Genomic DNA, 115343 nt, shown 5'->3' on the forward strand with positions numbered 1-115343 from the left:
CCGCGCCCAATCGCGGCAACTGCATACACCGGGTCTGCATCAATGATGCTCACGCACACATTCCCCAGAACGCCCCATGATCCAAAACATCACAAAAACTGCCTTGTTTCTCATGTTGCTTGGACTTCATGGCGGACGTGCTCAGGCATCCATGCCAGGAGAACCGCAAGGAACACGCTCGCCTGAGACCAATCCAGAGCTTATTATCGAATTCAACACTGCACACCTTCGAAAGGGATGGCCGCTCGTCTTGTCGATCGGCTTGTTTCAGCCGCGAGCAGTCACGACAGAAGAACAAGTGCGTTCCGCAGGAGCTTTCGTCATTAATCCCCCTCGCGAGGGATGGGAAGAGCACCTGTCCATTGAAATTCTCTTTCGACAGAACCGGAAAAACGAACAGACGCACCTCCCACTTCAGAAAATAAGTATCCGCCCGCGCCAATTGACTTTGTCTTCCGATAAATCCAGCTTGCTCTTGCGCTACGTCTTGCCGCCAGAGGAAACGGCAAAACTGGCCACCGGCAAGTACTTTGTCAATGCCAAGCTGGACACAACGCGCGTCGCGACTGGTGGATGGACAGGGACTCTTAACACATCCCAGGTGCTTTCCGTGGAAGAGCCGTCTTTAGACCAACCTGCAAACGAAGGCTGTCCTCGTGCACTGGCGAACTCCGACTACTTCGACGCGATAGGGAATCCTGAAAAGGCCCTCACGGTCCTGAATGAGTATTTACCAGCGGCTCAACCAGGAACGGCAGCAACGTGCTTGAATCGGCGGGCCATGCTTGCCGAAGCGTCAGGGGATCTGAAGTTGGCACGGGAGTACTATTGCAAGGCTTCTGCAGATTCTTGGGTGAACCTTCTCGCGATGGAGAAGTCGAGAAAGAAGGGGGAGCAGGCGCCGTTCTATGCTCGTTCCATTTTCAGTACAAATTGTGAGCGTCTGACCGATGTGACTGGCAAGACGCAGTAGACTTCAGTCGATGTAGAGAAGCGCGAAGTGACGTGCCCGCGCCCTGCGCGGGCACGTCGTGCGCAGATTTGGTGGGATCGAGCAGTTGCTGACGCGGAGCCGGTGCGACTTCGTGCGGTTGTATACAAGGATGGAGACTGGCCGCTTCCGGTGGATGACGGCGCTCAAAAGATACCCCGGATGCCACGCAGTTGGCGATGCCGCTGGACGGTATTGCTGGAGCCCAGGAGAGGGGCTAGGAGCGTGTCGGGGTAACGGGCAAGGAGCCGGATAATGGGCTCCTTGCAGCAGAGGTGGCGCTCCGCCCGTTTGGAACTGGCGGCGCCGCCACTACGCGGCGAGCTGCGCCCGATGGAGTTTCAGCTCAACAGGCAAGATGTGATGGGCCTCGACCCGATAGGGATGGGTCTCCGCCTTGAGCGTGATGGTGCCATCCTTGCGCTGGTCCAGGTACATCTTGCGAACGTTGGTCTCGCCATGACCTCCCTTGGCCCATGGCTCCAGGTTCTTCCCGTGCAGGGTATCCCGTAGCTTTTGGCCCTGGCGCGACACGTTCCCCGTTCCCTTTGGGTTGTACTCCGAGTCGAGGTCCTTCTCGTGTCCCTCGCAGTTGGACCACTTGCACTTCTTCTTGTCCGGGGCCTTTTCCTCGTCGGCCTGCTTCGCGGCAATCCCGGTGGCACCATCGAACTGATTGGGCATGGTGAGCCTCAACCCATGATGTTCTTCTTGTTGTGGAAGAGGGGGTCACCCATGCGACACACGTTCTTGCCTTCGAACTTCACGTCGAAGGAATAGAGCATGAATTCCGCCTCGCCCTTGGTCGAGCCACTCACGACGCCCCCTGCGGAACCGGCTTCGTCGCCCGCGGTGAGGCTGTACTTCGCGCCCTTGACCATTGGCATTTTTCCCTCGACCACGACGGATTTGGGGCCCTTCGCCGTATCGCTGGACTTGCCAATGTTCGGGTAGGGAATGGGGACGGGCCCGGAGGGCGTTGGCGTCTTGCATACGTCGGGGAAGACCGTGTTCATGCCTCCGCTTCCCTGATGCACCACGCCTCGGAAATTGACGAAGACCGAACTTGCCATTGGCGCTGCCCCTATGACGGCATGGGTTCACTGCTCACGAGGGTGGCGGCGCGCGGAGCAGTTTCTGAAGAACACCAAGCAAGGCATGGTCCGGGCAAGTGGCCTCTCTTCAGTCCGAGCGCCGCGAGTCCAACGAGGACCGGGCCAGTCGCCGCCCCGAGGTCTCCGAAGCAATCCGCGGGGTGCTCCATGCGCAGTTCCGGGTGCAGGACCTCTCGGTTGCGGATGAAGGCCACGCCCCATTCTTTTGCCCCGAAGCTCTCGCCGTTCAGGCTCGCGAACACGGTTCGAACCGGAAGGCCAGAGGCCCCCTCGACCGCGGCGCGGACTGCATCTGCCAGTCCATCGCCCAGGTATGGCTTTTCGCTATACCGATGTCCCTGTTCCTCTCCCAGGCCCGGAGATGACACATAGGCAATGGCCGTGGAGTTCGGGAGGGTTCTCTGCGAGGACAGCAAGAGAAACCCAGCGCCTTCGCCTGGCACGAAGCCATCCAAAACCTCCTCCGCATGAACCCGTCCCTCCTGGTCCAGCATACCGAGCACTCCGGCGTCCACATGGCTGTCGATGCCTCCAACCAGGACCGCGCGCGCCGTACGGGTCTGCAGCAAGGTGAGGGCGGGTGTCTGTGTGTGCAGGGTGTATGTTTTGTATTGGATGCTAATGTTTTGCTCTGCGGGACGGCGCCATCGGGCGCATGATGGTCATTCCTCCTGCGAGTCGGCAGAAAAGGTGAGCGTCTCGTGGACGGCCCGTGGTCTTACGGTGCCACGGGCCCCCGTCGTGCGTGGCACGACACGAGGCCTCATGAGGATGTTCGCACGGAGGTGCCGGATGGTGCCGAGCGAGCTGCACGGCACCATCGGCCGAAGTGTCTTCCGTCTGCTTAGAGCGACCGGCTGGCGATTTCCGCCAGCTCCGCGTCGGTCAGCACCAGGGGGTTGGCCTTCATGCTGCTGGCCCCCTTGGCCTTCGTCACCAGCGCGGGCACCTGGGCCTCCGTCAGCCCGTAGCGGCCCAGTCCCGGCACGCCCAGCGCCGCGCGCAGTTCGTCTACCCACGCGACGGCGTCCTCGGCCCGGGCATCGGCCCTTCCCGTCAGCAGCACCGCCAGCTCCTGCACCCGGGGCAGTGACGGATGCGTTGGCGCACGGGCCCGCAGCGCGCGCAGGTTGACGTCCAGCACCGCGGGCAGCAGTGCCGCGCACACCGCGCCGTGGGGCGCGTCGAACATGCCACCCACGGGCGCGGCGAAGCCGTGCACCGCGCCCAGGCCGGCATTGGCCAGACACAGGCCGCCGAAGAGACTGGCCAGGGCCAGGTCCTCGCGCGCGGGCGCATCCGCGCCGTCCAGCACCGCGCGCCGCAGCGAGCGGGCCGACCTTCGCAGTCCCTCGCGCGCCAGCGCGTCCGTCAGTGGGTTGGCGCGCGCGGAGAGGAAGGGCTCGATGAGCTGCGACAGCGCATCCATGCCACTGGACGCCAGCACCGCGGCGGGAGCCCCAGAGAGCAGGTCCGGGTCCACCAGCGCCACGCGCGGCAACATGTGCGGACTGCGCAGGCTGGCCTTCACCTTCGCGTCCTTCGAGCCAAGCACCGCGTTGCGCGTCACCTCGGAGCCGGTGCCGGCCGTGGTGGGGATGGCCATGAAGGGCAGGGACGGGCGGGTGAGCGGCTGGCCCCGGCCAATGACTTCCAGGTAGTCCAGCGGGTCGCCCCCATTGGCGGCGAGCGCGGCAATGGCCTTGCCCGCGTCCAGCGCGCTGCCTCCGCCCAGGGCCACCACCGCGTCACAGCCCGCTTCCGCGATGCGCGCGGTGCCTTCGCGGGCTCGCTCCACCGTGGGCTCGCCGTCCACGGAAAAGACAGTCACCCCCAGTCCCAGACGCTCCAACGCGTCCTGGAGGGGCCGTGCGCGTGTGGGATTGGCGCCGGTGACGAGCAGCACCCGGGAGCCCCCGAGGCCGCGAATGGCCTCTGGCGCTTCGGCCAGGCGGCCCGGGCCGAAGAGGACGCGGGTGGCGGTGGCGAACTCGAACGAGGAAGAGGCGCTCACGTCCGTCACCACCCGGCGTCGTCGGGGAAGCGGTTGGCGAACTTCCGACTGGTGCGGGGCTCCGCCATCATCGGCGCCACGGTGTCGCGCCAGGTGAGGTAGTGCGCCGTCTCCTTGTGCGCGGCGGGGGCCTGGGGCGTCCGGTACGCCTCTACCAGCACGAAGCGCGTGGGGTCCTCGGCGTCCTGCATGACGTCGAAGCGGGCAATGCCAGGCTCCTTCACGCTTTCGCGCGCATTGGCGAGCGTGGCCTGGTGGAAGGCGTCCACGTGCTCCGGCTTGACGTGGACCTGGACGTGAACGACGAGGAGGCTGTGGGACATGCCCCGGAAACTACTCCGGGCCGGGGCCGCGTGGGGATGCGGCCTCCGGCCCGGGAGGGGGCAGGGGTGTTGGCTGCCCGTCAGTGGCTACGGGGCCTTGAGGACCGTCGTCGGGCTGATGACGTCTTCCAGCTTGCGGGCCATGGTCCACCCGTCGTGGTAGACGATGCCCACGGGGCTGACGGTGTCATTCCGGTACAGGCCGACCTTCAGGTAGTTGAGCTGGCCCTTGTACTGGGTGGCGATGAAGCGCTTGGGCATCACGACCTTGCCGTTGAGGTACAGCTCCACGAAGCCCACCTTCGAGTCCGGCGACCACTTCACGTGGAAGATGAAGTCCAGCCAACGGCCGCGAACCAGCGGCGTGCGCCAGACGATGGTGCCCGGGTTGCCGCCGATGTTGAGGCGAATCTCCTCGCCGTAGACGTAGAACTCCACCGGCGGCGAACCCGAGTTGCCCTCGTGGTGCCACTGGGTGAAGAGCTGCCACGTCTTCGCGCTGGGAAAGCTCGAGTCGAACATGGTGCTGAAGCGGTAGTAGTACTCGGAGCCCGTGGCCTCGCGCGTCATGCGCACCAGCTCGTTGCGGTTGCCGCTCGCGTTGATGGGGTCGTCGCCCTTGCGAACGGTGGCCTTGAGGGCGTAGCGGCCCTGCCGCGCGGGCGAGCTCACCAGCGCCAACCGGTCCGCGCTCACCATCTGCGTGCTGCTCCACTGCGAGCGGCTGTTGGTCTCGAAGTCACCGACCCACACCACGCTGGCGCCGTTGCCCGGCTGGGGCTGCTCCGGGTCGGGGTTCGGCTCCGGGGTGGGGTCGGTGGGCGGCACCGTCGACGACGTGGACGAGCAGGCACGCGCCTCGGCGATGCTGGCCCACTCATTCAGGTTGTTGCCCTGGAACGTGACGCGGACGCGCCGCGTATTGATGGTGGAGAAGCTGTACGTCTCCGCGGCGGTCGTCTTGCCGCTGCTCTTGCCCGAATAGACCTGTGTATAGGTATATCCATCCGGTGAGACTGAGACGGAGAAATCATTCGCGCGGGTGTTGCCCTCATGCCACGCGACGGAGACGCCGGAAACCTTTTGGATGGAGCCCAAATCGTAGTCAATCCAGGAGCCCTTGCCGAGGCGGCTCCACCGGGTGCCCAGATTGGAATCCATGGTATTGGCCGGAACGTTTCCGTCATGGCCGTTGGAAATCACTGACCGGGCCGTCAGCTGGGTGCAGCCCGTCGTGGTCAGCGCCGCGGCACTGACCGCCTGGCTGTCGAGGGCATCGAATTCAATGGGGGACGCGTCGGATTCAGGGGAGACATCTTCCGGGGCGCCACAGCCCGTGCCGCTCATACCGAGCAGCGTTCCAACCAGCAGGAGGGTCTTCTTCATGGGGGCTCTCTGGGAACTAAAGACAGACGAAGGGTGAGTCCGCGCCGTGGGGGACGGGCGGGGTGCTTGGCTTTGCTAGGTGGGCTTCTCCAAGGTCACGGCGAGTGATTGCCGTGTCGAACGCTCAACGAGCATCCGCCAAAAGTATTTCGTATTCAACACGCGATTTCGCGCCTGCTTGCTCTCCAGGCGCCGGCCGGGGCGTACCTTGTTGCTGTTTCATCTGGCGTGATTGGAATTGTTTGTCATTGCGCGATGCGGGCAGTGGAAACGCGCTGGGCGTGAGGCTTTCGATGCACTGCGGGCCTGGGTGGGCGCCGGAGTGCACTGCGACGCGAGTCGGGGGTGTGCGGTGGGGAGCGAACAGTCCCACACCCCTGGCGGCCGGAGGCGCGAGGTGCGTGCCGGCGCTACAACACCCCGGGTCGTACTGGCGACGCGAAGGACCGGCGCTCGACTCACACAGCGTCATCCTTCAGGGAGGTGGCCATGAACCCGGCTTCGGGCTCGTGCGTTGCGTGTGGGGCGCGTTTCCTGGGAGGCGTACTGGCGTGTCCGCGGAGCGCGGCGGGGGTGCCCCGGGACGCGCCGGTCCGCCGATGGGCGCCAGGGTTGTGCCACCCGCCGCTGGTGGGCCGCGTCGCCGTGCTGAAGCGGCTGATGGGGCTGGCGGAGGACGTGCGGCGCGGGTTGGGACGGGCGGTGTGGTTGATGGGTGAAGCGGGGATGGGCAAGACGCGCGTCAAGGACGCCTTCGTGGAGCGCCTGGCCTCGGATGGCTTCGAAATCTGGGAAGGCAGTGGCCTGGCGTTGCCGGGCGCACCCGCGGGCATCTTCCGGGAGCTGCTGGACGCCACGCGGGCGCTCAGCCCTCCCGCCGGGACGGGCCGCGTGTCCAGCGCGGACGCGGAGCGAATCCAGCGCTTCCTGGAAGGCCGCGAGCGCCAGGGCATTCCGGCGAGCCTCGCCTCCGAGCGCACCGCCCTCTTCGACTCCCTGTGCCACGCGCTGATGCCCCACCGCCGTCCGCGCCTGCTGGTGCTGGAGGACTGGCAGCATGGGGACGCGCTCAGCCATGCGCTGGTGGAGGAGCTGGTGTCGCGGCTGTCGCACACGCCGTTGCTGTTGCTGGCGCTCCAACGCCCCAGCGGCACGGCGCCAGCGCCTCTCTCGGCGGAAGTCCTGACGGTGGGGCGGCTGGGGCCCGCCGAGTCCGCGGCGCTGCTGGAGGGCCGGTTGCGGAACCGGGGGACACTGACGCCCGCGGCCCGGGAGGCGCTGCTGCGCGGCAGTGCCGGACACCCGCTGCACCTGCTGCACGCGGTGACCCTGCACGAGGAGCAGCCGGAGCGGGAGGTGCCACTCACGGGCGAGGCGGCACATGCGGCGCGGCAGGCCTTGCTGCCCCCGGCACAGCGGGACGTGCTGCGGGCGGCGTCGGTGCTGGGCCCGTCGTTTCCCCGGGCGGTGCTGGTGGCGTTGGCGGGTGGGGTGGGGCCGCTGGCGCTGCTGGAGACGGGGGGCTGGCTGTGCTCCGTCGCGGGAGGCCGGTACACGTGGGCGGTGGAGCCCGCCCCGGGCGTAGATGAGCTGCCGGAGGCGGAGTTGCCCGCGGCACACCGGCGGGCCGCGGAAGCCTATGAGGCCCTTCCGGAGCCGCTGCGTCAACGCGCCAGTATGGAGTTGACGCGGCAATGGCTGTCAGCGGAGGAGTCCTCCCGGGCACTGCCTTGTCTGGTATCACTGGCGGGCTGGAACCTGGCGGCATTGGAGCCGGGGCCCGCCATGGCTGTGTATCGCTTCGCGTTGGGACTGGCGAACGCGCTCAAACCAGACGCAGCGCTGGAGTGGCGGCGGAGGCTCTGGGAATACATGGGCGACGCGCACCGGCTGGCGGGCGAGCCCGCGGAAGCGGACGCCGCGTGGCACACTGCGCGGACGCTGGATGATGAGGGATTGGCATCTCCCTCGGGGGACCGGGCCCGGCGTCTGTTCAAGCGGGCGTCGGTGGTGCTCGCGCTCGGCAGGTACGAGGAGGTGCTGGGGCTCGACAGGGAGGGGCGCCGGGACTGTCTGTCCGCGGCGCCGCTGATGTCCGTGTCGCTGGATGCGCTGTCCGCGCTGGCGCTGTCCGCGCTGGGCCGGTTCGAGGAGGCGCGCGCGAGGATTGTCCTGGCCCGTGAGCAGTTACAGGAGGCAGCCCAGGAAGACGGCCCCGCGCGGGCGGGTGTGGAGGCGCTGCTCCACCGGGCCCTGGGCGGCGTGCAGCTCGGGCTGGGATTCCCGGAGGCCGCGGCGTCCGAGTACGCCCAGGTCCTGCGCTGGAGCGAGCGCGCGGGGGACACGTGGGAACACTCCACCGCGTTGCTGAACCTGGGCGACGCGTATTCGCGGGCGGGAGACAGGGAGCGCGCGGCGCACTTCTTCCAGCTCGCGCTGGAGCTGGATTCACGCACGGGAGACCGCCGGGGCATGGCCTACACGCACCATGGACTGGCACTGCTGCACACGCGCGCGGGCGCACCTGAGCTGGCGAAGGAAGACGCGCTGAGAGGGCTTCAGCTGGCGTCCATGCTGGAGGACCGGCGCCTCCAGTCGTTGCTCCGGTGCGTGCTGGGGCGGGCCCAGTTGCAACTGGGCGAGCTGGAGGAGGCTGGACGTCAGCTCCAGCTCGCGGCGAGAGATGCCTCCGCCGCGGGAGCCCGCTTGGAGCTGCTTCAGGCGGAGGCGTGCCTGCGGGTGTTGGAGGCGCGGCGCTGAGTGTCCGGGGCCGGTGGGCCCGCGTGGAAGCGCTTGGGGCACGAGATGCACTCCTCGCTACCCACAGGGCCGCGAGGCATGAAATTGTTCATGCGTGATTGAAATCGAGACCATCGAGGCATTCGAGCGGCACCTCGCGGCGGGCGTCGGGTTCGCCAACGTCATCATCCAAGGGCTGGACCTGCGGCGGTACACCCAGGAGCTGGCCTCCGCCGAGCTCGTGGGCGCCGTCTTCCTGGGCTGTGAGCTGGAGAAGGATGCGCTGAAGGCCACCGTGGAGCACGGGGCCATGGTGTTCCCGCCCATCTCCGGCGTGCCCTATCAGCCCTACCGTGGCGCGCTGTATACGCCGGAGGAGCTGTACGCGGGCTTCGACCCGGCTCAGCCGGAGTCCTACGCGGACACACCGGATGCGCGCATCTATGCGCACTGGGCGGCGAACGGGCGCGGCAGTCCTCCCACGCTGCTGGAGACGCTGGCGCAGCGGCTCCACGACCACTCGGTCACGGAGGCCATGCAAGGATTGCTGTACCGGTCCGGGAGCGTGCGCAAGGTGGTGGCCATCATGGGCGGCCACTCCATGAAGCGCGGCCAGCCGGACTATCGCGCGGTGGCTTCCCTGGCGCGCGAGCTGGCGCGCCGTGGCTTCTTCATGGTCAGCGGCGGTGGTCCAGGCGCCATGGAGGCCACGCACGTGGGCGCGTGGTTCGCGCGGCGTACGGAGGCGGAGCTGGACGCGGGACTGGCCATGCTCGCGCAGGCGCCCAGCTACACCGACCGCGAGTGGCTCTCGCGCGCCTTCGACGTGCGCCGGGCCTTTCCCCTGGGCGAGGACGACCAGCCGTACTGCGCCAGCCTGGGCATCCCCACGTGGCACTACGGGCACGAACCGCCCAACCCCTTCGCCACGCACATCGCGAAGTACTTCGCCAACAGCGTGCGGGAAGACGGTCTGCTGACCATCGCCAAGGGCGGCATCGTCTACTCACCCGGCAGCGCGGGCACCATCCAGGAGGTGTTCCAGGACGCGTGCCAGAACCACTACAACTCGCTGGGCGTCATCAGCCCCATGATCTTCCTGGGCACCGAGTTCTGGACGCGCACCCGGCCCGTGTACCCGCTGCTGCACCAACTGGCGCAGGGCTACGACTATGCGCGCTACCTCATGCTCACGGATTCGCAGGAGGAGGTCGTCCGGGCGCTGGAGGCGTATGACCGCGAGGCGCACCCGTCTCCCTGAACGCCCGCTGTTTCGCCGGGAATCTCCGAGTCTCCCGCCTTCCAACGGGCAGGCATGAGGGCAGGGGCCCGGCGAATCCGACAGGATGCGCTCGCCCCACTGCGTTGTCGCTGTTCGACGCAGCCGGGGCGGCGTATCCTCGTAGCCTCGGGAAGGAGTGCTCGGATGCGGCCCCGGGCCGTCTTCTTCGACTTGGATGACACGCTGATTGACCGCGCGGGCGCCTTCACGCGCTACGTGGACACGCTCGTCTCCCGTTACTTGTCGTTGCTCCCCGAGGCTCGGCGTGCCGAAGCCGTGGTCTGGATGCACGAGGTGGATGGGCGTGGCGGCGCGTCCCGGAGCGCGTTCTGTCAGCAGGTGACGAAGGCGTACCCATGCCTGGGCCTCACGCCAGACGCGCTCTGGGAGGACATGGCGTCGCGCCTGCCTCTGCTCGTCCAGGAGGACGCGGGCGTCTGTGATTGGGTGGCCTCCGTGGCCCGTTGCCGGCCGGTGGCGGTGGTGTCCAATGGCTCGGCGCGGGTGCAGCGCACGAAGCTGGCCCGCGCGGGGCTCGCGGAGGTGCTGCCGGATGTCTTCCTCTCCGGCGAGGTAGGCGCTTCGAAGCCGGATGCCCGCATCTTCGAGGCCGCGCTGGCCCACGTCGGACGTTCGCCGGAAGAGGTGCTGCACGTGGGAGACGACCCGGAGCGGGACGTCGTGGGCGCCGCGCGGCTGGGAATGGCCACTTGCTGGGTGTCTCACGGCCGGCCGTGGCCCTCCGCGCTGCCGCCGCCCATGTTCACGGTGGAGTGCATCCCTTCGCGCCTCGACGACATCGCCGGAGTGCTCAAGCGATGGACATGAACGCGGTGGTCGGCACGCACGACCTGCTCTTCATCACCCTGGACACCCTGCGCTTCGACGTCGCCGAGGCGCTCGCGGCCCAGGGGCGCACGCCGAACCTCTCCGCGCTGCTGCCTGGAGGCCAGTGGGAGCAGCGGCACTCTCCCGCGAGCTTCACGTACGCTGCGCACCACGCCTTCTTCGCGGGCTTCCTGCCCACGCCCGCGACGCCGGGTCTACATCCCCGGTTGTTCTCGATGCGCTTCGAGGGCAGCGAGACGACGGCCTCGGACACCTGCGTGCTGGACGCGCCGGACCTCGTCACGGGGCTGGCGGGCCGCGGGTACCACACCGTCTGCATTGGCGGCGTGGGCTTCTTCAACAAGCGCAATCCGCTGGGCAACGTGCTCCCCGGGCTCTTCGCGGAGAGCCACTGGAGCTCCGAGTTGGGCGTGACGGACGCTCGGTCCACCGAGCACCAGGTGGCGCTGGCCGTCCAGCGGCTGGAGGCGCTGCCGCGTGAGCAGCGCGTCTTCCTCTTCATCAACGTGTCGGCGCTGCATCAGCCGAACCGGCATTATGTGCCCGGCGCCACCCAGGACTCGCGCGAGTCGCACGCCGCGGCATTGGCGTACGTGGACTCGCAGCTCCCGCCGTTGTTCGCCGCCCTGCGGCGCCGGGGGCCCGCCTTCTGCATCGTCTGCTCGGACCATGGCACCACCTACGGCGAGGACGGCTTCACCGGCCATCGCCTGGCCCACCCCGTGGTGTGGACGGTGCCCTACGCTGAATTCCTGCTACCTTGAGAAACCGCACCATGACGCGTCTGGAGCAGATGCTCGAAGGGTCGCCCTACGTGGCGTACCTCTACGGCTACCCGCACAAGACGGCCTACCGGCCCTTCACGCCCGCGCTCCCGCTGGAGTCCGTCTGGGCGGAGGAGCGGCGGGACGCGCTGTTCCTCTACATCCACGTGCCCTTCTGCGAGATGCGCTGCGGCTTCTGCAACCTCTTCACCGCCGCCGGGCCGAAGCAGGACGTGGTGGACGGGTACCTGGGCGCGCTGGTGCGCGAGACGAAGCGGGTGAAGGAAGCGCTTGGGACGGCGAGCTTCGCCCGGGCCGCCATTGGCGGCGGCACGCCGACGCTGCTGGACGTGGCGGGGTTGAACACCGTGTTCGACATGGCCGAAGGCGTCATGGGCGCGGACATGAAGAGCATCCCCGTGTCCGTGGAGGTGTCGCCGGAGACGGTGGACGCGCAGAAGCTCCAGGTGTTGCGCTCGCGCGGCACGGACCGGGTGAGCATGGGCATCCAGAGCTTCATCGAGGCGGAAGTGGCCGCGGTGAAGCGGCCCCAGAAGACGGCGCAGGTGGAGGCCGCGCTGGACCTCATCCGCTCCACGGGCTTCCCCACGCTGAACCTGGACCTCATCTACGGCATGGAGGGGCAGACGGCGGAGAGCTTCCTCTACTCGCTGCGCACGGCGCTCCGTTACTCGCCGGAGGAGATCTATCTCTACCCGCTCTACGTCCGGCCGCTGACCTTCCTGGGCAAGAAGGCGCGGGCCTGGGACGATCTGCGCCTTTCGCTCTATCGCGTGGGCCGCGACTTCCTCCTGTCGGAGGGCTACACGCAGGTCTCCATGCGGATGTTCCGCGCGAGCCATGCGCCGGACGCGGGCGGCCCGGTGTATCGCTGCCAGGAGGACGGCATGGTGGGGCTGGGCTGCGGGGCGCGCTCGTACACGGGCCGGGTGCATTACTCTTCCGAGTACGCGGTGGGCTCTCGCGAGGTGCGCTCCATCATCTCGTCGTACAGCGAGCGGACCGAGGCGTCGTTCGGTGAGGTGGGCTACGGCTTCCGTCTGGACTCCGAGGAGCGGCGCCGCCGTTACATGCTGTTGTCCCTGCTGGCGGACGGCGTGGACCTCGCCGTGTACCGGCAGCGCTTCTGCACCGATGCGCTGGAGGACTTCCCGGAGCTGGAGGAGTTGGAGGCGCACGGACTGGCTCGGAAGAACAGTGGGGTGGTGCAGCTCACCGCGGCGGGCGTGGAGCGCTCCGACCTGATTGGCCCCTGGCTGCACTCCGACCAGGTGCAGGCGATGATGAAGGAGTACGCTTGGCGATGAAGCTCACCGTGCTCTATCGGGGCCCGCTGTCCAGCTGCAACTACGGTTGCGAGTACTGCCCCTTCGGCAAGTGGAAGCACACCGACGAGGAGCTGGCCAAGGACCGCGCGGACCTGGAGCGATTCGTCGCGTGGGTGGAGGCGCGTACGCAGGACACGGTGTCGGTGTTCTTCACGCCGTGGGGCGAGGCGCTCATCTGGCCCTGGTACCAGGAGGCGCTGGCGCGCCTGTCCCACCTGCCGCACGTGGAGCGGTTGGCCATCCAGACGAACCTGTCCTGCAAGCTGGACTGGGTGGCCCAGGCGCGCGCGGACAAGCTGGGCATCTGGGCCACGTACCATCCGGAGTGGACCAAGCGGCACCGCTTCGTGGCCCAGTGCGCGAAGCTGACCGAGCTGGGCGTGCGGCACAGCGTGGGCGTCGTGGGCTTCCTGCGCTTCACGGAGGAGGCCGAGACGCTCCGTGCCGAGCTGCCTGCGGACACCTACCTGTGGATCAACGCGGTGAAGGACGGGCAGGAGGAGCCGTACATGGCGGAAGACGTGGCGCGCTTCACGCGCTTGGACCCGCTCTTCCCGGTGAACAACACGCGCCACCCGAGCCTGGGCCGCGCATGCCGGGGCGGGGAGTCCGTCATCTCCGTGGACGGCGAGGGCACGGCGCGGCGGTGTCACTTCATCGAGGAGGCCATTGGCAACATCTACGCGCCGGACTTTGACGCCGCGCTGAAGCCCCGGCCCTGTGCGAAGCAGACCTGTGGTTGTCATATCGGGTACGTGCACCTGGAGTACCTGGAGCTGGACCGGGTCTTCGGCTCCGGCATCCTGGAGCGCGTCCCGGCCACGCCCCTGTGGAAGTAGCTGGAGCGATTCCCGGCAGCGTGAGGTGCGAACGTCACGGAAGCTGACGCAAGGCTTCTTGAATCTCCCACTCGTAGACGGTGAGCCCGTCGCGGCGGAGGTTGGGGAGCAGGTCCCCGAAGGCATTGGCTTCCAGCACGCGGTGCCCGGTGAAGTGCTCCTCGTACATGAGGTCGATGCCCACGTGCAGGCAGTCATGGGCCCGCGCCACTGTGCGGCAGCTCACCATGGCATCCGCGAGCTCGTTCCGTGGCACCGCCGCGTGGAAGTCGTCCAAGTCGCCCCGCCATCCGCCCAGGTGCAGGTTGGTGATGGGCCGCATGCTCTGCCGCACCACCGTGAAGGCCGGTTCGCCTCGGACCATCAGCACCCGGCAGTCGAAGTAATCGCCGCCCAGCCGCGCCTTGGGAATCGAGCGCTCCACCTGTGAGCCTTCGCCCAGCAGATACGTGAGGATTTCATCCACCTGCTCGGGCTCATCGACGCGGCGAACCTTCAGCGAGTTGTACCAACCCGTCTTCGCCACCTCGATGGTGGTGGTCAGCGTGTCCACCGAGCGCCCCCGCCGGTAGATGGCGAGACACGATGCGGAGGAGCCACACGACACCTTCACGAACACCTCGCGGCAGTCCTCCGCCTTCATCCGTTCGCGGAGCGATTCCACGTCCGTGACGCCATCCATCGGCTCGGGAACCGGCACTCCCAGGGCGGCGTAGCGGCGAGAGGTGATGCGCTTGTCGAAGAGGTCCGCGATGGCGGTGGGCTTCTGGAGGACGCGCCAGCGCGGATGCGCCGTGAAGATGGCCCCCAGCTCCGTCAGGGCGCGCAGAAAGCCCAGGTGGTGCTGCCGGGGGCTGAGAATCCGGCCGTGGTCCTCGGGAAGTCGGTCCACCTGCTCCGGCGTCAGGACGGAACAGCCGTGGTCCACTGCGTCCGCGTAGCCCCGCTGGAGCAGGGCCTTCTCCACGTCCCAGTTTTCGCCCGTGGAATCGATGCGGACGAGCGCCTCCGAGTCCGGCAGGTCCGCCAGGAGGTCCGGTGTTGCCAGTAGCTCACGCCATGGCACGACGTGCGCGGGCGGCAGCCCCTGTCTGGCGAGGGCCTCCTGGAACAGCGTGACGCGCCGGTTCTCCGGGTTGCCGATGAGGATGAACGGAGGCGCGCCCATGATGCCGGACTACTCGCTTACCGCGACGTAGCGGCCGCCTTCGTCATCGTCGTAGATGTCGCGTTGGTTCCCTGCCGCCACGTCCGGGCACAACGAGGCCAACAGCTTCACGCCTTTGCGCGTGAGCTGGTTCTGCGACACGTCCAGCTTCTTGAGGTGCTTGAACGCCGCCGCGTTCGCCACTAGGACCGCCGCGTCGGAGTCCATCAGCGTGCCCTTCGACAAGTCCAGTGACTCCAGCTGCTTCAGCACCTTGGCCTTCGGCAGCACGGTCGCGAGCTCGTCGGAGAAGGCAGCGTTGCACAGTCCCAGGTGCTTCAGGTTCGGCAGCTCCGTGGCGTCGAGGATGGGCTGGATGTCGCTCGGGCGGTACCGTCCGCCGTACTCCTCGCTGCCGAACCAGACTTCCAACTGCTCCAGCTTCGGCCACTTCGCACTGGCGATGGACTGCACCGCGGGCCGAGGAAGGCCGCCCGACTCCATCGTGAAGCGACGCAGCTCCGGCAGCTCCACCGGCCCCAGACGCACGTCTCCGCCACGCAGCCTCAAGGTGGTGAGGTGGGGCAGGGCCTTGAGCAGGGGCGCGAGGTTCCCCAGCTTGACCCAGGAGATCTCCGACTCGTCCGGGAAGACGAAGTCACCGATGAACAGCCGCTGAAGCGTCTTTGGCGCCAGCTTGGTGATGACCTTGATGAGGTCGCCGTACTCGTTGTCACCGTCGTTGTCCGGCAGGCCGAGCGTCAGCTCCTGGAGGAACCGCGCGGAGGGGCTGCGCAGCAGCATCGTCAGTGTCTCGACGACGTCGAAGTCGGCGTCCGAATCGTACCCCGGCGCCGCGACGCGCGCGCCACGGATGAAGCCCAGGTGCCACTCCAGTGTCAGGGCCTTCTCGCCGAGCATCGACGTGAGGCCCACGCCCAGCAGTGCTCCCTGGTGCTTCTTGTACAGGGCCGCGACCTTCCGCTTGAGGCTGGTGGCCTCCGCGCCCTGGGCCTGTCGCTGCGCGTGCTGGAGGGCAATCAGCTCGCCGCGCGGGTCGCCCTGGCCCTGGAGCCAGTCGGCGTAGACGAGGTAGCCGTCGTCGGAATCCGGAGCCTGGAGGATGGCGGCCTCCAGCTCCGGGTTCGACTTGGCCGCGGGCGCCGTGTCCTTCGGCTTGATGCGCGTGTACCCCTTCTTCGTCTTCTCCAGGACCTGCTTCTGGTACGCCTGCAGCGCTTCATACGCCTGCTTGAACTTCTGGGTCTTCTCCTGGCCCTCCGTGCCGATGCGGCCCCAGCGGGTGGTGACGACGGTGTCCTTCCGTTCGATTTCCCAGAACTTGCTCGAAGTGCCTTCCGTGTACTCGAAGCGCGGCATGGTTTGACCCCCTGGAGTGCGCTGCGACGCTACTCGCCCACCGCGGAGTAGCGGTACTCCTCTTCGTAGTCGCGCTGGTTGCCCACGTTGGCGTGGGGAATCGCCTTGGGCAGCAGCGACTGGCCTTCGTCCGTCAGCGTGTTCTCCGTGACGTCGAGCTGCTTGAGGTGGGCGAAGGCCGCCGCCTTGTCCGCCAAGGCGCGCGCGCCCTCGTCGGACAGGGTGCCCATGGAGATGTCCAGCGTCTCCAACTGCGGGAGCACCTTCGCGGTGGGCAGCGCCTGGGCGAGCGCGTCCGTGAACTCGGAGTTGCGCAGGCCCAACTGCTTGAGGTTCGGCAGGCCCTTGCCGTCGAGGATGGGCTGGATGTCCTCCACGCCGCCCTCCGCGCCGTAGTTGTCGCTGCCGAACCACACCTCCAGGCGCTCCAGCTTCGGCCACTTCGCGTTGGCGATGGACTTGACGGCCGCCAGCGGCAGGCCGCCCGTCTCCACCGTGAACTCGCGCAGCTCGGGCAGGTCGATGGCGCCCAGCTCCAACTCACCGCCGCGCAGCCGCAGCTTGCGCAGGTCGGGCAGCACCTTGAGCAGGCCGGAGATGTCGGTCAGGTGCGTCCAGGAAATCTCGGTGTCGTCCGGGTACTCGAAGTCACCGATGAAGAGCTCCTGAATCGTCTTCGAGCCCCCGGCCTCGACGAGCGCCTGGACGGTCTCACCGTATTCGTTCTCACCGTCGAAGCTCGCCATGCCGATGGTGAGGCCGCGGATGAAGCGCGCCGAGGGGTGCTTGAGCAGCGTCCCGGCCGTCTCCGGGACGTTGAAGTCAGAGTCGTATTCCTTCTGGCCCACGCGCGCGGAGCGGATGAATCCCAGGTGCCACTCCAGGGACAGCTCCTCCGACTTCACCCCTGCGGCCAGTTCGCCGAGCAGCAGCGTCTGGTACTTCTTGATGTGCGCGGTGGCCTTGCGCTTCAGGTCGCTGGCCTCCGTGCCGCTGGCCTGGGAGGCCGCGTGCTGGATGGCGATGAGCTCGCCGCGCGGGTCGCCTTGGCCCTGGAGCCAGTCGCTGTAGACGAGGTACGCGTCCACGTTGTCCGGGTCCTTGAGGATGGCGGCCTCCAGCTCCGGGTTGGAGGCGGGCTCTTCACCGCCACCGCCTTCGGAGTCGTCGTCATCTCCCTTGCCGGCCAGGACGTAGCCCTTCTTCTCCTTCTCGCGGACGAGCTTGTCGTGCTCCTTCTGGGCCTCGTCGGGAGAGCCGAAGGTCTGGGTCTTCTCCTGGCCGTCAGTGCCGATGCGGCCCCATCGCGCGGTGAAGCTGTTGCCGGAGAGGTTGATTTCCCAGAACTTGCTGGAGCTGCCTTCCTTGAACTCGTACCGCGGCATGGCCCGTCCTTCGTCCGTTGCGCCGGGTGGGGCGCGTTGTGAGCCGGACGCTAGAGAAGCCCTTGCGCAAGCTCAAGCGTTACGCCCACCCACGCCTCCCAATGCGCGCTGGTGAGGGCGGCGCTCATCGGTGACTCCGGATTTCGAGAATCCAGGTCTTCTCGCTTGTCACGGATGGTTCGCACGCGAGGGGAGGGGCCGCTGAGGTCGAGCACGTGCCGTTCGACGCGGGAGGCGCCGGGATGGAACATCCTCTCGACTTGACTGCTTGTGTCGAGGAGCACCAGGTCCACCCGCGCGCGCTTCGCACGCTCTTCCGCATCCGTCTGGACCTCGTCGAGCGTGGCGGCGGTGAGGACCTCCGCCGTGCCACGGGCGCGCCACTCGCGCAGCAGCAGCTCGCAGAGGCCACGTTCAGCCTCCAGGGGCGCCGAGCCGTCATGGGCGTGCAGGAAGACGGCGCGGAAGGTGAGTTCCTCGCTGCCCAGCCAGAGGGAAAGCCGCCGCACGAGGCAGAGCAGCAGTCCCATCGAGACCACGACACGCTGCCAGCGGACCCCCGCGTCCTTCACGCGCGCATCCACGAGGTCCGGCGGCAGGACGAAGGTGATGTCGCGCCGGCGGCGGACGGAGATGCTCTCGTCGCGCGTGTAGTAGAGGAGTTCGCCCTCCACATAGCGCACGTCGAAGAGGTCGAGGTTGGGCTCGTCCTCCATGTAGACCAGCTCGGAGGTGACGAGGTTCTCCAGGCTGCCCACGTTGGACACGGAGGAGAATCCACCTTGTGGGAAGGCGGCTTCGTCCTCCAACACCATGGGGAGCGGCGCGGTGCTCACCGGGCGGGCGCGGAGCTTGGGCGGCAGGGTTCGCGACAGGGCCTCCGCCGCCTCCACGGCCTGCTCCAGTGCCATCCGCTGGGCCTTGCCCTGGAGGTGTTCCAGGTTCTCCAGGGTGAAGGACTCCGCGTCGCCGAGCAGGGCATGGGCGCGCCGGGCCGCGCTCGCCAGGGCTTCGTAGCCTTCCGTGAGCCGGTCCAGCGCGGTGCTGGTTCCTGACTCGCGCAGGGCCGTGTAGCCCGCCTGGAGCAACTCCGTGGGCGGACGCTCCAGGACGCGCCGGGCCAGGGCGGGGCTCACCGGGCTCCCCGCGGTGAAGCCCATGCGCGTCAGGATGCGCGCGACGAGGAAGGCGACACCTCGCGGCCGGAGCGTCTCGGGCAACCGTGCGAGGGCGGCGGAGACCGCCTCGAGGTGGGGCTCCGCGGCCAGGCGCGCCAGCACGTGGTCGTCATACGCGCGCACCGCCGCGCGCAGCCGAGGCTGTGTGTCGGGAACGGGCGCGGAGGGCGCGAGTGGAACTCCCGCGACGAGCCGGCCGAGGTCCGCGATCAGGGCAGGTGGGGGCAGGGCGGGTGACTCCGCGAGCGTGGCGAGGAGCCACGGCACGGCCGAGGTCAACGCGTCGGCCGTGAGGTCCTCGTGCCGTATCAGGCACAGCCCCGCGCACAGCCAGCGCTCCGTATCCTGGGGGCTTCTCAGCTCCGTGCTCATCCGCGACTCACGAGAGGCCCAGCAGCCGGGGCACCTTCTCCTCCAGCAGGTCGATTTCTTCCCGCGTCTCGCCCAGGTACGAGAGGAGCTGGAGGTCCTGCCGCTCCACCGCGCCGCCGTGGAAGATCCACGCCCGCGTCCGCAGCAAGCGGTAGAGCTTCACCAGCTTGCGGTCGCTGATGAACACGCCGTCCTCTCGCGTCAGCGTCTGCACCACGCGGCGGAACTCGCGCAGCAAGTCATCGCGGAAGAACAGGTCGCGGTCGCGCAGCTCTCGGCCGTCCGGGCCGGTCTCGCGCTTTCCCATCATCAGCGTCAGGTAGCGGTGGGCCTTGAGCACGTCGTCCAGCGTGGCGTGTCCTTCCGCCCAGGGCTTCTGGTTCATCTCCCGGTGCGTCTGCGAATCCAGGCCGGAGTCCAGCAGCTCCAGGAAGTAGCGGTCCTGCACCGGACGGCACGCGGCCTTGAGGCAGAAGCGGTCCTTCAGCGCGCCCAACTCGGCGTGCTCGGGCAGCTCGTTGGTGGCGGCGAAGAGCACCTTCAGCTTCACCGGTTGCGGCGCGCCGTCCTGGTAGAACTTACGCTCGTTGATGACGGTGAGCAGCGCGTTGAGGATGGCGGAGCTGGCCTTGAAGACCTCGTCGAGGAACACCAGCCGCGCCGTGGGCAGCTTGCCGCCCTCTCGCCGGATGTAGCGACCCTGGCGCAGCAGGTTGATGTCGATGGGGCCCAGCACCTCCGACGGCTCGGTGAAGCGCGTCAGGAGGTACTCGAAGTAATCCTCGTTGGGGATGCGCAGCGCGTCCCGGAACTTGAGGACGAGGTCCGACTTGGCCGTGCCCGGTGGGCCCACCAGCAGCAGCGGCTCCTGTGCTACCGCCGCCACTGTCATCAGGTCCACCAGCGTCTGCTTGCCCACGAAGTGACGGCCCAGCGCCAGGCGGAAACGGTTGAGGCGCTCACGCAGGCCGTGGGCTTCCTGGGAGAGCGTGTCGAACGTCAGCTCGGAGATGGCGGGAAGACTGCTCATGTGCGCTCCTCCAGCTCCCGATGGATGCGCCGTCGCACCAGGAATTCGTCTTCATCCAGCCAGCTTCGCGCGCGTTCTCCGGTGCCTTGCGCCACCTCCACGTGGCCCTGCACCAGCGCGTCCGCCAGCTCCACCACGGAGAGGCAGAAGTGGCTGTTGGTGTTGTAGCTGTCCGTGATGATCGGCAGCCCTTCCGAGATGCGCGCCAGACCTGGAAGCGCCAACTCCACGGGGGCATGCGCCAGCGCGCTCGCGAGGCTGCGCATCAGCGCCAGTCGCTCCGGGAGTCCGCCCTTCGCCGCCCCCAGTGACTCGAAGGCGGCGTCGAACACGTCGACGGCCTCGGCCGTGCGCCCCTGCATGGACAGGCCCGCCGCCACGCCGAGTCGCGCCGTCAGCGGTGTCTTGGGTCCCGTCAGGCGTTCTTGCGCCGCGTCCACCAACTCGGCGGCTTCGCGAGACAGTCCCACCCGGCGCAGGCCACGCAGGCTCACACCCAGGATGCCCTGACCCCAGGCGGGCGACGTGGGAGCCAGCGCCGTGAGCACCTTGCGCAGCCGTGCCGCCAGCGTCATCGCGTGGTCCGCGCGGCCGAAGAGGGCCGCCAGCGTCAGGGCATCCCCCATCATCACGGCCTGGGCTTCACCGGGAAGCGCCTCCATCGATGAGACGAGCCGGTTCAGGAGTGGAAGCGCACGCGCCGGAGCGACGCGGGGAAGCGTATCCAGCAGTCCTCCGATGAGCCGCCGCCGTTCCTCGGCGGGCAGCGTCGCATCGGAGGCCCGGCCCGTCAGGGCCTCCACCTGCGCGGCCACTTGCGCCGGGTCCTTCAAGTCGCGGAGGGCGGCGAACTCCTCTCCGCGCAAGTCCCTCGCGCCGCGCCCGAAGGCCCTCGCGGGGTCGAGCCGCTCGCTGGGCTCCAACAGCGCAGAGGCCTGCCTCAGCCGGTCCACCTTGTACCGCTGGAAGGTACCCAGGGCATTCAGTTCGGCGGCGATGTCGGAGGGCAGCGGTGTCTCGGGTGGCTGGCCTTCCAGGGCCTGTGCCACGCGCGCGCCGTACGCTCGGGAGAGGAAGCCGTGGATGGCTTCCTTCGCATCGACCGCCTCCGCCGCCGCGGACGCCAACGTGCGGGCACGGTCCGCCTGCCCGAGTCGTGCGAGTCCCACGGCGAAGACGTAGCGGACATAGGCCAGCGTGAGAGCGGGCGCCGCTTCGATGGACGAGCGGCGGCGGGGCGTGTTCTCGAAACGCTCCAGCATCGCTTCAAGCTGCGCCACCACCCGAGGCACATGCGCCGAATCGGTGCCACCTCGCAGGAAGCGCGGCACGTCTCTCGCGAGGGACAGGCCCCGCTGGAGCATCTCCAGCACCCGGTCACCCGCGCGTGCCAGTCCGAGCGCATCTCCGCCTGCCAGTGTGTCGAGCGCCGTCCGGGCGAGCCAGAGCGCTCGGACGTCGAGCTCCGCGTCATGCCGGTCCAGCCACCGCTGAAGTGCCGCCACGTCGACAGGCACGGGCGCCTCCTGGACCCGCACCGCGCGTACCAGGCTGCTGGCGATGCCGCGCACATCATCGCCCGTGGGCGCGGGTGCCGCCATCCGTTCGGCGGGGGAGGCGCCTCCGTCGTTCTCTGAGTCGGACCAGCGCCGTGCAAGCTCGGTGGCCTCGGTGTCGGACGCGGACCACAGCGCGCGCGTCCAGCACAGGCTCGCGTCGCGCTTGCGGCCCAGCCGTCCGTTCAGCTCCGCCATGCGAGTCCAGAGCTCCTGCCGCTGGGGCGAATCGGCGGGCACCTCCAGGGCCAGGAACGACTTCTCCAGCGAACTCAGCTCCTCTTCCACCGCGCTGGATTGCGCGGGCGTGAGCGGCGCCAGGCGGACTCCGGTGGGCACGGGTTGGGCGACGCGGACCGCGACAATGGGGGGCGGGCTCGCGGGCGTCACGGGTGGCGCCGGCACTTCACGGCGGCTACGGCGCGTGCCTCGCGGGCTCCGGTCCTCCTCTTCGTCCGATTGCATCGCGCGGGCTGCGCTCTGCCACTCACCCTCCGCGGCCTCGAAGGCGGCGAAGTCGAAGCTGGCGCTCCGGACCCACGGCATGAGTGCGTCGGCGTTGGTATCCACGACGTAGTCCACCCACGTGTCGAGCGGCTGGAACGCGGACTCCGGCAGCCGCTCCGCGCGGAAGCCTCCGCCCCCGGTAGGGTGGAGCCACGTCACGGTATCGGCCTGGGGCACGAGCAGCGCGCGCAGGCGGTCCCTTCTCACGGGGGGCTCGAGCAGCCCGTCACACGGGAGGAAGAGGTCCGCGAGCTGAGGCAGCGGCGCGTACGCCATTCCCGACAGGCCCAGCTCCGGGGGCCGTTCCCGGCCCGCTCGGGCACGGAGCACGATGCACGGCGCCTCCGGTGGTCCGGTGACGGCGAAGCGAAGCTGCGCGAGCAGCGGCTCCGGCACGGTGTGGACCAGGGACTCCACTTGGGCGAGCGCATTCTCGCGCAGCACCCAGAGGCTCGCGGGTTCCGTACGTGCGGCTCGCGTGAGGCGCAGCGGCACCGTCAGCCGGCCCGGGGTGGGCGCAGGCGTCCAGTCCTCGCCCGGGGCTGGGAGCCGCAGGTCGGTGTGTTGGTACAGGTCCGTCCACGGGCCGTCCGGCGCGGTCAGCCAGTGGCCTTCGCCGCGGACGAGCAGCAACGTCCCCGCGGGCGCTTGCAGCGTGCGCGCGACTGGATGCGTGTAGCCCACCTCGACCCAGACGGAGTGTTGCCCTGGGACAGCGGGGACGAAGGCACGCAGCGGGCCCGCGGCGTCCAGCGCGCTGGTGAGGGTGAAGTAGGGCGGTGCCATCGCGCGCAGCAAGGCGCGCTGTCCGCTTTCCCCCGAGGATTGGGCGAAGCACACCTCCTGCCGGTCGCACCCCAGGCGCAGCATCTCGCCCGCCAAGGGGAGGAGTGCATCGGCGCTCGGGGGCAGGAACAGCACCGGGCCGGTCGGTGCGCTCTCCAGCGGCACGCGCCGCGCCGTCACCAGCTCCGCCCAGCAGAGGACCGGCGTGGCCTCCTTCGCGCGGCTCCGCGTCACCTGCACGCCCAGGGACGCGAGGTGCGCGAGCACCTCCTTCGCGGGCATCACCTCCGGCAGGACGTGAAGCGTGCCGTCGGGCGTCCGGTGGTAGCGGGCGGGAGCGGCCTGGACTTCGGCGGGGATGAGTCCGGAGGTCAGCGCCAGATGGAGCGCTTCCTCACTGGTGAAGACGAGCATGGACATCAAGCCTTCTGGCTGGCCTTTTCGGATGTTTCCTCGGCGGTGGAGGTGGGCTCGGCCGCCTTGCCCGACGGCGTGTCGCGCTGGACGATGACGCGGCCCAGTTCGGAGGCTTTCAGCGTGCCGCCCTGGATGAGCGAGTCCACGAGCCGCCGGTGCTCGTCCTCGTGCTCCATGGGCAGGGCGTCCGCGTCGCTCTCGTACTGGATGATGACGTCCTTGCGGCCCGTCGCCGGGTCCACCTGGAGGCGGAGGATGAGGCTAGCCAAGCGCGGGCTCCTTCTTCGGCGCCACGGGCGCGGGCACCAGATGGGTGAAGGCCTCGCGGTCCAACACCTTGCGTTCGATGAGCAAATCTCTCAGGGCTACGACCCGCTCCTTCTCGCGCTGGAGGATATCGCGGGCCCGGGCCCGTTGGACGGCCAGGACTTCCTGTATCGCGGCCTCCAGCGTGCTTCGCGTCGCGTCGGACAGGGCATGCCGGTCCGCCTGCCGTCCCGGGGCATCGAAGCGCCGCACGGGCACTCCGTCTCCACCCATGCCCAGGTCCTCCACCAGCTCGCGCGCAATCTCCGTGGCGCGCTCCAGGTCGTGTGCGCTGCCCAGGGAGAGGTCATCCAGGAGCAGCGCCTCCGCCTCCCTGCCGCCGAAGAGCATGCAGATGCTGTCCAGCAGCTGGCCTCGCGTGACGACGTACCGGTGCGCCGGGTCCGCGTACTGCACGTGCCCCAGCGAGCCCGCCAGGTCACCCCGGATGCTGATGCGGTCGATGGCCGGCGCGTGCTCACAGAAGAGCGCGCACACCGCGTGCCCCGCCTCGTGTGTGGCCACCACGCGCTCCTCCGTGGGCGTGAGCTCCGGCCGGTCCAGGAACTCCGTGAGGGCGCGTTCCACGTCCACCGCCTCGGTGGGGCCCTGGGCACCCTCACGCAGTCGCCGCCGCGCGAGTGCCCGGCACAGCGCCTGGATGTGGTCGCCGGAAAAGCGTGTCCCGGTGCCTTCCACCCGGTCTCCCGTGCGCTTCACCGCGTAGTCCAGCGCGCGCTCCGTCATCTCCAGGCCCAGCTTCTGGTTGTAGATGGACAGGATGGCGCGCCGGTCCGCGCTGTTGGGGTAGGGGATGCAGAGCTGAAATTCGAAGCGGCCGGGGCGCAGCAGCGCGGGGTCCAGGGACTCCACGAAGTTGGTGGTGCCCACCACGAACACCAGCTCCTCCTTGCGGAAACCGTCCATCTCCGTGAGGAGCTGGTTCACCATGGAGTGCTCCACGCCCGAGCCCGTGTACGTGCCACGCGCCGACGCGAAGGAGTCCAATTCGTCGAAGACGATGATGCTAGGCGCCGCCTGCCGGGCGCGGACGAAGATCTGCCGGAGGTTCTCCTCGCTCTCGCCCACCCAGCGGCTCTTGAGTTCGGGGCCGCTCACCACCTGGACGGCCGCGCCCAGCGACGAGGCCATGGCCTTGGCGAAGAGCGTCTTGCCGGTGCCGGGAGGGCCCCAGAAAATCATTCCGCGCGGCAGCAGCGCCTCCACGCGCTTCACCGCCTCCGGGTCGCTCAACGTGTCCTTGTGCGCCAGGACGTCCAGAATCTCCTGTTGGAGCCGCTGCTTCACCTTGGCGTAGCCGCCGATGTCCGCGTGCAGCTCCAGCTCCGGCACGCTGAGAGAACCGGTGAGCGTGGCCGAGCGCAGCTGCGCATATGCGGGCTTCGGGTTGGCGGGGTAGTCCTCGCCGGTGATGGCGCCCAGCAGGCGACGTAGCCGCACGGCGTTGACGCCGGAGACGTGCTTGTAGAGCGCGTAGGGCTGCAGGCCCCTTCCGAACTTGCGGCACTCGCGCTGGGTGATGAGGTAGCGCAGCCGGTCGCGCCCCACGCCGAGGATGCTCTCCTTGTGGGGGAAGAGGTTCTCGATGACGCGCGGCACGGCGAAGGACGGGTCCTTGAAGCCGACCCAGACCATCTCCGGGTTTTCGTACAGCAGGGGGATGACCTCGCGTGCCTCGCTGGTGAGCCCGCCGCTGCTGGTGGTGAGCAGGTCCAGGTGGGGCAGCACGACGATGCGCTCGCGCACCGCGCCACGCACCGCGTCCCGGAGCTGCGCGATGAGCGTGGCCATCATGCTGGGCGCGGGCATGCCCGGTGGAGGCTCCTGCGCGGTGCGGCCGTCCAGGTAGAGGAACTGCTTGCCGTCCTTCTTCAGCCTGTCTCGCAGGCACTTGTAGAAGTAGGGCGTCAGCTCCTTGTCCGCCTCCACCATGACGGGCAGCCCGCGCAGCAGCGCCTCACAGACACGGTTCAGCTCGGCGGGGTAGGCGGCCTCGACGGCGGCGAAGGGCGACAGCTCCGTGGGCAGTGACTCCTCGGGGATGCGCTGACTCATACTCGCACCTTGATGGTGAGCGACCCCGTCGCAGCGTCCTCGTGGACCTCCTCGATGGTGCCGAGCTGCCCGGCGCGCACCTTGAGCGCCTCCGCCGTCACCTTGTTGGAGATGGAATCCAGCTCCGACTTGAGGTCTTTCAGCCGGCCTTCGAGCTTCTGGGTGACCTGCTGTCGCAGCTTGTCCGTGGCGACGTCCGCCGCGTCCTCCAGCCGCGCGCGCGCCAGGTCCTGGGCCCGCAGCTTCGCCTGCTCCACCTCGTGAGGACTCTCCACGGCCAGCTCGCCGCGCGCTTTCAGCTCCACCTCCTGCTCGCCGCTGAGGGTGACGCTGACGTCACCGGTGGTGACGTCGATGGCGATGCGGACGCCATCCGCCTCGGTGCGCAGGGCCACGTCGCCCTCTTGCGTGAAGCCCCGGTTCGCCAGCTCGGCCGCGAGCAACCCGGCCAGCTCCTCACGCGACAGGAGCGGGAGCAGCTCCAGCTTGGAGCAGAGGCCGTCCTCGGCCTGGACCACGCGGTTGAGGGATTCGGAGACAGAGACTCGGTAGGCGCGGCTCATGAAGCGCTCCCATCGGAGGAAGGTGGAGGTGGGGCGGAGGCGCCGCTGGCGCTGGTGAGGGCGGTGGTCAGCTGCCGGGCGTGGTCCTCGGCGCGGCGGAAGCCTGCTTCACCGAAGGCGTTCCATTCGGACAGCAGGTGCTGGGCGGCGTCGTAGTCATCGTCGAAGAAGCGCACTGCGCGGTGCTCCGCGTCCCAGCGCGACAGCCGCCCCAGCGCGCGCAGGAAGGCGGCGGCGGCACGCGCCGCCTCGGCCCGCGAGGACAACGTCGCCGAGGAAGACAGCCCCTCCACCCAGCGCGTGGCGGGCTGCTCCAGCAACGGGCGCGCCGCTTCGAGGAGGAAGCCCGCGAGGTCCCTTCGGCCCGCGCCATCCACCGCGTCGAGGAACGCGGCCAGCACGGCCTCCTGCGCGGTGCCCAGGGCCAGGGCCTCCTCGGGAGACGCGATGTGACGCTTGGACTCCTCCAACCCACGCCAACGCTGCACGAGCTCCAGCCGCAGCGCCTCCAGCAGCCACGCGCCGTCCGCCAGCAGTGGCGCGAAGGCGGCGGCATCGAACTCCGGACGCTGCGTCCCGAACTGCTCCGGGAAGCCCATCCAGCAGAGGGCGGAGCGGCGGAAGAGGTGCTGTGCACCCAGGGCCGGCGCACAGGGGGTGCCCGCCACCAGACGGCAGCAGAGATAGAGGAAGAGTTCGTCGGCGAGCGTGGGTGTTCCGTCCACCTCCAGCGGCATGGCCCCGTGTTTCGTCAGGGGCTGTTCCAGCAGCCACTTCAGGACGTGGAAGGTGAGGGGGGAGAAGCGCAGGGGGGGCGGAGCATGCCGCTCCCAGAGCCGGCCGGCGCGTGCCTGCCCGTCGCGCACCGTGAGCTGCTGGCGCCAGCCGCCGCATCGGGCGAGCGCCATCACACTGCCCTTGGCGAGCGTGTCCCGCAGGACGTGCATCGCGCCGGGACTGAACTTCGCTGGGACGGCGTGCCGGTTGCGGAGCAAGTCCTCCACGGGCGCGTACTGCCCCAGGCCGATGATGGCGCGGGCGAGCGTGAGCAGCTCGAGCTCGGACGGAGCGACGCGAATCATGGACGGAGCCGGTCGGCGAGCGCGGGCCAGCCGTTGATGACGAGCTTGCCGCCGACGAAGTGCACCTCCGCCGTGTTCGGGGCGGTGAAGCACGCGTCGTACTGAGAGTAGCGGCCGGTGAGGAAGTGCATCACCTGGTTGCGCGAGCCAATCCACCGCCGCGCCGTCTCCGGCTGGTCCTTCTCGAAGCGGCCGTCCACCAGCAGGTCCGCCGTCGCGAGGAGCCGGTCCACGTCGTCCCGCGCCTGGGCCCGCAGCTCCGCGAGCGTGTGGCCGGTGAAGACCATGATGCTCAGCCCGGCGGCGCGGACGCGCTCGCACAGCGCCGCGGCGGGACCGGGCTGGGAGAAGGGCTCGCCGCCCAGCAGGGTGAGTCCCTCGATACCGGGCGTGGCCAGGATGTCCTGGGCCAGTGCCTCCACCGTCTCCACGGTGCCGCGCTCGGTCGCGAACATCTCCGGGTTGCAGCACCCCGGGCAGCGCAGGGGGCAGCCCTGGACCCAGAGGGCGTAGCGCACACCAGGGCCCTCCGCTTCCGTGCGGGGGACTCGCTGGGCAATCCGGAGCGTCGGGCCGGAGCTGGATGTGCCTGCTGCGATGGCCATGAAGACGGCTCCAGCATGCCAGCAGCGGCGGGGCATGGGGAGCGCGAGGACGTGTCTCATGCCGCGAGACGGGCTTGTTTGCTTGTTGATACCTTCCGCCGCCCGGCCGTTCATGACCTGTACCTACATCCAGGTCGAGTGATGGCTGGCGAATCTTCTCGCGTCGCAAATTGTCAACGTCGCTTCATCCCTCAAGTAGACTGTGGTGGTCATGACGCGGCCTGTGTCCGCCTACGCCCCTCGAAGCGAACGCAAGCCGTTGTACGTGAAGGTGGTGACGCAGCCCGCGCTCCATGGGTGCTGGGCCGTCAACATCAGTGAGACGGGCATCGGGCTCATCGCCACGCCGCACACGCCGTCCGAAGGGCCGCGTGAGGGCGAGGACGTGGAGCTGTCGTTCTCCCTTCCGGACTCCGGTGAGCACATCCGCGTGCGCGGCGTGGTGCGCTGGCGTCACGACGCGTCCGGCGCGGTGGCGGCCATGGGCGTGAGCTTCCGCGCCTTCGAGGAAGCGGACGGCGTGAAGCTGGCGCGCTACCTCGCCTCGTCGCACCTCCAGGTGGTGGTGGCCTTCGCCACCGAGCAGGAGGCGCGCGCGGTGACGACCGCGCTGGAAGGGGTGGCCAAGCTCCACTTCGCCTCCAGCCCGTCGGACGCCCACGCGCTGGTGACGCGCGGGGACGCGGCGTGCCTGGTGGTGTGCGGTCAGGACGAAGAGCAGGCCCTGGCCCTGGTGGAGTCCCTGGCCGCCCGCCGCGCGGACGCGGACCCTTCCGGCGCGGGACCGCCCAGTGACCTGGCGTCGCGAATCGTCTACTGCGCGCCGGCAGCGCCGGAGCGGCTGGTGGCCCTCTTCAACGCCGGGCGCATCTTCCGCGCGCTCGGGCCGTCACCCACGCGGGAGGCCCTGCACCATGCGGTGCTTCAAGCGGGGCGCGAGCACGGCGTGCGCACCGAGCAGTGGCGCATGGCGCTGGAGCTGGAGCGCAGCCTGCTCCGGGAGCGCGCGTTGTCGCAGGATCTGCCGCCCGCCCCCGGTGGACGCGGCGGGGACGAGGTGGGCTTCCGCAGCGCCGCCATGCAGCGGGTGATGGAGCTGGTGCGGCTGGTGGCGCCCCACCGCGTGGCCGTGCTGCTCCAGGGCGAGACGGGCACGGGCAAGGAGGTGCTGGCGCGCATCCTCCACCGGCTCAGTGGCCGGGGGGACGTGCCGCTCGTGGTGCAGGACTGCGGCGCGCTGTCGGAGACGCTGCTGGAGAGCGAGCTCTTCGGCCACGTGAAGGGCTCCTTCACGGGCGCGGTGGCGGACCACCCCGGGCTCTTCGTGCTCGCCAACGGCGGCACCATCTTCCTGGACGAAATCGAGAACACCACCGCCAACCTCCAGGCCAAGCTCCTCCGCGTGCTGGAGACGGGGGACGTGCGTCCGGTGGGCGGCACCCAGGTGCGCCACGTGGACGTGCGCGTGGTGGCCGCCAGCAACAAGGACCTGGGCGAGGAAGTGCGCGCCGGCCGCTTCCGCGCGGACCTCTTCTACCGGCTCAACAGCTTCACCGTGGACATCCCCCCGCTGCGGGACAGGCCGGAGGACGTTCCGGAGCTGGCGCTCTACTTCCTGGAGCTGTTCAACCGCACCTTGCGCCGCTCGGCCAGTGGCATCGCGCCGGACGCGGTGGACGCGTTGCGGGCCTACGCCTGGCCGGGCAACGTGCGCGAGCTGCGCAACGTCATGGAGCGCTCGGTGCTGCTCTCCCGCCCGGGTGAGGTGGTGTCGCGGCGGCTGCTGCCGCCGGTGCTGGGCTCCACCCTGGCCCTGCGCAACGAGCCGGGTGGGGATGGCTCGCTGCGCGCGCGGCTGGAGCGGGTGGAGCGGGAGTTCATCCGCGAGGCCCTGGAGCGCCACGGCGGGGTGCTGCGGCGCGCGGCCGTGGCGCTGGGGATGGACCCGGTGACGCTGGGCCGGCGGGTCCGGCGCCACGGCTTGTGGAAGGAAGACAGCTAGGCCTTGCGCCTCAGTGGGTGCGAATCCACTGGAGCATGGGCTTCCAGACGCGCACGCGCGCGTCGTCCGCCAGGAACAGGTCCGCGTGCCCGTAGTCCAGGGCGCGCGCGGTCTCCGGCAGCGTGCTGATGTTGAGCAAGGTGACGTCCCGGCTGCCCAGCAGCGTGACGCTGTGCTCGCCGTAGCGGCCCACACCGCCCGCGGCGCCCACGTACAGAACCGGCACCTTCACGTCACGCAGGCGGTCGTCGTAGGGCACGTTCTTCCCGCAGGCCCACGCCTCCGTCTCCACCACCTCGTTGATGCTCTGGTACGGGGCGGCGCGCTGGCCGAACTCGAAGAGGTAGCCCTCGCGGGTGAAGGACAGCTGCCCCGGCAGGCCCATGGTGTCCGGCGTGCTGCCCATCAGGTGGTAGGCCGGGACAATCGGCTGCAGCGGCGCGAAGAGCACGCTCGTCGCGCCCGCCGCGACCAGGGCCAGCTTGCGGTTCGAGGGCCGGCCCGTGCCCGGCCCGAAGATGTCGTCCTGCACCAGCGGCGACGGCGCGGCCGGCTGCACCGCGGCGAGCTGGCCAATGGCCTGCAGCATGATGCCCGGCGCCGGCCCGAGCAGGCCACCCTCCAGCTGGCCCTCCTGGCGGGCATTGCTCAGCGCCTCATGGCGCTCACACGCCCACGCCTGCTGCTGCGCGTCCCGCGGAGAAAAGCGCACGGCCATGTCCATGGGGATGAAGCCGTCCACCTGGCGCAGCGCGCGCGGTCGCTGGGCCTCGCGGTTGAGGTACGCGTAGCCCACCACCGCGCCCCGGCTCCAGCCCAGCAGGTGCATGGTGCCCAGGAAGTTGCCGCCCGCCAGCCGCAGCAGTTTCGCCACGCCCAGCGCCACGCCCACGTCGGCCGCGTGCGTTTCCAGCGTCCAGTTCTTCATGAAGCGAAAATCCTGCGTGTTCTGCGGCACGCCCGCCCACCGCAGGTCGATGCCCCACACGTCCACGCCCTCCTTCGCCAGGTACGCGGCGATGGACTGCTCCGGCGGCACGAACGCGGAGCCGACGCTGGAGAGGAACGCGGCCTCGAAACCCCACCCGTCGCCGTGCACCATGAACACCGCGCGCGTCGCACGCGCCGGCCGCCACGCCCAGTCCTCCCGCACCACCCGGTGCAGGGTGACGACGTCCTGCTGCGACGGCCCCACTTGCAGGCGGTAGCGGTAGTGGGCCACGTCGCCGAACAGCGCCACCCGCTCACTGCCTCCCAGGTTGCTGGAACCCAGGAGCGCGGCGCTGAGCGGCGCGCCACCCGCCAGCGCCACGCCCTGGAGCGCCGCGGCCTGTGAGACAGCGTGTCGCATGTCATCAGAAGGGGCCGCTTCGGCGGTTCGAGCCAACGACAGACATGCCAACGAGACGCAGAGGAAGAACACGGAACGCATACAGACCTCGGATCGGCTGAAGAGGTTCGGGGGAGTCGAGTCACCGCCGGCCCATGACGCCCCTGACGTGTCGCCCCCCGAGCAGAATTCACGCCAATCATTAAACCCCTGTAACTCCTGGAGTGTTCTCCAGGCAGGGGCTTCATGGGTGAATGCCACTGTGGATCGAACCTCTGACATCCCCTGCTAGGTGGGGTACTTCGGCGCGTGCTTCACCGCTGAAGCCCGCGCATCACCGGTGCGGCTTCCCGGGCGTCACGAGGAACCCGGCAGGGATTGAGAGGCGTGGGTGACGAGCGCGCGCAAATGACCACAGGCGACCAGAACGGGCAAGAGCCGATTAGCTCTCCAGTACGGGCGGACTGACGGGGTCCGAACGGCACCAGGTGACGTGGGAGGGGTGCTGAACACACGCGCCCGTGGGGCTCTCGCCACCCTCCTGGGTGGGGGGCACATGAAAGCCAGACTTCAACGTGAGGCGGCCCATGTTCGAGCAGCGGTTCCAGCGCAATCTGGGCGTGGTGGATGCGGAGACGCTGTACAAACTGTCACGCACGCATGTGTTGGTGGCGGGCGTGGGCGGCGCGGGAGGCCAGTGCGCGGTGGACCTGGCGCGGCTGGGGTTCGGCGGCGTGACGCTGGCGGACTTCGACGTCTACGAGCGCCACAACATGAACCGGCAGGTGGGCTGCTTCGAAAGCACGTTGGGCCGCTCCAAGGTGGAGGTGGTGGGGCGGATGTGCCGGGACATCCACCCGGCCTTGCGGCTGCGGGAAGTGCCGGAGGGCATCACCGCGGCCAACGTGGAGGACGTGCTTGGCGGGGGCGGTGTGCTGGGCCCGGTGGATTACGTGGTGGAGGTCATCGACATCGCGGGGGCGCATGAGAAGCAGGTGCTCCACCGCGCCTGCCGCCAGCGTGGCGTGCCGGTGATGACGGGGCTGATGTTGGGCTTCGGCGCGGCGCTGCACGTCTTCCAGCCGGACGCGCCGCTGTACGAAACGCTCTACATCCTGCCGGATGGGCGCATCGACCTGCCGGCCATCATCCCCCACCTGGGAAGCTACATGCTCCGCGAGTACATGGACGCGTGCTACCAGGGCCGGGGCCACGCACCCACCTGCGTGGTGGGCGCGACGAGCGCGGCGGGGATGATGGTGACGGAGTTGACGCGCGCGGTGATGCGGGGCCCCCGGTCCATGGTGTCGTGGCCGGAGTACCTCTATGTGGACTTCTTCGACCACAGCTTCGTCCGGGGGACCGCCGCGCCGGCCCTGTCGCGGCGGGTGGACCCGGCGTCGCGGGCCGAAGGTGCCCCGGCCGCGAGCTGACGTCGCTGTACGGAAGGACGGGCCGCGCTCACACCACGCCGCGCGCCCGGGCCTCCTCGATGACCTTCACGCCGTCCACGCCCAGGCTCTTGCCCAGGTAGGGGGCGACGAGGTCGGCGTGCTTGTGCACGCGGTGGAAGGCCTCGTCGAAGGTGCGCGTCACCAGGTTGATGCCGGAGATGATGACCCGCTGCAGGTTGTATTGCAGGTCATTGCCTTCGACGATGGCGTGAATCTCCGTGAAGAGCGGGCGCGCGTCCGAATGGAAGGTGGACAGGTTGCGCCGCTGCTCCGAATTGGGCACGGAGGACTTCGGTGAAAGGCTGGCGACGAGGACGAGCGGGTGTTGAAGTTGCTCGTGCGCGCCCTTCATCTGCTGGAAGACGGTGTGGATTTCTTCCTGACTGGGTGGTGCCTCCCAGCGGAGGAAGAACACTCTGCCGATGATGGCGGTCTTGTAGACGGATGTGGCCATGATGTCCCCCTGCTGCTGCCGCGGTGATTCCACCGGGAAATCCCGGTGCCCCTTCGCCAGGAACGAACGGCGGCGCCTGGCGGTCTGCGCACCCATTGGCGCGCGTCCCTGGAGCAGACGGAATCAGACTGGAGGGCGGACATCCGCGGCCCGACGTTGCCCCGCCGGGCCGCGAGGTGTCCGGCCCCCGACGAATCGGGGGCCGGCGGGGACGTCAGTTGCCGGTGAGGGTGATCTGCTCGGCCGGCGCGGCGGCGATTTCCTCGGCGGTGAAGAGGATGGGCCGCCACTGCTTCTGGGAGAACAGCCGCGTCTGGTCCGCGTAGTACGGCGAGGCCGGGTTGCTGGACTCGCTGTAGGTCAGCAGGGCGCTGGCCTGCACGCCGGTGGGCGTGAACTCCATGGCCATGATGAAGCTGCTGCCGTTGTTGATGACGTAACCGCCGTTGGCCAGGGCCGTGCGTCCGTTGACCACGGTCCGCGTGGCGGTGCCCACCTCGGCGTTGGGCGTGGTGGACTTCAGCGTTCCGAAGCTGACGATGTTCGCCGCGCCGTCGTAGTTGCCGCCGCCGTGGATGGGGATGCGCTCGCCGCTCACGCGGGGGGTGAACTGCGCCTCGCCCAGCGGGAGGTCCAGCGCCAGGCCCGCGCGCGTCAGCGTGGTCACGGCCTGGGCCAGCTTCGTCAGGACGGGGTCGGTGCCCTGGGCGGGCGCGGGCGCCAGCGTGTGGGGCGTGGCGATGGGGTTGGCCGGGTCGAAGGGCGTGGCGTACAGCGCCGGGCTCGCCTGCAGCTCGCTCATGGTGAACGTGCCCGCGAACTCGCGCCACACGATGGCGCCCACGCTGTCCACGTCATAGCGACGGTCCCACTGGGCAATCAGCGAGCACGCCTGGCTGATGTCCACGGTGCCCGTGCCGTAGGGCACCATCGTGTGGCCGGTGCAGCGGGCCACCACGTCGTCGATGAGCAGCTCGGCGATCATGCCGCGGTTGTTGAGGATGGCGTCCTGCAGCTCGGTGCGGGTGAAGAGGCCGTCCGCGCCGGACGCGCCACCTTCGACCTGCTCGGTGAGCATGACGGCGTTGAGGCGCGTGCGCGGCGACTGGGGCACGTTCTCCAGGCCGTGCAGGGGCGAGAAGCCCTTGAGCGGCTCGTCGGGGTTGGTCAGCCAGTAGCTGTCATTGGCGTTGAAGACGAAGTCGGTGCGGTCCAGCTTGGGCACCTTGCTGAAGGGGACCAGGCCCGGGCTGCGGGCGCCGGCCTCGTCCTGCCACTCGTTCTGGCTGTTGCTGCCGTCGAGCAGCACCAGGCCCATCTGCTGCCAGATGGCGGTGGTGGCCAGGTCCGCGCCCTGGCGGGCGGCGTTCCAGGTGGCCAGGGCCACGGGCGACAGGTTCGGCGTGGGCGTGGCATCCGTGTACCAGGTGTTGCCCGCGCGGTCGGCCGCCATGGTGTTGACCCAGGGGATGCCCTGCTCGCGCGCGTAGACGGCCTTGAACTCATCCAGGCTGCGGGCCTGGTTCATGCCCAGGAACTGCGCCAGCAGGGTGTCGTTCTCCAGGTTGGCGTCGCGGTAGGTGAGCACGGACTGCTCGGTCCACTCCGCGGTGCCGGGGATGGAGATGATGGGGCCGTAGTGGCTGCTGTACATGCGGCGGGTGACGTTGACGAGCGTGCCGTTGTCGAGCAGGACCAGGATGGTGATGTCCTTCCAGGTCATCTCCCGCTCTTCGTTGTCGTAGTAGTACGAGGTCGGCTTGCCCGGCACCAGGCGCAGCCCGTACAGCGTCATGCGCTGGCCGGAGGAGAAGGTGTGCGTCCAGGCCACGTCGTTGTTGAAGCCGATGAGGACCGCGGGCACGCCCAGAAGGCCCACGCCGTAGATGTCCAGCTCACCGGGGACGGTGAGGTGGCTCTCCCACAGCTTGAGCTCGCCTTCCCAGGGGAAGTGCGGGTTGGCCACCACCATGCCGTGGCCGGTGGCGGAGCGGTCGCGGCCAATGGCCCAGCCGTTGCTGCCCACCTGGTGCAGTTCGGGCCGCTGGACCTTGACGTGGTCGCGGTCCGGCGTGCCGAGGGTGGTCGCCGTCACGTCGGGCGGCGTGGCCGCGGCGAGGGCGAGGGCGACCTGGTAGCTGCTGCCCGTCAGCGCCACGCTGTAGGCGTAGGCCAGCAGGTCCACCTCGGAGATGGGTCGCACCCACTTGGCGCCGGTGCAGGGCGCGGGGAGCTGATCCTTGGGCGTCTCCTCGATGTAGCGGTTGAAGCCGGCCGCGTAGCCCTTGAGCATGGCCTGGAGGGTGGCGGGCTGCGTGCTGATGCGCTCCGTGGCGCGCGCGTGGAGGCCCAGCGAGCGGTAGGCGAAGTCGCTGCCCGCGTAGGTGCTGCCGGGGCCCATGCCCAGGAAGCGGGCGCGCTCACCGCGCACCTTGAGGATCTGATCCGCGAGGATACAGACGTGGTCCTGGGCGAAGGCATAGCCATTGCCGTACGCCACGCTGCCCATGTCCTTTCCGGTGATGTGGGGGACGCCGTGGGCGGTGCGGCGGATGGTGGCTTCGTAGGTGGGCGTCGGGGCCGGAGGCGTGCCGTCGTCGTCGTCACCACAGGCGGAACTGAACAGCAGGCCCATGCCTGCGAGAAGGGAGAACTGCCAGCGGGTGCTCCGCGTACGCCGGAGCACACCGCGCCGGAGGGGCGAGGGAAATTTGGGGTGCATGACAGTCGTCGAGCGTAAGGAGTGGCTGATCACACCGTCAAAATGTTTCTGAAACTGGAATGATTTCTCACACCGCCGGGCACAACGCAGTGTGGCAAGAACGAGCTACCGGCCGAGCGGGAGGGGTGTGGTAGGAAATCGCGCATATGTCGACCGAGCCGTCCCGTGCCCGCCGCCCGCGCCGTCACTTCTCGATGATTCGCACGTTCGTGCTCGCTGACTTCGTGACGCTGGGCAACGGCTTCGCGGGTGCGGGCGCCATCCTCTCCTCCATGCAGTACCTGGCTTCCGGGGACGTGGGCTGGCTGTGGGTGGCCTTCGGCCTGATGCCGGTGGCGCTGGTGATGGACGTCATGGACGGGCGCATCGCGCGCTGGCGCTTCAAGAAGTCGCCTCTGGGCGCGGACCTGGACTCACTGGCGGACGTCATCTCCTTCGGCATGGCGCCGGCGGCGCTGGCCTTCGCGGTGGGGATGCGCGGCTCCCTGGACGTGGCGGCGCTCCTCTACTTCGTGGCGTGTGGCATCAGCCGGCTGGCGCGCTTCAACGTCACGTCGGCGGACCTGTCGGACGAGACGGGGAAGGTGAAGTACTTCGAGGGCACCCCCATCCCCACCAGCCTGGCGCTGGTGATGGTGATGGCCGCGGCGACGTGGGCGGGGCGCATCGGTCCGGACCTGTGGGGCGGTGAGTGGCGCCTGGGACCGTTGGTGCTGCACCCGTTGGCGCTGATGTACGTGGCGAGCGGAAGCGCGATGATCAGCAAGACATTGCGCATTCCGAAGATTTGATACCGGACACCCACCCACCCCTGGGCTCGGGGTTACCCACGCATGGCCGGTTGCCCACCCTGAAGTAGGTGCCTAGCTTCGCCACCGTTCCTTCCGCCGTCCTCCATGCATGTGGGGCGCGCGGCGGTCAGGGTTGACGGTAGTGGGGAAGGGGTGGGCCATGACAGGGCGCTTGGGCTGGGTCGCCCTCGCGGTGGTGGGGTTGCTGGTCGGTTGTGCGGATCGCGAGCGCTCGGCGCTGGCGGACGGGCGGCTGACGGCGACGCCGGGTGGCGTCGACTTCGAGCGGGTGGCCATCTTCGATGCGCGCGAAGCGGAGGTTTCGCTGCGCAACGTGGGCCGCGCACCCGTCGATGTGAACGAGGTCTGGGTGGAGGGCCCCGAGGGGGCCTACCGCGCCGAGTTCACCCATGAGGGGCCGCACAGCTTGCAACCCGGGAGCGCGTGCTCGCTGCGCGTGCGTTTCGCGCCGCCCTCCGAAGGTTCGCAGCCGGCGGTGCTGGTGGTTCGCTCGGACACGCGCATCGAGCCGCTGCTGCGCATCCCCTTGACGGGCAGCGGCGTGGACGCCTGGGCCCGCGTGTCGCCGCGTCGGCTGGACTTCGGCCGCATCGAAGCGGACGCCACGAAGACGCTGCCGCTGCGGCTGGAGAACCCCACGGAATTGTCCGTGGAGGTGACGCCGCGGCTGGTGGGCGCGGACCGCGACGAATTCAGCGTGGAGCCGGTGACGCTGGCGCCCGGTGAGAGCCGCGAGCTCATGGTGACGTTCCACCCGGTGCGGGTGGGCCGCAAGCAGGTGGCGCTGGCGGTGTCGCCCTGCCGCGGCTGCGCGGACGTGACGGTGCAGGTGGCCGCCGAGGCGCTGGAGCGCGCGGTGGTGGCCGAACCGGAGGTCCTGGACTTCGGCGCGGTGCCCGTGGACCGGGACGCGTTGCGCGAGTCGAGCATCCGCAACATCAGCACCGAGCCGGTGACGGTGACGCAGCTGACGCTGGAGGGCCGTGACGCGTCCTTCACCCAGAACAACGCTGGCTTCCCCTTCGTGCTCCAGCCGGGCGAGGTGCGGACCTTCACGTTCCGCTACAGCCCGGACCACCAGGGCGCGGCGCAGGACACCGCGCTGTACCACGTGGAGAGCCGCCGCCATCCGACGACGCCCGTGCAGCTGCGCGGCTACGGCGGCGCGCCGGAGCTGTGTGTGTCCCCGTCGGTCTACGACTTCGGCACGCAGCCGCTCGGCGCGAAGGTGCGCGTCATCATCAACGTGAAGAACTGCGGCGCGTCCAATGAGGGCGGGCTCACCATCAACACGCTGGACTGGCTGCCGCAGCAGGGTGGGGCGCCCCAGTTCAACCACACGCCGCTGGCGCTGCCGGTGACGCTGCCGCCCGGCGGCGAGGTGAACCTGGAGGTCTTCTACGAGCCCACCGAGCTGCGCGCGGCGGAGGGCTCGCTGGTGATGACGACCAACGCCTTCTCCGCGACCATGGTGCAGATGGACTTCCGCGGCAACCCGGAGGCGCACGCGCCCTGCGAGCTCACGCTCACGCCGCAGGCCCTGGACTTCGGCACCATTCCGCCCGGCCAGGGCGCGGTGCTGGGACTCAAGCTGGAGAACCGCGGCACCGACTTGTGCCCGGTGAAGAACATCCGCCTGCGGGATGACGGCGGCGGTGTCTTCACGTTGCCGGGCGGCGACCTCTACGGCGGCATCATGTACCCCGGCGACTGGTTCAGCTTCCAGGTGGCCTTCATGGCACCCGTGGCGGGCGGCCACTTCACCGGCACCGTGCAGATTGAACAGATGCAGCCGGCCAACCCGGTGCTGCTGGTGCCGCTGGTGGCCAACACGCAGGCGGTGTGCCTGGTGGCCTCGCGCCGCTACATGGACTGGGGCGTGGCCCGGCCGGACTGCCCCGCCGAGCCCATGGAGGTGAACTTCCTCAATGCCTGCGCCGCGCCGGTGACGGTGAACGACGTGTGGATTGGGCCGGGCACCACGGATTCGGAGTTCGGGTTTTCGGCGTTGCCAGACCCCATCCCCTTCGTGCTGCCGCCCAACGAGGCCTTCACGGTGGGCGTGGAGTACTTCGGCCTGGTGTCGGGCATGAACCTGTCGCCGCTGTACGTGGGCTCCAGTGACTTGCCGGCGCCGCTGATGGTTCCGCTGGTGGGCGAGTCGTCGATGCGCGTGGAGAAGACGGACAACTTCATCCAGCAGGACGTCAGCAAGGTGGACGTGCTGCTGGTGGTGGACAACACCGCCTCCATGGCGGTGGAGCATCCGCGACTGGTGGAGGCCATTCCGACCTTCGTGCAGACGGCGCTGGACCGGGGGGTGAGTCTCAACGTGGCGGTGACGACGACGGGCATCCATCCGGTGAGGCCGACGGACCCGGCCAACGCGTGCCCGGGCGGCGCGGAGGGGGGCGAGGCGGGCCGCTTCTTCCCGGTGGACAGCTCGCTGCCGCGCATCCTCACGAGCGCGACGCCGAACCTGGCCCAGCAGCTCCAGCAGAACGTCCAGGTGGGCCGGTGCGCGGAGGTGGAGCAGGGCTTCGAGGCGATGCGCCGCGCGCTGTCCCGGCCGCTGGTGAACAGCGCGGATGACCCGCGCACGCCGCTGCCCAACGACGGCAACGTGGGCTTCCTGCGCGAGGAGGCCGCGCTGGTGGTGCTGTTCGTCAGCGACGAGGACGACCACTCGCCCGACGCGGTGGACACCTACGTGGACTGGGCCCAGCAGCTCAAGGGGCAGAACCAGCCGCAGCGCGCGACCTTCTACGCCATCGCTCCGCCGGCTGAAGGCTGCGCGACGGCGGGCGGCGCCGGTACCCGCTACGCGCAGGCCACCTCACGCACAGGAGGCGAGGTGGTGAGCGTCTGCGCGGAAGACTACCGGCCGCTGCTGCAGGCGGTGGGTGACAAGGCCTTCTCTGCGCAGGAGCGCTTCCCGCTGAGCGACATGCCGGAGCCCGGCACTGTGACGGTGACGGTGAATGGCGCGCCGTCCACATCTGGCTGGACCTACGACGCGGCCACCAACAGCGTTGTGTTCGACGTCGTGCCGCCGGCGGGCACCCGCATCTCCATCAACTACCGCCGTTCGTGCGACGCGATGTAACGCACCCGGAGGGCCGGACATCCGGCCCTCCACAGTGGTGTCAGTCCCCGGTGCTACAGGTCTGCTTCCGCCTGTGCGGATGACCAGAAAATTGGAGGTCACCTCGCGGTGTGTACCCTGAGGTCGTACCTGCAGCTGCCGAGGAGGCACCCGGTGAACTCCCAGGATTTTGAAGGAACGATGACGAGCGCGGCCCGCCCCTCTGGACGGGCCCCCGGACTGCGCGTCATCAAGGGAGAAGGGCAGCGGAGGGAGGAGCCGCTCGCCTCCAGGGACGCCGTGGCCCGGGTGCTGATGGAGGCCGGGGCGGACCTGCTGCTGCGGCGAATCAGCCCGGCGCGGGCGGGGGAGATTGAGCGGAAGGTGGACCGGGTCCTGGACCTGTTCGACCGGGTGGACGTGGCGCCGGTGCTGATGCCGGTGCTGAAGCGGCACCTGGACGAGTTGGAGGTCCTGATGCGGGAGACCCGCGAGGTGCGGGCCGCCCGGAGATAGGCACAAAGGCCGTTTCCGGAGCAGTTGGGGGTTTGACCCTCCTTCCCGGTGCGCTTACGCTCGGGTCCATCCCGCGCCCGGAACTCGGGGCCACTCCAAGGGTGGTTGTCCAGGGGCCGGTCAGGTCGCCGTGTCCATCGAAACCTATGGCAGGTATCAGCTCCTGAATCGTCTCGCCACGGGCGGGATGGCGCAGATCTACCTTGCGCGGCCTCAGGGCGCGGAGCCTGACAAGCGGGTGGTGGTCAAGCGGATCCTTCCGCACCTCGCGGAGAACGACGACTTCGTCAAGATGTTCCTGGACGAGGCTCGCATCGCCGCCCGGCTGAACCACCCCAACGTGGTGCAGATTTTCGACCTGGGAGCCCAGGACGACTCCTTCTTCATCGCCATGGAGTACATCCACGGCGACGACCTGCGCCGGCTGTGGAGGCAGTCGGAGCTGATGGGCCAGCCGCTGCCGGTGCCGCTGGTGTGCCGCATCCTCATCGAGGCCTGCGCCGGCCTGGACTACGCGCACAAGCGCACGGACCCGACGACGGGCCGGCCGCTGGGCATCGTCCACCGCGACGTGTCCCCCCAGAACATCCTGGTGACATTCGAGGGCGGGGTGAAGGTGGTGGACTTCGGTATCGCCAAGGCGGCGGACCAGGCCACGGTGACCCGCTCCGGCGTGCTGAAGGGGAAGTATTCGTACATGTCCCCGGAGCAGGCGGCGGGCATGCGGGTGGACTGCCGCGCGGACATCTTCGCGCTGGGCATCGTCTTGTACGAACTGCTCACCGGCACGCGCTTGTTCAAGCGCCCCAACGACATCCAGACGCTGACGGCGGTGTCGGAGTGCCGGGTGGTGCCGCCCTCGCACGTGACGTCGCGCGTGCCGGCGGACCTGGACGCCATCGTCCTCAAGGCGCTCGCGAAGGAGCTGCCGGACCGGTACCAGGAAGCGGCGCACCTCCAGCACGCGCTGGAGGAGTGGCTGCGCGCGCACCAGGCGCCCGCCACGTCCGCGCACCTGTCCGCCTTCATGAAGGAGGTCTTCGCGGAGCGGCTGGCCGAGGAGGCCCGGGCGGGCGACGTGCTGGGCGAGGATTCGGATTCGGGGGCGTCGAGGCAGGAGTCTCCGCCGCGACGGACCGGCCTGCGGCCCGCGTTGCCGCCGCGTCCACCGCCGATGTCTCCGGAGGATGACGCGACGGCGGCGCTGCGCCCGCGACCGGCGTCCCGGACGGGCCGCTTTGAACTGGAGCCGGAGAAGCCCGCGCCGCGGCTGACGGGACAGCGCCGGGCGGTGGAGCCCGAGCGGCCCTCGCGCTCCGGCATGAACGTGGCGCCTCCGCTGCCTCCGCCTCCGCCCGTGGAAGAGGATGCGCCCACGGTGGATGCGCGTGCATCCGCGTCGGTGACCCGGACGGACGTGAAGCTGGGCGGGGCCGCCGCCGCGCCGACGGACCCTCGCGGCGCTCCGCGGCATTTCGGAGGCACCGGCCGCTTCGACCTGGGTGCGCCGGTCCTCCCCATGGATGACGAGGACGCCCCCACGGTGGATGCCCGCGCTGGCGCGCGCTCGCAGGCGCGAGGGGGATTCGTCGTGGAGGAGGACGCGCCCACCATCGCCATGATGGATACGGGCCGGCCCGCGCGGGTGGTGATTCCGCTGCGGGACGGGGAGCCGCTCGAGGAGGACGCCCCCACGCTGTCGCTGGGCATGGCGCGCGCGGCGAAGCGCCCCGTGGCTGCCGCGGGCAGCAAGACGTGGCTGTACGTGGGGCTGGTATTGCTGGTCGTCGTGGCGGTGGGCGTGGTGCTCTGGTCGATGCGGTCGCCGGAGCCCGTGCCGGTGTTGTTGGACCCGGAGGCCGCGGTGCCCGCGCCCGTGCCCATGCAGGCCGAGGCGCCGATCCAGGCTCCGACAGAGCTGCGGCCCCCGCCCGTGGTGCCCCAGCCTCCCGTGGAGGCCGCGCCCGCGCCGGTGCGGCTGCGCATCGAGACGCAGCCCGCGGACGCGGTGGTGCTGGTGGATGGCCAACGCCACGACGAGCGGCCGGTGATGCTCGAAACGGCGGTGGGCCAGCAGGTCGCAGTGCGAGTGGAGGCCGACCGGCACCAGGCGCAGACGCGCACGGTGACGGTGGGTGAGGACGCGGAGCAGGTGGCGCGCTTCACGCTGGAGCCCGAGCCGCGCGCGGTGGCCGCTGCTCCCGTGGCGGCAGTGGTCCGCGAGCGCCCGGCCCGGCCCGAGCCCCGGCAGGAGGGGCGACTGGCCCGGGTGCGCTTCGTCGTGCACCCTTGGGCGGAGGTGACGTGCGGTGGCAAGCGGCTGGGCGAAACGCCCTTCGAGGCCGTGGAGCTGCGCGTGGGCAGCTATGACTGCCGCTTCGTCAACCCCGACCTCAAGAAGACGCTCAGTCGACGTATCGAGGTGAAGCCCATCGACCTCAACGTCGTGAGCGTGAAGTTCGAATAGTACATGCCTTGGATGCTCCCGTGACGCTCGAAGCCGGCACTCACATCGGCAAGTACGTCGTCCGCCGCAAGCTCGCCGAGGGCGGCATGGCGGAAATCTACCTGTGCACGGCGCGCGGCGCGGAGGGCTTCGAGAAGGAAGTCGTCATCAAGCGGGTGCGCGCCTTCCTCGCCAGCGACCCGGAGTTCGTGGGGATGTTCATCGCCGAGGCCCGGCTGGCCTCGCGGCTGAACCACGCGAACGTGGTGCAGATCTTCGACTTCGACAAGCACGAGGACACGTACTACCTGGCCATGGAGTACGTGCGCGGCTGCTCGTTGTGGGAGTTGCGCAAGCGCGGCAAGGAGCTGATGGAGCCGGTGCCGCCCATGCTGGTGGCGCACATCGGCGCGGAGGTCGCCCGGGGCCTGCACTACGCGCACCGCGTCCGCGTGAATGGCCAGCCGCTGGACCTGGTGCACCGGGACGTCACGCCGCACAACGTGCTGCTGTCCTTCGATGGCGCGGTGAAGCTGACGGACTTCGGCATCGCCAAGGCGGGCAACAAGCTGACGCAGCCGGGCGTGCTGAAGGGCAAGTTCGCGTACATGTCGCCCGAGCAGGCCCGGGGCGAGGCCGTGGATGCACGCACGGACATCTTCGCGCTGGGCGTGGTGCTGTGGGAGATGCTCACCGGCGGCCGCCTGTTCGACGGGGACTCAGAGGTGGCGGTGCTGCGCGCGGTGCAGCAGAGCACCATTCCGCCTCCGGCCCGGCTGAACCCGGACGTGCCCGCGGACCTGGATGCCGCCGTGGTGCGCGCTCTGGACAGAGACCCCGCGCTCCGCTTCCAGACGGCCGCCGAGTTCGAGCGTGCCCTGGCCCAGTGCGTGCTGACGCATGCGAGGTCCGTGGACGACACGGACCTGAGCGCCTTCATGCGCCGCTTGTTCCCCACCAGCCTCACCCAGGCGATTCCCACCGTGCAGGATCGCACGCACGTCGTGGAAGGGGCGCCGGCACCTGGGGGAGGGGCGTCGCCCGTGCCGCGCGAGCCCACCGCGGTGATGGTGCCCGCTGGCCGCAGCGGCCTGGCGTTGCCGACGTCTCCGGATGAAGACGTCAATGCGCCGACCTTCGTGTTGCCGCGTAGGGGCGAGGAGGCCGCGCTGGATGCGGCGCCACTGCCGCCCATGGCCACGCCGATGATGCCGCTGCCGGCGGTGGCGTCGTCGCCGGTGCCTCGCGGCGTTTCTTTCGAAGGCGCGCCTTCCACTCCGGGCCGGCAGAGCCGTCCGGAGGGCGTGGTCGCGGTGTCGGGGCCGCGCTCCGGTGGGGCCGAGGATGCTCGCGGTGCCGCCTCCAGCGAGGATGCACGGGCCGAGAAGACGCCGAGCAGGGGCGCAGGTGTCCCGGTGGTGTCCGGGAGCGCGCGGACGCCGAGTCGTCCGGAAGGGCTCGCCGCCGTCGCGTCACCGTCAGGACCATCCGGGAGCCTGAGGCTGGCCAGCGCCTGGGGCGATGAGGACGACGACGAGGAAGGCACCCCGTCGAATACGGAGCCTGAGGCGCATCCCGGGATGTGGGCAGCCGTGCCTGGAGCTTCCGAGGTGCCTGCGGCGGGTGCCCATGCGTCCGGCCCCGAGGGCCCTGCGGCGGGTGCCCATGCGTCCGGCCCCGAGGGCCCTGCGGCGAGTGCCCGTGCGTCCGGCCCCGAGGCTCGCGCGGCGAGTGTCCGTGTGCCTAGCCCCGAGGTTTCCGGGGCGAGCGCCCGGGGCTCCGGAGCCGAGGTTCTTGGGGCGAGTGCTCGTGGCTCTGGATCCGAGGTGTCTGCGGTGGGCGCTCACGCGCCTGGCCCCGAGGCTCTCGAGGCGGGTGGCCGTGCGTCCGGCCCCGTGGCCTCGGTGGCCGTGCCGGCGGCGCGCCGTCAGTGGGCGCTGGGACTCGCCGTGGCGTTGGGGCTCGCCGTCGTCGGAGGCGGCGTCGCTGTGATGCGGGGGACCGAAGCGGCTCCTCCGGTGGTGCCGGCAGAGCCCATGGTGGCCGCACCCGCTGTTGATGAACCCGTGCCGACCGCGCAGCCCGTGCCTTCAGCGGTCCCTGAGAACGCCGAGGGCGGGGAGAAGGGGCCCGCCGAAACCGCCGACACCGAATCCGAGGTGGACGGGCTGATGCGCGAGGAGGTGCTCGCCGCTGCCGCCACCAACCCGGCCTCCGCCCCCGCGCCGAGTGCGGCCGACACCCGCCAGGAGCCGGAGCGCGTGCGCGCGGCGCCGGCCAGCGGAACGCTCCAGGTCCAGGCCGCGCCCTATGCCACCGTGTTCATCAACGGCAAGCGCATGGGCGAAGTAACGGGGCGGGCGTCGTACCGGTTGCCCGTCGGCAACCACAAGCTCGTCTTCCAGCACCCGTCCGGCGAGCGCCGCTACGACGTCGCCGTCACCGCTGGCGGCACCGTCAGCCGCGACTTCCGCGCCCCCAGGGCTCGCTGAACCCGGCTGGCTCCCGGCACGGCGGCCTCACCGGCAGCCGTGCCGCAACCTGACCCCAGGTCCGAAGTCACCCGCCGTACCGGTGCTCGCCTCCGCTTGAGCACCCCCAACGTCCACTCCTGAACGCTGCTGCCTCGCACCCAGCGGGCCGCTTTCGGGTTGTCACGCCTACCTCGTCCCACCTGCCGTTCCGCCTGTTCAAAGGCGCGCGATTCGTCCGTCGCCGCTTGCCTGCCTGGTGGTCTGCCTTGACACCCAACCGCCCGTTCTGGCACTCAGTGGCCCCCACTCAGTGGATTATATTCAATGGAATTCATGGACCTGCTGGCTCCTGAGGAGATTGCTCGGATCGAGCGCGAGAACGCGGGCGGTCTGCCCGCGAGCGCCATCCTGAAAATCTTCCGGCCACGGGGCGTGCGCCTCTCGGAGGCGACGTTCCGGAAGTACGTGCAGGCGGGCTTGCTACCCAGGAGTCGCCGGGTGGGCCGGAAGGGGAAGCACCAGGGGAGCGTCGGGCTCTACCCGGTGGAGGCGGTGCGCCGCATCAATGTCATCAAGAAGATGATGGCGGAGGGGCACACCCTGGAGGACATCAAGCGGTCCTATGTCTTCCACAGCAACTACATCGACCAGTTGGAACGGGACCTTGCGGGCCTTCTGAATGGGTTTCAGGAGGAGCTGGGGGACCGCGCCTTTGGGGGGGAGCATCGGCGTACGCTTGAGGCACAGCTAGCAACCTTGCGGCAAAGAGCGCAGGATCTGGTCCGGGATGTCGCCCGGCTGGGTAGCGCCGTGACCGCACGCGCAGACGAAACCATCCGTTCGCAATAGAATACCCGGGAACCGGGTAGACTGGCCTCACGTGGAGGGGACATGTCGGAAGTGAAGCAGCTACAGGAGGAGGGGGGGGACCAGGAATCGGACCAGGCGCAGGAGCGCCGCCGTTCCAAGACGATGTCGCGCAAGGAGATGGCGCGCGACCTGCGGAGGCGCCGCCTCACGGGTCAGGTGGACCCCGAAGAGGCCGACCTGCTGAAGCAGATGGACGACACGCGGCCGCGTACGCGCGCGGACTGCATCAACGGTCCCCGGCCGTGCAACTTCGTCTCCTGCAAGCACAACCTCTACCTGGACGTGAATCCGGAGACGGGGTCCATCAAGCTCAACTTCCCGGACAAGGAGATCTGGGAGCTGGAGCACACCTGCGCCCTGGATGTGGCGGAGAAGGGCGGCATCACGCTCGAGGAAGTGGGGGAGATCATGAACCTCACCCGTGAGCGCATCCGCCAGGTGGAGACGCGCGGGCTGATGAAGCTGCGCGAAGCCACCGAAGCCGAGCCTCCGGTTTCGGCTCGCAAGCCCTGATGTCCGCGGGTGGTTTCCACCCGCGAACGGAGGGCCGACGTGTTGCGTTGACACCCCAGGGGGTGGTTGCTACTACCGCCGCTTCCCGCACACCGAGGCCCACACGTGCTGGCTCTCCTGAGCGTTTCTGATAAGCGAGGTCTGGTTCCCTTCGCCCAGGGGCTCGTCCGCCTGGGCTTCCGGTTGTTGTCCACCGGGGGCACGCTGGAGGCGCTCAAGGGCGCGGGGGTACCCGTCACCAAGGTGTCCGAGCACACGCAGAGCCCCGAGATTCTGGGTGGCCGCGTGAAGACGCTCCACCCCCGCATCCACGGCGGCATCCTGGGACGGCTGGAGCTGGAGGCCGACCGGGAGGAGATGAAGGCGCACGGCATCGAGCCCATCTCCCTGGTCGCGGTGAACCTGTATCCGTTCCGGCAGACGGTGGCCTCGGGCGCCGCGGAGCCGGAGGTCATCGAGCAGATTGACATCGGCGGGCCCGCGATGGTGCGCGCCTCCGCGAAGAACTTCCGGCATGTCTCGGTGGTGGTGGACCCGGACGACTATCCGGCGGTGCTGGCGGAGTTGGAGCAGCAGAAGGCGGTGAGCGAGGACACGCGGCGCCGGCTGATGCGCAAGGCCTTCGCGCACACGGCGGCCTACGACGCCTCCATCTCCGCGTGGCTGTCCGCGCAGGCGGGCGAGCCGTTCCCGGGGGAGCTGTCGCTGGCGTTCCGGAAGTCGCAGGAGCTGCGCTACGGGGAGAATCCGCATCAGCGCGGCGCCTTCTACCGCGAGCACGCCGCGCCCCAGGAGCCGACGGTCGCCTTCGCCAAGGTGCTGCAGGGCAAGGAGCTTTCGTACAACAACATCCTGGACCTGGACGCGGCGCTGGGCCTGCTGCTGGAGTTCCCGGAGGCCCCTGCGGCCGTCATCATCAAGCACAACACGCCGTGCGGCGTGGCGGTGGATGACGCCCTGGTGAAGGCCTACCGCACGGCCCGCGCGGTGGACGAGGTCTCCGCCTTCGGGGGCATCGTCGCGCTCAACCGCGAGGTGGACGCGGCCACGGCCCAGGCCATGGCGGAGACGTTCCTGGAGGCGGTCATCGCGCCGTCGTACTCCCCGGAGGCGCTGCAGGTGCTGGCGGCGAAGAAGAACCTGCGGCTCCTGGAGGCGGGCCCCGCGCTGGCCAGTCCCCAGGCCCGGCCGCGTGCCCAACTGGACGCTCGCAGCGTGTCCGGCGGAATGCTACTGATGGATCGGGACTCAGTGGAGCCGCCGCTGTCGTGGAAGGTGGTCTCCAAGCGGGTCCCCACGCCGGAGGAGGAGCGGGCCATGCGCTTCGCCTGGAAGGTGTGCAAACACGTCAAGAGCAACGCCATCGTCTTCGCCTCCGGTGACCAGCTCCTGGCGCAGGGCGGGGGGCAGACGAACCGGGTGGACTCGGTCCGCATCGCGATGCAGCGCGGCGGAGCGGCCCTCCGGGGCAGCGCGGTGGCTTCGGACGCCTTCTTCCCGTTCCGGGATGGGCTGGACGAGGCCGCCCGGGCGGGGGCCACCTGTGTCGTACAACCCGGCGGTTCGGTCCGTGACGCGGAGTTGATTGCCGCCGCGGATGAACATGGGATGGCCATGGTGCTGACGGGAGTGCGACACTTCCGGCACTGAGCCATGCGCATCGTCTGTCAGAAATGCGCGGCCGCCTACGCGATTGATGACAAGCTCATCACCGCCAAGGGCGTTCGCGCGCAGTGTCCTCGCTGCCGGAACCTGCAGTTGGTCCGGCGCGATCCCTCGGCCGTGCCCGCTGCTGGCGCGCCGGCTCCGGCGTCGCAGCCCGCGGCGCCCGTCACGCTGACGCCTGTCTCCGGCGCCGCGCCCGCGGACGACCTCTTCGGCGACTTCGGTGCGCCGCCGCCCGCCGCGCCCGCACCTGGTGCTGCTCCGGCTCCCAAGCCCGCCCGGGGCGAGCGCGCGCCCGGGTCGGAGCTGTTTGGCGACTTCGGGGCGATGCCTTCGCCGGCTCCCGCGTCCGCGCCGCCCGTGGACCCCTTCGCGGGCCTGGGGACGCCGGCTTCGGGAGGTGGTGGGGCCGGTGCGGAGGACCCGTTGCTCGACTTCCTGGGACCGCCGCCCTCCGCGCCGCAGGGAATGGAGTCCCAGCCTTCGCGTCCGGCGAAGCCCGCCGCCGCGAAGCCCGCGACCTCCGGCTGCCGCGTCTGCCAGAAGCCGCTGACGGATTCCTTCGACCAGGCGCTCGGCATCTGTGATGACTGCCGCCAGCCTGGTTCCGCTCAGGCGCCGGCCGCCGCGAGCCGTCCGGCCGCTCCGGCCGGGAACTCGGACTTCCTGCCGGCCATGGCGGACCTGGGTGGGGGCTCCGCATCGGTGGCGCAAGCCTCGGAGCCAGAGCCGGGTGCCGAGTCCCGTAGTGGAGTTCGCGTGCCCATCAGTACCGACATCATTCCGGACATGGGGCCGGAGCCTCGCAGTGGCATCCGGGCCTCCTCGCCGCAGCTGGGAGCGGAGCCTCGCAGCGGCTCGCGCTCCGCGCCGGTGCGCGTCACTGATGGGCGCTCCCGTGGGGGCAAGGGCGGACTGGTGGCGGGCCTCGTGGGGCTCGTCGTCGTGGGCGGAGGCGTGGGCGGTTACTTCCTGTACCAACAGCAGCAGGAGGCGTCGCGCCGCCAGGCGGGTCCTCCGCCCGCGGCCGCCATCCCGGACGCGGTGCAGGCGGTGCTGCCTCGCTGGAAGCTGAAGTACCTGGAGATTCCGGGCACCAGCGCGCAGCGACTCGCGCAGGGGCAGCAGCAGCTCGCCCGTGACGAGCGCTTCGCATACGCGGAGGCGGAGGAGTCCTTCCAGCAGGCGCTGGTGTTGGACCCGACCAGCGATGCCGCCATCGCGGGCTACGTCCAGGCGCTGGCCCTGGGGCGCGGCGCGCGCATGGACGACGTGACGTTCCAGGAGGCCCGCGCGCTGCTGTCGGCGGCGGAGTCGCGGTCCGGCCGCACGGCGCCGTTGCTGCTGGCGCACGCGAACCTCCTGCTGGCCCGCTCCGGTCAGCCCGAGCAGGCGCGTCCGCTCGCGGAGGAGTTGCTCGCCCGCGCGGAACTGCCTGACGCGCAGAAGGCCGAAGCGCACCTGGTGCTGGGCCGCACGTGGCTGTCGTCGTCCCGCGAGCTGGCTCGCAGCCACTTCGACTCCGCGCAGAAGCTGTCGCCGGACATCAAGCGGCTGCACTACTACCGCGCGCTCGCGCATGTGTCGGGCGGTGAGTACTCCGCCGCGCTGGACACGCTGCGCAAGCGGCTGGAAACGAGCCCGAAGGACTGGGAGAGCCTGGCGCTCACTGCCCGCATCTACCAGGAGGTGGGTGAGCCCGCGGAGGCGCGCAAGTTGTACGAGGCCCGGGTGAAGGCGGAGCCCGGCGAGCTGCGCGCGTTGTTGCCGCTGGCGATGCTGCGCTACCAGGCGGAAGGCAACGCCGCGGGCGCGGTGCGGGACTTGCGCGCGCTGATGAAGAACCGGGCGCGCTACGACGAGCCCGAGGTGGCCGAGGTACTGGTGCACCTGGCTGCGGCGGAGCGCACCGCGGGCAGTCAGGACGCGGCGGTGAAGTCGGCGGAAGAGGCCCTGCAGCTCGTGAAGGAATTGCCGGAGGCTCACCTCCAGCTCTTCCTGGTCGGCCTGAGCCGCCGCGATGCGGAGAAGGCACGGACCCACCTGCCGGGCTTCCGCGGGCAGCTAGAGGACGGAGCGCTGGAGAAGGTGCTCGAAGGCCGGTTGCTGCTCCTGGAGAAGAAGCCGCTGGAGGCGCTGGAGGCATTCCAGGAAGCGGTGAAGTTGGACGCACGGCGGCTGGACGCGCAGCTGTTGGCGGGCGTCGCCGCGGCGAGCGCGAAGCGCCGGGACGACGCCTTCCGCGCGCTGCACCAGGCGCTGCAGTCGGACCCGCTCCGACTGGAGCCGCGGCCCGCGACGTCCGCCTACTGGCTGCGCCCGCGCGAGACGGTGGAGGGCGTGGAGGGTGCCATCCTCGCGCTGTCCGAGGGACCGGAGGACCCGTCCCCACTGTTGTACGAGGGTCTGCTGCGCTTCCACCAGCACCAGTTCGACGCGGCCGAGCGTCACCTGCGCAGTGTCTTGGAGGTGGACGCGAACAACGCGGGGGCCCTGGCCTACCGCGCGCTCATCGCGCTGCAGCGAGGTGCCACCGCGGACGCCCGGCGCCTGGGCGAACGCTCCGCGGCGGCGGGGCGGCAGATGCCGGTGTCGCATCTGGCGCACGGCCTGGCGCTGGCGGAGGCCCGGCAGGTGGAGCCGGCCAAGCGCGCGCTGCGGGATGCGTTGGCCCTGGCGCCCACGCTGCTTTCGGCGCAGGCGCGGCTGGCGCAACTGGAGTCGGCCCGGGGCAAGGACGTGGCGCGAGACACCCTGGTGAAGGTGGTGGGGTTGGATCCGGCATACCTCCCCGCGAAGCGGATGCTCTACCTGTTGGAACGGTGAGGTGGATGTGAAGGTCCTGCTGCTCGGTTCCGGTGGCCGTGAGCACGCGCTCGCGTGGAAGCTGTCGCAGAGCCCCTTGTTGACCCAGCTCTTGTGTGGCCCGGGCAACCCGGGCACGGCGAAGCTGGGCACCAATGTGGCCCTGCGCGCGGACGTGCCCGAGGAAGTCGCCGCGTTCGCGAAGCGCGAGGCGGTGGACTTGGTGGTGGTGGGCCCGGAAGCGCCGCTGGTCGCGGGCGTCGCTGACGCGCTGGCCGACGCGGGCATCGCCTGCTTCGGGCCCGTGGCGGAGGGCGCGCGCATCGAAGGGTCCAAGGCCTTCGCGAAGGAAATCATGGCCGAGGCCGGCGTGCCCACCGCCGCCTTCCAGACCTTCACCGACGTGGCGGCGGCGGAAGCCTACGCGGTGGAGCAGGGCCGCATCGTCGTCAAGGCGGATGGCCTGGCGGCGGGCAAGGGCGTCATCGTCGCCCACGACGTGGAGGCCGCCCGCGCGGCGGTGCGCGCCGTGGGGGCCATGGGCGCGGCGGGCCAGACGATGGTCCTGGAGGAGCTGCTGGAGGGCGAAGAGGTGTCCGCGATGGCGCTGTGTGATGGCGAGCGCTACGCCATGCTGCCCTTGTCCCAGGACCACAAGCGCGTGGGCGAAGGCGACACGGGGCCCAACACCGGCGGCATGGGCGCGTACAGTCCGGCGCCTTTCCTGTCCGCCGCGCAGCTCGCTGAGGTGGGCGAGCGCGTGGTTGCCCCGACGCTGGCCGTGCTGCGCCGGCGCGGAATTCCCTTCCGGGGTGTGCTGTATGCGGGGCTGATGCTCACGCGCGGCGGCCCGAAGGTGCTGGAGTTCAACGCGCGCTTTGGCGACCCGGAGACGCAGGTGTTGATGATGCAGCTGGGGGAGGACCTGCTGCCGTTGCTGGACGCGTGTGCCCGGGGCACGCTCACGCCGCGGACGTTGGTGTCCTCGCCCGGTGCCTCGGTGGGTGTGGTGCTGGCGGCGCGGGGCTATCCGGACGCGCCGGAGAAGGGCCAGCGGATTGAAGGGCTGGACGCGGTGCCGCCCGACGCCACGGTGTTCCTGGCGGGCGTGGAGGCGCGCGACGGCGGCGTCGTGACGGCCGGAGGCCGGGTGCTGACGGTGTGCGCTCGGGGCGAGGACCTGGCGCAGGCACGTGAGCGGGCCTACGCGGCGGCGGCGGCCGTGCGCTTCGAGGGCATGCACTTCCGCCGGGACATCGGCGCGCGAGGGATGAAGGCCGCCCCGTGAACCGCCTTTCGCGCTACCTGCTCGGGGAGCTGCTGGTCCCGCTCGGCGTGTGGGTGGCGTTCATGTTCCTGCTGCTCTTCGTCATGCAGTTCCTGCGGGGCACCGACGTGCTGCTGGGCTCGTCGGTGACGCTGGTGGACATGGCGCGGCTGCTGGCGTACCTGGCGCCGCACTTCCTGATGATGGCGCTGCCCATCGCCTTCCTGCTGGCCATCCTCCTGGGGCTGGGGCGGCTGGGCGAGGACCGGGAGCTGGTCGCGCTCCAGGCGCTGGGCATCGGGCCGGTGCGCCTGCTGGCCGCGCCGATGGGCATCGCGGTGGCGCTCAGCGTGCTGATGCTGGTCATCACCTCCACGGCGCAGCCCTGGGGCCTGGCGGGCTTGAAGGTGTTGGTGAGCGAGGTCATCCGGAAGAACGCCGTGGGCGACGTGAAGTCCGGCGTCTTCTACGAGGACCTCAGCAACTTGACGCTGTACGCGGAGCAGGTGTCCGCGGACGGGAAGTGGACCAACGTGCTTCTGCATGACGACCGGGAGGCGAATTCGCCGCTGCTGGTGCTGGCGCAGCGGGGGCAGGTGGGCACGTCCACCAGCGGCGAGGTGCTGCGCTTCGCGCTGGAGGCGGGGGAGGTGCACCGCTCCGCGGGCCGCGAGACGGAGGAGTACAGCATCATCCGGTTCGACCAGGCCGAAATCAGCGTGGGCGTGGGCGCCTCCATGGGCAAGCGCAGCCGCTTCTCCTTCTCCCGCGAGGAGCTGACGCCCGGCGAACTGCTGGAGGCGGCGCGCGAGGCGGAAGCGCAGGGCGAGGATGCGCGCATGTACCGGATGGCGTTGCACAGCCGGTTGGGGAACGCGCTGGCGCCCATCGCCTTCGCGCTGCTGGGCACGCCGCTGGCCATGGGCCGGCGCCAGTCGGGCCGGGCGTGGGGCTACCTGCTGACGCTGGGTGGCTACGTCCTCTACTACCTGCTGAGCCGCGTCTTCGAGCAGATGGGGCAGAAGGGCCAACTGCCCGTGGGCCTGGCGGGGCAGATGGCCAACCTGGTGTTCGTCGCGGTGGGGCTGGTGGCCCTGTACCGGGTGAGCCGCTCGGGGACGGTCAAGTGAGGGGAACGCTCTTCATCTACGTGCTGCGCACGTACCTGCGCTTCGCCCTGGGCATCCTCGGAGGCCTGGTGCTGGTGTTCGTGGTGGTGGACTTCGTGGACCGCGCGAAGCTGTACACGGGCCCGGGCTGGGTGTGGGACGTGGCGGAGCTCTACTTCTACAAGGCGATGATGTCGGTGCAGCAGCTGGGGCCGGCGGCGCTGCTGCTGGCCGCGGGCACCACGGTGTCCGCGCTGCGCAAGCAGGGCGAGGTGACAGCCATCCGGGCGCTGACCTTCGGCCCGTCCGCGCTGTACCTGCCCATCCTCGTGGCGTCCTTTGTTGCCTGCGTGGGCCTGGTGGCCTTCGACGAGCGGGTGGCGACGTACTCCGGCCGGCGCGTGGACGAAATCACCACCCAGCGCTTCAACAAGTGGGGCGACTGGCGCTTCTACTACACGCCGAAGCAGTGGTTCCGGCGCGGGGACAACATCTTCTTCCTCCGGGGCGGCAGTGCGCAGGAGGGCTTCCAGGACGTGTCCGTCTTCACGGTGACGGAGTCCTTCGACCTCCAGCGGCGCCTGGACGCATCCGGCATGTTCCCGGTGGAGGGCATGCGCTGGCGCCTGACGGACGTGGTGGAGCGCACCTTCGACGGCGAGGGGAAGACGTCCGTACGGCAGCTTCCGGAAGCGGAGTACGAGCTGGGCGTGGCCGTCACCGCGTTCCGCATCCGGCCGGGGCGTCCGGAGCAGATGCGGGCATCCGAGCTGCGCGAGCAGATTGTCGCGCGCCGCGACGTGGGCCTGGCGACGAAGCAGTTCGAGCTGGCCCTGCACAACCGCTTCGCCTACCCGATGGCGGCGTTCCCCGCGGCGCTGCTGGGGGTGGGGCTGGCCCTGCGCACCAACCGGCGGGGGCACCTCACGGCCGCCATCATCGAGGGCCTGCTGACGGCGGTGGCGATGTGGGGCCTGATGATGGTGTGCCGGACGCTGGTGCTCACGGAGCGGTTGTCTCCTGGCGTCGCCGCGTGGACGCCCACCGTGCTGCTGGGCCTCATCGCGGGCGCCGTGTGGTTGCAGCGTGAGGGCCGCTTGCACCTGCCGCGGCGCTCGCTGCTGGTGAGATAGCGTGTCCGCGCACATGGGAACCGCGTCCGAGCTTCCGCTGGACCTGCGCTGGCGCCGCGCCATCAACGCCGTGCTCGTGCTGTGGACCGTGGGCCTGGTGCTGGCGGAGGTCGTCCTCCAGGTGGCGACGGGCGCGGCGGTGCTGCTGGCGGCGATTCTGCTGGTGCGAGGGCGGCTCCGTCTGGCGCCAGACGTGCGCGCCTATGTAGGGGCCAGTGGGGTGCTGTGCCTGTGGCAGGCGGCGTCGCCCGCGGTGGCGCTGCTGACGGGCGCGGCGGAGTCGTGGCCGCGCGGCTCGCGGTATGGCCAGGTGCTGGACTCGGTGGCGGGCGCCGCGGCCGCGTGCATTGGCGCCGTGGGCGTGCCGTGGCTGCTGCTGGCGGGCGTCCTCGCGGGAGGGTGGCTGCTGGCCGCGCTGCTGGGCGTGTTCCAGAACCGGGTGCGCTGGTCCATGGAGTTGCCCTCCTTCCTCAAGCTCAACCTGGGGCGACTGCACGAGAACTTCGGCACCGAGGAGTCTCCGCGCTACGCGGCGGGCGGCTTCTTCTCCCACCGGCTTCGCTTCGCGCACGGCGCCATCGCGGCGCTCGGGCCCGCGCTGTCGGTGCTGGGCATCGCGGACCAGGCGCGGCGGCGCGTCCTGGCGGGCGCGGTGGTGATGGGGATGCTCATCTCCATCTACAACGCCTTCGCGCGAGCGGCGCTGGGCGCGGCGTTGCTCGTCAGCGTGGTGGCGTTGCTGCTGCTGGTCCAGGGCTCCGCGCGGAAGATGGGGTTGGCGCTCCTGTTCGCGCTGGTGGCCGTCGTCTCCATGAGCCCGGCCTGGCGCACGCGATTGGAGAAGGCGGTGGGCAACATCTACGGCGGAGAGCGCGAGCACGCCATGGCCGTGGGCTGGAGCCTGGTGCGTGAATACCCGCTGACGGGCGTGGGCTTCGGCAACCACAAGCCGGCGGCCCTGGCCACGCAGGACGAGACGGGCATCACCGACCTGCTGGCCACCGATTCGCACAACCTCTGGCTGACGGTGTGGGCGGAGACGGGCCTGGTGGGGCTGCTGCTGACGCTGGCGATGCACGCCTTGCTGGGGCGCGCGCTCATCCGGCGCTACCGCGAGGGCTCCATCGCGGCCACGGGCGCGCTGCTGTCCTGGGTGGGCTTCCACATCCTCGCGCTGGTGCACTACCTGCCGTTCCACTCCAGCGTGTACCTGTCCTTCTCGCTCATCTGGGGACTGGGGCTGTGCGAGGGCAGTGAGCGGCTGCGCGGCCGGGAGGCCCGTCAGGGGCTCCTGGAGGTGGAAGGCGCGCCCAGGCCCTCGCCCTAGCGGGGAGGCGTCCCGCGCGAACCTCCGGGCGCCGGCGCCTCCAGCACGCGGCGGTAGACGGCCAGGGTGCGCCGGGCACAGTCGTCCCAGGTGAAGCGCGCCACGCGCTCCCGGCCCAGCTCCACCAGCTCCCGGCGCAGCACGTCGTCGCGGAGCACGCGCAGCGTCGCTTCACGCCACGCCGCCGCGTCGTCCGGGGAGAGTCTCAACGCCGCGTTGCCCACGACCTCCGGCAGGGCGGTCGCATCCGACGCCAGCACCGGGCAGCCCGCGCCCATGGCCTCCAGGGCCGGCAGCCCGAAGCCTTCGTAGCGCGAGGGCAGCAGCAGCGCCGACGCCGCGCCGTAGAACAGCGGCATCTGGTCCTCGGGCAGCTCCTCCAAATCGAACACGTTTTCGTGAAGCCCCAGCTCGTGCGCCACCGCGCCCTTGCCCGCCAGCAGGACCACGGGCACCGGCAGCTCCCCGGCGAAATCCTTCAGCAGCGCCAGATTCTTGAAGCGCTTGGCGTTGCCCACCGCCGCCACGTAGCGCGCTGGCAGTTCGTACCGTTCGCGGAACGCGGCGGCCTCGGCCTGGGTCGGCGGCTGGAAGCGGGCATCCACCCCGTTGTGAATCACCTGGAGGCGGTAGGGCGACAGCTTGAGGTGCTTCGCGAGCTCGTCGCGCGAGAACTCGGACACCGTCACCAGCGCGGTGGCCCGCTTCGCGCGAGGGCCCACCACCACGCGGTAGTAGATGGACTGGGCCGGCGTGTACTGGTCCGCCAGCGCCAGGTGGTTGGCGTCATGGAGCGTGGCCACCAGCCGCCCATTCCAGAAGAGGGGCAGCGAGAAGGACGTGGCGTGGAACGCATCCGGCGCCAGCTTCACCAGGTCCGCCGCCAGCGCCGGCTGCTCGAGGGGCGAAAGAAACCCGGCCAGCGCGCGGTGCAGCGGCATGCGCGGCGTCAGCTCACCCAGGTCGGGCGCGAGCCCTTCGGGGGGCACCAACGCGGAGAAGCGCAGGTCGGGCGCGAGCACGGGCATCCGCCGCGCCAGCTCCAGGGCGTAACGGGCAATCCCATGCAGCCGGCCGCGCACCATGCGCAGGTCGAGGAGGACGTGAGCCACGGCCTCCGCGTACCACACGCGCGGCCTCCATGGGGGGCGGGCGGGCACGCGGGGCCCCATCGACGCTTGCCGCGCCGCGCGCGCCCGGTGCTAGAAGCCGTGCCGTGAAGGTTGCCCTGGTCCACGATTGGCTCGTCACCCACCGAGGTGGTGAGCGCGTCCTTGATGCCCTCTGCGAAGTCCTGCCAGACGCGGACATCTACACGCTCATCCACAAGCCGGGCTCCCAGTCGCCGGCCATCGAATCCCGCCGCATCTTCACGTCCTTCCTTCAGCACATCCCCGGCATCCACGCGCGCTACCGGCACTTCCTGCCGTTGATGCCGAAGGCCATCGAGTCCCTCCAGCTCCAGGGGAAGTACGACCTGGTCCTCTCCTCCAGTCACTGCGTGGCCAAGGGCCTGCGCACGCCGCGGGGCACGCCGCACCTGAGCTACGTGCACGCGCCCATGCGGTACATGTGGGACTTGTTCGACGACTACTTCGGCCCCGGACGCACGGGCCTCCCGGTGCGCGCGGCGGCCCATGCCATCCGGCCCTGGCTGCGCCGGTGGGACCGCCGGACGGCGGCGGGGGTCGATCGTTTCATCGCCAACAGTCGACACATCGCCACCAAGGTGCAGCGCTTCTGGGGCCGCGAGGCGTCGGTCATCCACCCGCCAGTCTCCCTGGAGCGCTTCGCCCAGGTCCCTCTAGAGGGCGGAGGCCAGGGCGGCTACTTCCTCTGGCTGGGGGCCTTCGCGCCGTACAAGCGATTGGACGTGGCGTTGGAGGCGTTCCGAAACCTGGATGCACAGCTCTGGGTGGTGGGAACGGGCCAGGAGGCCGCTCGCCTGGGCGCCGGAAGCCTGCCTGAAAATATCCGCTTCCTTGGCAATGTCTTGGATGCGTCACTTCCGGCGCTGTACCGAGACGCTCGCGCGCTCATCTTCACGCCCGAGGAGGACTTCGGCATCACCCCGCTGGAATCCCAGGCGGCGGGCCGGCCCGTCATCGCCTACGGGAAGGGCGGCGCGCTCGAGACGGTGACGGCGCAGACAGGAATGTTCTTCTCAGAACAGACGCCGGAGTCGCTCGCCGCCGCCGTGCGCCGGTTCGACGAATGGGAAGCGGGCTTTCGGCCTGAAGCCGCTCGCGCGCAGGCCGAGCGCTTTGGTCGCGCGCATTTCCAGAGTGCCATTCTTCGAGAGATTCACTCGGTGCTGGGGGATGTGTTGCCAGATTCCCCAGGCCCCGCAGCGGGACTGTGACTTCGCTGTCGCTCCTGTCTTGGTCTTTTGTGGGCAACAGGTGGACACCGCCCCTGGCTGTGGGGGCGGGGCCGCCGCAACCCATTGTTTTCACGAATTTTTTCGTGCTAGCAAGCGCGGCTATCAAACGGTGATGGGCAAAACGCGCGTCCGGATGAAGAGGGCGCGAGTCTTGCACCGGGGTGGCCACCCGTTGATTACGCCACAGGAGTACTGCGGTGTTCAGTCGTCTCCAGCGTTTCTACACGTCGATCAAAGTCGTCGCCGACATGGTGATGCTCGCGCTGGCATTCGTCCTCGCGTACGCCACGCGCTTCTCCGGCATCGTGCCCGTCACGGAGGGGATACCTCCCTGGACGGACTCGTTCTTTTCGCTGCTGATGGTGCTCGTCATCTTCCCGGTGACGTTCCACCAATCACGCCTGTACGGCACCAACCGTTCCCGGACGAATACGGGCGAGGTGTTCGAGGTATTCAAGTCCACCATCACCGCGGCGCTCATCCTGGTGGCGGTGACGTACTTCGTGCGCGAGCGCTACTCGCGCCTCACGCTGGTCATCTTCATCGTCTATGCGTTCGCGCTGGTGACCTGCAGCCGGCTGGTGACTCGCTATCTGGTGAGTGAAATCCGGCGCCGGGGCCACAACCTCAAGTCCATCCTCGTCATCGGCGCGGGGGACCTGGGGCAGCGGGTCATCGAGACGGTGGAGCACCACCGCGAGCTGGGCTTCCGGGTGATGGGCGTGCTGACGCTGCACCCGGAGAAGGTGGGCCAGTACGTGAATGACGTGCGCGTCATCGGGCTCGTGGACCAGGTGAACGAGGTGCTGGATTCGCACCCGGTGGACCAGGTCATCCTCGCGCTGCCGCTGGAGGGCCACGCCCACGTCAAGGCGCTGATGGACAAGCTGGCCCTGCGCACCGTGGACGTGCGCGTGGTGCCGGACCTGTACCAGTACATCACCCTCTATGGTGGCCTGGAGGAGTTCGGCGGGTTGCCCATCATCCGTCTCCAGGGCGACCCGATGGAGGGCTGGAGCCGGGTGGCCAAGCGGGCCTTCGACATCCTCTTCTCGTTGCTGGCCATCCTCATCACCGCGCCGCTCATGGCGGCCACCGCGCTGGCGGTGCGGCTCACCAGCCGAGGGCCCATGCTGTACCGCCAGGAGCGCATGGGCATGGATGGGCGCACCTTCCCCATCCTCAAGTTCCGCACCATGCGCATCGACGCCGAGCACAGCGGCGCGATGATGGCCTGCCCGGACGACCCGCGGCGCACGGTGATTGGCACGTTCCTGCGGAAGTACTCGCTGGACGAGCTCCCTCAGTTTTTCAACGTCCTGCGCGGCGACATGAGCCTGGTGGGTCCGCGCCCGGAGCGCCCCGTCTTCATCGAGGAGTTCAAGCGGCAGATTCCGCGCTACCACCTGCGGCACAAGGTGAAGGCGGGCATCACCGGCTGGGCTCAAATCAACGGCCTGCGCGGCCAGACGTGCATCGAGAAGCGCATCGAGTACGACCTGTACTACATCGAGAACTGGTCGCTGCTGATGGACCTGAAGATTCTCGTGCGCACGGCGCTGGGCGGCTTCCTGTCGAAGAACGCCTACTGACGCCGCGAGCCCGGGCGGTGGCGCTTGCCACGGCCCGGGCCCGGGGGTTCAACGCCGCTGCGGGGTGACTACTGGATGTTCCACACCACGGTGCCGGTGCAGTTCCCGCTGGAGTAGCAGCCCGCGCGAATCTGCAGGGTGGTGGCCGTGGGCGAGGTGTACGTCAGGCTGGAGCCGGTGCCGCCGCACGAGTCGTCGTTGACCGCCGCCTGCGTGGTTCCGTTGAAGAGGCGCAGGTAGGTGTCACCCGTGAAGGTCGCGCCCGTCACGCCGCAGGTGGCCACGGTGATGCTCTTGCCCGCGGCGATGGCGACGTCGCGGTTGGTGGTGTTCTGCTGCGCGCTGTTGGTATTGCTGCCGCTGAAGTTGAAGCTCCCGCTGGTGGGGCTGCCGGAGCCGCCGGTGATTTCCCAGACGACGCGGCCGGTGCAGCTCCCGCTGGAGTAGCAGCCGGCGAGGACCTCGTGGTTGCCGGCGGTGGCGGCGGTGAAGGTGATGCTGGAGCCACGGCCGCCGCAGGAGTCGTCGTTGGTGGCCACCTCGGTGCCCGCGGGGTTGCGCAGGCGCAGCCACGTGTCACCGGTGAACTGCGTCCCCGTGAGGCCACACGTCGCGACGGTGAGCGTCTGGCCCGCCGTCAGCGCGATGGTGTGATTGGTGGTGTTCTGCTGCGCGCTGTTGGTGTTGCTGGCGCTGTAGTCGAACGAGTTCTCCGGCGGGGGCGGCGGCGGAGGAGGAGGCGGCGGCGGCTCACCGTTGCCACCGGGGTTGGGGCAGTCAGCGGCGGGCAGCGCGCACTGGGGCAGGCTGGTTCCCAGGTGACTGATGACCGCTTCGATGGGCACGCCGCGGTTGGGGCAGTTGGCGCAGTGGTGCAGGGCCACCACCAGGTTGTCCGAATGGCCGATGACGGGCGAGCCGGAGGAGCCGCCCTGCGTGTCCGCGTAGTAGCCGATGTCGTTGGGGCCACCGGACTGGCAGGAGGCCTCGTTGCGGCTGTAGATCTCCGCGAAGCCGGACTCGTCCCGGGCATCCGTGGAGCGCACGGCGATCTTCTTGCCGTGGCCAGCCGGGTGCTGTGGCAGGTAGATGCGCTCGTTCACCACGGCGCCGGAAGAGCGCAGCTGGAGGTAGCCGTAGGTGTTCACCGGGTTCTGGGACAACTGGATGAGCGCGTAGTCACGCGGCGCGTCCACCTTCACCAGCGTGCCACCCGGGATGACGTTGCCCGGGCAACCGAACCAGCTCGCGCAGCTCGTCGAACAGCTCGCGCCTTCCGCCATGAACTCGTAGTGGGTGTTCTGCGCTTCGCTCGCCGTACCGACGCAGTGCTGGTTGGTCATCAGGTGGCCCTGGCTGCCCACGAGCCAGCCCGTGCACGCACCGGAGCCGTTGATGAGCAGGCGCGCCACTGGACGAGCGCGGCCGTAGAGGGTGGGGTCGCTGGAGGCATAGCAGGGCGCCCACTGCGTGTCGTCCGGGCCGCACAGCGCCTTGTCATTCGACAGGCCCATCTCCTCGTTGGTGTAGCCCCGGGCGTACCGGTCGATGGAGTAGCCGTGCTTGTTGAGGATGCCGCGGCGGTTGACGCTGTCGCGGCTGTGCAGTTCGATGATGGCCGTCTCACCGGCGATGTGGATGGCCCAGAAGCCACTGCGCGCACCCGGGTGCGAGTTGTCGTAGCGCCACGACCGGGAGTTGTCCGGCGAGCGCACCACGACGAAGTCGCCATCCTCCAGGTCGAGCCGCTCGAAGTGGGGCGCGATGTACGCCGCGCCAGCGTGGGTGATGACGTCCGTGTGGATGGGGCCGTCGGAGGCGCGAATCTGCGTGGTGGCGTAGGGGTGGGTCGTCTCGAAGCGACGGAAGACGTCCTCGCCCACCTTCGTGAGCCGCTGCGACGAAGAGGAAACTTCTTCCTGCTGGCAGACCTCATCGGAGGCCAGCGCCGCCGGCGCCCCCGTGGCCAGCGCGGTGACAAGACATGCGAGTGGGATGCGTTTCATCGACTCTCCTGGGAGTGAAGCTCTTGCGGGTTTGACCGCACTCGCAGTTATAGCCTGAAGAAATGATAATTCCGTGTGATTGCCACGGGTTCCGTGGCTGGGTGGTGTGATTGGAGATTTCCCATTTCACGGTGAGTGGTGGTTTCCCGTTGCGGCGTGGGGATTGGGCCAGGGCCTTGGTTTCACTCGGAGCAGGTGCCTGTGGCGCCGGTCGTACGGCCTGGCTGGCATGCAGCGGCCACGCAGCGGGAGGGGCGTCTCAGCCGCTGTGAAGGCGTCTAGAATCGGCCGGACATGGCCGAAATGCTCGGAGCGATCCTGGTCCGCAAGGGCCTCATCACGCAGGCGCAGCTCGACGAAGCCCTCCGGGCCCAGCTCATCTACGGCGGAAGGTTGGGCTCCAACCTTGTCGAGCTGGACATCCTCGACATCGACACCCTGGCCATGGTGCTGGGGGAGATGTGCCGCTACCCGGTGGCGCAGGAAGCGGACTTCGAGGCGGCGCCGGACGCGGTGCTGCAACTGCTCCCCGCGGCGATGGCGGAGAAGCACCAGGCCTTCCCGCTGGCGCAGGAAGGCCGGCGACTCAAGGTGGCCATGGCCAGCCCGTTGGAAATCGAGCACGCGGATGCGCTGGGGTTCATCACCGGTCTGCGCATCGTTCCGTACGTCACGCCGGAGCTGCGGCTGTTCCAGTTCCAGGAGCTTCGCTACGGCATCAAGCGCGAGACGCGTTTCATCCAGATGACCTCGACGAAGCGTCCGAAGCGGACACCGGCCGTGGCGCTGCCCGTGGACCTCCCTTCGATGCCCGCCGCGCTGAGCATGACGCCTCCGCCTCCCGCGCCCGTGCGAGCGGAGCCCGAGGCGGAAGGAATGTTCGGTGGGCTCGCGCCCGGGCAGTACTTGAGCGGCGATGACCCGGACACGGAGACCGAGGATTCCGGCTCGGTCGGGTGGGCGCCGGCCGTGTCGGGGAGCTCGCATCCGTTGGACCATCTGCCGCCGCCCGAGCCTCCGGTGGCGATGATTGATTTCGGGGAGGACGGCGGGATGCGGGGGGGGACGCCCGAGGCGCCCGTGCCTCCGACGCTGACGCCAGTGGGTGGGGGCGCGCGGCCTGCGTCGCCGCCGCGACTCACGCCGACGGAGACGCCGCGTGCCGTCGCGCCGCCTCCGTTCGCGTTGGCGCCGGAGCCGGCGGAGGAGATTGACCTCCTGGAGGAAGGGGAGGTGCTGGAGGAGGGCGAGGTCGTCGAGGACGTGGCGGCCGTGCCCGAGGACTTCGACGATGGTGTTCCCGCGCCAGGAGTTGCTGTGGCCTCGGCCATGCCGATGGCGCCACAGGGGGCCGGTGGAGGGACGCAGCCGCCTGGATTGGCGTCGCGGCAGGGGGTGGCGAGTCGGCCTCCGGTTCCGCCGGTGGGCGCCGCTTCTTCGGAGCCCGGGGGGCCGGCTCGGGGGGCTTTGGGGGTGGGCGAGGGGATGGGGGCTCCTCCTGGGATGCTCTCGCGGCCATCGGCGCATCCGGGAGCTCCGGTGCCTCCGGGGATGATGGGGGCTCGGCCACCGTCGTCTCCTGGGCTTCAGGCGGTGGCGGGACCTCCGGGCATGGTGGGCGCGCCGCCTGGGCCGGGTGCGTCGATGCCGCCGGGGGGGGCCGGGGCTCGGCCGCCCTCAGCGACGGGACTGCCTGCGGTGCATGGAGCGCCGGGCGTGGGGACTGCTGGTCCGCAGGTTCCTCCGGGGATGCTGGGCGCATCGCCGTCGTCCGCGCCCGGAGGGATGGCTGTTCCACCGGGGATGATGGCGGCACGGCCTCCGTCCGCGACGGGACTGCCCGCGATTCCTGGGCCACACGGTCCGGTGCCGCCAGGCATGGCGGGCGCACGGCCTCCGTCCATGACGGGTGTACCGGCAGTGCCGGGGCCTCATGGGCCGGTGCCACCAGGGCTGATGGGAGCACCGCCTCCGGCGGCGGGTGCTCCGGTGCCACCAGGGCTGATGGGAGCACCGCCTCCGGCGGCGGGTGCTCCGGTGCCTTCGGGGATCATGGGCGCAAATCCTCCTGCGAAGGTTGGAGCGGGTGCTCCGGGGCTGGTGGGCGGGCAGGCTCCTGCGACGGCTGGGGCGGGTGCTCCGGTGCCTCCGGGAATGACGGGGCATCGGCCTCCGTCCGCGACGGGGCTGCCTGCGGTGTCGGGACCTCCTGGCATGGCGGGTGGTGCGTCCGGACCTGCTGTGCCAGTTCCTCCCGGGATGATGGGACATCGCCCGCCGTCCGCGACGGGCCTGCCCGCGGTGCCGGGGCCTCATGGGCCGGTGCCGCCGGGAATGATGGGAGCACGGCCTCCTCCCGCGCCCGGCCTCTCCTCCGCGCCCGGGCCACACGGGCCGGTCCCTCCCGGGATGATGGGACATCGTCCGCCGTCCGCGACGGGCCTGCCCGCGGTGCCGGGGCCTCATGGGCCGGTGCCGCCGGGAATGGTGGGAGCACGCCCCCCGTCGTCGTCGGGCCTGCCTGCGATGCCCGGGCCTCATGGGGGGCCGGTGCCATCGGGAATGATGGGAGCACGGCCTCCGCCCGCGCCCGGATTGCCAGGGTCGCCTGGGCCGGTGCCTGCGGGGATGATGGGAGCACGGCCGCCACCTGCGCCTGGCCTGCCAGTGCCTCACGGGCCGGTCCCTCCCGGGATGATGGGAGCGCGCCCGCCGTCGTCGCCGGGCCTGCCTGCGGTGCAGGGGGCTCGTGGGGCGATGCCGCCGGGAATGACGGGCGCACCGCCTCCGTCCGTGCACAGGGGGCCCCAGGCTCCTGGGCCTCACGGGACGATGCCACCGGGAATGACGGGAGCACCGCCTGCGACTGCGCACGGGGTGCCCCTGGCTCCCGCGCCTCACGGGGTGATGCCACCGGGAATGAAGGGCGCACCGCCTGCGACTGCGAACGGGGTGCCCCATGCCCCCGCGCCTCACGGGACGATGCCACCGGGAATGAAGGGCGCACCGCCTCCGTCCGTGCATGGGGCGCCCCATGCCCCCGTGCCTCACGGGGTGATGCCACCGGGAATGACGGGCACGCCGCCTCCGTCTGCGCACGGGCTGCCCAAGGCTCCCCTGGCTCACGGTGCATTGCCTACGGAGATGACTGCCGGGGCTCGGGCTGTCGCCGGGCCGGGGATGCCCCGTCCTCACTCGCCTCACGGACAGACGCCTCCGGGCACATTGCCCGTACCTCCGGCCGCCGGTAGCCCACCTGTGGCCCCCCTGCAGGGCGCACCCATGCAGGGCATGGAGCAGGGCCCGTTGAGTGGACCGCCCGCGCAGGTGTCCCCGACGCCGCCTTCGGGCGTGGTCGCTGCGCATCCAGCGGGCATTCCGTCGCAGCCCCCCATGGGGATGACGCCTCCAGGCGCAATGCCGCCTCCTGCGTCACTGGGGGATGCACGACCCGTGGAAGCGAACATGCCAGTCCCTGGCAATGCCGCTGCGGAAGCTCCTCGGACCGACGAGCCAGCCGAGACTTCTCCAGGGGAAGCGCACGCTGCCCCCTCCTCGGCCGCCGCGGATGGAACGGAACGTCCGTTCCACCTCGAGCAATCCCTGGGGGCTTCGGTGTCGAGCGGTGTTTCCTCGGCGCCGGACTTCGACTCAAGCCGGATGCCGGTTCCTCCCGGAATGTCGCCCGCGGTTCATCGCGGGCAGGGCGTCTCGCCTGCTCCCTTCGCGTCTGAAGGGCGAGAGTCCCCCCACGAGAGCGGCGCGGTGCCTCAACTGGTTGGCATCCCTGTTGAGGTGTCGGCTCAAGAGCACGTGCCGTCTGCCGTCGACGCGAGTGGGGCTCCTGCGCAGGCGTTGCCCACGGACTCTGACGTGGTGTTGGACGTGGATGCCGTTGCCGTCACGGCTTCCGACGTGGTGTCGGCGCCCCCTGTCGCGACCGAAGGTGCGTCGTCGGTGGACGTGGAGGTGGCTCCCGAGACGCCAGACCGCACGGATGTCACGGTCGTGGTTGAGCCGGTCATTGCCACGGACGCTGCAGTTGAGCCGCAGGAAGTCGACGAAGCCGCCATGGTGATGGCAGAGGGCGCCGGTGCGGCATCGGGTGGCGTCGCAAGCGAAGCCGTTGGCGTGACGGCAGCGGACGTCAGTGTGGAATCGGGTGGCGTCACAACCGAAGCCGCCGCGGTTTCGTCGGACACAGCAGTTGCTACGGACGCGGTCCTTGATGCCACTGCAGTCGGTGCCGTTGACTCAGCTGTGCTGGAAGCCGCAGATGGATCAGGTGCTCGGGCCGAGGAGCCGGCGGCCAGCCCCATTCACGACGAACCGAAAGCAGCTGTTGCGGCATCGGTAGCAGGTGCGGCTACCGCTGAGTCGGAAGCAGCCAGCGTTGCGAGTCCGGACATTGAGGCTGTAGCCGCATCCGCTGTGTTGGACGCGGCCAATGTTGCCACCTCAGGCGTCGATGACTCGGCGGTGGGTGCGGCTTCCTCCGCGCAGGATGTTGCTGGTGATGCGAATGCGGTCTTGGCCGTATCGGCGGCCGGTGCCGTTTCGGCACAGCCGGACGACTCCGTTGGGCCAGGTGCGAACGTTGATGCATCGGCCGCAAGCTTCGTTACTGCCCAGCCGAATGACTCCGACGTGGAAGGCACAGCGGTTCATTTGCCGGGCGTTGACGCACGTCCGGCCGCAGAAGCGGCGTCGACCGCCGAACTGGCGGATGCATCAACTCCAGGGCCGGAGGTTGGGACCTCACAGCACTCGGACGCTTCTCCTGTTGAGTCGCCGAACGCCGAGGCTGTGAGCACGGTGGTCTCGGCGTCCTCCGACGATGTCGCTGCGCCTGAGCTCATCGGTGGCGTCCCGCAGGGTGACAGCCTCACGGATGCACGCTCCAACGAAGTTGCGCTGACGGTTTCGGAGCGAGTGGCAACGCCGGATGGCACGGCGGCCACTGCCACCGTGGAAATCGGTGCTGTGCCTTCCTCCGTTGAATCGCCAAGTGGCGAGCGAATCGTCAGCGATCCGGAAGTGGCACAAGCCCTGGCTGCGAGCGCCTACGAAACGGCGCTTCCGTCGCCGGCCTCCAGCGCGGCTTCTCAGGACGCGGAGGTGCCAGCGCAAGCAGGACAACCAGCGCCCGTGGACAGTGTTGCGCACACGCAGTCTTCCGACACGTCTCAGTCCGTCACCGACCACGTGTCCGCGGATTCGATTCCCGAACCGGAAGGGACTGAGCAACCTCCCAGTGTGGAAGCGCTGCCGGAGGCCTCGCAGGCCCACTCCGGTCCAGCCCTCGCGGGAGAACCCGCGGAGGCCGTGTCGTTGCTGGCTTCCACGACTCCAGCCGAAGCACAGCGTCCAGCCGAGCCCATCATCGTGGCCGATGCCGTTGGCCATTCCACGGCTCAATCCGCTGCAACCGAAACGCTGGCGGGCACGGAGCCTTCCGAAACCGCACCGGCGAACTCGGAACTCACGAGCGATTCATCCTCACCGGCCACGCAGGAGCCGGTCGCGGTCAGCCCGTCTGCGGAGACGACTCTGACTGCCACCGTAGACGCCCCAACCGCCGTAACACCGAGCGATGCGCCTGACGGCTTCTCGGAGGCTGCTGCGGCAACCACAGAAACCGAGCCAACTCCGTCCATCGAGTCCGTTCCCGCCGCCATGCCATCCACGGGCGAACGGGCCGCGCTGCCCTTCGGCGAGGTGACGCAGCCATTCGGCCTCAAGTTGGACCTGGCGGCCATCGCCAGCGAGTCCGATCCGACGGCGGAGGATGCTTCAACAGGCAAGCACGCGGATACGCCAACGCAGGACACCCCGGCGCCGCGCAAGGCACGCGGCTTCGTCGTCGCGGAGCATGGCGAACTGCTCACCACCCCTGTTGCCCCCGCGGCCATCCTCGACGCCACGGAGCCTGCCGTGCATGGCGGCACTCCCGCGCCCTTCGTCGAGACACCCGAATTCACGACACCACCCGTCGCCCCCACGCCCCGGGTGCCCATTGAACTGGATGACCTGTCCGGCGCATCCGACGAGCCGATGCAGCTCGCCTCGACGTGGGAGTTCGTGGGCTGGCAGGGCGGCGATGACTCGGGCCCCATCGGCCACGTCCCGGAGACGACCTGGGCGGACCGCGGTGTGGACCTCGACGGCCCGGCCATATCGCCCGCGGCGACCGAAGTGCCTCTGGCCTCGGCGTGGGACTTTATCCAGCAGCCATGGCAGCCCACTGCGGCGGAGCCTTCGGAAGTCATCACCACGCTCCTGTCCGCGGCGGCCAGCGCGGCCACGGAAGTGCCCGTGGGTGGCCCTTCCGTGACGGCGGAGCACGTGTTGTCGGCGCTCGACGTGGTGAGCACCCAGGGCACGCTCGGCAGGGTGGTGTTGGCGTACTGCGCGGGCCGCTACCAGCGCGCCTTCCTCCTGGGCGAAAGCCTCGGCCTCGCGCGGGTGGGGCATGCATGGGGACCGGGCAGTGAAAGCGCGGCGGTCGCCGGACTCAAGGTCGACCTTGAAGCGCCGTCCCTGCTGCACACCGCGATGACGTCCGTGGGTGCCAGCGTCTTCGACGCACCGGCCTGTCCCCAGGACGAAGCCATCTTCGCCGCGCTGGGTGGCGAGGGCGCCTCGCACCTGGCCGTCATCGCCATCCGGAGCCGGGGCCAGGCAGTGGCGTTCATCGTCGCGGACCATGGCGCGGAGCCCATCGCCGCGCCCGCGCTCGATGAACTCACGCTTATCGCGCAGAGGGCCTCCGAGGTCTTCTCCCGTCTCCCCACCCGGAGCGCCTGAGCGCGAGCCGGAGGAGGGGAGATGAAAAAAGGCTCCGGAGCCAGGTGCTCCGGAGCCCTCTTCACTTCAAGAACGGCGCGTCGCGCTCAGCTGCAGCCGCTGGTCGCGCCGCAGTTGCCGCATTTGTAGCAGGCACCGCTGCGCACCATGATGGCGCCGCAGGTGTGGCACGGCGGAGCATCCGCCTGATTCAGCCAGGTGGACCGCTTCGAGGAGTTGGAGTCGGACCGCTGCACCGAAGCCGTCTGCGCGGGCAGGGCTTCCCGCTTCGGTTGCACGTCCACCCGGTCCAGCACCGCGTCCTCTTCCTCGCTCGGCAGGAACTTCAGCTCCAGCCAGCGGAAGATGTAGTCGGTGATGGACTTGGCGATGGGGATGTCCGGGTTGCCGGTGAAGCCGCTGGGCTCGAAGCGGGTGTGGCTGAGCTTGTCGACCAGCACCTTCATCGGCACGCCGTATTGGAGCGCCAGCGACACGCTGGTGGCGAAGCTGTCCATCAGCCCGCTCACCACCGAGCCTTCCTTCGCCATGACGATGAACAGCTCGCCCGGCAGGCCGTCCTCGTACATGCCCACCGTCAAGTAGCCCTCGTGGCCGCCGATGGAGAACTTGTGCGTGATGGAGCGGCGCTCGTCCGGCAGGCGCCGGCGGACCGCGCGGGGCTCCGGCTGGACGGCGGGGGCGGGCTCGGGGGCCACGGTGGATTTGGCGGCGCGCGTGTCCTTCACCGTCTCCTTCGACGTGTTCAGCGGCTGCGTCCGCTTGCACCCGTCGCGGTACACGGCGATGGCCTTGAGGCCGCGCTTCCACGCCTCCAGGTACGCCTTCTCGATGTCCTCCACCGTCGCGTCCGACGGCATGTTCACCGTCTTGGAGATGGCGCCGGAGAGGAACGGCTGGCAGGCCTCCATCATCTGGATGTGGCCCATCCAGTGGATGCTGCGCTCGCCCTGGGCCGGCTTGAAGGCGCAGTCGAACACCGGCAGGTGCTCGGGCTTCAGGTGCGGCGCGCCCTCGATGGTGTCCTGCTTGTCCAGGTAGCTGATGATGTCCTGGGACTGCGTCTGCGGGTAACCCAGCTTCTCCAGCGCCAGCGGCACCGTCTGGTTGACGATCTTCAGCATGCCGCCGCCCACCAGCTTCTTGTACTTGATGAGCGCGATGTCCGGCTCGATGCCGGTGGTGTCGCAGTCCATCATGAAGCCAATGGTCCCCGTGGGGGCCAGCACCGTCACCTGGCTGTTGCGGAAGCCGTGCTCCTCACCCAGCGCGAGCGCGCGGTCCCACGCGTCCTTCTGCGCGGCGAACAGGCCCTGGCTCACACCCTCCGGCGCGATGTGGTACGCGGCCTTGCGGTGCTTGCGGATGACGCCCAGCATCGGCTCCGCGTTCTTCGCGTAGCCAGCGAAGGGGCCCTGCTTCTCCGCCAGGCGGGCGCTCATCGCGTAGGCCTCGCCGCACATCAGCGAGGTAATCGCGCCGGCGTAGTTGCGGCCCGCGGGCGAGTCATACGGCAGGCCCGACGCCATCAACAGCGCGCCCAGGTTGGCGTAGCCCAGGCCCAGCGGCCGGTAGTCGTGGCTGTTCTTCTCGATGCGCTCGGTGGGGTAGCGGGAGTTGCCGACGATGATCTCCTGCGCCATCAGCAGGATGTCGACCGCGTGGCGGAACGCCGTCACGTCGAAGTCGCCGTCGATGGTGCGGAAGTGCATCAGGTTCAGGGACGCCAGGTTGCAGGCGGAGTCGTCCAGGAACATGTACTCCGAGCACGGATTGGACGCGTTGATGCGCGCCGTCGTCGAACACGTGTGCCAGCTGTTCACCGTGGTGTCGAACTGCATGCCCGGGTCGCCGCACAGGTGCGCGGCCTCGGAGATCTCCCGGAACAGCTCGCGCGCCTGGTAGGTGTCCAGCGGCTGGCCGTCGCGCACCGACCGCGTCGTCCAGGTGGCGTCATCCACCACCGCCTTCATGAACGCGTCGGTGACGCGCACCGAGTTGTTCGAGTTCTGGAAGAACACCGACGAGTACGCCTCGCCGTTGAAGGACGGGTCGTAGCCAGCCTCGATGAGCGCCCAGGCCTTCTTCTCCTCGGTCGACTTGCAGCGGATGAACTCGAGGATGTCCGGATGCTCGGCGTTGAGGATGACCATCTTCGCCGCGCGGCGCGTCTTGCCGCCGCTCTTGATGACACCGGCGAAGGCGTCGAAGCCGCGCATGAAGGACACCGGGCCGGACGCGGTGCCGCCGCCCGCCAGCAGCTCCTTGCTGCCGCGGATGGTGGACAGGTTGCTGCCCGTGCCGCTGCCGTACTTGAAGAGCATGCCCTCCGTGCGCGCCAGCGTGAGGATGGAGTCCATGTTGTCCTCCACGCTGTTGATGAAACACGCGGAGCACTGGGGCTGCGCCTCCACGCCGACGTTGAACCAGACGGGCGAGTTGAAGGACGCCTTCTGGCGCAGCAGCAGGTGCGTCAGCTCCGCGTGGAAGGCCTCGCGGTCCGCGTCCCGCGTGAAGTAGCCACCCTCCACACCCCAGCGGGTGAGGGTGTCCACCACACGCGCCACCAGCTTGCGCACGCTCGTCTCACGCTCCGGCGTGCCCGGCGTGCCGCGGAAGTACTTCGACGCCACGACGTTCGTCGCCAGCATCGACCAGGACTTCGGAACCTCGATGTTCTTCTGCTCGAAGACGGCCTTGCCATCCTCGCCGGTGATGCTGGCGCTGCGGTATTCCCACGCCAGCTCATCCGCGGGATCCACGCCCGGTGTCGTGAAGAAGCGCTCCACCGTCAAGCCCGTCGCCGCCACGCGCGCCTTGCGCCCGCCGCGCCGCTCCTTCCCGTTCACCGTGGACTTCGAGCTCAGCTCTTTATCCATGTCGCCACCCTCCGCGAGTTCACTGTGAGTTCTGATGCAAAATTTGCAAAACGCTAACGTCGCGAGATCCCGATGGTTCCGATGGATCAGCCCGACGCGAAACGCGGGTGACCTCGGAGCGGATTCGCGACGACGAAGCAGGGGCGCGCCCGGCCCCTCGGCTGTTCTTGGGAGATGCCCGCCAGACTGCCGGACGAGGCCATGGATAGACGCCTGTAGCACCTCCGTCAAAGATTCTATCGATACAACAAATGGTATCCGTCAATGTCATGCCCACCACGGATTGTGTACAGCCGTGAAGTGGGCGCCCGGTGTCTGCCTGCCTGCCCTGCTGCTACTGCGTTCAGCGAGGGAGCCCGATCTAGAGGGCCGCGCCTGCCCTGGCAACACATGCTTTGCAGTGCCTGAGTCCAGATGGCGAGCCATGTATTGTCACTTCGAGCCAAGCGAGCGTGATCACTGGGAGACGTTTGCTGTGAGTCTGTGCACGACTCGGGTGGGTGCAACCGTGCTGATCCGCCAGGCGTGGTGGATCAGCCCCGTTGGCGGTCCGTTGGTGAACGAGGCCGTCGATTTTGGCCCGGACGCGCGTTAGGAGGCGGACATGGCTCCTCCCTACCAGCGCCACGTCTTCGTCTGTACCAACCGCCGCCCGGACGGAAATCCCAAGGGGTGTTGCGCCTCCAAAGGAGCGGAGGAGGTTCGCGCCGCCTTCAAGGCGGAGCTCGACAAGCGGGGCCTCAAGGGACACATGCGAGCCAACGCGGCGGGATGCCTGGACACGTGCAGCTTCGGTGTCGCCGTCGTCGTCTACCCGGAAGGCACCTGGTATGGCGGCGTCCAGGTGGAGGACGTGAAGGACATCGTCGAGCAGCACCTGATGGAAGGCCGCCCCGTGGAGCGGCTGCTGATGCCCTTCTCCCGCAAGGCCGTCACTCCGGGCTAAGCGCGCTTCTCTGTATTAACCCGAAAAAGTCGACGCCTGCCTCTGTCTGCGTGAACCCGCAGACGAGCCGCGCGGAACCCTTGTCGAGAAGTCCGGTGCAGGCCTGCACCGGGCTTGGGCTCGGCGTGTGTCCAGCGCGGCGAGGAGCACATGCATGCGTCGCAGTTGGTGGGCCTCTGGCCTGATCGCCACCGCCTTGTCCGTGGCTGGCTGTGATTCCGAAGTGCCGTCGTCTCACGTCCGGGACCTGATGGCGTTCCAGGATGCGGCTCTGGCTGCGGAGTGGTCCGTGGGTGTCGCGTACTCCGTGGGGACGCGCGTCACCTATCAGGGGCGCCTCTATGAATGCCGGCAGCCGCACACGTCCCAGGCGGATTGGACGCCGGTGGCGGTGGCGGCGCTGTGGTTGGACCTGGGGCCCGCGGGTGGTGGTGAGCCGGATGCGGGCAGCGGCGGGACGGACGCGGGCACGGGCGGGGACGTCACCGCGCCCACCGTGGGCTTGAGTGCCAGCACCTCGCGCATCACCGCCGCGGGCTCGCTGAGCCTGACGGCCACGGCGACGGATGACGTGGGCGTGACGCGGGTGGAGATCCTGGAGAACGGCGCCGTCGTCGCCACTGGCTCGCAGTTCAGCCGGGCCTTCAGCGGCTGGGAACAGAACGGCACGTATGTCTACGCGGTGCGCGCCCATGACGCCGCGGGCAACGTGGGGACCACCACGCTCACCGTCGTCGTGGACATTCCGGGCGGGCCGCCGCCGGGAGGAAAGCGCATCGTCGGTTACTTCACCGCGTGGGGCATCTACGCGCGCAACTACCACGTGTCCAACGTGCAGCCGTCCAAGCTCACGCACATCAACTACGCGTTCTCCAACATCTCCGGGGACGGACGCTGCATCCTCGGCGACCCGTTCGCGGACATCGACAAGGGCGGCGGCTGGCAGGGTGAGTGGGATCCCGGCCAGCTGCGCGGCAACTTCCGCGCGTTCAAGGAGATGAAGCGGCAGAACCCGCACCTGAAGCTGCTCATCTCCGTGGGTGGCTGGTCCTGGTCCACGCACTTCTCCACCGTGGCGTCCTCGCCAGCCTCGCGCGCGGCCTTCGTGAAGTCCTGCGTGGACCTCTACATCCGCGGCCAGTACCCCGGCGTGGACCCCGTCAACGGCGAGGGCGTGTTCGACGGCATTGACATCGACTGGGAGTACCCCGTCGGTGGCGGCCTGCCGGGCAACAGCAACAGCCCCGCGGACAAGCAGAACTACACGCTGCTGATGCAGGCGTTCCGCAGCCAGCTCAACGCCGTCACCACGCAGACGGGCAAGCCGTACCTGCTCACCATCGCCACGGGCGCCTCGCCGGACCTGCTGGAGAACAAGCAGGAGACGAAGAAGCTGTCCGACGTGCTCGATTGGATCAACGTGATGTCCTACGACTACCACGGTGCCTTCGAGAGCACGGTGAACTTCCACTCGGCGCTCAATCGCGTCACGGGTGACCCGGGCGCGGCCACGGGCTTCTACACGGATGGCTCGGTGTCGAAGATGCTGGCGCTGGGCGTGCCGCCCGCGAAGATTGTCGTCGGCGTGCCCTTCTACGGCCGGGGCTGGGGCAGTGTGCCCAACGTGAACAACGGCCTGTTCCAGAGCGGCGTGCCCACGCGCGGCACGTGGGATGACGGCTCGTCGGGCCTGACGGGCGTGTTCGACTTCAAGGACATCAAAGCCAACTACGAGCGCGCCGGTTCCGGTTACACGAAGTTCTTCCACCCGGAGGCGAAGCAGGCCTACGTCTACAACCCTGCCACGGGTATCTGGATTGGGTATGACGACGTGCAGAGCATGAACGCCAAGGCGGACTACATCCTGAACAAGAACCTGGGCGGCGCGATGTTCTGGGAGTTGAGCGGTGATGACGGCTCGCTGCTCGATGCGCTGGCACGGAAGCTGCGCTGACCCGGGCTGAAAATCAGACAGGCATTGTGAGCGTGTCGTGAAGCCATACGCCGAGGGACTTCTGTTCCCCGGCGTCATGGCGTTAGGGTTTGCCGCATGTCCTTCGCGGCCGCCGTCCTGCTGGTGGCGCTCTCCAGCTCTTCCGTGGCCGCCGAGCCGTGGACCGCCGTCGTCCGGGTGGCGTCCGACGAGGACACCGCCTTGCTCGTGCGAGTGCGGGGGCAGAGCAGCGACCTGCCCATGCGGCTCGAAGTCTCGTCCGGAGCGCCGCTCGAGGGATTTCGCGAGGGCCCATGGCTCGCGGCGGAACGGCTGGCCGGGCACCACCAGGCCCGCGCTGTCCTCTGGTTCGTGCGAGAGGGCAGCGACGTTCGCGTCCAGGTGGCCGAGTTCGACAGCCGGCGTCTGTTCTCCCGGGCCGCGCGGCTGGGGCAATCACCAGGCTCGCTGGAATGGTCCACGGGGGCGGAGGCGCTGGCGCTGGCCGCTCGCTCCGCACTGCGCGCGGTGGAGGCCGGTGCGCCGCTCGGTGATGTGGTGGAGGTGGCGCCGCCGCGTCATGCATCGAACGAAGAGGGGACTGAAACCGGGGTGGGCCGGCGCATCGGGGAGGCAGCCTCCGGTGATGAGGCCGCGCCGAGGACGCCCACGTCCCCGTCCCCGGAAGAAGCCATTGCACTCGCGGAGGATGGGGCCTTGGCTTCTGCTCGGGAATGCGTGGCGTCACCTCGTGAGGGCCTGGGGCTGGCTTCGGCCGAGGAGAACCCAGCGCGCCAGATGTGGCTCGCGTTGGGGGGCCATGCCGCGCTGGATGGGTACACGCGCAGGGGCCACCAGGGGTTGGTGGTGGGTGTTGGATTGCAGCCGGGCCGTTGGCGGCTGCGAGCGCAAGTCCTGGCCAGTGTTCCGACCCGGCTTCGCGATGCCCGCACGGAGTTGACGTTGGGGCAGCACGCGGCGTCGGTGTGGGCGGGGCTTCCCTGGGCGGCGGCGGAACGACTGGATGTGGAGGCGGGATTCGGCGCGGGGGCGGTGGTCTTCACCCGCCGGACGCAAGCGCTGACGGAGGATGTGGAGGCGGCGCCTCCGGGCACGATGCTGGCCCTGCTCATGGGGCCCGAGCTCCGCACCCGGTGGCGGATGGGGGCGCGTGTCGGCCTGGAGACGAGTCTGGCCGCGGAGGTCCTGCTGGGCCGGCCCGAGCTTCGCTACGCCATCGATGGAAACTTCGTGTCTCGTGGTGCGGGTTGGGCCGTCCGCCCACGGCTGGGCCTGGCGATGGTGGTTTTTCTTTGAGCGCGGATGACCCGAATGGCCCGGTGCCGTCCTCCATGGCGGCAATGAGGAGCTCGGGCTCACACGCAGCGGACCCACGTCGTGCGGCGGAAGACCCTCGCATCCAAGCGGCCATCCAGGGCGAGCGCGAGGCAACCGGGGCGTTGTTGATGGAGCTGCTCCCCCGGGTCCGCAACCTCGTGCGCTACCTGGTGCGCGGGGATGTGGACGTGGAGGACATCGCCCAGGAGGCGCTCATCGCCCTGGTGCGAGGACTGCCGTCATACCGCGCCGAAGGCCGCTTCCAGTCCTGGGCGGACCGGGTGGTGGCTCGGACGGCGTTCGCATGGCTGAAGCGCTCCCGCGGCCGGGATGCCCAGCACGCGGATGCGCCGGTGGAACTGGTCGCGGTTCCCTCCGAGGATGCGCTGCCGGACGAGTATGTTCATCGCCGGCACATGGTGACACTCCTGGATCGGCTTTCGACTGAGCAGCGGCATGCACTGGTGTTGCATCACGTGCTGGAGTTGAGCGTGCCGGAGATTTCGACGGAGCTGGGCATTCCCTTCGAGACGGTGCGCAGCCGGCTCCGCTTGGGGCGGACGGCGCTGCGCTCGCTGGCGTCCGCGGAGGGTGACGGGGGGGAGGATCGGGGATGAGTGACTTCAGGGAAGAGGGGGATGACGCCCTGAACGCGCTGGTCCTGCCGTTGGACGAAGGCGCGGGGCCGGCCCGACGCATCTCCCGGGAACGGTCGGCGCAGATGGTGCTGGCCGCGCTGGAGGCGGGTGCGTTGGTGTCACAGCCCACGCCCCGGCCACGCGGCAAGCGGCCTCCCGTGTGGTTGATGACAGGCGCGCTCCTCGTGGCGGGCGCCGCGGCAGCCGCGGTCTGGAGCTTCACGCGCTCAAGCCGGGCGTCGACGTCGCAGGTTGAAGAGGCTGTACTCACGATCCCCCCGCGGTTGGGCACGGCGTCACAACGGAGCGACACCGAAGCGGTGGACGCGGCACCCTCTCGGTTGGATGCCGTGTCAGAAGTGGCTCCGCCCGTTACGCCAGCGGTGCCTGCCGCGTTCATCGCTGAAGCCGAGGGAGCGTCCGAGCCGGCGCGTCCGCGAGCGCCACCGGCCACCGTGAAGTCGGCTGCGCCGGAAGACCTCTTGCTCAAGGCCAACGGACTTCGTTCCGATGGGCGGTGGAAGGAGGCCGAGGCGCTCTACTTGCGCGTCATCCGCGCCGAGCCCTCGTCGCTCGCATCATATGTCGCGCGCGTCGCCTCGGGCTCGCTTCGACTGGAGCACCTGGGGGACGCGCGAGGCGCCCTGCGTCAGTTCAAGGCGGCGCTTCGCATCCAGCCACGCGGTGTGCTCGACCAGGAAGCGCAGCACGGCATTGCCGAAGCGCACCGTGTTCTCGGTAACCGGGACGCGGAGCGCAGCGCGCTGGAGTCGTTCCTCTCCACCCATCCGGATTCGCCGCTCGTGCCGTCGGCTCGCGCGCGCGTTCGGGAACTCACCGCGCCATGAACAGGCGATGGACGTTGGCGGTGCTACTGGCTGCGTCGATGGGAAGCTGCACCCGGGGAGACCTGGTGGCCACCGTCCAGTCGCCGGACGCAGGACACGTGGGCTCCTCGGCGGATGCCGGTGGGCCCGATGGAGGTGAGCCGTCTGATGACTGGGAGGCGTACTGCGCGGGGCGCGGGCCTCCCATCGTCGTGGGCGATGCCTACACCGATTCTCAGGTGTGCAGCGGACGTCTGGCGGAACGAACCTTCCGTCACGCTCTGTGCACCTGCGAGGGGCTCGCCCTGGGCGCGTCCTTCGAAACGGATGCCTTTCACGGCACCACGGGGACCTATCAGCCAGGAGGCGCGGGGGGCGACGTCGGGGTGAATGGTGCGCTGTCGGCCAATGACGCGGTGTCGGTGGGAGGCTCGCTGAGTATTGGAGGCGCGGGAGGCGCCCAGCTCGGGCAGACGTTCCGCGTAGGCGATGCGTTGCACTGCGGTGGCCCGCTCACCGGCAACCCTGTCTCAGCGACCGTAGTGGGGGATGCCCGCGTACGCGGTGACGTCGCGTTGCCCGCCTTCGGCGTCGGCGGCGTGCTCACGGTTCCAGCGGGCCACGTACTGGGGCCGGTGGACGCGGCCGAGGTCCGCCGCGAGCCCGTGGACCCCGTCATCCCCTGTTCGTGTGATGCGGCGTCCCAGGTGGATGTCTCCGGGCTCATCGCCCGGCACGTGCTCGACAATGACAACGCGGCCATCGGCCTCGGCGCCACGGCGATGGAGGACATCGAAGGCGAACGCGCGCTGGAGCTGCCGTGTGGCCGCTTCCACCTGACGCGCATCACCGGGTCCGGCCGCGCCACGATCACGATTCGCGCACGCACGGCGCTCTTCATCGAGGACGTCGTCGACCTGGGCGAAGGACTGTCGGTGGACGTCCATGCGCCTGGAGAGCTGGACCTGTTCCTCGGGGGCGCTGTCGCGGTGGCGGGACCGCTCACGTTGGGGTCCACCGCCACGCCATCTCGCGTGCGAGTGTACGTCGCGGGCTCGAACGTGCTGGCGCTGTCCGCGGGCAGCACCCTCGCGGGCAATCTCTATGCGCCCCGTGCCGCACTCAGCCTGAGCGGTGGCGCGGAGGTCTTCGGCTCCGTGTTCGTCCGTCAAGTCGAGGCTTCCGGACCGCTCCGACTGCACTACGACGCAGACATCCGCGATGCGGGCGCCGAGTGCACGGGCGATTGAGGTGCACGCCACCGGCCCTGCGTATCCGTGCCAAGCCTCCGTCGTTCGTTCGAAGGCACTGAGCCCCGGCGTCCGGCATCGCGCGCAGGGGCGGTGGCTCGATGCTCCTGTCCACCGCCCTATCCGGGCTGCTCCCCGCGGGTGGCTGGTGACGCGTGTGTAGGTCCCCAGCTTTGCGCCGCTGTTCTTGAAGGGGGAGGCTGCACATGAAGCGGGAAGTGAAGGCCGGCATTGCCGGGCTGTTGTTCGGGTCCATGCTGGTCGGCTGTGGGGTGGCGCCGGAACAAGGAGAACTGGGCGGCGTGGAGGACGTGACGGCGGGGGCGTCAGCGAGCGCCGAGACCGGGCTCGACGCACACCGCGGCTCCTCCACGCCAGTCGCAGTGGCTCGATATGGGCACGCGGTCGCGTACGGCGACGGCAAGTACTTCGCGGTCTGGGCCGACGTGCGGACCGGCGGCATCTACGGCACCCGGGTGAAGCCAGACGGCACCGTGCTCGACCCGGGGGGCATCCGCATCAACTTCGGCGAAGAGATTGGGAAACGACCGGCCATCGCCTTCAACGGGACGCACTTCTTCGTGGTTTGGGGCACCATCAACGGAGTGGACGGTGTTCGCGTGAAGCCGGACGGTACCGTGGTGGGGCCGATGTTTCGAGCAGTCCAGTCGGACGAAGTCTTTGATCCAGCGCGAGTCGCCTGTTCCCCGAAAATCTGCCTTGTGACGTACACCGTCGCCGGTGACGACTCCTCGACCATCTACTTCACCCGGGTGTCCAAGGACGGAGTCATCCTCTCAACGGCCGACCGGACGCTCAGCGCCTCCAACACTTTCGCGGATGACGCGTCGTCGACTTGGAACAACAGCAAGAAGGAATTCCTGGCCGTCTGGTCCGTCGAGCAGGGTGATGGCCCGGAGAACGCCGATATCTACGGCAACAGGGTGAAGGAGGACGGCACCATCCTTGATGGCAGCGGCTTCCCCATCTCCGCGGCGGAGGGCGCCCAGACGACACCTGACGTGGTGTGGACGGGCAAGAGCTACCAGGTGGTCTGGTCCGATGACCGGAATGGGAACCCGGACATCTACGGTGCGCGTGTGAGCAAGACAGGCACGGTGAAGGACCCGGACGGCATCCCCATCTCCACCGAGGTGGGCGCGCAGACCGCCCCGCGCATCGCCCACCACAATAGCAAGTCCCTGGTCGTCTGGGATGACACTCGCTACGGCCCGCACAGCATCTGGGGCGCGCGGTGGGGAGAGGACGGAGACGTGTGGGACGGTTCCGGTTTCCCCATCTCCAGCGCGGGTCTGGCCCAGCAGTACCTGCCGGACGTCGCCTTCGGGGCCGACAAGTTCTTCACCATCTACGCCGCCCAGGAGACCTATTCACCCGGTGTTCCGCACTACATCGTGGGTACGCGCGTGACGCATCAGGCGCAGGTGAAGGACGTGCCCGCCGTGCCGCTCACGCGCCGGCGCTGAGCCGTTGAGGGAGAGGGCCTCGCCGCGTGCGAGGCGGCGTTCCCCAGAGGCAAGGGCCGGCGCATGCACGCCTGCCTGGGCCCTGCGCGCGGGCTCAGTGGTTCATGCCGAGCTCGCGGTTCTCCAACGACAACTGAGACGCACGCCACTGGCCCTGCGTATCCGTGCCAAGCCGCCGTCGTTTGTTCGAAGGCTCTGAGCCCCGGAGTCCGGCGTCGCGCATGCGGCGCAGGGGCGTCGGCTCGATGCGCCTGTCCACCGCCCTATCCGGGCTGCTCCCCGCGGGTGGCTGGTGACGCGTGTGTAGGTCCCCAGCTTTGCGCCGCTGTTCTTCAAGGGGAGGTCGTACATGAACCGGGAAGTGAAGGCCGGCATTGCCGGGCTGTTGTTCGGGTCCATGCTGGCCGGCTGCGGGGTGGCGCCGGAACAGGAATGGCAGGGCGGAGTGGAGGACGCGACGGCGGAGGCGGAGGCGCTAATGAGCGTCGAGACCGGGCCCGAGGAACACCGGAGCCGCGCCAGGCCCGCTGCGCTGGCGAAGTTCGGGCCGGCGGTCGCGTACGGCGACGGCAAGTACTTCACGGTCTGGACCGACGTGCGGATCGGCGGCATTTACGGCACCCGGGTGAAGCCGGACGGCACCGTGCTCGACAAGGAGGGCATCCGCATCAACATCGGAGACGTCGAAGGATTCCGGCCCGGCATCGCCTTCAACGGGACGCACTTCTTCGTCGTCTGGGAGAGCGTGGATGGTATCGACGCTGTGCGCGTGAAGCCGGACGGCACCGTGGTGGGCCCGGTGTTCAACGTCAAGCAGTCGGGCGAAACCGTCGGCCCGGCGCGAGTCGCCTGCTCCCCGAAAATCTGCCTGGTGACGTACACCGTCTCCGGTGACTTCTCGAACATCTTCTTCACGCGGGTGACGAAGGATGGCGTCGTCCTCGATACGGGAGACGAGTCGCTCAGCGCCTCCGACACCTTCGCGAATGACGCGTCGCCGACCTGGAACAACAAGACGAAGGAGTTCCTGGTCGTCTGGTCCGACGAGCATGGGGAGGGCCCGGAGAACGCGGACATCTACGGCAACAGGGTGAAGGAGGACGGCACCATCCTGGACGGCGACGGCTTCCCCATCTCCCAGGCGGAGGGCGCCCAGACGACGCCTGACGTGGAGTGGACGCACAAGAACTACCAGGTGGTCTGGACCGATGAACGGAATGGGAACCCGGACATCTTCGGCGCGCGCGTGAGCAAGACGGGCATGGTGAAGGACCCCGAAGGCATCCCCATCTCCACCGCAGAGGGCGCGCAGGCCGAACCGCGTCTTGCCCACCACAACGACAAGTCCCTGGTCGTCTGGGACGACACGCGCGACGGACCGCACCGCGTCTGGGGGGCGCGGTGGGGCGAGGACGGGGACGTGCGGGACCCCTCGGGCTTCCCTATCTCCACCGGAGACCAGCCACAGGAGTACCTGCCGGATGTCGCCTACGGGGGCGGCAAGTTCTTCGTTGTCTATTCGGGCCAGGAGACCTTCGAGCCCCTCGAACCGCACTTCATCCTGGGCACGCGGGTGACGCATCAGGCGGAGGTGAAGGACGTGCCCGCCCTGACGCTCACGCGCCAGCGCTGAGTCGTTGAAGGAGAGGCCGCTCCGCTGGCCGGCAACCACGCAGACCGCTGATTTTGGTCCGCGTGCGAGGCGACTCGCCTCAGCGACCTGGGCCGGCGCATCCACGCCGGCCTCGGCGGCGCGCTCAGTGGTTCAGGCCGAGCTCGCGGTTCTCCAGCGACGTCAGCCGCGCGGAGTCGTACACGCTCCGGAGGGCGGAGTTGGAGATGGCCTCCCCGAAGAGCATTGGGTCGATGTCAGGCCCGTGCCTGGCGCGTAGTGCAGCGTCGACCTGGGCGAAGGGCTGTTGGTAGACGTCCGTGCGCCCCGTGCCGCACTCTGCTTGAGCGCTCGTCCGTCAAGTTGAGGCTTCCGGGCCGCTCCAACTGCACTACGACGCAGACATCCCACCGGCCCTGCGTGTCCGTGCCAAGCCTCCGTCGTTCGTTCGAAGGCCCTGCGCCCCGGAGTCCGGCGTCGCGCGCGCAGGGGCGGCGGCTCGATGCTCCTGTCCACCGCCTTATCCGGACTTGCCCCCCCCGGGGGGCTGGTGACGCGCGTGTAGGTCCCCAGCTTTGCATCGCTGTTCTTGAAGGGGAGGCTGCACATGAGGCGGGAAGTGAAGGCTGGCATTGCCGGGCTGTTGTTCGGGTCCATGCTGGTCGGCTGTGGGGTGGCGCCGGAACAAGAAGAGCTGGGCGGAGTGGAGGACGGGACGGCGGAGTCGGAGGCAGAGGCGCAAATGAGCGCCGAGACCGGGCCCGAGGAACGCCGGGGCTACGCCAATCCCGCCCCGCTGGCGCGCTACTGGCCAGCGGTTGCGTACGGTGGGGGCAAGTTCCTCGCTGTCTGGACCGACGTGCGAACCGGCGGCATCTACGGCACCCGGGTGAAGCCAAACGGCACCGTGCTCGACAAGGAGGACATCCGCATCAACATCGGAGACGTCGAAGGATTCCGGCCCGGCATCGGTTTCAACGGGACGCACTTCTTCGTCGTCTGGGAGAGCCTGAATGGTGTCGACGCTGTGCGCGTGAAGCCCGACGGCACCGTGGTGGGCCCGGTGTTCAACGTCATCCAGACGGGCGAATCCGTCGGCCCGGTGCGAGTCGCCTGCTCCCCGAAAATCTGCCTGGTGACGTACACCATCTCCGGTGACTTCTCGAACATCTACTTCACGCGGGTGACGAAGGAGGGCGTCGTCCTCGATACGGCCGACCAGACGCTCAGCGCCTCTGACACCTTCGCGAATGACGCGTCGCCGACCTGGAACAACAAGACGAAGGAGTTCCTGGTCGTCTGGTCCGACGAGCATGGCGAGGGCCCGGAGAACGCGGACATCTACGGCAACAGGGTGAAGGAGGACGGCACCATCCTGGACGGCGACGGCTTCCCCATCTCTCAGGCGGAGGGCGCCCAGACGACGCCTGACGTGGAGTGGACGCACAAGAACTACCAGGTGGTCTGGACCGATGAACGGAACGGGAACCCGGACATCTTCGGCGCGCGCGTGAGCAAGACGGGCATGGTGAAGGACCCCGAAGGCATCCCCATCTCCACCGCAGAGGGCGCGCAGGCCGAACCGCGTCTTGCCCACCACAACGACAAGTCCCTGGTCGTCTGGGACGACAGACGCGACGGTCCGCACGCCGTCTGGGGGGCGCGGTGGGGCGAGAACGGGGACGTGTGGGACCCCTCGGGCTTCCCTATCTCCACCGGGGACCAGCCACAGGAGTACCTGCCGGATGTCGCCTACGGGGGCGGCAAGTTCTTCGTTGTCTATTCGGGCCAGGAGACGTTCGATCCCCTCGAACCGCACTTCATCCTGGGCACGCGGGTGACGCACCAGGCGGAGGTGAAGGACGTGCCCGCCCTGCCGCTCACGCGCCAGCGCTGATGCATTGAGGGCGAGTGCCTCGCCAGCGGCGGTCCGCGGGCGAGGCGGCGCTTCTCAAGGGCATGGGCCGGCACATGCACGCCGGCCCAGGTCCCGCGCACGGGCGATGTGTCGCGTCATCCGGCGGGCTTCAGGGAATGCGCTCCCACGCGTCCTGCCAGTTCAAGCCCGTGCCCGGCGCGTAGTGCAGCGCGGAGCCCTTGCACCAGCCAGAGTAGGGGAAGGGCTTGCAGCGATAGCGCAGTCCATCGGTGCCCCGTACCACGGTGCCCGCGGCATAGCCCTCAATCCCAGACGGGTAGACAGGCTCGCCACCGCCACCCGGAGGCGGCTTCATGATGTCGACCTGGAAGGTGTAGCCCGTCTCACGCGCGTAGACGCGGTTGCCCAGCGCGTCCTGCACGGGATTCACGCGTCCCGAAGCGTCGAGCACGCCCACCTGCACGCGGCTGGACGCGCCGTTCACCCGCTGCGCCAGCGCATGAATCCACTGGGCCGCCGGCGAGGCCGTGGCCAGGGGATGCACATGGGATTCGGCGTCGGCGCCCTGCGCGTCGAACACGCGCAGCGTCACCGAACTCCCCTCGGGGAGGTCTTCACGCGCCTGCACCTGGCCCAGCTCCTTCCATGACGAGGGCGGCGGCGGGGTGTTGCTGAACTTCACGTCGGTGCAGGCGTAGAAGGCCTCCGGGCTGTCCGAGCGCTGCCAGATGCCGTAGATGACATGCGAGCCCGTCTTCCCTTGTGGGAAGGGGCAGTTGAGCCGGTAGCGGTTGTTCTGGGCGGAGACGTGGGTGATGGAGCAGAAGGGATTTGCTTCCAGGTCCGACCACTTCAGCGGCAGCGCCGGGTTGTAGCCCTCGCGCGTGACGTAGAGGCGGAAGTAGCCGGTGGCGTGCACGGCGGTCGCGTGGAAGACGAACTCGAAGCGGCCCTGGGTGTCCGGGGTGATGAGCGTGGAGGGCCAGTCCGTGCGCGCGAGGTCCAGGCCCCGGTGGCTTTCATTCGCGGCGCTGCACAGCTTCCCGTCCGGAATGATGTCGCGGTGCCTGTCGTTGGCGTTGCCCTGCCGCACGCCATTCCAGTCGTAGAGCGCCTGCGTGCCGCCGGCCTGGATGAGCGCCTTGCACGCGTCGGACTTCGGCGTCTCCGGCCCTTCCTTGAAGCAGCTGTAGACGCGGCTGAGAGGTACTTCCATGGAGCCGTGCGCCAGGGCCACGCTGGCGCACAACATGGACACGACGGCGAGCGACGCGCCGAGACACCGCTGCACTGCTGAGGTCATCCCTTCCTCCTGTGGTGTGAGGAGGGAGGGCGCGGCCCCCGAAATCGGGTCAACGGCCTAGAAGGCCTTCCACGCCATCAGGAGCTTGGAGGCGACTTCAGAGGTGATGAGCGGCAACACGCCGCCACCGCCGACGATGTTGACGATTTCCGACATGGACCCGCGGCACACACCGCCCCACGCGGGCTGCCGCGCCAGGCCCACGGAGGCATAGGCGGAGTAGTCCACGAAAAAGGACGAGGGCAGCACGGTGCCGTTGGGCTCGCAGAGCAGGTGCTCCTCGGGCGGCGAGTCCACCACCTCCTGCACCACGAAGCCTCCGCCGGCCGTGTCCGCCGCCGTGCGCGCGCACAGCTCCGCCCACGTCATCGGCGCGCCATAGGCCGCCTGCACCCGCTCCGTGTAGGGGACGGTGCCAGCGGAGCGGCCCAGGAAGACGGCTCGGCCGCCATAGTCCCAGGCCCGCTTGAGCACGAAGCGCGCCGGCGTCGCGGCGACCAGGGCCACCAGGTCCTCCACGCGTTCGCCGTCGGGGCCCTGCGTGGGGCCGGGCTGGAACATTCGCGTCCACGGCACGGACGCGCGCACCGCCTCCAGCTCTTCGCCGGTGAGCCGCGCGGCTTCGGCCAGTGCGGGCTCGGCCAGGGCCTGCGACAGGCGGGCGAAGGTCAGCTTCACCTCCACCTGCGAGGCGGGGGGATTGAGGAACACCGCCTTCTTGCCGGGCACGGTGCCCAGGAAGTCCTCGACCCAGGGGGAGGGGGACTCCTCCAGGCGCCGGACGAAGAGGTGCCGGTACACCAGGTCGTACTTCTTGCCGTGGGCCACGAAGGCGTCGTCACCGGACACCTCGTCCGGATGGACCAGGTCCGCGTCCGCGCCGAATTCGCGGAAGCGCTCGCACAGCCAGCGCAGCTCCGTGATTTGGGCGTCATTGCGGCGGCACAGCAGGGCCACCGTGTCTGGCATCCGGCCGTTGCGCTCGGTCGCGTAGCCGTCCAGCAGCGCTCGGTACAGCGCCAATGCGTTGCTGCCGTTGAGCGACAGCAGGGCGTGCAGGGACTTCTCCGGATAGCGGAAGTAGCGGCCCACCACCTCGATGAAGGTGCGGGCCGCGATGTCGGAGTACCCCTGCATGGCGGGGATGGTGGCGTTGACCTCCAACGCCCACGGCGTGCCGCCCGCGACGAAGTAGTCCACGCGGGTGGTGGCCAGCCGGGTGGACTGGCGCCAGGTGCGCTCGGCGAGCACGCGCTCGAGAGGGGAGAGGGCGCCCAGCAGGGACTCCGCGTCCGCGCCCTGGAGTTGTGCCTGCGCCATCTTCACCGTGGCGGAGGACAGGCGGGCGGACAGCTCCGAGCGGCGGCGAATCTCCGCGGCGTCGAGCACCACGGGCGTGGCGGTGATGGGGATGGGGCGGGTGGTCCCGTCCGGTCGCGTGACGGCGAGGCCCCGCTGGTAGGCGATTCGCGCCAGGTCGGGCGCGATGTGGCGTGCCTGGCTCCGGAGCACGTCGATGAACTCTTGCACGAAGTCGTGACCTCGATGGTACGCCCGGGTGTCTTCCGGGCGGCGCGAACCCTACGCCTGGACGGGTCCACCGGTCCACGGGCCCGGAGCCTCCCTTCGGGGCGGGACGCACCCTCGGTGGCCTTTGGCTGCCCGCCGGGCCTGGGCTGGCCGCTCCGGGGCGCACCCGGACAGCGGCGCTGGAAAGGCTTCCATTGTTGCTTATGTTTCCGGGTTGCTGTTGTGGTTCCGCCAAGGTGATGTCTCCTGGCGAATGTTGCGTGAGACAGTCTGACTTGCGCGAACGGCCTGTCTGGCTTACAACCGTAGACGCCGTTCGACCGGGAATGTCCTGACGTGAGTCGCTCCACCTATCACCAGCCCGTGAGTTCCGTCCGGTCGCGCCGTCTGGCGCTGCCGTTCGCGCTCGTGTGCGTGCTGGCGTACATGGGGAGCGTGATGCACTTCGCCCTGGTCCAGCACGCCACGTGTCTGGAGCATGGTGAGGTGATGCACGTGGAGGCTGGTGACGCCCATGGCGCCGGTCACGTCGAGGTGTCCTTCGACGACGTGCGGCTCGCCTCCAAGAGCACGGAGGCGGACTCCCACGGCTCCGACGCCCACTGTGTCCACGCCTTCTTCCGGCGGGAGGCTCCGCCTCCGCAGCAGGACACGCCGTCCCTTCTGGTCGCGCCCGCTCGCTCCGAGCCCGCGCTGGCGGTGTTCCGCTTCCACGCGGAGCCCGTCGCCCGGCTGCACCTGGCTCCCAAGGCGTCTCCGCCGCGCGCGTGAGGCCCGGGAGTTTGCTCGCTCACGCGGCCTGTCGCGCCGTGTGAGGCTGCCCGTCCGCTAAAGCCAGACAGACTCCGTCCGCTCCGCGCGGGCTGTGAGTCATTGCGGCTTTGCGTCCATGCTGGCTGAGCTGTCTCACGGCGTCCGTGTTTCGTGCCCCTCGCACGTCCCTTCCATTCCCACGCACCCGTGGCGGCCCCTCCATGTCCTGGCGGTGTTCGTTGCTGGCGCGCGGGCGTGGCACACCCGCAGTCCAATCCCGTGGAGTAGCACCATGACGAAGAAGCTCCTTGCCGCGTTCCTGTTGTCCACCGCGCTCGTCTCCGCCGGCTGCGGCGACGACCATCCCGAAGAAGAGGGCGTCGACGCCGAGGCGTGTGAGCACCTCCAGAATGGGCCTGCCACTTCCGTCTTCGCCTGGCCAGGCACCAACAACCCGCCCTCCGAGATTCACGCGGACCACCGTCGCTACGACATCACCCTGATGAGCGGCCCGGACGGGAATTCGGGCTTCGTGTTGTTCGCCGCGGGCGAGGCCACTGACTACGTCATCTACACCAACGCATCCGTGCCCCTCTCCATCACCACCGCCAACGGTGTGGCGGTGGAAATCGAGGAGAGCACCAGCAGATCCGAGGGCTGCACCGACATCAAGGGCCGCCACGTTGTTCCGCTCTCGGTGGGCACGCACCGCCTGTACTTCGGCCCCACGTCCATCGCGACGGTCGGCGTCCTCATCGAGGAGTCGCACGACCACGGCCACGACCACTGACGCTGTCCCCGGGCCCCCTGGCCCATTCACCCGGGGGCCGGCGCTGTCGGTGCCGGCCCCTCGTTCCCCGAAGAGAGATGACCATGGGGTCCTTCCAGCAGTTCCTGACGGACAAGAACATCCCCTCCGAGAAGCTTCTCCGCCTGTCGCGTCAGCTCGAGTCCTACGGCTCCGAGGGCCGCACCCTCCTGAAGAAGCGGAGCGCCCGTCGCCGTGACAAGGACACGCAGGGCAAGGGCTACGAGTCGCTGTCCATCGGCAAGCCGAAGAGCGGCCGGGGCATCAGCACGCAGCAGCTCCAGGCCGCGCTGGGAGACCTGCCGCTGACGGCCAGCGTGCGCGGAAAGCTGGTGCGCGCCGTCAACGCGGTGCTGGGCAAGCAGGGTGGAAGCCCGGTGGATGCACCCGCGCTCTTTGGCGCCAGCCCCGTGCGCCGCGGCGCCACGGCGAAGAAGTCCGCGAGCTGAGAGGGGACAGCGCCCATGTCCGGCAATGCCATGTCCACCGTGATTCCCTGTGAGCTGCGACGCGATGGAGACCGGCTATTCGACGTCTCCATGTGGTGCCTCGGGCGGGATGTCCTCTGCCCGGAGGGGAACCTCCTCGTTCGCCGGGGGCTCGTGCGTCACGCGCGTCCCGAAGGCGTGGAGGGACAGAGTCCCTACACGGTGGGCCTGCCGGGCGGTGGGCGACTGACGCTGTGGGGCTTCGGCGCGCTGTGCGAGTGCGGCGAAGCCATCTTTGTCCCGCGGGCGGGCTTCGCGCCCATCCTGCTGGAAGGTGTGCCGGGCCGACTTCCGTTTCGCGCGGAGGAGCTGGGCCCGGCGCGCTTGCCGGCCACGGGGCACGAGCGGCGGGCGCTGCGCGCGGGGCTGGCCTCGCTGGCGGGGTGGCTGGCCGAGCACGAGGACTGGGTGTCCTCCGAGATGGGGCCGTCCTGGCGCCGCGAGTGTTTCGAGGCGCGTCGCAAGGCGCCCCCTGTCGCCGCGGATGGACTGGCCTCGGCGTGGCGGCGCTTCGCCTCCCGCCTTCGTTTCCTGGATTCAGGATTCAACGTCTGCACCGCCCCGGTCGCCGGGGCCTGAGGAGGACATCATGTTGGCGCGACTGCTCCGAGCCGATGAACCTTCCGTCCATGCCCGCGCGCCGTGGGAGGATGTCGCGGATGACGCGCTCCCCACGCCGCGCCCGCGCGAGGGCCTGGGTAACGCACACCTGGATGTCACCACCGCCTGGCCCCAGGCCCAGGCCTGGTTCGACCAGGGCCTGCGGCTGTTGCAACTGGGCTGGGGCGGTGAGGCCCGCCGCGCCTTCGCGCAGGCCACGCGGGAGGATTCGTCGCTGGCCATGGCCTGGTGGGGGCTCGCCCTCACGCGAGGCTCCGGCGCCCGCTTCGCCACCGCCCGCGCGGAGGCCATGGGCCGCGCGCTGGCCCTGAGCGAGGGCACCTCGGACCGCGAACAGCGCTACATCGTCGCGGGCAGTCTGCTGGCGGAGAAGGGCTCTGCCAATGGGCGCCACGCCTTCGTGCGTGACATGGAGTGCCTCATCGACCGCTATCCCGAGGACGGCGACGCGCGGCTGCTGCTCGCGGGCTTCCTCCTGGACGGCTACGAGCCAGATGGCCGGCCCGGACAGGGGCAGCCGTATGCGCAGGCCCTGCTGCGCGAGCTGCTGCGCTCACACCCGGACCACGCGGGCGTCCACCATGCGTGGGTGCATGCCATGCTGAACAGCGGCCGGCCCGAGGCTGCTCGGGACAGCGCCCGCCGCCTGGTGACGCTGGCGCCTCGTGCCAGTCCCGCGCTGCTCTCCGCGGGGCGCCTGCTTCAGCGGGTCGGGCTGGTGGCGGAGGCCCAGCGCGTGCTGGAGGCGACGGTGGCCGCGGATGATGCGTACCTGGCCGAGGAAGGGCTGCACACCTCCGACGCACCGAGTGCCGAGGCGGCCATGCGGCTGCTCAGCCAGGGCTGCGCCGAAGCGGGCCAGTACGGCGAGTCCCAGGCGTGGGCCCGTCGCCTGCGGCAGCGGGTGGAAGGTGCTGGAGGCGACGACCAGGCGCTGCTGTTCGCCGCCGCCACGATGGTGTCCGCGCACCTGCGCTTCGGCTTCTGGCGTGCGGCGGCGGACGTGCCCATGGCGCTGTCCGATACGGCAAGCCCGGCGGAGCGGGCGCTGCGGGACGGGATGCGCCAGTACACGCGGGGCCTCAGCCTGTTGGAGGCCGCGCGCCTGGGCGAGGTGGAGCGGGTGTGCAATTCGCTGGACGCGCAGCATGCGCTCCTGGCGGAGGCTCGTCGCTCGGAGGACTTGGCCCTGTGTCCACGGGATGTGGCGCGTGTGGTGGAGGTGGCCGCTCAGGAGCTGCGCGGCGCGCTGGAGGCTCGCAGGGGCGAGGTGGGCCGCGCCGAGGCCACGCTGACGCGTGCGTGGCGGTTGGAGCGGCGGCTTCGGGCCGCGGGGCCCGCGGCCTTCTCCCGACCCGCGCGCGAGGCCCTGGTCCGGCTGCGTCTGCGCACTGAGCGAGAGGACAAGGCGGTGCAGTTGGCGAAGACGCTGGTGGCGGAGCGGCCCGGGTGTGGCCACCTCCGACTGCTGTCCGCCGAGTCGCAGGTGGCGCTCGGCGCTTGGAGCAGCGCGGTGGAGGACTTCACCGCGTTCCTCGACTGCTGGCGTGATGCGGACCCGCCTCAGCCGGAGCTTCGCCGCGCTCGGGCCTTCATCGCCAGCCGAGGGCGTCTGCTGCGGCTCGTGCGCCCGCCGGAGCTCCTCGCCCCGCGGGAGACCGGGACGCCGGCCCTGTCCACGCATGGGACGGTGTCCTGCTGAGCGGTGCCGGAATGGCATGGGGGCCGCCGCCTGTCGGCAGTCCCCATCGAGCATGAGCCCGGCCCACGGACCTCATTGCCCGCGCGTCGCGGGTTGACTGTCATCCGCTGGAACTCCGCCTCGCGTTGGCGTCCACCAGCCGCGCTGGCGTCTCCCTCTGCTTGACGGACCCGCGCCGTTCGCGCGAGGAGGGGGCATGCCCACCTTCCGCCTCAAGCAGGACCAGGCCGCGTTGCTCGTCGTGGACATCCAGGAGCGCCTGTGCGCCGCCATGGACCGGGACGCGCTGGACCGGATGCTCAGTCGCACCACCGCCGCCATCGAGGGCGCACGCGCGCTGGGCCTCCCCATCCTCCTCACCGAGCAGTACCCCCAGGGTCTGGGGCCCACGCATTCGCTGTTGCGGATGCGGGTGCTGAAGGACGTCAAGGCGGTGGAGAAGCTGGAGTTCAGCGCCGCCGTGCCAGACGTGCTGGCCGCGCTCGGCGGGCGCACGCAGGTGCTGGTTGCGGGCATGGAGACGCACATCTGCGTCTTCCAGACGGTGCGTGACCTGGCCGAACGAGGCCTGTCCCCGTTCCTGCTCACGGACGCGGTGGTGTCCCGCGCGCAAGAGGACCGGCAGGTGGGCCTCCAGCTGTGCCGTGACGCGGGCGCGCACGTCGCCACGGTGGAGGCCGCGCTGTTCGACCTGCTCGGGCGCGCCGGTACGCCCGAGTTCAAGCAGGTCTCCGCCGCGGTCCGCTGACGCTCAGCGCGCCTTCTGCACCGCGTGGACGAGCATCCGGAGGACGGTCGCCACGGCCACCATGGCCGCGGCGAACACCGTCTGCGAGCCGCCCACGGGGAAGTCGTAGAAGAAGGCGAAGAGATAGCCGCCCACGCCCGCGATGGCGCCGAAGAGCGTGGCGATGAAGAAGGTCCACGGCAGCCGCAGCTCCAACATCAGCGCGGCGATGGCGGACAGCGTGGAGAAGGCGAACACCGGCAGCGCGCCCAATGCCCGGGCGCACACGCCCACCATGACGCCGATGCTGACCATCAGCACGCCGTCCAGCAGGCGCACCGGCAGCCCCTGCACCAGCGCTCCCGTCCGGTCGAAGCTGGCGAAGGTGATGCCCCGGTACCACCACAGCTGGATGAACATGACGGCCCCGCCAGCGATGGCTACCGTGTAGAGCTGCTCGGGCGTCACCAGCACCGCCGTGCCGAAGAGGATGCCCTGGATGTCGTGCGCCTCTTGCGCGATGCGGTCTCCCACGAGCACCGCCGCGCCGCCCGCCAGCGCATAGGCCAGGCCCAGCAGGCTCTCCCGCGTGAGGCGCAGCTTCGCCGGCTCCGTCATCAGCAACATTGTGGCCAACAGCGCCAGGGTGGTGGCGCCCAGCACGGGCTCCACATGCGTGCCCAGGTGGATGGCCGCGTAGAAGGCCAGCGCCACACCCAGGCCCGCGGATTGGGCCACCGCGGCGCTGACGAACACCATGCGCCGCAGCACCACGTACACGCTCAGGAAGCCCAGCACGCCGCCCGCGATGAGCGCGCACAGCAGCGGGTCCCTGAACAAATCGAACGCCAGGTGGAACTGCTCCCACTTGGATGGTTCAGCGAGCGTCGTTTCCACGGTGAGGTCCCAGGGGCGCGCGTTGGCAGTACTCGTCGCCGTACTGGCGGCGGAAGGCGGGGTGACAGAAGACGGTGCGGGCATCGCCCATGACGAAGGCGGACGTCTCGCGGTCCACGAAGACGAGCACGTCCGCGTGCTCGGCGGCGACCTCCAGGTCGTGGCACACCACCACCACGCCCAGGCCCCGCTCACGCGACAGGGTGCACAGCCGCTGCATCGTCTCGTGCTCGGCCACCGCGTCCATGGCGGCGGTGGGCTCGTCCAGCAGCACCAGGTCCGCCTCGGTGGCCACCAGCCGGGCCAGCAGCGTGCGCTGCTTCTGGCCCTCGGACAGCTCGCGGTAGGGCCGCGACGCGAAGGCCTTTGCGCCGGCCGTCTCCAGCGCGCTCTGAACGGCCTGCCGGTCCGCCTTCCGGGCAAAGGGCCACAGGAAGCTCCAGCCGCGCAGGCGTCCCCACGCTGTCAGCTCGCCCGCGCGCAGTGGCAGCAGCGAGTCGATGGCGGATGTTTGCGGCACATAAGCACTGCGCACCTGCGCGGAGGCGCGGGAGATGGTGCCCGACACCGGCGGCTGCATGCCCAGCAGCGTCCGGAACCAGGTGCTCTTGCCGGATCCGTTGCGGCCCACCACCGCCACGAACTGGCCGCGGCGAATGGTCAGGTCGATGGGCGGCAGGATGGCCTTGCCGTCGTAACCGATGACGAGCTTCTCGCAGGTGAGCAACGCGTCACCCGGCGCGAAGGTGGCGGGCACCGCGTGCGCGCCGTCAGGGGGCTCAACGGTCTTCACGCTGGACCTCCGCTTGTGGCTCCAAGGTGGCGAGTGCTTCCATCAGCGCGGTCCGGATGGTGGCGTTCTCGGGCGCGTTCAGGTCCACCACGCCGTCAGGGCCAGGCGTGGTGGCCGCCCAGTCCAGCGAGTCGAACAACGTCGGCGCCAGCGCCAGTCGCAGGGCCAGCTTCACGCGTGGCTTGTTCTCGCGGTCCGCGGGGATGTCCACCGTGCCGCGCAGCACCATCAGCGGTGTGGCCTCCTCCTCCGCCGCCAACGCGAGCCGGAAACGGCGCTCATCGTTGAAGCGCGGCGTGGCGCGGCTGTCGCGTACGGCGCCTTCCAGGTGCACCAACGACACGTCCCACTGGTAGCGGCTGACATGGGTGCGGCCCAACTCGCAGGACGGCTCGCAGCCGGGCGACAGCGTCTGGTCCGCCAGCAGGTCCAGGTCCGCGTCCACGTGCAGGCTGGCCACCGTGGCCTCCGCGCCGTCACCACCGCCATCCAGCTCCGCCTGGATGTCCTCGTAGTCCACCAGCGCGCCATCGTCGCGGTGGCAGTGGCCGTTGTGGCAGTTGGTGTAGCCCGCCGGCGGATTGGCCGGGTCGAAGGTGGTGGGGCCGCGGGCGCCGCCGCCGCCCACCAGGTCGATGTGGTCCACGCCCAGCGCGGCGCCGTCCAGGCGGATCTCGAAGTCGGAGGCGAGCCGCTGGAAGCCGTTGCCCACGTCGCGCCCGGCCACCGGCGTGTAGTCCGCGCGGACGGTGGGTTCCAACACCGCGAAGCTCTCACCGGGCTGCAGCGCGCAGCCGGACAGGAAGAGCAGGGGAAGGAGGAGGCGGGTCCGCATGGCTCAAGTCCCCTTGCCGGCGAGCCCCTTCTCCAGGCGCTCGACCATCTCGTTGATGTGCTGGAGGTATGTCTCCTTCGCCTTGAAGTCCGTGCCGCCGTGCAGCGTGACGAGCGGCGCGGGAATCTTCGAGGCCACCAGCCGCGCGGTGGTGTCCGGGTAGTAGCTCTCCATCAGCACCATGCGCGCCTTGCGCTGACGGCCCTGGGCCAGGACGCTCGCGACGTGCGACGGGTTGGGCGGGATGCCGGGCTTGGGCTCCAGGTAGGCGATGGTGTCGAAGCCCAGCCAGTCCGCCAGGTACGCCATGGTCCGGTGGTAGGCGATGACGGGCTGGCCACGCAGCGACGCCAGCCGCTTCTCCCAATCCGCGCGCGACTTCTCCAACTCGGTGGTGAAGGTGGCGAGGTTGTCGCGGTAGGCCTGCGCGTTCTTCGGATCCAACTGCGCCAGCCGGTCGGTGATGCCGCGCGCGACGGACAGCGCCTGGCGCGGGTCATAGAGGAAGTGCGGGTTTCCGCCCGGGTGGACGTCGCCCTGTCCCCGGTCTACCTGCACCGTGGGGACCTCCAGCAGCTTCACGAACTGCGAGGCCACCAGGTAGCCCGGGTTGCCCACGAGGATCTTCGAGTTGCGCGCGCCCACCTGGAGCGTAGGCAGCCAGCCGAGCTCCAGGTCCAGGCCCACCGCGATGAGCAGGTCCGCGCGGTTGAGCGCCAGGGCGAGGTTCGGCTTGGCATCCACGAAGTGCGGGTCCTGGCTGGACAGCGCCAGGGCCTGCACTTTGACGTGGTCGCCGCCCACGGCCTTCGTCAACGCGGCCAGGTCCGGCAGGGTGGTGACGACGTTGAGGTCCGCGCGAGCGGGGGACGCGACGAAGAGGGTGAAGGCGGCGCACACGGCCGCGAACAGACGGGAGAGACGCATGGTCATGGCTCCTTCGAAAGGGGGTTAGAACGCGTGGGCGCCGTGGGCGCCGGTCACCAGCTCGAGCGCGAGCATCAGGGAGTAGCCGGCCTCATCCCGCCACCCGGCATGGTCTCTGGCGCCCTGGAGGCGCAGCCGGGAGAACTCGGTGGGCCAGAAGGTGACGTTGGCGGACACGCGGTTGCGTGACTCCGTCCAGTCCGGGTCCAACGGGTCGATGACGCGCGCTCCGTCTTCGCCTCGCGCCGCCGTTCCCAGCTCGTAGCGCAGCGCGGTGGCCCACCGCGGCGAGAAGCGCCACGCGGCCTGCGCGTAGGTGTTGAAGTCCGTCAGCACGTCCCCGGGCACCTGGCGGCGGCGGTAGTAGGCCTCCGCCTGGAACGTGATGAGCGTGGTGTTGTAGGCCTGGGTGATGGGCCGGTAGCGCAGGTACAGGTCCGTGCCGAACACGTCCGTGCGGTTGCGGTAGCCGGTGGGATTGGGACCGGTGGCGGTGGACAGGCCCCACATGAGGGACAGGTCATCCGACAACGGGAAGAACTGCTTCACCGCGCCGGTGAGCTGCAAGTCGAATGGAGACTGCACACGTTCGCTGGTGGCGCCCAGGAAGCTGCGCGCGGTGGCCTCGCCGGTGGCGTCAGTGGTGCTGCCAATCACCTCCACGTACCAGGGCAGGGGAGCCAGCCAGGACACCTCGGCGCCCAGTCCGCGGTTGCTTTCGCCTCCGAAGATGCGGCCCACGGCGAAGGGCTGGTCCACGAAGTCCCACGAATGCGGGTGCGTGGGGTTGATGCGGCCGAAGCGCGTGAGGAACTGACCGGCGCGCACCTGGAGGTTGTAGGGCAGCGCCAGCGTGGTGCCGTAGGCCTCTTCGATTTCCACGCCGAACTGGCTGAAGACGATGTTGGCGTCGAACCGGAAGTAGGGGTCCACCACCGAGCCGATGGACAGCTCCAACTGCTGCAGGTTGAAGCCGTTGCGCGTGGGGTCATGCGCGCCGCTCTGCAGGGGCTCCTTGTCCGTGAAGGCCGCGGCGGCCACGTCCAGGATGAAGCTCAGGTCCAGGAAGTTCGCGCCCGTGTTGGGGGTGTTCACCCCGGGGATGGAGAGCGCGGAGCCACCGCCAGGCATGGAAGCCGGCGGCGCCGCGGTGCCGGTGGGCGCGTTCTGCTGCGCGGCCGCGGCATCGCTGCCAAGCGCCTTCTCGATCTCCTCCAACTCCTCGGGTGTGAGCGCGGGCGCGGCGTCTTCCCGCGACTCCTGCACGGGGGCGTCCGCCGGAGGCGCGGAGGCGTCCTGGGCGCTGGCGCCGCTGGCGAACAGGAAGGGCGTGAGTGAAACGGCCATGAGAGCGCCGTGAGCACGGCGCGAAAGGGTTGCCACCTGGAATGCTCCTCGAACGGGGCGACCGCGAAGCGGCCACGCCCACCAATGACTTGCCAGACCTCGGACGACGCACGTCACGCGTGCGCGGGAGGCGAGGCCTTGGGAGCGGTATCGAGGATGGAGAGGGGGGCCTGGACGCGAGGCGGCGCGGTGGCCGGACGGCTCACGGCGAGCAGCGTCAGCACCAGGGACGTTCGGTAGGGCGTCAGGAGCTCCGGGCGGGAGCCAGACGTCACCAGCGGACATTCCTCATGGGTGAGGGCCGCCGAGTCCGTGACGGCTTCGGGCAGGGCGGACAGCTGTGGGCTCTGCTCGATGGCGAGCCGGGACAGCCGCGCGCCCGTGCCGAGCGCCGTCTCCTCGAACGTCTGATGCTGCGGACAGAACCGGTGCGCGTGCTCGTCCCTCGCGTGCATCAGCGCGCTCAGCGGCTGACACACCCACAGCGCGACGAGCAGCGTCGCGGTGCAGCGGGCGAAGGTGTGGGCTCGCTGATTCATCGGAAGGGGCGGTTGCCCGGGTGCTCTAATGACGCGGCACGGCGGGTGTCAAGGGACGGTATCACGCTCTGTTTCGTCCGGGTGGGGATGTGTCGGCCCCGGCCGGGCGTTGGGGAACATCGGGATGAACGGACAGCTGGACGGAGGATTCATTCCAGTGGCGACGCTGGACGCACTCGACGCGCGGGGCCGCGCGGTGGTGCTGGTGGACGGTGTCGCGGTGGCCCTCTTCCGTGTGAATGGGGAGCTCCATGCGGTGGCGGACGCATGCCCCCACCGGGCCGGCCCCCTGTCGGAGGGCGACCTGGTGGGATACGTGGTGCACTGTCCGTTGCACACCTGGCCGTTCGACGTCCGGACGGGGCAGTGCCCTCGGCATCCCGGGGTGCATGTCCGCACCTATGCGGTGCGTGTGCAGGGACAGCACATCCTCGTGTCCGCATCAGGTAGGGTCCACGCCCCCTGAGTGCCGGCCCCTTCCAGGAGCGATTCCACTGTGACTTCGTCCCGAGCCCGCCGCAAAGCCCCCGCCGCTTCCGCCCCTGCTGGTGTCCCCGATACCTCGGCCATGGCGCGTGCCGTGGCGGACTTCCTGCGCGCCGCCGGCCTGAACCTCCAGGACGTCCACCTGGCGGACACCCCCGCGCGCGTGGTCGAGGCCTGGACGGCCGAGTTCCTCGACGGCTACAGCCGCACCCCGGAGCAGGCGCTGGGGGAGACGTTCCCCGCGCCGCCGGGCTCCTCCGGCGAGCTGGTGGTGGTGACGGACCTGCGCTTCCACTCCATGTGTCCGCACCACCTGCTGCCACTCACCGGGCGGGCCCATGTGGCCTACGTGCCGGGCAAGCGGGTGGTGGGCTTTGGCCGGCTGTCATCGCTGGTGGACTGCTTCGCGCACCGGCTCATCCTCCAGGAAGACATGGCGCGGGAAGTGGCGCGTTCCCTGGCCCAGGTGCTCGGCAGCCCCGCCACCGCGTGCATCATCGAAGCGGAACAGGCGTGCCTGCGCCTGCGCGGGGACAAGCAACGCGACGCCGTCACCCACGCGGAAGCCTATGAAGGCACCCTGCGGCGCGACGGTCCCCTGCGCCGTGAGCTGTGGGCCCGGCTGGGGGCCCGGCGATGAGCGCGCCCCTGCCGCGAGTGGGGCCCAAGCGCGTGGCCCGCGTGCGCGAGGCGCTGGCCGCCATCATGGCTCCGGAGCAGCTGCGCGTGGATGACGCCGCGCTGGCCGCCTACGCCCGTGACGAGTCCGACAGTGGCGTCCATGCGCCCGACCTCGTCGTCTTCCCCGCGGACACGCGGCAGGTGTCGCAGGTCTTCAAGGCGTGCGCGGTGCACGGCGTGCCCTTCACCCCCTGTGGCGCGCGCAGCGGCAAGAGCGGCGGCTCGCTGCCCTTGCATGGTGGGGTGGCGGTGAGCCTGGAGCGGATGAACAGCATCCTCTCCATCTCCCCCGAGGACCTCACCGCGGTGGTGCAGCCCGGCGTCATCACCGGCGACCTGATGAAGGCCGTGGAAGCGGTAGGGCTCTTCTATCCACCGGACCCGAACTCCTGGGAGCTGTGCACGTTGGGCGGCAACGTGGCGGAGAACGCCGGCGGGCCTCGGGCACTCAAATACGGTGTCACGCGCGACTACGTCATCGGACTGGAGTGGGTGCTCCCGGACGGCGATGTGGTGAGGGTGGGCCGGCGCACCATCAAGGGCGTGGCGGGTTATGACCTGGTGGGCCTCTTCGTCGGCTCGGAGGGCACGCTGGGGGTCGCCACCGAAATCACCGTCCAGCTCATCCCGCTGCCGCGCGAGGTGCTGACGGCCCTGGTGGTGTTTCCGTCCGTGCTGCACGCCGCGCGCGCGGTGTCCGCCGTGCTGGCCGCGGGCATCCTCCCACGTTGCCTGGAACTCATCGATGACGTGGCCCTGCGGGCGGTGAACGGCCGCGGCTTCCAGTTCCCGCCGGGCGCGGGTTCCGCTGTCATCGTGGAGGTGGACGGCAACGGGCGAGAGGGCTTGCTCGCTGAACTGTCTCAGTTGGGTGACATCTGTGCCGGTCAGGGGGCCACCGAGACGCTCGTGGCCCAGGATGCTTCCCAGCGCGAGAAGCTCTGGGCCGCGCGCAGGGTGATTTCCCCAGCCCTCCGGGCCCTCAAGCCTCACAAGATTTCCGAGGACATCGTCGTGCCCCGCTCGAAGATTCCGGAGGTCATCGAGCGCTTGAAGGCCATGGGCACGGAGCTGGGACTCACCGTGGCCACGTATGGCCATGCGGGCGACGGGAACCTGCACGCCAACATCCTCTACGAGGGCGCCCACCAACGGCCGCTGGTGGAGGAGGCCCTGCGGCGCATGCTGGTGATGACCGTGGAACTGGGCGGAACGATCACAGGCGAGCACGGTGTGGGGTACGCGAAGCGGGAATATCTTTCGCTGGAGCAGTCCCCCGCGCTCATCGACCTGCAGCGCAGGCTCAAGGCCTTCTTCGATCCATCAGGGTTGCTCAACCCCTCGAAAATCTTCCCCGCGCTCATGCGTTCTTGATTCGTGGCCGACGCGGCTCGTTTTTGTCCCGGCGTCGAGCGGCTTACCGTCCAAAGCGTGGGAAGGGCTGGGAATGTCGCGCGAAATGCCTAATCGGACCTGGAATGAGAAACCCTTTCGCTCGTTGCGCGTCTTAGTTCCAGGTGGACGCGAGGCGGCGGGGGAGAGCGCGTCCGGCATCGAACGGAGGACGGGAAATCATGGCCAATTCGACGAAGTACGCAGCGGAAGGCCTGTCGCACTACCTTCGGAACCTGGGCGGGCACCAGCAGCTGACGCGTGAGCAGGAGTACGAGCTTGCGCGCCGCGCCCGCAAGGGTGACGAGTCCGCGCGGCAGACGCTTGCCAGCTCCAATCTGGCCTTCGTTGTCGCCGTGGCGAAGAAGTTCGCCAATCGCGGCGCGCGACTGGATGACCTCATCCAGGAGGGCAACGTCGGTCTCATGAAGGCGATCGAGCACTTCGATCCAAAGAAGAACGTGCGCTTCGCCACCTATGCGGTGTGGTGGATTCGCGCCTACATCACCCGGTACCTGAAGGACAACCGCAGCCAGGTACGCGGTGGTGAGGCCGAGCGCGGCAGCATGGTGGACTTCTCGCTGGACGCCACCATCGACGAGGACGGCGAGACGACCTTCCTCGACCGGCTGGAGGACAACAGCCCTTCGCCTCAGCAGGTGTTCCTGTCGCACGAGCAGGACACGGAGATTCAGGAGGCGCTCGCCAAGGTGCGCAAGCGCATTGGTGACCTGGGCTGGGACATCCTCACGGAGCGGCTGACGCAGGACAAGCCGCTGACGCTGGAGGAGTTGGGCCAGCGGTGGGGCGTGTCGCGCGAGCGCGTGCGTCAGGTGGAGCTGAAGACGAAGAACTTCCTGGAGCGCTACCTGCAGGCGTTCAACGAGAACGAGGAGCATCTGGGCGAGCAGGCCGCCGACGCGGCGTGAGCGGCCATCCAGGGCGCTTCCCACCTGGGAAGGTGCGTCATCGGGGCGGGACGGACCGGGTCATTCCGGGCCGCTCCCGCCTCTTGTCGTTTGGCGGATGATTTACCCGCGATGGTTTGCTAGCGGGCAAAAGTGCGTGCTAAGCCCGGCGCTTATGCGCCTGATTTCATTTGCTTTGAGCCTCCTCCTGAGCCTGCCTGCCTGGGGGGCTGAGGCCTCCCTGCTGTCCGAGCTTGACGCGCTGTACGCGAAGCGCGGCGAGTCCGGTGGGGAGAAGGCCTACGAGGGGGCCTTGAAGACGGCGCTGGACGCCGCGCCGGAGGACTACGAGCTGGTCTGGCGCAAGGCGCGCATCCTCCAGTGGCAGGCGGACGGGGCGGCCAACGAGAAGCTCAAGAAGGTGCTGGGCCGCCAGACGTGGGACTGGGGTGAGAAGGCGATGAAGCTCAACCCCGCCCGGGTGGAGGGCCACTACTACGCGGCCACCGGCATCGGCGCCTACTCCCAGGCCGTGGGCATCATGAAGGCGCTGGGCGAGGGGCTCGAGGGCAAGTTCAACGAGCGGCTCGACAAGGCCATCCTGATCGACGCGGGCTACGACCGGGGCGCGCCGCTGCTGGCCAAGGGCCGCTACTACTACGAGCTGCCCTGGCCCAAGCGCGACCTGGCGAAGTCCGCCAGCCTCTACGAAAAGTCCATCGCGAAGGACCCGCAGATGCTGCGCGCCTACTACTTCCTGGCGGAGACGCTCCTCAAGGACGGCAAGGCCGCGAAGGCTCGCGAGGCCATTCAAAAGGTGAAGCAAGGCAGCATCGCGTACGACCCCGCGGAAGGGCGGCGCGTGCAGGAGTGGTCCAAGAAGGTCGAAGCCGATATCGAGAAGGAGCTCAGATGAGGGCAGAGAATCAGGTAGCGGCTCCCGCTACCGCGGGGGGGGATGCGACGCTGGTCCAACTGCTCATTCAGCGCGCGAAGAACGCGTCGACGGTGGGCGCATGCCACAAGAAGGACGGCCGCTGGCAGGACGTCACCTTCGCCCAGTTCCTGGACGAGGTGAAAGCGCTCTCCGCGGGCCTGGTTGCCCAGGGGGTGAAGCCCGGGGACCGGGTGGCGATTTTCGCGAACACCAGTCTGCAGTGGCTCATCTGCGACGTGGCCATCAGCGCCGCGCAGGCCATCACCGTCCCCATCTACGCGTCCAACACGCCGGATGAGTGCCGGTACATCCTCAACCACTCCGAGACGACGCTCGTCTTCGTGGACAACGACGAGAAGGACGCCCGGCAGGCGGGCCGGCTCACGCGCCTGCGCCAGAAGCTGGCGGAGTGTCCGACGCTCCGCCACATCGTCGCCTTCGAGGGCCCCGTCGCCGGTGGCGCCGAGCTGTCACTCGCCGACGTCGTCGCCCAGGGCCGCACCGAGCACGCCGCCCGTCCGGACGACTTCGAGGCGCGGGTGGCGGGCGTGTCCATGGAGGACACCGCCTCCATCATCTACACGTCGGGCACCACGGGTGACCCCAAGGGCGTCATCCTCACGCACCGCAACTGGGCCTTCGAGGCGAAGGCCGCCCAGTCGGTGGGGATGATGGTGCCCTCTGACTCGGTGATGCTGTTCCTGCCGCTGGCGCACGTCTTCGCGCAGGTGGTGAAGGCCGCCTGGCTGAGCATGGGTTACCGGCTCGTCGTCGCGGAGTCGGTGGACAAGCTGCTGGCCAACCTGGTGGAGACGCGTCCCTCGGTGCTGCCGTCGGTGCCGCGCGTCTTCGAGAAGGTCTACAACAACGTGGTGGCCAACGGCTCGGCGGCCCCGGGCCTCAAGGGCCGGCTCTTCCGCTGGGCCTTCAAGCTGTTCGACGAGTACGTCGAGGCACGCAGCCAGGGGCGCGAGTACGCCACCCTGGGCTTCGCGTTGGCGAAGAAGCTGGTGTTCTCCAAGGTGCACGCGGCCATCAGCGAGAAGCTGGGCGGCAACATGCGCGTGTTCATCTCCGGCGGCGCGCCCCTGTCTCCGAAGATTGGCTACTTCTTCGACCTGCTGGGCCTCAAGGTGCTGGAGGGCTACGGCCTGACGGAGACGTGCGCCGGCACCACCGTCAATCGCGAGCACAAGATCAAGATTGGCAGCGTGGGCGCGCCCGTGCCGGGCATGGAGGTGATGATTGCCTCCGACGGCGAAATCCTCATCCGAGGTCCGTCCGTCATGAAGGGGTACTACAAGAACCCCGAGGCCACGGCGGAGGCCATCGACGCGGAGAACTGGTTCCACACCGGTGACATCGGCGAGCTGGACGCGGACAACTACCTGCGCATCACCGACCGCAAGAAGGACCTCATCGTCACCGCGGGCGGGAAGAACGTGGCGCCGCAGAACCTGGAGAACGCCCTCAAGACGCACGCCATCATCAGCCAGTCCATGGTGTACGGCGACAAGCGGCCGTACCTGGTGGTGCTCATCACCGTGTCGGAGGAGGGCGCGCGCAAGCTCCTGCAGGACCAGGGTGCCCCGGTGGGCACCTACGCGGAGAACGCCCGGCGCCCGGAGGTCCATGCGGCGGTGAAGGCCGCGGTGGATCAGGTCAACGCGCAGCAGCCGCCCTACGCCACGCTCAAGCGCTTCACCGTGCTGGAGAACGACTTCAGCCAGGAGACGGAGGAGCTGACGCCCAAGCTCAGCGTGAAGCGGAAGGTCTGCACCCAGAAGTACAAGGCGCAGCTCGACCGGATGTACGAAGGCACCGCCGTGGTCGACTGAGGCCCACGCCACGCACAGGGCAAAAGCGAACGCCCGGCCCACCCCTTGTTCCAGGGGGCGGCTCGGGCGTTGCGCGTTTCAGGGCACTGCTCACGTCCTGCCGGGAGGCACGGCCACCCGGCGGCGGATCAGACGTGGCCGCTGGGCGTCTGGCTCTTGGTGACGTCGTTCTGCACGCCGGTGCTGCTGGAGAGCGTCCCGGAGCCCTTCTTGTCCCCAGGGGCCGCCGCTTCCTCGCCCTCACCGCCAAAGCCGCGCTTGAAGTTGCGGATCGCACTTCCCAGTGAAGAGCCCAGCTGTGGCAGGCGCGACGCTCCGAACAGGAGCAGCAGCACCCCCATGATCAGCAGGATTTCCATTCCCTTCAAACCCATCACTCGGCTCCTTCGCGAAGACGCCAGGGAGCATACCGATGGGCGCCGCCGACTGCCAGCAAGACCGGCGGGCGATTCAAGCCTGCATGGTTGCTGGAGAACCGAGCGCGGCGATGGGGGCCTGGGTCAGGGTGAGGAAGAGGGTGCTGCCCCCTCGGTCCGACTCGACGCCCACGCTGCCCCCGTGGGCCTCCACCTCCTGCCGGGCCAGGTAGACGCGCAAGGGGTCCTCCAGCCGCTTCTCCCGGAAGGCGCGCTCCTCGCGCTGGAAGACGGCGGCGGCGTCCTCATCCGTCAGCGGCGCCCCGTCCCGGCGGACCTCCACGCGCACCCGGGGAGCGAAGTCGCGGATGCCCAGTCGGATGACCTCACCCGGTTGGGCGCGGGCCAACTGGTACTGAATGAAAGACTCCACGGCGTGCTGGATGCGGGCACCGTCCACGATGACCTCGGGCACCGCCTCCGCCGGATTCAGGTCCAACACGAGCGCCACCTGGGCCGCTGAGGCCGCGGCGCGCTGCCGCTCCACCGCCGCGTCCAGCAGGGGCAGCAGGGACTGGCGCTCCGGCTCACAGGGCAGGGAGCCCAGGTCCGCCCGGCTGGCGTCGAAGAAGTCCTGGGAGAAGGCCAGCGAGCGGTCCGCGTTGCGGAGGATGGTCTCCAGGCCGCGCTGCACCTTGGCCTCCAGGGGCACGCGGCCGTTGAGCAGCAGGGCCGCGTACGAGCGCACGTTGGCCAGCGAGCCGCGCAGGTCATGCGACGCCATGGACAGGTAGCGCACGCGCCGGCGCACCCCGGCCTCGTCCCACGCCAGGGGCGACGTCCACAGCAGCAGCGCGCCGTCCTCCAGCGTCTCCTCGCCCGCCATCAGCACCTGGCCGTCCCGCTCCCAGAGGCTGCCGCTACCAGCGCGCCGCTGGAAGCCCGCCACCGCCATGAGCTCCGGCAGGGAGCCCACGTGGCTGGGGAGCGCCTCCAGGCCCAGCTGCTCCAGCAGCGAGCGCCCGAGCGGGCGCGGGCTGCCTCCGAGAGGCAGGAGCAGAAGCCCTGGTGCCGCCATGTCGCCTGCTTTCAGCTCCCCCTCGCTCGCCACGTTCCACACCCCCAGTCCATCAGGTCACGGAAAGGGTGGGCAGTGACTGTCGGTTTTGCAACGTGGGCCCATGTCTGGCGGCGTGGGCGCATTTTCTTGCGCGGCCGTGTGGGAGGATGGTTGAAGAATCCCAGCGTCGCACCTCGGGAGACTGCTCTGACCTTGCACAATGCACAGCATGCGAGGGCCCCGGTGGTCCTGGTCGTCGATGACGACCCGGACATCCTGGAGGCCCTTTCAGAGATTCTGGAAGCCGAAGGCTTCGAAATCCGCCGGGCGCGGAACGGGAAGGAGGCGTTGGACCGGCTCGAACCCGAACCGCCCAACCTCATCCTGTTGGACCTGATGATGCCGGTGATGGACGGTTGGGAGTTCGCCCAGCGGATGCGGCAGAAGCCGCCCGAGGTGGCGCGCATCCCCCTCATCGTCCTGAGCGCGGACCGCAATGTGGGCAGCAAGGCCGCCGACATTGGCGCGGTGGGGCATCTGGCCAAGCCGTTCGAACTCAACGATTTGTTGGACATGGTTCGCCGCTCGCTGAACCCCACCGCCGCGTCCACCATCGCGTGACAGATGCCGCATCCGTGTCTTGACCTGCCAGGGGGGCGCCATTACGGTCCCCCCTGTCTTTGATTTTCAAATCAACGATCAGGCCAAGGAGTGTGTCGTGAGCGCGAAGGACATCATCGAGAACCAGATTCCGGAGACCCTCAAGGCGAAGCCGGAGCTGGCGAAGGAAATCAACGCCGTCATCGTCTTTGACGTGTCGGGTGAGGGCGGCGGGAAGTGGACGCTGGACGCCACCAAGTCCGAGGGCTGGGTGACGGAAGGTGCGGTCGACAACGCGAAGATGACCATCTCCGTGAGCAACGACGACTTCGTGAAGATTCGCGAGAAGAAGCTCAACGCGCAGATGGCGGCCATGCAGGGCAAGCTGAAGTTCAAGCCCATGGACATGGGCCTCGCGATGAAGCTCGCGAAGCTGCTCTAATTTCCGGCGGACCGGAGCGCTGCGGGCAGACCCCGTCCGCTGGCTTCTGTCACACGCGGCGCGTCTCCTTCACAGGGGCGCGCCGCAGTCGTTTCCACACCCCCGACGCTCGCTCCGAGGAATGCCCATGTCGTCGCTCCCGCTTACAGGCCTCCGCGTGCTGGACTTGTCGCGCCTGCTGCCCGGCCCCTACGCCACCCTGGTGCTGGCAGACCTGGGCGCCACCGTGGACAAGGTGGAGGAGCCGGATGGCGGGGACTATGTCCGCCAGATGCCGCCCCTGCGGGATGACGTCAGCGGCCTGTTCTACGGCCTCAACCGGAACAAGCGCTCCCTGACGCTGAACCTGAAGCAGCCCGAGGGCCGCGAGGCGCTGAAGCGGCTGGTGCGCCACTACGACGTGCTGGTGGAGAGCTTCCGGCCCGGCGTCATGGACAAACTGGGCGTGGGCGAGTCCGTGCTGCGCGCGGAGAACCCCCGGCTCATCTACTGCGCCATCTCCGGCTACGGGCAGACGGGGCCGGACCGGCTGAAGGCGGGGCATGACTTGAACTACGTGGCCCGCGCCGGCCTGCTGGGCTACGGCGGTGAGTCCGGCGGCGCGCCCGCCTTCCCCGGCGTGCAGATGGGGGACATTGGCGGCGGCAGCCTCTTCGCGCTGGTGGGCATCCTGGCGGCGCTGCATGAGCGTGAGCGCACGGGGCAGGGGCGCTTCGTGGACGTGTCCATGACGGACGGCGCGCTGGCCTTCCTGCACATGCACCTGGCGTCGCGCCTCTACATGGGGACGGAAGGCGCCGCCCTTCAGCGGGGCACGGAGGCGCTCAACGGAGGCTACGCGTGCTACGGCCTGTACCGCACGGCGGATGACCGGTGGCTCGCGGTGGGCGCGCTGGAGCCCAAGTTCTTCGCGGGCGTGTGTGAGCGGCTGGGGCGTCCGGAGCTGCTGGAGGACGCCTACGCCCCGGGCGAGCCCGGCGCGCGCGTGAAGGCGGAGCTGACGCGCCTGTTCGCCGAGCACCCACTGGCGTATTGGCAGGAGCGCTTCGCGGGCTCCGACCTCTGCATCGAGCCCGTGGCGGAAGGGGACGACGTGCTGAAGGACCCGCAGCTCCAGGCCCGGGGCCTCTTCGTGGAGACGGAGGACGCGGTGCTGGGTCGCAAGGTGACGCACCTGCTGACGCCGCTGCGCATGGGCGAGACATCGCTGCGCGCGCCGCCCGCGCTGGGGCAGCACTCGCGGGAGATTCTGGAAGAGGCGGGCTTTACCGCGCAGGAGCTTGCGCGGCTGGGGCACTGACGGCGGGCGTCCGCCACAGGGCCTCGCCGTGCGCGGCGTGGCAGGTGTCGCCCAACAAGTCCAACGCGAGCTGCGGCTGCCGTTCGGCCAGCGCTGGCCACCCGTCGAAGGCGCCACCGGCTTCCAGCCGGCGCACGGTGTGCTCCAGGGCCGTGCGCGCCCGCTCCACCGTCTGCTGCTGGGCCTTCGTGGGCCGCCACCGGGTGTCGTCGCGGTAGCGGCCGAGCGTCTCCAGCAGGTGGCCCTGGAACTTCAGCATCTGCACCAACAGGGGCAGCCTGTGCGCGAACGGCGCGTCGGCCAGCGCCGCCTCGTACTGCCTGCCCTCCGAGTCCAGCCGGTACAGCAGCACGTCCACCTGCGCGTCCAGCCGCTTGCGCCACGCCTTGCGCACGGAGGCATGCCGGGCCCAGCCCGCCACGGCCTGGAAGTAGTGAAGCCCGCCGCACGGGTGGGCGTAGATGCCCTGCTTGCGCTTGGGGACCTGCGGCCGCCCCTCGCGCATCGCCGCGGACAGCTCGGCCTGGGCGGCTTCGAGCGTGGCGAGCGCGTCCCGCATCACCGTGTCGATGTGGACCGTCGTGCCCTCGCTGTTGCGGAACGTGGCGCCGGGCTCCATCGCCAGGGACAGGGCGTCCAGCGCCCAGGCACCCTCGGGATTGGCCACGAGCGATGCGCGGAAGTCGAGCTGCAGTTGCTCCACCAGCGCCTGCACCATGATGGGGCCCCAGGACGCGTTGAAGCGGTGGCGCACCGGGTAGCCCGCGTGCAGCAGGCTCTTGAGCTGCAGGGCGGGGTGGGGCTCCACCGGCGTGCCGTTGGCGGTTCGGGTGTCGAAGAAGAGCCGCTGGGCGGCGGCGGGGGAGTGGGACGGGGGCGGTGTCCGGCGCAGGTAGCGCGCGATGATGGCGTCCGCCGCGGGCTGACCGTCGCGGGTGCGGAATTCCCGGCCGTCCAGCGCCAGGCCATGCGCCAGCGCCCAGGGGTTGTCGGGCGTGGAGGCCCACTGCCTGCACCGGGAGGACAGCAGCGAGGACACGTCCGGTGGGAGCGCCGCGCCCGCGGGGGCCCGCAGCTGGACGGTGGAAGGTGCCACCGCGGGCCACGTCACCTCCGCGCGCGCGCCAGCGGGGGCGGCGGCGCCCAGTCCCACGGCGAGGCTCACGAGGAGGAAGGCGGTCATCGTCATGCGGTGTGCGTCCGGGGGAGCTTATGCGCACGGCCGCGCCAGCGACACCCTCGGCGTCCTACGCGCGCCGGCCCGAAGCATGGGCCGGCGCGCGTGAGGGAAAAGTTCAGCTCGCCTGTGGGGTGCCGCCGGCCGATTCCGCCTCGGCCGTCAGGCGCGCCAGCATCCGCTCCAGGATGCCGAATACGGCGTCGCGGTCCTCGGCGCTCATCAGGCTCAGCACGCGCCGCAAGCTCGCGTCCAGGCCCCTGTCGATGCGGGCGAAGACCTTGCTGCCCTGCTCGGTGAGGCGCACGACGACAGCGCGCCGGTCCTCCACGTCGCGGGTCCGCTCCACCAGACCCATGCTCTCCAGGCGGTCCACCACGCCGGTGATGGTCTTCCGGGTGATGCCCACCCGCAGGGCCAGGACACCCACCTGCACCGGACCGTCGTTCCCCAGCCACGACAACGCATGCATCTGCGTGGGCGTGAGCTGGAGGTCCTCGCAGATGCCCGCCAGCGGGTTCTTCAAGGAGCGGTAGCGGCTGAACTCAATCAGCAGCTCGTGGAGGCGCCGCGACTCGGGCGTGGAGGCTTCGACGTCTTCCTCCAGCAGACCGTGGCTCTCCTCGGAGCCACCGTCCTCGGGGAGGTCTTGTCCCTCCGCGCCCGGGTCGCCTCGCCGATTCGCGAGCGCGGCCGGCTTGTCATCCGGCCGCCGCATCAGGCGGTCTCCACCCGGGCCGCGGCGGCCACGGAAGGCGACTCGGCGCCGTGCTTCGGACCCACCGCGTGCGGCGTACCGGACGTCGCGTCCGGACCCTTGCGCCGCTTGAACTTCTCGGTGAGCTGATCCATCAGCGAGTACACCACTGGCACCACGCCCAGGGTGAGGAACGTGGACGTCACCAGACCGCCGATGATGGTGATGGCCATGGGCGCGCGCGTCTCCGCGCCGTCACCCTTGGCGACCGCCACCGGAATCATGCCGGCGATCATCGCGATGGTCGTCATCAGGATGGGACGCAGACGCACGGGAGCCGCCTGGAGCAAGGCCTCCGTCGCCGTCTTGCCTTCCTCACGCAGCTGCAGCGTGAAGTCCACCAGGAGGATGCCGTTCTTCACCACCAGACCCATGAGCATGATGACGCCGATGAGGGCGAACATCGACATGGCCTGACCGGTGACGAGCAGACCGCCAATGGCGCCGATGAGGGCGAAGGGCAGCGACATCATGATGGTGAAGGGGTGGATGAAGCTTTCGAACTGCGCCGCGAGAATCATGTAGATGAGGATGATGCCCAGCAGCAGGGCGGAGCCGAAGGCCGCCACGGCCTTGCCCATCTCCTTCGCGTTACCCTCGAAGTCGTAGATGACCGTCTTGGGCAGCTCCTTCTCCGCGTACGCATTGAGGAAGGTGATGCCGTCGCTCAGCGCGTAGCCCGAGGCCAGGTTCGCCAGCAGGGTGATCTGCCGCTTCTGCGACTCGCGGTCGATCTGCACCGGGCCGTCGGCCGGGGTGATGGTCGCGATGTTGCGCAGCTCCACCAACTGGCCCGTGGTGCTGCGCACGGTCAGCTTGCCCAGCGCGTCGGCGGAGGCCAGCGTCTGCGGCGGCAGGGCCACCTTGATTTCGTACGTCTCGCCACCCTCTCGGTAGTCGCCGAACTTGTCGCGGCCCAGGAAGGCACGCAGCGTGGCACCCAGCGAGGCCGCCGGAACGCCCAGGGCGGCCGCGCGCTCGCGGTCCACCTTGACGTCGTACTGCGGCTTGCCGGAGCGGAACGTCATGTCCACGTCCACCAGGCCCGGGTTCTGGCGCATGGCGGCCTGGACCTGGCCGGCGGCCTTCACCACCTCGTCCCAGTTGTCGCCGCGGAGGTTGAACTGGATCTGCTGCGTGCGGGCGCCGCCGCCGCCCACGGCCGCGATGTCCTGCACCGTGACGGTGACGCCGCTGCGGGGGGTGATGGCGCCGCGCAGGTACGTCTTCAGCTCGCCCTGGTTGAAGGCGCGGTCCTTCAGCGGCACCAGGTTGATGAGCAGCTCGCCCTTGTGCACTTCCTCCTGCACGCCGCCACCGGCGGTGGCGAAGGTGGAGTCGATGCCGGGCAGGGCGCGGACCTGCGCGTCCAGCGCGTCCAGCTCCGCCTGCGTCTCCTGCAGCGTGGAGCCGATGGGCAGCTCCACCGCCAGCTTGATGTTGCCGTTGTCCTGCTCCGGGATGAACGTGAACTTCAGGAAGCTGGCCATGAAGAGGGTGAGGAAGAGCACCACCACGGCGATCACCAGGGTGATGGCCCGGTGCCGCAGGATGCTGGCCAGGATGTTCCGGTAGCCCGTCTCCGTGGCGACCAGCACCTTCTCCACCGCCGCGGAGATGCCCGTGGGGTTGCCATGGTGGCTCAGCATGCGCGCCGACAGCATGGGCGTGAGCGTCATGGACACGGCGTAGGAGATGAGCACCGCCACGGCCACCGTGACGCCGAACTGGTAGAAGAACATGCCCATCGTCCCGTCCATGAAGGCCACGGGGATGAACACGGCGACGATGGCGAGCGTCACGGCGAACACCGCGAGCGCGATCTGGCTGGCGCCCTCGAGCGCTGCCTGCATGGGCGTCTTTCCGTCTTCCAGGTGACGGACGATGTTCTCGATGACCACGATGGCGTCGTCGATGAGCAGACCGATGGACAGCGTCAGCGCCAGCATCGTGACGACGTTGAACGTGAAGCCCAGGGCCGCCATGACGGCGAAGGTACCGACGACGGACACCGGCAGCGCGATGGCGGCCACCAGCGTGGAGTTCAGGTTGCGCAGGAACACCAGCACGATGAGCACCGCGAGGAAGCCACCGAGCACCAGGTCGAACTGCACCGCGGCGATGGACGAGCGGATGAACCGCGAGTTGTCCGTCACCATCTCCGTGCGCACGCCCTCGGGCAGCAGGCTGTTGACCTCGCCCAGGGACTCCTTGATGGATTCAGCCACCTGCACCGTGTTGGAGCCGGACTGCTTGCGCACCACCAGCGCCACGGCGCTGCGGTCACCGCTCTTGGCGCTGGAGCGCGCCTCTTCCGGCCCGTCCACCACGTCCGCCACGTCACGCACGCGCACCGGCGCGCCGTTGGGGTTGGCGATGATGATGTTGCGCAGCTCGTCCACGCTCTTGGCCTCGGACGTCAGGCGCACCACGCGCTCACGGCCGCTGTCCATGGTGCGGCCACCCGGGACGTCCAGGTTCTGCGCCTTCACCGACTGGCTCACGTCGCTGACGGCCAGTCCGAAGCCGCGCAGCCGCTCCGGGTCCACGATGATCTGGATTTCGCGCTCACGGCCACCGACCACGTCGATGCTGCCCACGCCCGCCTGACGCTGCAGGGCCGGCTTCACCACGTCTTCGGCGACGCGCGTCATCTCTTCAATGGGGAGCGCGCCCGACAGCGACAGCGTCATGATGGGCGCCGCGCCGATGTCGAACTTCTCCACCACCGGCGTTTCGATTTCCGTCGGCAGCTTGCTCAGCGTGGCCTGGACGCGGTCACGCACGTCCTGGGACGCCACGTCCACCTTGGTGTCCAGGGTGAAGCGGACGACAATCTGGGACACGCTCTCCAGGTTGATGGAGCGCAGCTGCTCCACGCCGTTGAGGGTGTTGAGCGCCTCCTCCAGCGGGTCACTGACGTTCTTCTCCATCGACTCCGGGTCCGCGCCAGGCAGCACCGTGGTGACGGTGACGACGGGGAACTCGACGTCGGGGAACTGATCCACGCCGATGCGCGGGTAGGCATTGACGCCAAAAACGACCACCGCGAGCATCAGCATCGCGGTGAACACAGGGCGGGTGATGAATGTCTTGAGCATTCAGGAGCTCCGAACTTGAAAGGGGAGGGCAGGCGTCACTGCACTACGCGGACGGCCGTGCCCTCCTTCACGTCCAGGGAGGAGTCGGCGAGCACGCGCTCGTCGGCGCCCAGGCCCTGGAGGATGCGGACGTAACCAGGCAGCACTCGCTCGACGCGCACATCCCGCTTGCGCACCGTGCCGTCCTGCACCACCCACACGAAGCCCTCCTGGCCCCGGGCGCTGACGGCCTGGGTGGGGAGGAAGAGGCCCTTGTCGTCGGCCTCGCCCACGGTCGAGAAGTCCAGCTCCACCAGGGCGCCGGGACGCAGCGCCGTGGAAGGCTCACCCACCACGTCGGCCAGCACCTCCACCGTGCGGTTGGTGGCGTCCACCACCGCGCCCACGACGGACACCTGTACGTCGAAGCGCGCGCCGCTGGGGCTCACCGTGCCATGCGTCTTGCTGCCCACTCGGACCTTGTCCACCACGGACTCGGGGACCTGCGCGCGCACTTCCAGCCCCGTCGTGTCGACGATGCTGAACACGGGCGTGGAGGGGGTCACCGCCACCGAGTCACCGATGTTCTTCGTGCGGGCCGTGATGACGCCGTCGAAGGGGGCGGTGATGGAGTGGTCGCGCAGCATCTCCTCCGCCAGCCGCAGCCCGGCGGCGGCCTGGGCGGCCTGGGCGGCGGCCTGCTTCTGGCCAATCACGGCTTGATCCAGCCCCGCGGCGGCCACGCCACCGGACTCCGCCACCTTCCGGGTGCGCTCCAGGGAGGACGTGGCCAGCTCCAGCGCCGCGTCCGCCGCCTGCTTCACGGCGCGCGCCTGCTCCACGCTGATGGCGACGTTGGAGGCGTCCAGCACCGCCAACACCTGGCCCTTCTTCACCTTGTCGCCCACCCGCACGTTCATCTTCGAGATGGTGCCGGTCGCCTGGGGCCCCAGGACCGCCTCGTTCTTCGAGCGGATCTGCCCCGTCACGCGGGTGACGTCGCCGCTCAACTCCGTGGCCGGAGTGATGGCGCGCACGCCTAATGCCGCGGGACCCGTCTGCTCCGGGAGGGCCGGCTTGTTGCTGGCCTTGCCACAGCCCGTCGTCACCACCGCTGCCATTGCCGCGGCCATCCACATGCGTCGAATCACGGTCGTCCTGCTCCTGCCGGTCACGGGGCACTTGTCCCCTGGAGACACTTCCGGGCCGGCTTCTACATGGAAAGTCTGCGCCCCGGAAACTACAGCCCCTGAACTGTCTGTCAAGAGGATACTCCGGAGTGCGGACTATCTTTCCCCGGCTCGCCCAACGGCCGTCCGCCGAGCGGGCAGGTGAAAATGACACGACGCGGTGCGTCCGTCCTCTGGCCTCAAGGAGGGGAACTGTGTGTCTGGGCGGCGGTGCTTGTGGCACCTAGAGGCCCCTGTTATTGATTCAAGAATCAATCCTTTCGTGCCGAGGACACCCCATGCCCCACCCATTCACCGAGGAACACGAGGCCTTCCGCAACACGGTGCGCAGCTTCGTGGAGAAGGAGATGACCCCGCACGGCCTCGAGTGGGACCGGGCGGGCATCTTCCCCAAGGAGCTGTTCCGCAAGGCGGGGGACCTGGGCTTCCTGGGCATCAACCACGACCCGAAGTACGGCGGGAGCGGGCTGGACTACTGGTACGTGACGGTGTTCGCGGAGGAGCTGAGCCGCAGCCTCAACGCGGGCGTGAACATGGCGCTGCTGGTGCAGAGCCAGATGGCCACGCCCATCATCAACGAGATTGGAACGGACGAGCAGAAGCGCGAGTTCCTGGAGCCGGCGCTCAAGGGCGAGAAGATCGCCGCGCTGGGCGTGAGCGAGCCGGGTTGCGGTTCGGACGTGGCCAGCATCAAGACGACGGCGCGCCGGGACGGGGATGACTACGTCATCAACGGCTCGAAGATGTGGATCACCAACGGCACGCGGGCGGACTTCATCACCCTGGCGGTGCGCACGGGGGAGGCGGGCTACGGCGGCATCTCCCTGGTGACGTTCCCCACGGACGTGAAGGGCTTCGGCGTCTCCAAGAAGCTGGACAAGGTGGGCAACCTGTCCTCGGACACCGCCGTCCTCTACTTCGAGGACTGCCGGATTCCGGCCCGCTACGTGCTGGGCGAGGAGAACGAGGGCTTCTACCACATCATGACCAACTTCCAGGGTGAGCGCCTGGTGGGCGCCATCACCACGGTGGCGGGCATGGAGCGGATGGTGGAGGACTCCATCCGCTACGGCAACGAGCGCGAGGCCTTCGGCCGGCCGCTGATGAAGTTCCAGGTGTGGCGCCACAAGTTCGTGGAGCACCTGACGGCCATCGAGGCGGCCAAGCGCCTGACGTACCACGCGGTGGACCTCTTCGACCGGAAGGAGAACCCGGTGAAGGAGGTCTCCATGGCGAAGCTGTTCGCGGGCGACCTGGCCCAGCGCGTGGCCTACGACTGCCAGCAGTTCTACGGCGGCATGGGCTATGTGGAGGAGACCTCCATCGCCCGCATGTGGCGCGACGTGCGCCTCATCACCATCGGCGGCGGCACCTCCGAGGTGATGAAGGAGATCATCTCGAAGCTCTACGGCTTCTAGCGCCGCGCACTCAGGTGCCGTGGCCCAGGCGCATCCCTTCCAGGGGCTTGGGCCCGCTGTCGAGCTCGGCGTGCAAGACGGTGTCGTCACGCACGCCCTCCCACTTGGACACCACCAGCGTCGCCACCGCGTTGCCGATGACGTTGGTGATGGCCCGGGCCTCGGACATGAAGCGGTCCACGCCCAGCAGCAGGGCCACGCCTTCCACGGGCACCTTGCCGTTGAGCGCCGCCAGCGTGGCCATCAGCGTGATGAAGCCCGAACCCGTCACGCCCGCCGCGCCCTTCGACGTCAGCAGTAGCACGCCCAGCAAGGTGAGCTCCTCGCCCAGCGTGAGGTCCACGTTCACCGCCTGGGCGATGAAGATGGCCGCCATCGTCAGGTAGATGCACGTCCCATCCAGGTTGAACGAGTACCCGGTGGGCAGCACCAGCCCCACGGCGCCCCGGTCGCAGCCCAGCGTCTCCAGCCGCTTGAGCAGCCGGGGCAGCGCGGATTCCGACGACGACGTCCCCAGCACGAGCAACAGCTCACTGCGCATGTAGCGCAGCAGCTTCCACAGCGAGAAGCCGGACAGCCGCGCCACCAGCCCCAGCACCAGGAACACGAAGAGGGCGCAGGTGACGTAGACGGCGATGAGCAGCCGGCCCAGGGAGCTGAGCGATTCGACGCCGAACTTGCCCACGGTGAAGGCCATGGCGCCGAAGGCGCCCAGCGGCGCCAGCTTCATGATCATCCCGACGATGCCGAAGAAGACCTGCGCCAGGTCATCCGACAAGTCGAGCACGCGCTGTCCCATGGGCCCCAGGCGGGTGAGCGCCACGCCCGTCAGCACCGCGACGAGCAGCA

Annotated in this window: 88 protein-coding genes and 1 pseudogene (2 of these 89 running past the window's edge); 52 read left to right on the forward strand and 37 right to left on the reverse strand. The window is 69.3% G+C overall.

The features are described 5' to 3' along the window. Together BHS09_RS14160 and BHS09_RS14165 are read left to right on the forward strand one after the other, a co-directional pair. Positions 1-80, forward strand: partial view of a hypothetical protein gene (locus BHS09_RS14160; RefSeq protein ID WP_140798133.1) — the 3' portion only. 1069 nt of this gene lie to the left of the window's left edge; 80 of the gene's 1149 nt are visible here — the last part of the coding sequence; the start codon falls outside the window, past its left edge; its stop codon occupies positions 78-80. Continuing rightward, entirely contained in the window at positions 77-973 is an 897-nt protein-coding gene (locus BHS09_RS14165; protein ID WP_140798134.1) for a hypothetical protein, read from the forward strand. Before BHS09_RS14160 ends, BHS09_RS14165 begins: the two co-directional genes overlap by 4 nt. Positions 974-1303: 330 nt before the next feature. Here BHS09_RS14165 and BHS09_RS14170 read toward each other — a convergent pair whose 3' ends face one another. The 5 genes from BHS09_RS14170 to BHS09_RS14190 form a co-directional block, all read right to left on the reverse strand. Beyond that, a complete protein-coding gene (locus BHS09_RS14170) occupies positions 1304-1675 on the reverse strand; it encodes a hypothetical protein (protein WP_140790465.1) in 372 nt (123 codons plus the stop codon). An 8-nt stretch (positions 1676-1683) separates the two neighbouring features. Further along, complete coding sequence (locus tag BHS09_RS14175) at positions 1684-2007, reverse strand: DUF4150 domain-containing protein (RefSeq protein WP_228559531.1); 324 nt, start codon at positions 2005-2007, stop codon at positions 1684-1686. Positions 2008-2950: 943 nt separating this feature from the next. Next, a complete protein-coding gene (locus tag BHS09_RS14180; RefSeq protein ID WP_140798135.1) occupies positions 2951-4132 on the reverse strand; it encodes an iron-containing alcohol dehydrogenase in 1182 nt (393 codons plus the stop codon). Beyond that, entirely contained in the window at positions 4126-4443 is a 318-nt protein-coding gene (locus BHS09_RS14185) for an antibiotic biosynthesis monooxygenase (RefSeq protein WP_140790471.1), read from the reverse strand. Before BHS09_RS14185 ends, BHS09_RS14180 begins: the two co-directional genes overlap by 7 nt. An 87-nt stretch (positions 4444-4530) precedes the next feature. Then, complete coding sequence (locus BHS09_RS14190) at positions 4531-5829, reverse strand: heparin lyase I family protein (protein ID WP_140790474.1); 1299 nt, start codon at positions 5827-5829, stop codon at positions 4531-4533. A 489-nt stretch (positions 5830-6318) separates the two neighbouring features. On the opposite strand from BHS09_RS14190, the gene BHS09_RS14195 reads away from it, so the two are divergent. The 6 genes from BHS09_RS14195 to BHS09_RS14220 all read left to right on the forward strand — a co-directional run bounded on the left by BHS09_RS14195 (position 6319) and on the right by BHS09_RS14220 (position 13651). Beyond that, positions 6319-8589: an AAA family ATPase gene (locus BHS09_RS14195; protein WP_237078295.1), complete on the forward strand. Its 2271-nt coding sequence runs from the start codon at positions 6319-6321 to the stop codon at positions 8587-8589. A gap of 94 nt (positions 8590-8683) precedes the next feature. Further along, positions 8684-9829, forward strand: a complete 1146-nt coding sequence (locus BHS09_RS14200; RefSeq protein ID WP_140790477.1) for an LOG family protein — start codon at positions 8684-8686, stop codon at positions 9827-9829. Positions 9830-9994: 165 nt separating this feature from the next. After that, on the forward strand, positions 9995-10678 hold the full coding sequence (locus BHS09_RS14205; protein ID WP_140790478.1) for an HAD family hydrolase: 684 nt from the start codon (positions 9995-9997) through the stop codon (positions 10676-10678). Continuing rightward, positions 10669-11463, forward strand: a complete 795-nt coding sequence (locus tag BHS09_RS14210; protein WP_174258773.1) for an STM4013/SEN3800 family hydrolase — start codon at positions 10669-10671, stop codon at positions 11461-11463. The genes BHS09_RS14205 and BHS09_RS14210 overlap by 10 nt, the downstream gene beginning before the upstream one ends. Before the next feature lie 11 nt (positions 11464-11474). Further along, complete coding sequence (locus BHS09_RS14215; RefSeq protein ID WP_140790482.1) at positions 11475-12791, forward strand: STM4012 family radical SAM protein; 1317 nt, start codon at positions 11475-11477, stop codon at positions 12789-12791. Continuing rightward, on the forward strand, positions 12788-13651 hold the full coding sequence (locus BHS09_RS14220; protein ID WP_140798136.1) for an STM4011 family radical SAM protein: 864 nt from the start codon (positions 12788-12790) through the stop codon (positions 13649-13651). Before BHS09_RS14215 ends, BHS09_RS14220 begins: the two co-directional genes overlap by 4 nt. A 34-nt stretch (positions 13652-13685) precedes the next feature. On the opposite strand, the gene BHS09_RS14225 is transcribed toward BHS09_RS14220, so the two are convergent. The 11 genes from BHS09_RS14225 to BHS09_RS14275 are packed head-to-tail and all read right to left on the reverse strand — an operon-like array spanning position 13686 to position 28041. After that, positions 13686-14819, reverse strand: a complete 1134-nt coding sequence (locus BHS09_RS14225; RefSeq protein ID WP_140798137.1) for an STM4014 family protein — start codon at positions 14817-14819, stop codon at positions 13686-13688. 9 nt (positions 14820-14828) lie between these two features. After that, positions 14829-16178: a WGR domain-containing protein gene (locus BHS09_RS14230; RefSeq protein WP_140798138.1), complete on the reverse strand. Its 1350-nt coding sequence runs from the start codon at positions 16176-16178 to the stop codon at positions 14829-14831. 29 nt (positions 16179-16207) lie between these two features. Continuing rightward, positions 16208-17563 carry a WGR domain-containing protein gene (locus tag BHS09_RS14235; RefSeq protein ID WP_140798139.1) on the reverse strand — a complete coding sequence of 452 codons (1356 nt, stop codon included), beginning with the start codon at positions 17561-17563 and terminating at the stop codon, positions 16208-16210. Positions 17564-17613: 50 nt separating this feature from the next. Continuing rightward, positions 17614-19113 (reverse strand): hypothetical protein, encoded by a 1500-nt coding sequence (locus BHS09_RS14240; RefSeq protein ID WP_140798140.1) that lies wholly within the window; start codon positions 19111-19113, stop codon positions 17614-17616. Between the two features lie 7 nt (positions 19114-19120). Further along, on the reverse strand, positions 19121-20143 hold the full coding sequence (locus BHS09_RS14245; protein WP_140790493.1) for an AAA family ATPase: 1023 nt from the start codon (positions 20141-20143) through the stop codon (positions 19121-19123). Continuing rightward, positions 20140-23412: a hypothetical protein gene (locus BHS09_RS14250; protein ID WP_140798141.1), complete on the reverse strand. Its 3273-nt coding sequence runs from the start codon at positions 23410-23412 to the stop codon at positions 20140-20142. Before BHS09_RS14250 ends, BHS09_RS14245 begins: the two co-directional genes overlap by 4 nt. After that, positions 23412-23678 carry a hypothetical protein gene (locus BHS09_RS14255; protein WP_140790496.1) on the reverse strand — a complete coding sequence of 89 codons (267 nt, stop codon included), beginning with the start codon at positions 23676-23678 and terminating at the stop codon, positions 23412-23414. The genes BHS09_RS14250 and BHS09_RS14255 overlap by 1 nt, the downstream gene beginning before the upstream one ends. After that, on the reverse strand, positions 23671-25791 hold the full coding sequence (locus tag BHS09_RS14260) for an AAA family ATPase (RefSeq protein WP_140798142.1): 2121 nt from the start codon (positions 25789-25791) through the stop codon (positions 23671-23673). Before BHS09_RS14260 ends, BHS09_RS14255 begins: the two co-directional genes overlap by 8 nt. Then, positions 25788-26354: a hypothetical protein gene (locus BHS09_RS14265; protein ID WP_011552960.1), complete on the reverse strand. Its 567-nt coding sequence runs from the start codon at positions 26352-26354 to the stop codon at positions 25788-25790. Before BHS09_RS14265 ends, BHS09_RS14260 begins: the two co-directional genes overlap by 4 nt. Then, the gene (locus tag BHS09_RS14270) at positions 26351-27436 is read right to left on the reverse strand and encodes a hypothetical protein (protein WP_140798143.1); all 1086 of its coding nucleotides are present in this window, start codon (positions 27434-27436) and stop codon (positions 26351-26353) included. The genes BHS09_RS14265 and BHS09_RS14270 overlap by 4 nt, the downstream gene beginning before the upstream one ends. Further along, positions 27433-28041 carry a 4Fe-4S single cluster domain-containing protein gene (locus BHS09_RS14275; RefSeq protein WP_237078296.1) on the reverse strand — a complete coding sequence of 203 codons (609 nt, stop codon included), beginning with the start codon at positions 28039-28041 and terminating at the stop codon, positions 27433-27435. Before BHS09_RS14275 ends, BHS09_RS14270 begins: the two co-directional genes overlap by 4 nt. 211 nt (positions 28042-28252) lie before the next feature. On the opposite strand from BHS09_RS14275, the gene BHS09_RS14280 reads away from it, so the two are divergent. After that, entirely contained in the window at positions 28253-30043 is a 1791-nt protein-coding gene (locus BHS09_RS14280) for a sigma 54-interacting transcriptional regulator (RefSeq protein WP_174260545.1), read from the forward strand. A gap of 10 nt (positions 30044-30053) precedes the next feature. On the opposite strand, the gene BHS09_RS14285 is transcribed toward BHS09_RS14280, so the two are convergent. Beyond that, positions 30054-31394 (reverse strand): alpha/beta fold hydrolase, encoded by a 1341-nt coding sequence (locus BHS09_RS14285; RefSeq protein WP_237080357.1) that lies wholly within the window; start codon positions 31392-31394, stop codon positions 30054-30056. Between the two features lie 566 nt (positions 31395-31960). On the opposite strand from BHS09_RS14285, the gene BHS09_RS14290 reads away from it, so the two are divergent. Next, positions 31961-32806, forward strand: a complete 846-nt coding sequence (locus BHS09_RS14290) for a ThiF family adenylyltransferase (protein WP_140790504.1) — start codon at positions 31961-31963, stop codon at positions 32804-32806. 28 nt (positions 32807-32834) lie between these two features. Here the strand turns inward: BHS09_RS14290 and BHS09_RS14295 are convergent, their stop codons facing one another. Both BHS09_RS14295 and BHS09_RS14300 read right to left on the reverse strand, forming a co-directional pair. After that, a complete protein-coding gene (locus BHS09_RS14295; protein ID WP_011552966.1) occupies positions 32835-33281 on the reverse strand; it encodes a hypothetical protein in 447 nt (148 codons plus the stop codon). Between the two features lie 214 nt (positions 33282-33495). Beyond that, positions 33496-36003 carry a penicillin acylase family protein gene (locus BHS09_RS14300; RefSeq protein WP_140798144.1) on the reverse strand — a complete coding sequence of 836 codons (2508 nt, stop codon included), beginning with the start codon at positions 36001-36003 and terminating at the stop codon, positions 33496-33498. A 146-nt stretch (positions 36004-36149) separates the two neighbouring features. On the opposite strand from BHS09_RS14300, the gene BHS09_RS14305 reads away from it, so the two are divergent. From BHS09_RS14305 to waaL, 13 genes are all read left to right on the forward strand, one after another. Next, the gene (locus BHS09_RS14305) at positions 36150-36794 is read left to right on the forward strand and encodes a CDP-alcohol phosphatidyltransferase family protein (RefSeq protein ID WP_140790508.1); all 645 of its coding nucleotides are present in this window, start codon (positions 36150-36152) and stop codon (positions 36792-36794) included. Positions 36795-36954: 160 nt separating this feature from the next. After that, on the forward strand, positions 36955-39921 hold the full coding sequence (locus BHS09_RS14310) for a choice-of-anchor D domain-containing protein (RefSeq protein ID WP_174260547.1): 2967 nt from the start codon (positions 36955-36957) through the stop codon (positions 39919-39921). 108 nt (positions 39922-40029) lie between these two features. Continuing rightward, entirely contained in the window at positions 40030-40416 is a 387-nt protein-coding gene (locus tag BHS09_RS14315; RefSeq protein ID WP_140790512.1) for a hypothetical protein, read from the forward strand. Between the two features lie 130 nt (positions 40417-40546). Continuing rightward, entirely contained in the window at positions 40547-42883 is a 2337-nt protein-coding gene (locus tag BHS09_RS14320) for a serine/threonine protein kinase (RefSeq protein WP_140798146.1), read from the forward strand. Between the two features lie 20 nt (positions 42884-42903). Further along, positions 42904-45354 (forward strand): serine/threonine-protein kinase, encoded by a 2451-nt coding sequence (locus tag BHS09_RS14325; RefSeq protein ID WP_140798147.1) that lies wholly within the window; start codon positions 42904-42906, stop codon positions 45352-45354. A 306-nt stretch (positions 45355-45660) separates the two neighbouring features. Continuing rightward, positions 45661-46185, forward strand: a complete 525-nt coding sequence (locus BHS09_RS14330; RefSeq protein WP_140798148.1) for a MerR family transcriptional regulator — start codon at positions 45661-45663, stop codon at positions 46183-46185. A gap of 42 nt (positions 46186-46227) precedes the next feature. Beyond that, positions 46228-46719, forward strand: coding sequence for a sigma factor-like helix-turn-helix DNA-binding protein (locus BHS09_RS14335; protein ID WP_002635080.1), 492 nt, complete (start codon positions 46228-46230; stop codon positions 46717-46719). Between the two features lie 105 nt (positions 46720-46824). Beyond that, a complete protein-coding gene (purH, locus tag BHS09_RS14340) occupies positions 46825-48369 on the forward strand; it encodes a bifunctional phosphoribosylaminoimidazolecarboxamide formyltransferase/IMP cyclohydrolase (RefSeq protein WP_140798149.1) in 1545 nt (514 codons plus the stop codon). Between the two features lie 3 nt (positions 48370-48372). Further along, complete coding sequence (locus tag BHS09_RS14345) at positions 48373-51210, forward strand: tetratricopeptide repeat protein (protein ID WP_140798150.1); 2838 nt, start codon at positions 48373-48375, stop codon at positions 51208-51210. Between the two features lies 1 nt (position 51211). Then, positions 51212-52477, forward strand: coding sequence for a phosphoribosylamine--glycine ligase (gene purD / locus BHS09_RS14350; RefSeq protein ID WP_140798151.1), 1266 nt, complete (start codon positions 51212-51214; stop codon positions 52475-52477). Continuing rightward, positions 52474-53586: an LptF/LptG family permease gene (locus BHS09_RS14355; RefSeq protein WP_140790526.1), complete on the forward strand. Its 1113-nt coding sequence runs from the start codon at positions 52474-52476 to the stop codon at positions 53584-53586. The genes purD and BHS09_RS14355 overlap by 4 nt, the downstream gene beginning before the upstream one ends. Continuing rightward, on the forward strand, positions 53583-54698 hold the full coding sequence (locus BHS09_RS14360; RefSeq protein ID WP_140798152.1) for an LptF/LptG family permease: 1116 nt from the start codon (positions 53583-53585) through the stop codon (positions 54696-54698). Before BHS09_RS14355 ends, BHS09_RS14360 begins: the two co-directional genes overlap by 4 nt. Position 54699: 1 nt before the next feature. Next, entirely contained in the window at positions 54700-56025 is a 1326-nt protein-coding gene (waaL, locus tag BHS09_RS14365; RefSeq protein WP_140798153.1) for an O-antigen ligase WaaL, read from the forward strand. Here the strand turns inward: waaL and BHS09_RS14370 are convergent. Continuing rightward, a complete protein-coding gene (locus tag BHS09_RS14370; RefSeq protein ID WP_237080358.1) occupies positions 56022-57197 on the reverse strand; it encodes a glycosyltransferase family 4 protein in 1176 nt (391 codons plus the stop codon). The two genes, waaL and BHS09_RS14370, sit on opposite strands and share 4 nt — an antisense overlap. 44 nt (positions 57198-57241) lie before the next feature. Between BHS09_RS14370 and BHS09_RS14375 the strand changes: the two genes are divergently transcribed. Together BHS09_RS14375 and wbaP are read left to right on the forward strand one after the other, a co-directional pair. Beyond that, positions 57242-58387 carry a glycosyltransferase gene (locus BHS09_RS14375; protein WP_140798155.1) on the forward strand — a complete coding sequence of 382 codons (1146 nt, stop codon included), beginning with the start codon at positions 57242-57244 and terminating at the stop codon, positions 58385-58387. A 218-nt stretch (positions 58388-58605) separates the two neighbouring features. Beyond that, positions 58606-60000, forward strand: a complete 1395-nt coding sequence (gene wbaP, locus BHS09_RS14380; RefSeq protein WP_140790535.1) for an undecaprenyl-phosphate galactose phosphotransferase WbaP — start codon at positions 58606-58608, stop codon at positions 59998-60000. Between the two features lie 68 nt (positions 60001-60068). On the opposite strand, the gene BHS09_RS14385 is transcribed toward wbaP, so the two are convergent. Further along, the gene (locus BHS09_RS14385; RefSeq protein WP_140798156.1) at positions 60069-62006 is read right to left on the reverse strand and encodes a serine protease; all 1938 of its coding nucleotides are present in this window, start codon (positions 62004-62006) and stop codon (positions 60069-60071) included. 459 nt (positions 62007-62465) lie between these two features. Between BHS09_RS14385 and BHS09_RS40275 the strand changes: the two are divergent. Then, a pseudogene (locus tag BHS09_RS40275) lies at positions 62466-62666 on the forward strand (GspE/PulE/PilB domain-containing protein); the annotation flags it as partial. A gap of 5016 nt (positions 62667-67682) precedes the next feature. Further along, the gene (locus BHS09_RS39345; protein ID WP_237080359.1) at positions 67683-68813 is read left to right on the forward strand and encodes a general secretion pathway protein GspE; all 1131 of its coding nucleotides are present in this window, start codon (positions 67683-67685) and stop codon (positions 68811-68813) included. Between the two features lie 86 nt (positions 68814-68899). Here the strand turns inward: BHS09_RS39345 and BHS09_RS14395 are convergent, their stop codons facing one another. Further along, a complete protein-coding gene (locus BHS09_RS14395; RefSeq protein WP_140798158.1) occupies positions 68900-71692 on the reverse strand; it encodes a vitamin B12-dependent ribonucleotide reductase in 2793 nt (930 codons plus the stop codon). Between the two features lie 604 nt (positions 71693-72296). Between BHS09_RS14395 and BHS09_RS14400 the strand changes: the two genes are divergently transcribed. The 9 genes from BHS09_RS14400 to BHS09_RS14440 all read left to right on the forward strand — a co-directional run bounded on the left by BHS09_RS14400 (position 72297) and on the right by BHS09_RS14440 (position 83620). Continuing rightward, the gene (locus BHS09_RS14400; RefSeq protein ID WP_140790542.1) at positions 72297-72638 is read left to right on the forward strand and encodes a (2Fe-2S) ferredoxin domain-containing protein; all 342 of its coding nucleotides are present in this window, start codon (positions 72297-72299) and stop codon (positions 72636-72638) included. Positions 72639-72792: 154 nt separating this feature from the next. Next, entirely contained in the window at positions 72793-74592 is a 1800-nt protein-coding gene (locus tag BHS09_RS14405) for a glycosyl hydrolase family 18 protein (RefSeq protein WP_140798159.1), read from the forward strand. Positions 74593-74688: 96 nt separating this feature from the next. Continuing rightward, positions 74689-75888 carry a hypothetical protein gene (locus BHS09_RS14410; protein ID WP_140798160.1) on the forward strand — a complete coding sequence of 400 codons (1200 nt, stop codon included), beginning with the start codon at positions 74689-74691 and terminating at the stop codon, positions 75886-75888. A 143-nt stretch (positions 75889-76031) separates the two neighbouring features. Beyond that, complete coding sequence (locus BHS09_RS14415; protein ID WP_140800676.1) at positions 76032-76526, forward strand: sigma-70 family RNA polymerase sigma factor; 495 nt, start codon at positions 76032-76034, stop codon at positions 76524-76526. Beyond that, positions 76523-77395, forward strand: a complete 873-nt coding sequence (locus BHS09_RS14420) for a tetratricopeptide repeat protein (protein ID WP_140798161.1) — start codon at positions 76523-76525, stop codon at positions 77393-77395. Before BHS09_RS14415 ends, BHS09_RS14420 begins: the two co-directional genes overlap by 4 nt. Continuing rightward, positions 77392-78624, forward strand: coding sequence for a DUF7305 domain-containing protein (locus tag BHS09_RS14425; protein ID WP_140798162.1), 1233 nt, complete (start codon positions 77392-77394; stop codon positions 78622-78624). Before BHS09_RS14420 ends, BHS09_RS14425 begins: the two co-directional genes overlap by 4 nt. Before the next feature lie 206 nt (positions 78625-78830). Continuing rightward, entirely contained in the window at positions 78831-80111 is a 1281-nt protein-coding gene (locus BHS09_RS14430) for a hypothetical protein (RefSeq protein WP_140798163.1), read from the forward strand. Between the two features lie 349 nt (positions 80112-80460). Beyond that, complete coding sequence (locus BHS09_RS14435; protein ID WP_237080361.1) at positions 80461-81744, forward strand: hypothetical protein; 1284 nt, start codon at positions 80461-80463, stop codon at positions 81742-81744. Between the two features lie 586 nt (positions 81745-82330). Then, positions 82331-83620, forward strand: a complete 1290-nt coding sequence (locus tag BHS09_RS14440; protein ID WP_237080362.1) for a hypothetical protein — start codon at positions 82331-82333, stop codon at positions 83618-83620. Positions 83621-83750: 130 nt separating this feature from the next. Here BHS09_RS14440 and BHS09_RS14445 read toward each other — a convergent pair whose 3' ends face one another. Together BHS09_RS14445 and BHS09_RS14450 are read right to left on the reverse strand one after the other, a co-directional pair. Continuing rightward, positions 83751-84905, reverse strand: a complete 1155-nt coding sequence (locus BHS09_RS14445) for a lytic polysaccharide monooxygenase (protein WP_140798166.1) — start codon at positions 84903-84905, stop codon at positions 83751-83753. A 57-nt stretch (positions 84906-84962) separates the two neighbouring features. Then, positions 84963-86435: a hypothetical protein gene (locus tag BHS09_RS14450; protein WP_140798167.1), complete on the reverse strand. Its 1473-nt coding sequence runs from the start codon at positions 86433-86435 to the stop codon at positions 84963-84965. Between the two features lie 336 nt (positions 86436-86771). Between BHS09_RS14450 and BHS09_RS14455 the strand changes: the two genes are divergently transcribed. From BHS09_RS14455 to BHS09_RS14480, 6 genes are all read left to right on the forward strand, one after another. After that, positions 86772-87206 (forward strand): hypothetical protein, encoded by a 435-nt coding sequence (locus BHS09_RS14455; RefSeq protein ID WP_140798168.1) that lies wholly within the window; start codon positions 86772-86774, stop codon positions 87204-87206. Between the two features lie 274 nt (positions 87207-87480). Next, entirely contained in the window at positions 87481-87978 is a 498-nt protein-coding gene (locus BHS09_RS14460; protein WP_140798169.1) for a hypothetical protein, read from the forward strand. Between the two features lie 83 nt (positions 87979-88061). Continuing rightward, a complete protein-coding gene (locus BHS09_RS14465) occupies positions 88062-88445 on the forward strand; it encodes a hypothetical protein (protein WP_140790564.1) in 384 nt (127 codons plus the stop codon). 15 nt (positions 88446-88460) lie between these two features. Then, positions 88461-89063 (forward strand): hypothetical protein, encoded by a 603-nt coding sequence (locus tag BHS09_RS14470; protein WP_140798170.1) that lies wholly within the window; start codon positions 88461-88463, stop codon positions 89061-89063. Between the two features lie 10 nt (positions 89064-89073). Beyond that, positions 89074-90807 carry a tetratricopeptide repeat protein gene (locus tag BHS09_RS14475; RefSeq protein WP_140798171.1) on the forward strand — a complete coding sequence of 578 codons (1734 nt, stop codon included), beginning with the start codon at positions 89074-89076 and terminating at the stop codon, positions 90805-90807. 196 nt (positions 90808-91003) lie between these two features. Then, positions 91004-91555 (forward strand): isochorismatase family protein, encoded by a 552-nt coding sequence (locus tag BHS09_RS14480; RefSeq protein ID WP_140798172.1) that lies wholly within the window; start codon positions 91004-91006, stop codon positions 91553-91555. Between the two features lie 3 nt (positions 91556-91558). On the opposite strand, the gene BHS09_RS14485 is transcribed toward BHS09_RS14480, so the two are convergent. The 6 genes from BHS09_RS14485 to BHS09_RS14510 all read right to left on the reverse strand — a co-directional run bounded on the left by BHS09_RS14485 (position 91559) and on the right by BHS09_RS14510 (position 96872). Further along, on the reverse strand, positions 91559-92431 hold the full coding sequence (locus BHS09_RS14485) for a metal ABC transporter permease (RefSeq protein WP_140798173.1): 873 nt from the start codon (positions 92429-92431) through the stop codon (positions 91559-91561). After that, complete coding sequence (locus tag BHS09_RS14490) at positions 92412-93224, reverse strand: metal ABC transporter ATP-binding protein (RefSeq protein WP_140790574.1); 813 nt, start codon at positions 93222-93224, stop codon at positions 92412-92414. The genes BHS09_RS14485 and BHS09_RS14490 overlap by 20 nt, the downstream gene beginning before the upstream one ends. Next, the gene (locus BHS09_RS14495) at positions 93211-94059 is read right to left on the reverse strand and encodes a hypothetical protein (protein WP_140798174.1); all 849 of its coding nucleotides are present in this window, start codon (positions 94057-94059) and stop codon (positions 93211-93213) included. The genes BHS09_RS14490 and BHS09_RS14495 overlap by 14 nt, the downstream gene beginning before the upstream one ends. A 3-nt stretch (positions 94060-94062) precedes the next feature. After that, entirely contained in the window at positions 94063-94992 is a 930-nt protein-coding gene (locus BHS09_RS14500; protein WP_140790578.1) for a metal ABC transporter substrate-binding protein, read from the reverse strand. Between the two features lie 18 nt (positions 94993-95010). Continuing rightward, complete coding sequence (locus BHS09_RS14505; protein WP_140790580.1) at positions 95011-96369, reverse strand: zinc-regulated TonB-dependent outer membrane receptor; 1359 nt, start codon at positions 96367-96369, stop codon at positions 95011-95013. Between the two features lie 77 nt (positions 96370-96446). After that, complete coding sequence (locus BHS09_RS14510; RefSeq protein ID WP_140790582.1) at positions 96447-96872, reverse strand: hypothetical protein; 426 nt, start codon at positions 96870-96872, stop codon at positions 96447-96449. 124 nt (positions 96873-96996) lie between these two features. Between BHS09_RS14510 and BHS09_RS14515 the strand changes: the two genes are divergently transcribed. The 6 genes from BHS09_RS14515 (at position 96997) to BHS09_RS14540 (ending at position 103114) form a co-directional block, all read left to right on the forward strand. Next, a complete protein-coding gene (locus BHS09_RS14515; protein WP_140790584.1) occupies positions 96997-97338 on the forward strand; it encodes a Rieske (2Fe-2S) protein in 342 nt (113 codons plus the stop codon). Between the two features lie 102 nt (positions 97339-97440). Next, positions 97441-97998, forward strand: a complete 558-nt coding sequence (gene folE, locus BHS09_RS14520) for a GTP cyclohydrolase I (RefSeq protein ID WP_237080363.1) — start codon at positions 97441-97443, stop codon at positions 97996-97998. Continuing rightward, positions 97995-99413 (forward strand): FAD-binding oxidoreductase, encoded by a 1419-nt coding sequence (locus BHS09_RS14525; protein WP_140798176.1) that lies wholly within the window; start codon positions 97995-97997, stop codon positions 99411-99413. The genes folE and BHS09_RS14525 overlap by 4 nt, the downstream gene beginning before the upstream one ends. Positions 99414-99613: 200 nt before the next feature. After that, entirely contained in the window at positions 99614-100360 is a 747-nt protein-coding gene (locus BHS09_RS14530) for a sigma-70 family RNA polymerase sigma factor (protein ID WP_140790591.1), read from the forward strand. A gap of 154 nt (positions 100361-100514) precedes the next feature. Then, positions 100515-101255, forward strand: a complete 741-nt coding sequence (locus tag BHS09_RS14535) for a tetratricopeptide repeat protein (protein ID WP_418764000.1) — start codon at positions 100515-100517, stop codon at positions 101253-101255. Beyond that, entirely contained in the window at positions 101252-103114 is a 1863-nt protein-coding gene (locus BHS09_RS14540; protein WP_140790595.1) for an AMP-dependent synthetase/ligase, read from the forward strand. The genes BHS09_RS14535 and BHS09_RS14540 overlap by 4 nt, the downstream gene beginning before the upstream one ends. A 128-nt stretch (positions 103115-103242) precedes the next feature. Here BHS09_RS14540 and tatA read toward each other — a convergent pair whose 3' ends face one another. Both tatA and BHS09_RS14550 read right to left on the reverse strand, forming a co-directional pair. Next, positions 103243-103488, reverse strand: coding sequence for a twin-arginine translocase TatA/TatE family subunit (gene tatA, locus BHS09_RS14545; RefSeq protein WP_140790597.1), 246 nt, complete (start codon positions 103486-103488; stop codon positions 103243-103245). A gap of 76 nt (positions 103489-103564) precedes the next feature. Beyond that, positions 103565-104590, reverse strand: a complete 1026-nt coding sequence (locus BHS09_RS14550) for a sensor histidine kinase (protein ID WP_140798178.1) — start codon at positions 104588-104590, stop codon at positions 103565-103567. A 183-nt stretch (positions 104591-104773) separates the two neighbouring features. On the opposite strand from BHS09_RS14550, the gene BHS09_RS14555 reads away from it, so the two are divergent. From BHS09_RS14555 to BHS09_RS14565, 3 genes are all read left to right on the forward strand, one after another. Next, positions 104774-105151 carry a response regulator gene (locus BHS09_RS14555; protein WP_140790601.1) on the forward strand — a complete coding sequence of 126 codons (378 nt, stop codon included), beginning with the start codon at positions 104774-104776 and terminating at the stop codon, positions 105149-105151. Between the two features lie 97 nt (positions 105152-105248). After that, positions 105249-105572 (forward strand): SCP2 sterol-binding domain-containing protein, encoded by a 324-nt coding sequence (locus tag BHS09_RS14560; protein WP_011553019.1) that lies wholly within the window; start codon positions 105249-105251, stop codon positions 105570-105572. A gap of 127 nt (positions 105573-105699) precedes the next feature. Further along, positions 105700-106872 carry a CaiB/BaiF CoA transferase family protein gene (locus BHS09_RS14565; protein WP_140798179.1) on the forward strand — a complete coding sequence of 391 codons (1173 nt, stop codon included), beginning with the start codon at positions 105700-105702 and terminating at the stop codon, positions 106870-106872. On the opposite strand, the gene BHS09_RS14570 is transcribed toward BHS09_RS14565, so the two are convergent. The 4 genes from BHS09_RS14570 to BHS09_RS14585 all read right to left on the reverse strand — a co-directional run bounded on the left by BHS09_RS14570 (position 106838) and on the right by BHS09_RS14585 (position 113007). Continuing rightward, positions 106838-108061, reverse strand: a complete 1224-nt coding sequence (locus tag BHS09_RS14570) for a hypothetical protein (RefSeq protein WP_140798180.1) — start codon at positions 108059-108061, stop codon at positions 106838-106840. The genes BHS09_RS14565 and BHS09_RS14570 overlap by 35 nt on opposite strands. A 106-nt stretch (positions 108062-108167) precedes the next feature. Then, complete coding sequence (locus BHS09_RS14575) at positions 108168-108767, reverse strand: MarR family winged helix-turn-helix transcriptional regulator (protein WP_140798181.1); 600 nt, start codon at positions 108765-108767, stop codon at positions 108168-108170. Next, positions 108767-111907: an efflux RND transporter permease subunit gene (locus tag BHS09_RS14580; RefSeq protein WP_140790609.1), complete on the reverse strand. Its 3141-nt coding sequence runs from the start codon at positions 111905-111907 to the stop codon at positions 108767-108769. The genes BHS09_RS14575 and BHS09_RS14580 overlap by 1 nt, the downstream gene beginning before the upstream one ends. 35 nt (positions 111908-111942) lie before the next feature. Then, positions 111943-113007, reverse strand: a complete 1065-nt coding sequence (locus BHS09_RS14585; RefSeq protein WP_174259052.1) for an efflux RND transporter periplasmic adaptor subunit — start codon at positions 113005-113007, stop codon at positions 111943-111945. A gap of 347 nt (positions 113008-113354) precedes the next feature. Here BHS09_RS14585 and BHS09_RS14590 point away from each other — a divergent pair, with 347 nt between their 5' ends. Continuing rightward, entirely contained in the window at positions 113355-114494 is a 1140-nt protein-coding gene (locus BHS09_RS14590; protein ID WP_140790613.1) for an acyl-CoA dehydrogenase family protein, read from the forward strand. Positions 114495-114504: 10 nt separating this feature from the next. Here BHS09_RS14590 and dctA read toward each other — a convergent pair whose 3' ends face one another. Further along, positions 114505-115343: the 3' portion of a C4-dicarboxylate transporter DctA gene (dctA, locus tag BHS09_RS14595; RefSeq protein ID WP_174260548.1), read on the reverse strand. The gene runs 451 nt beyond the window's last position; only the last 839 of its 1290 coding nucleotides appear in the window; the start codon falls outside the window, past its right edge — the gene reads right to left on this strand; its stop codon occupies positions 114505-114507.

This window comes from Myxococcus xanthus, assembly GCF_006402735.1.
Taxonomy (GTDB): Bacteria; Myxococcota; Myxococcia; order Myxococcales; family Myxococcaceae; genus Myxococcus; species Myxococcus xanthus_A.

Excerpts from the sequence above, each read along its gene's own strand:
- BHS09_RS14445 (WP_140798166.1), bottom strand. The coding sequence starts at position 84,905 with ATGACCTCAGCAGTGCAGCGGTGTCTCGGCGCGTCGCTCGCCGTCGTG.
- BHS09_RS14300 (WP_140798144.1), bottom strand. The coding sequence starts at position 36,003 with ATGCACCCCAAATTTCCCTCGCCCCTCCGGCGCGGTGTGCTCCGGCGT.
- BHS09_RS14590 (WP_140790613.1), top strand. The coding sequence starts at position 113,355 with ATGCCCCACCCATTCACCGAGGAACACGAGGCCTTCCGCAACACGGTG.
- BHS09_RS14495 (WP_140798174.1), bottom strand. The coding sequence starts at position 94,059 with ATGCGGACCCGCCTCCTCCTTCCCCTGCTCTTCCTGTCCGGCTGCGCG.
- BHS09_RS14370 (WP_237080358.1), bottom strand. The coding sequence starts at position 57,197 with ATGGGGCCCCGCGTGCCCGCCCGCCCCCCATGGAGGCCGCGCGTGTGG.
- folE (WP_237080363.1), top strand. The coding sequence starts at position 97,441 with ATGGCGCGTGCCGTGGCGGACTTCCTGCGCGCCGCCGGCCTGAACCTC.
- tatA (WP_140790597.1), bottom strand. The coding sequence starts at position 103,488 with ATGGGTTTGAAGGGAATGGAAATCCTGCTGATCATGGGGGTGCTGCTG.
- BHS09_RS14395 (WP_140798158.1), bottom strand. The coding sequence starts at position 71,692 with ATGGATAAAGAGCTGAGCTCGAAGTCCACGGTGAACGGGAAGGAGCGG.
- BHS09_RS14295 (WP_011552966.1), bottom strand. The coding sequence starts at position 33,281 with ATGGCCACATCCGTCTACAAGACCGCCATCATCGGCAGAGTGTTCTTC.
- BHS09_RS14430 (WP_140798163.1), top strand. The coding sequence starts at position 78,831 with ATGAAGCGGGAAGTGAAGGCCGGCATTGCCGGGCTGTTGTTCGGGTCC.
- BHS09_RS14205 (WP_140790478.1), top strand. The coding sequence starts at position 9,995 with ATGCGGCCCCGGGCCGTCTTCTTCGACTTGGATGACACGCTGATTGAC.
- BHS09_RS14470 (WP_140798170.1), top strand. The coding sequence starts at position 88,461 with ATGTCCGGCAATGCCATGTCCACCGTGATTCCCTGTGAGCTGCGACGC.
- BHS09_RS14185 (WP_140790471.1), bottom strand. The coding sequence starts at position 4,443 with ATGTCCCACAGCCTCCTCGTCGTTCACGTCCAGGTCCACGTCAAGCCG.
- BHS09_RS14210 (WP_174258773.1), top strand. The coding sequence starts at position 10,669 with ATGGACATGAACGCGGTGGTCGGCACGCACGACCTGCTCTTCATCACC.
- BHS09_RS39345 (WP_237080359.1), top strand. The coding sequence starts at position 67,683 with ATGCCATCCACGGGCGAACGGGCCGCGCTGCCCTTCGGCGAGGTGACG.
- BHS09_RS14570 (WP_140798180.1), bottom strand. The coding sequence starts at position 108,061 with ATGACGATGACCGCCTTCCTCCTCGTGAGCCTCGCCGTGGGACTGGGC.
- BHS09_RS14225 (WP_140798137.1), bottom strand. The coding sequence starts at position 14,819 with ATGGGCGCGCCTCCGTTCATCCTCATCGGCAACCCGGAGAACCGGCGC.
- BHS09_RS14270 (WP_140798143.1), bottom strand. The coding sequence starts at position 27,436 with ATGATTCGCGTCGCTCCGTCCGAGCTCGAGCTGCTCACGCTCGCCCGC.
- BHS09_RS14215 (WP_140790482.1), top strand. The coding sequence starts at position 11,475 with ATGACGCGTCTGGAGCAGATGCTCGAAGGGTCGCCCTACGTGGCGTAC.
- BHS09_RS14285 (WP_237080357.1), bottom strand. The coding sequence starts at position 31,394 with ATGCGACACGCTGTCTCACAGGCCGCGGCGCTCCAGGGCGTGGCGCTG.
- BHS09_RS14530 (WP_140790591.1), top strand. The coding sequence starts at position 99,614 with ATGGCCAATTCGACGAAGTACGCAGCGGAAGGCCTGTCGCACTACCTT.
- BHS09_RS14280 (WP_174260545.1), top strand. The coding sequence starts at position 28,253 with ATGACGCGGCCTGTGTCCGCCTACGCCCCTCGAAGCGAACGCAAGCCG.
- BHS09_RS14345 (WP_140798150.1), top strand. The coding sequence starts at position 48,373 with ATGCGCATCGTCTGTCAGAAATGCGCGGCCGCCTACGCGATTGATGAC.
- BHS09_RS14240 (WP_140798140.1), bottom strand. The coding sequence starts at position 19,113 with ATGAGCACGGAGCTGAGAAGCCCCCAGGATACGGAGCGCTGGCTGTGC.
- BHS09_RS14190 (WP_140790474.1), bottom strand. The coding sequence starts at position 5,829 with ATGAAGAAGACCCTCCTGCTGGTTGGAACGCTGCTCGGTATGAGCGGC.
- BHS09_RS14245 (WP_140790493.1), bottom strand. The coding sequence starts at position 20,143 with ATGAGCAGTCTTCCCGCCATCTCCGAGCTGACGTTCGACACGCTCTCC.
- BHS09_RS14580 (WP_140790609.1), bottom strand. The coding sequence starts at position 111,907 with ATGCTCAAGACATTCATCACCCGCCCTGTGTTCACCGCGATGCTGATG.
- BHS09_RS14410 (WP_140798160.1), top strand. The coding sequence starts at position 74,689 with ATGTCCTTCGCGGCCGCCGTCCTGCTGGTGGCGCTCTCCAGCTCTTCC.
- BHS09_RS14475 (WP_140798171.1), top strand. The coding sequence starts at position 89,074 with ATGTTGGCGCGACTGCTCCGAGCCGATGAACCTTCCGTCCATGCCCGC.
- BHS09_RS14525 (WP_140798176.1), top strand. The coding sequence starts at position 97,995 with ATGAGCGCGCCCCTGCCGCGAGTGGGGCCCAAGCGCGTGGCCCGCGTG.
- BHS09_RS14265 (WP_011552960.1), bottom strand. The coding sequence starts at position 26,354 with ATGAGCCGCGCCTACCGAGTCTCTGTCTCCGAATCCCTCAACCGCGTG.
- BHS09_RS14420 (WP_140798161.1), top strand. The coding sequence starts at position 76,523 with ATGAGTGACTTCAGGGAAGAGGGGGATGACGCCCTGAACGCGCTGGTC.
- BHS09_RS14435 (WP_237080361.1), top strand. The coding sequence starts at position 80,461 with ATGAACCGGGAAGTGAAGGCCGGCATTGCCGGGCTGTTGTTCGGGTCC.
- BHS09_RS14440 (WP_237080362.1), top strand. The coding sequence starts at position 82,331 with ATGAGGCGGGAAGTGAAGGCTGGCATTGCCGGGCTGTTGTTCGGGTCC.
- BHS09_RS14330 (WP_140798148.1), top strand. The coding sequence starts at position 45,661 with ATGGAATTCATGGACCTGCTGGCTCCTGAGGAGATTGCTCGGATCGAG.
- BHS09_RS14235 (WP_140798139.1), bottom strand. The coding sequence starts at position 17,563 with ATGCCGCGGTACGAGTTCAAGGAAGGCAGCTCCAGCAAGTTCTGGGAA.
- BHS09_RS14385 (WP_140798156.1), bottom strand. The coding sequence starts at position 62,006 with ATGAAACGCATCCCACTCGCATGTCTTGTCACCGCGCTGGCCACGGGG.
- BHS09_RS14460 (WP_140798169.1), top strand. The coding sequence starts at position 87,481 with ATGACGAAGAAGCTCCTTGCCGCGTTCCTGTTGTCCACCGCGCTCGTC.
- BHS09_RS14305 (WP_140790508.1), top strand. The coding sequence starts at position 36,150 with ATGTCGACCGAGCCGTCCCGTGCCCGCCGCCCGCGCCGTCACTTCTCG.
- BHS09_RS14540 (WP_140790595.1), top strand. The coding sequence starts at position 101,252 with ATGAGGGCAGAGAATCAGGTAGCGGCTCCCGCTACCGCGGGGGGGGAT.
- BHS09_RS14515 (WP_140790584.1), top strand. The coding sequence starts at position 96,997 with ATGAACGGACAGCTGGACGGAGGATTCATTCCAGTGGCGACGCTGGAC.
- BHS09_RS14585 (WP_174259052.1), bottom strand. The coding sequence starts at position 113,007 with ATGGCAGCGGTGGTGACGACGGGCTGTGGCAAGGCCAGCAACAAGCCG.
- BHS09_RS14290 (WP_140790504.1), top strand. The coding sequence starts at position 31,961 with ATGTTCGAGCAGCGGTTCCAGCGCAATCTGGGCGTGGTGGATGCGGAG.
- BHS09_RS14535 (WP_418764000.1), top strand. The coding sequence starts at position 100,515 with ATGCGCCTGATTTCATTTGCTTTGAGCCTCCTCCTGAGCCTGCCTGCC.
- BHS09_RS14465 (WP_140790564.1), top strand. The coding sequence starts at position 88,062 with ATGGGGTCCTTCCAGCAGTTCCTGACGGACAAGAACATCCCCTCCGAG.
- BHS09_RS14310 (WP_174260547.1), top strand. The coding sequence starts at position 36,955 with ATGACAGGGCGCTTGGGCTGGGTCGCCCTCGCGGTGGTGGGGTTGCTG.
- BHS09_RS14500 (WP_140790578.1), bottom strand. The coding sequence starts at position 94,992 with ATGACCATGCGTCTCTCCCGTCTGTTCGCGGCCGTGTGCGCCGCCTTC.
- BHS09_RS14480 (WP_140798172.1), top strand. The coding sequence starts at position 91,004 with ATGCCCACCTTCCGCCTCAAGCAGGACCAGGCCGCGTTGCTCGTCGTG.
- BHS09_RS14195 (WP_237078295.1), top strand. The coding sequence starts at position 6,319 with ATGAACCCGGCTTCGGGCTCGTGCGTTGCGTGTGGGGCGCGTTTCCTG.
- BHS09_RS14220 (WP_140798136.1), top strand. The coding sequence starts at position 12,788 with ATGAAGCTCACCGTGCTCTATCGGGGCCCGCTGTCCAGCTGCAACTAC.
- BHS09_RS14425 (WP_140798162.1), top strand. The coding sequence starts at position 77,392 with ATGAACAGGCGATGGACGTTGGCGGTGCTACTGGCTGCGTCGATGGGA.
- BHS09_RS14260 (WP_140798142.1), bottom strand. The coding sequence starts at position 25,791 with ATGAGTCAGCGCATCCCCGAGGAGTCACTGCCCACGGAGCTGTCGCCC.
- BHS09_RS14170 (WP_140790465.1), bottom strand. The coding sequence starts at position 1,675 with ATGCCCAATCAGTTCGATGGTGCCACCGGGATTGCCGCGAAGCAGGCC.
- BHS09_RS14230 (WP_140798138.1), bottom strand. The coding sequence starts at position 16,178 with ATGCCGCGCTTCGAGTACACGGAAGGCACTTCGAGCAAGTTCTGGGAA.
- BHS09_RS14335 (WP_002635080.1), top strand. The coding sequence starts at position 46,228 with ATGTCGGAAGTGAAGCAGCTACAGGAGGAGGGGGGGGACCAGGAATCG.
- BHS09_RS14175 (WP_228559531.1), bottom strand. The coding sequence starts at position 2,007 with ATGAACACGGTCTTCCCCGACGTATGCAAGACGCCAACGCCCTCCGGG.
- BHS09_RS14165 (WP_140798134.1), top strand. The coding sequence starts at position 77 with ATGATCCAAAACATCACAAAAACTGCCTTGTTTCTCATGTTGCTTGGA.
- BHS09_RS14565 (WP_140798179.1), top strand. The coding sequence starts at position 105,700 with ATGTCGTCGCTCCCGCTTACAGGCCTCCGCGTGCTGGACTTGTCGCGC.
- BHS09_RS14400 (WP_140790542.1), top strand. The coding sequence starts at position 72,297 with ATGGCTCCTCCCTACCAGCGCCACGTCTTCGTCTGTACCAACCGCCGC.
- BHS09_RS14275 (WP_237078296.1), bottom strand. The coding sequence starts at position 28,041 with ATGGCCATCGCAGCAGGCACATCCAGCTCCGGCCCGACGCTCCGGATT.
- BHS09_RS14405 (WP_140798159.1), top strand. The coding sequence starts at position 72,793 with ATGCGTCGCAGTTGGTGGGCCTCTGGCCTGATCGCCACCGCCTTGTCC.
- BHS09_RS14575 (WP_140798181.1), bottom strand. The coding sequence starts at position 108,767 with ATGCGGCGGCCGGATGACAAGCCGGCCGCGCTCGCGAATCGGCGAGGC.
- BHS09_RS14510 (WP_140790582.1), bottom strand. The coding sequence starts at position 96,872 with ATGAATCAGCGAGCCCACACCTTCGCCCGCTGCACCGCGACGCTGCTC.
- BHS09_RS14250 (WP_140798141.1), bottom strand. The coding sequence starts at position 23,412 with ATGTCCATGCTCGTCTTCACCAGTGAGGAAGCGCTCCATCTGGCGCTG.